95 protein-coding genes, 1 tRNA gene and 1 pseudogene (1 of these 97 running past the window's edge) are annotated in these 115,343 nt (G+C 62.5%); 44 read left to right on the top strand and 53 right to left on the bottom strand.

The window, feature by feature from the left end:
- The first annotated feature begins 103 nt into the window (after window positions 1-103).
- Genes GJ699_RS21495 through GJ699_RS21535 form a run of 9 tightly spaced genes read left to right on the top strand, consistent with a single transcriptional unit; the run spans window position 104 to window position 10,935 of the window.
- The gene (locus GJ699_RS21495; protein ID WP_154380132.1) at window positions 104-1,759 is read left to right on the top strand and encodes a type II and III secretion system protein family protein; all 1,656 of its coding nucleotides are present in this window, start codon (window positions 104-106) and stop codon (window positions 1,757-1,759) included.
- Window positions 1,760-1,768: 9 nt separating this feature from the next.
- Window positions 1,769-2,041, top strand: a complete 273-nt coding sequence (locus GJ699_RS21500) for a hypothetical protein (RefSeq protein ID WP_154380134.1) — start codon at window positions 1,769-1,771, stop codon at window positions 2,039-2,041.
- Between the two features lie 15 nt (window positions 2,042-2,056).
- On the top strand, window positions 2,057-3,226 hold the full coding sequence (locus GJ699_RS21505; protein ID WP_154380136.1) for a CpaE/TadZ family protein: 1,170 nt from the start codon (window positions 2,057-2,059) through the stop codon (window positions 3,224-3,226).
- A 28-nt stretch (window positions 3,227-3,254) separates the two neighbouring features.
- Window positions 3,255-4,595 (top strand): TadA family conjugal transfer-associated ATPase, encoded by a 1,341-nt coding sequence (locus tag GJ699_RS21510; RefSeq protein ID WP_371867633.1) that lies wholly within the window; start codon window positions 3,255-3,257, stop codon window positions 4,593-4,595.
- Between the two features lie 2 nt (window positions 4,596-4,597).
- Window positions 4,598-5,572 (top strand): type II secretion system F family protein, encoded by a 975-nt coding sequence (locus GJ699_RS21515; protein WP_154380141.1) that lies wholly within the window; start codon window positions 4,598-4,600, stop codon window positions 5,570-5,572.
- Window positions 5,573-5,581: 9 nt separating this feature from the next.
- The gene (locus GJ699_RS21520) at window positions 5,582-6,520 is read left to right on the top strand and encodes a type II secretion system F family protein (RefSeq protein ID WP_154380143.1); all 939 of its coding nucleotides are present in this window, start codon (window positions 5,582-5,584) and stop codon (window positions 6,518-6,520) included.
- Between the two features lie 12 nt (window positions 6,521-6,532).
- A complete protein-coding gene (locus GJ699_RS21525; protein WP_154380145.1) occupies window positions 6,533-8,455 on the top strand; it encodes an Ig-like domain-containing protein in 1,923 nt (640 codons plus the stop codon).
- A gap of 21 nt (window positions 8,456-8,476) precedes the next feature.
- Window positions 8,477-10,228, top strand: coding sequence for a methyl-accepting chemotaxis protein (locus GJ699_RS21530; protein ID WP_154380147.1), 1,752 nt, complete (start codon window positions 8,477-8,479; stop codon window positions 10,226-10,228).
- A gap of 47 nt (window positions 10,229-10,275) precedes the next feature.
- Window positions 10,276-10,935: an alpha/beta hydrolase gene (locus tag GJ699_RS21535; protein WP_371867622.1), complete on the top strand. Its 660-nt coding sequence runs from the start codon at window positions 10,276-10,278 to the stop codon at window positions 10,933-10,935.
- Here the strand turns inward: GJ699_RS21535 and GJ699_RS21540 are convergent.
- Genes GJ699_RS21540 through GJ699_RS21550 form a run of 3 tightly spaced genes read right to left on the bottom strand, consistent with a single transcriptional unit; the run spans window position 10,901 to window position 14,772 of the window.
- Window positions 10,901-12,445, bottom strand: a complete 1,545-nt coding sequence (locus GJ699_RS21540) for a sensor domain-containing diguanylate cyclase (RefSeq protein ID WP_154380151.1) — start codon at window positions 12,443-12,445, stop codon at window positions 10,901-10,903. The two genes, GJ699_RS21535 and GJ699_RS21540, sit on opposite strands and share 35 nt — an antisense overlap.
- Before the next feature lie 60 nt (window positions 12,446-12,505).
- Complete coding sequence (gene waaF / locus GJ699_RS21545; RefSeq protein ID WP_371867623.1) at window positions 12,506-13,549, bottom strand: lipopolysaccharide heptosyltransferase II; 1,044 nt, start codon at window positions 13,547-13,549, stop codon at window positions 12,506-12,508.
- Window positions 13,546-14,772: an O-antigen ligase family protein gene (locus GJ699_RS21550; RefSeq protein ID WP_154380153.1), complete on the bottom strand. Its 1,227-nt coding sequence runs from the start codon at window positions 14,770-14,772 to the stop codon at window positions 13,546-13,548. Before GJ699_RS21550 ends, waaF begins: the two co-directional genes overlap by 4 nt.
- Before the next feature lie 54 nt (window positions 14,773-14,826).
- Between GJ699_RS21550 and GJ699_RS21555 the strand changes: the two genes are divergently transcribed.
- Window positions 14,827-15,639, top strand: a complete 813-nt coding sequence (locus GJ699_RS21555) for a glycosyltransferase family 2 protein (protein ID WP_154380155.1) — start codon at window positions 14,827-14,829, stop codon at window positions 15,637-15,639.
- A gap of 94 nt (window positions 15,640-15,733) precedes the next feature.
- Here the strand turns inward: GJ699_RS21555 and GJ699_RS21560 are convergent, their stop codons facing one another.
- Both GJ699_RS21560 and GJ699_RS21565 read right to left on the bottom strand, forming a co-directional pair.
- Window positions 15,734-16,339 carry a response regulator transcription factor gene (locus GJ699_RS21560; protein WP_154380478.1) on the bottom strand — a complete coding sequence of 202 codons (606 nt, stop codon included), beginning with the start codon at window positions 16,337-16,339 and terminating at the stop codon, window positions 15,734-15,736.
- Window positions 16,329-17,945 carry a sensor histidine kinase gene (locus tag GJ699_RS21565; protein WP_229262224.1) on the bottom strand — a complete coding sequence of 539 codons (1,617 nt, stop codon included), beginning with the start codon at window positions 17,943-17,945 and terminating at the stop codon, window positions 16,329-16,331. Before GJ699_RS21565 ends, GJ699_RS21560 begins: the two co-directional genes overlap by 11 nt.
- Window positions 17,946-18,178: 233 nt before the next feature.
- On the opposite strand from GJ699_RS21565, the gene GJ699_RS21570 reads away from it, so the two are divergent.
- The gene (locus GJ699_RS21570) at window positions 18,179-19,141 is read left to right on the top strand and encodes a DUF535 family protein (RefSeq protein ID WP_154380157.1); all 963 of its coding nucleotides are present in this window, start codon (window positions 18,179-18,181) and stop codon (window positions 19,139-19,141) included.
- A gap of 42 nt (window positions 19,142-19,183) precedes the next feature.
- Window positions 19,184-19,417: a DUF6139 family protein gene (locus tag GJ699_RS21575; protein ID WP_154380159.1), complete on the top strand. Its 234-nt coding sequence runs from the start codon at window positions 19,184-19,186 to the stop codon at window positions 19,415-19,417.
- On the opposite strand, the gene GJ699_RS21580 is transcribed toward GJ699_RS21575, so the two are convergent.
- The 4 genes from GJ699_RS21580 to GJ699_RS35335 all read right to left on the bottom strand — a co-directional run bounded on the left by GJ699_RS21580 (window position 19,414) and on the right by GJ699_RS35335 (window position 24,715).
- On the bottom strand, window positions 19,414-20,397 hold the full coding sequence (locus tag GJ699_RS21580; protein ID WP_154380161.1) for a glycosyltransferase family 9 protein: 984 nt from the start codon (window positions 20,395-20,397) through the stop codon (window positions 19,414-19,416). The genes GJ699_RS21575 and GJ699_RS21580 overlap by 4 nt on opposite strands.
- Window positions 20,387-23,929 (bottom strand): DNA polymerase III subunit alpha, encoded by a 3,543-nt coding sequence (gene dnaE, locus GJ699_RS21585; protein ID WP_154380163.1) that lies wholly within the window; start codon window positions 23,927-23,929, stop codon window positions 20,387-20,389. Before dnaE ends, GJ699_RS21580 begins: the two co-directional genes overlap by 11 nt.
- A 160-nt stretch (window positions 23,930-24,089) precedes the next feature.
- A complete protein-coding gene (locus GJ699_RS21590; RefSeq protein ID WP_154380165.1) occupies window positions 24,090-24,389 on the bottom strand; it encodes a colicin immunity domain-containing protein in 300 nt (99 codons plus the stop codon).
- Complete coding sequence (locus GJ699_RS35335) at window positions 24,386-24,715, bottom strand: colicin D domain-containing protein (protein WP_154380167.1); 330 nt, start codon at window positions 24,713-24,715, stop codon at window positions 24,386-24,388. Before GJ699_RS35335 ends, GJ699_RS21590 begins: the two co-directional genes overlap by 4 nt.
- Before the next feature lie 160 nt (window positions 24,716-24,875).
- On the opposite strand from GJ699_RS35335, the gene GJ699_RS21600 reads away from it, so the two are divergent.
- Complete coding sequence (locus GJ699_RS21600; protein ID WP_154380169.1) at window positions 24,876-25,757, top strand: sulfurtransferase; 882 nt, start codon at window positions 24,876-24,878, stop codon at window positions 25,755-25,757.
- Window positions 25,758-25,804: 47 nt separating this feature from the next.
- Here the strand turns inward: GJ699_RS21600 and GJ699_RS21605 are convergent, their stop codons facing one another.
- The 5 genes from GJ699_RS21605 to GJ699_RS21630 all read right to left on the bottom strand — a co-directional run bounded on the left by GJ699_RS21605 (window position 25,805) and on the right by GJ699_RS21630 (window position 35,856).
- Window positions 25,805-27,145 carry a TolC family outer membrane protein gene (locus GJ699_RS21605; RefSeq protein ID WP_154380171.1) on the bottom strand — a complete coding sequence of 447 codons (1,341 nt, stop codon included), beginning with the start codon at window positions 27,143-27,145 and terminating at the stop codon, window positions 25,805-25,807.
- 2 nt (window positions 27,146-27,147) lie between these two features.
- Window positions 27,148-28,512 carry an HlyD family type I secretion periplasmic adaptor subunit gene (locus GJ699_RS21610; RefSeq protein ID WP_154380173.1) on the bottom strand — a complete coding sequence of 455 codons (1,365 nt, stop codon included), beginning with the start codon at window positions 28,510-28,512 and terminating at the stop codon, window positions 27,148-27,150.
- 3 nt (window positions 28,513-28,515) lie between these two features.
- Window positions 28,516-30,387, bottom strand: coding sequence for a type I secretion system permease/ATPase (locus GJ699_RS21615; RefSeq protein ID WP_154380175.1), 1,872 nt, complete (start codon window positions 30,385-30,387; stop codon window positions 28,516-28,518).
- Between the two features lie 195 nt (window positions 30,388-30,582).
- On the bottom strand, window positions 30,583-34,110 hold the full coding sequence (locus GJ699_RS34660; RefSeq protein ID WP_229262225.1) for a beta strand repeat-containing protein: 3,528 nt from the start codon (window positions 34,108-34,110) through the stop codon (window positions 30,583-30,585).
- A 342-nt stretch (window positions 34,111-34,452) separates the two neighbouring features.
- Complete coding sequence (locus GJ699_RS21630; RefSeq protein ID WP_154380179.1) at window positions 34,453-35,856, bottom strand: FecR family protein; 1,404 nt, start codon at window positions 35,854-35,856, stop codon at window positions 34,453-34,455.
- 233 nt (window positions 35,857-36,089) lie between these two features.
- On the opposite strand from GJ699_RS21630, the gene GJ699_RS21635 reads away from it, so the two are divergent.
- The 7 genes from GJ699_RS21635 (at window position 36,090) to GJ699_RS21665 (ending at window position 47,306) form a co-directional block, all read left to right on the top strand.
- The gene (locus tag GJ699_RS21635; protein WP_154380181.1) at window positions 36,090-37,904 is read left to right on the top strand and encodes a CHASE2 domain-containing protein; all 1,815 of its coding nucleotides are present in this window, start codon (window positions 36,090-36,092) and stop codon (window positions 37,902-37,904) included.
- Complete coding sequence (locus GJ699_RS21640; RefSeq protein ID WP_154380183.1) at window positions 37,901-39,208, top strand: tetratricopeptide repeat protein; 1,308 nt, start codon at window positions 37,901-37,903, stop codon at window positions 39,206-39,208. The genes GJ699_RS21635 and GJ699_RS21640 overlap by 4 nt, the downstream gene beginning before the upstream one ends.
- 20 nt (window positions 39,209-39,228) lie before the next feature.
- Window positions 39,229-40,002 (top strand): Crp/Fnr family transcriptional regulator, encoded by a 774-nt coding sequence (locus GJ699_RS21645; RefSeq protein ID WP_154380185.1) that lies wholly within the window; start codon window positions 39,229-39,231, stop codon window positions 40,000-40,002.
- Window positions 40,003-40,097: 95 nt separating this feature from the next.
- Complete coding sequence (locus tag GJ699_RS21650; protein WP_308495531.1) at window positions 40,098-40,895, top strand: ABC transporter permease; 798 nt, start codon at window positions 40,098-40,100, stop codon at window positions 40,893-40,895.
- The gene (locus GJ699_RS21655; protein ID WP_154380187.1) at window positions 40,895-42,112 is read left to right on the top strand and encodes an ABC transporter ATP-binding protein; all 1,218 of its coding nucleotides are present in this window, start codon (window positions 40,895-40,897) and stop codon (window positions 42,110-42,112) included. Before GJ699_RS21650 ends, GJ699_RS21655 begins: the two co-directional genes overlap by 1 nt.
- Complete coding sequence (locus GJ699_RS21660) at window positions 42,109-43,539, top strand: class I SAM-dependent methyltransferase (RefSeq protein WP_154380189.1); 1,431 nt, start codon at window positions 42,109-42,111, stop codon at window positions 43,537-43,539. The genes GJ699_RS21655 and GJ699_RS21660 overlap by 4 nt, the downstream gene beginning before the upstream one ends.
- Window positions 43,539-47,306 (top strand): glycosyltransferase, encoded by a 3,768-nt coding sequence (locus tag GJ699_RS21665; protein WP_154380191.1) that lies wholly within the window; start codon window positions 43,539-43,541, stop codon window positions 47,304-47,306. The genes GJ699_RS21660 and GJ699_RS21665 overlap by 1 nt, the downstream gene beginning before the upstream one ends.
- On the opposite strand, the gene GJ699_RS21670 is transcribed toward GJ699_RS21665, so the two are convergent.
- From GJ699_RS21670 to GJ699_RS21680, 3 genes are all read right to left on the bottom strand, one after another.
- Entirely contained in the window at window positions 47,307-48,962 is a 1,656-nt protein-coding gene (locus tag GJ699_RS21670; protein WP_154380194.1) for a glycosyltransferase 87 family protein, read from the bottom strand.
- A gap of 99 nt (window positions 48,963-49,061) precedes the next feature.
- Entirely contained in the window at window positions 49,062-50,051 is a 990-nt protein-coding gene (locus GJ699_RS21675; RefSeq protein WP_371867624.1) for a glycosyltransferase family 2 protein, read from the bottom strand.
- Window positions 50,052-50,136: 85 nt separating this feature from the next.
- A complete protein-coding gene (locus GJ699_RS21680; RefSeq protein ID WP_154380196.1) occupies window positions 50,137-51,618 on the bottom strand; it encodes a DEAD/DEAH box helicase in 1,482 nt (493 codons plus the stop codon).
- A 147-nt stretch (window positions 51,619-51,765) separates the two neighbouring features.
- On the opposite strand from GJ699_RS21680, the gene GJ699_RS21685 reads away from it, so the two are divergent.
- Complete coding sequence (locus GJ699_RS21685; protein ID WP_154380199.1) at window positions 51,766-54,861, top strand: ligand-binding sensor domain-containing diguanylate cyclase; 3,096 nt, start codon at window positions 51,766-51,768, stop codon at window positions 54,859-54,861.
- Between the two features lie 5 nt (window positions 54,862-54,866).
- Complete coding sequence (locus GJ699_RS21690) at window positions 54,867-55,067, top strand: oxidoreductase-like domain-containing protein (protein WP_154380201.1); 201 nt, start codon at window positions 54,867-54,869, stop codon at window positions 55,065-55,067.
- Between the two features lie 169 nt (window positions 55,068-55,236).
- Here the strand turns inward: GJ699_RS21690 and GJ699_RS21695 are convergent, their stop codons facing one another.
- Complete coding sequence (locus tag GJ699_RS21695; protein ID WP_154380203.1) at window positions 55,237-56,940, bottom strand: methyl-accepting chemotaxis protein; 1,704 nt, start codon at window positions 56,938-56,940, stop codon at window positions 55,237-55,239.
- Window positions 56,941-57,054: 114 nt separating this feature from the next.
- Entirely contained in the window at window positions 57,055-59,310 is a 2,256-nt protein-coding gene (locus GJ699_RS21700; RefSeq protein WP_154380205.1) for a TonB-dependent receptor family protein, read from the bottom strand.
- 265 nt (window positions 59,311-59,575) lie between these two features.
- Here GJ699_RS21700 and GJ699_RS21705 point away from each other — a divergent pair, with 265 nt between their 5' ends.
- Both GJ699_RS21705 and GJ699_RS21710 read left to right on the top strand, forming a co-directional pair.
- The gene (locus GJ699_RS21705) at window positions 59,576-60,883 is read left to right on the top strand and encodes an NRAMP family divalent metal transporter (protein WP_154380486.1); all 1,308 of its coding nucleotides are present in this window, start codon (window positions 59,576-59,578) and stop codon (window positions 60,881-60,883) included.
- A 34-nt stretch (window positions 60,884-60,917) separates the two neighbouring features.
- Window positions 60,918-61,256 carry a hypothetical protein gene (locus GJ699_RS21710; RefSeq protein ID WP_154380207.1) on the top strand — a complete coding sequence of 113 codons (339 nt, stop codon included), beginning with the start codon at window positions 60,918-60,920 and terminating at the stop codon, window positions 61,254-61,256.
- Here the strand turns inward: GJ699_RS21710 and GJ699_RS21715 are convergent.
- On the bottom strand, window positions 61,249-63,090 hold the full coding sequence (locus GJ699_RS21715) for a putative bifunctional diguanylate cyclase/phosphodiesterase (RefSeq protein ID WP_229262227.1): 1,842 nt from the start codon (window positions 63,088-63,090) through the stop codon (window positions 61,249-61,251). The genes GJ699_RS21710 and GJ699_RS21715 overlap by 8 nt on opposite strands.
- A gap of 653 nt (window positions 63,091-63,743) precedes the next feature.
- The gene (locus tag GJ699_RS21720) at window positions 63,744-64,349 is read right to left on the bottom strand and encodes a LysE/ArgO family amino acid transporter (RefSeq protein WP_154380211.1); all 606 of its coding nucleotides are present in this window, start codon (window positions 64,347-64,349) and stop codon (window positions 63,744-63,746) included.
- Window positions 64,350-64,439: 90 nt separating this feature from the next.
- On the opposite strand from GJ699_RS21720, the gene GJ699_RS21725 reads away from it, so the two are divergent.
- Window positions 64,440-65,324, top strand: a complete 885-nt coding sequence (locus GJ699_RS21725) for a LysR family transcriptional regulator ArgP (RefSeq protein ID WP_154380213.1) — start codon at window positions 64,440-64,442, stop codon at window positions 65,322-65,324.
- Here the strand turns inward: GJ699_RS21725 and GJ699_RS21730 are convergent.
- From GJ699_RS21730 to GJ699_RS21740, 3 genes are all read right to left on the bottom strand, one after another.
- Window positions 65,321-66,385 (bottom strand): class I SAM-dependent methyltransferase, encoded by a 1,065-nt coding sequence (locus GJ699_RS21730; protein ID WP_154380215.1) that lies wholly within the window; start codon window positions 66,383-66,385, stop codon window positions 65,321-65,323. The genes GJ699_RS21725 and GJ699_RS21730 overlap by 4 nt on opposite strands.
- 43 nt (window positions 66,386-66,428) lie before the next feature.
- The gene (locus GJ699_RS21735; RefSeq protein ID WP_154380217.1) at window positions 66,429-66,788 is read right to left on the bottom strand and encodes a DUF5710 domain-containing protein; all 360 of its coding nucleotides are present in this window, start codon (window positions 66,786-66,788) and stop codon (window positions 66,429-66,431) included.
- Between the two features lie 67 nt (window positions 66,789-66,855).
- Entirely contained in the window at window positions 66,856-68,343 is a 1,488-nt protein-coding gene (locus tag GJ699_RS21740) for a tryptophan halogenase family protein (protein WP_154380219.1), read from the bottom strand.
- A gap of 150 nt (window positions 68,344-68,493) precedes the next feature.
- On the opposite strand from GJ699_RS21740, the gene GJ699_RS21745 reads away from it, so the two are divergent.
- Entirely contained in the window at window positions 68,494-69,138 is a 645-nt protein-coding gene (locus GJ699_RS21745; protein WP_154380221.1) for a sigma-70 family RNA polymerase sigma factor, read from the top strand.
- On the opposite strand, the gene GJ699_RS21750 is transcribed toward GJ699_RS21745, so the two are convergent.
- Window positions 69,131-70,237, bottom strand: coding sequence for a Gfo/Idh/MocA family protein (locus tag GJ699_RS21750; protein WP_154380223.1), 1,107 nt, complete (start codon window positions 70,235-70,237; stop codon window positions 69,131-69,133). The genes GJ699_RS21745 and GJ699_RS21750 overlap by 8 nt on opposite strands.
- A gap of 201 nt (window positions 70,238-70,438) precedes the next feature.
- Between GJ699_RS21750 and GJ699_RS21755 the strand changes: the two genes are divergently transcribed.
- On the top strand, window positions 70,439-72,112 hold the full coding sequence (locus GJ699_RS21755) for a sodium:solute symporter family transporter (RefSeq protein WP_154380225.1): 1,674 nt from the start codon (window positions 70,439-70,441) through the stop codon (window positions 72,110-72,112).
- Between the two features lie 59 nt (window positions 72,113-72,171).
- Here GJ699_RS21755 and GJ699_RS21760 read toward each other — a convergent pair whose 3' ends face one another.
- From GJ699_RS21760 to GJ699_RS21775, 4 genes are all read right to left on the bottom strand, one after another.
- Window positions 72,172-72,498 (bottom strand): helix-turn-helix domain-containing protein, encoded by a 327-nt coding sequence (locus GJ699_RS21760; RefSeq protein ID WP_154380227.1) that lies wholly within the window; start codon window positions 72,496-72,498, stop codon window positions 72,172-72,174.
- 7 nt (window positions 72,499-72,505) lie between these two features.
- The gene (locus GJ699_RS21765) at window positions 72,506-72,817 is read right to left on the bottom strand and encodes a type II toxin-antitoxin system RelE/ParE family toxin (RefSeq protein ID WP_154380229.1); all 312 of its coding nucleotides are present in this window, start codon (window positions 72,815-72,817) and stop codon (window positions 72,506-72,508) included.
- 222 nt (window positions 72,818-73,039) lie between these two features.
- Window positions 73,040-73,450, bottom strand: a complete 411-nt coding sequence (locus GJ699_RS21770; protein WP_154380231.1) for a hypothetical protein — start codon at window positions 73,448-73,450, stop codon at window positions 73,040-73,042.
- 116 nt (window positions 73,451-73,566) lie between these two features.
- Window positions 73,567-74,097: a hypothetical protein gene (locus GJ699_RS21775; protein ID WP_154380233.1), complete on the bottom strand. Its 531-nt coding sequence runs from the start codon at window positions 74,095-74,097 to the stop codon at window positions 73,567-73,569.
- 407 nt (window positions 74,098-74,504) lie between these two features.
- On the opposite strand from GJ699_RS21775, the pseudogene GJ699_RS21780 reads away from it, so the two are divergent.
- Window positions 74,505-74,822 (top strand): annotated as a pseudogene (locus GJ699_RS21780) (helix-turn-helix domain-containing protein); the annotation flags it as partial.
- Between the two features lie 9 nt (window positions 74,823-74,831).
- On the top strand, window positions 74,832-75,101 hold the full coding sequence (locus tag GJ699_RS35340) for a DUF2726 domain-containing protein (RefSeq protein ID WP_154380235.1): 270 nt from the start codon (window positions 74,832-74,834) through the stop codon (window positions 75,099-75,101).
- A gap of 338 nt (window positions 75,102-75,439) precedes the next feature.
- Here the strand turns inward: GJ699_RS35340 and GJ699_RS21790 are convergent.
- From GJ699_RS21790 to ybiB, 7 genes are all read right to left on the bottom strand, one after another.
- Window positions 75,440-75,518, bottom strand: a tRNA-Ile gene (locus GJ699_RS21790).
- Between the two features lie 102 nt (window positions 75,519-75,620).
- Window positions 75,621-77,861, bottom strand: a complete 2,241-nt coding sequence (gene rpoD / locus GJ699_RS21795; protein WP_371867625.1) for an RNA polymerase sigma factor RpoD — start codon at window positions 77,859-77,861, stop codon at window positions 75,621-75,623.
- Between the two features lie 424 nt (window positions 77,862-78,285).
- Complete coding sequence (gene dnaG, locus GJ699_RS21800) at window positions 78,286-80,082, bottom strand: DNA primase (protein ID WP_371867626.1); 1,797 nt, start codon at window positions 80,080-80,082, stop codon at window positions 78,286-78,288.
- 85 nt (window positions 80,083-80,167) lie between these two features.
- Window positions 80,168-80,617, bottom strand: a complete 450-nt coding sequence (locus GJ699_RS21805) for a GatB/YqeY domain-containing protein (RefSeq protein WP_154380237.1) — start codon at window positions 80,615-80,617, stop codon at window positions 80,168-80,170.
- A gap of 124 nt (window positions 80,618-80,741) precedes the next feature.
- Window positions 80,742-80,954 carry a 30S ribosomal protein S21 gene (gene rpsU / locus GJ699_RS21810; protein ID WP_008451879.1) on the bottom strand — a complete coding sequence of 71 codons (213 nt, stop codon included), beginning with the start codon at window positions 80,952-80,954 and terminating at the stop codon, window positions 80,742-80,744.
- A 193-nt stretch (window positions 80,955-81,147) separates the two neighbouring features.
- Window positions 81,148-82,353, bottom strand: coding sequence for a BaiN/RdsA family NAD(P)/FAD-dependent oxidoreductase (locus GJ699_RS21815; protein WP_154380239.1), 1,206 nt, complete (start codon window positions 82,351-82,353; stop codon window positions 81,148-81,150).
- Between the two features lie 117 nt (window positions 82,354-82,470).
- Window positions 82,471-83,457 carry a DNA-binding protein YbiB gene (ybiB, locus tag GJ699_RS21820; RefSeq protein ID WP_154380241.1) on the bottom strand — a complete coding sequence of 329 codons (987 nt, stop codon included), beginning with the start codon at window positions 83,455-83,457 and terminating at the stop codon, window positions 82,471-82,473.
- A gap of 85 nt (window positions 83,458-83,542) precedes the next feature.
- Here ybiB and GJ699_RS21825 point away from each other — a divergent pair, with 85 nt between their 5' ends.
- Window positions 83,543-84,601 (top strand): 3-deoxy-7-phosphoheptulonate synthase, encoded by a 1,059-nt coding sequence (locus tag GJ699_RS21825; RefSeq protein WP_154380243.1) that lies wholly within the window; start codon window positions 83,543-83,545, stop codon window positions 84,599-84,601.
- On the opposite strand, the gene GJ699_RS21830 is transcribed toward GJ699_RS21825, so the two are convergent.
- Window positions 84,598-84,918: a hypothetical protein gene (locus GJ699_RS21830; RefSeq protein ID WP_154380245.1), complete on the bottom strand. Its 321-nt coding sequence runs from the start codon at window positions 84,916-84,918 to the stop codon at window positions 84,598-84,600. The genes GJ699_RS21825 and GJ699_RS21830 overlap by 4 nt on opposite strands.
- A 181-nt stretch (window positions 84,919-85,099) precedes the next feature.
- Here GJ699_RS21830 and tsaD point away from each other — a divergent pair, with 181 nt between their 5' ends.
- Window positions 85,100-86,140 (top strand): tRNA (adenosine(37)-N6)-threonylcarbamoyltransferase complex transferase subunit TsaD, encoded by a 1,041-nt coding sequence (tsaD, locus tag GJ699_RS21835; protein WP_154380490.1) that lies wholly within the window; start codon window positions 85,100-85,102, stop codon window positions 86,138-86,140.
- Here tsaD and GJ699_RS21840 read toward each other — a convergent pair.
- From GJ699_RS21840 to ybaK, 7 genes are all read right to left on the bottom strand, one after another.
- Window positions 86,137-86,319, bottom strand: a complete 183-nt coding sequence (locus GJ699_RS21840) for a hypothetical protein (RefSeq protein ID WP_154380247.1) — start codon at window positions 86,317-86,319, stop codon at window positions 86,137-86,139. The two genes, tsaD and GJ699_RS21840, sit on opposite strands and share 4 nt — an antisense overlap.
- A 175-nt stretch (window positions 86,320-86,494) precedes the next feature.
- Entirely contained in the window at window positions 86,495-87,667 is a 1,173-nt protein-coding gene (locus tag GJ699_RS21845) for a metal-dependent hydrolase (protein ID WP_154380249.1), read from the bottom strand.
- Window positions 87,668-87,958, bottom strand: a complete 291-nt coding sequence (locus GJ699_RS21850) for a DUF427 domain-containing protein (RefSeq protein ID WP_154380251.1) — start codon at window positions 87,956-87,958, stop codon at window positions 87,668-87,670. It abuts the gene before it with no gap.
- A gap of 13 nt (window positions 87,959-87,971) precedes the next feature.
- Window positions 87,972-89,018 carry a sensor domain-containing diguanylate cyclase gene (locus GJ699_RS21855; protein ID WP_154380254.1) on the bottom strand — a complete coding sequence of 349 codons (1,047 nt, stop codon included), beginning with the start codon at window positions 89,016-89,018 and terminating at the stop codon, window positions 87,972-87,974.
- Between the two features lie 96 nt (window positions 89,019-89,114).
- Complete coding sequence (locus GJ699_RS21860) at window positions 89,115-89,765, bottom strand: DsbA family oxidoreductase (RefSeq protein WP_154380256.1); 651 nt, start codon at window positions 89,763-89,765, stop codon at window positions 89,115-89,117.
- Window positions 89,765-90,379 (bottom strand): glycerol-3-phosphate 1-O-acyltransferase PlsY, encoded by a 615-nt coding sequence (gene plsY, locus GJ699_RS21865; protein ID WP_154380258.1) that lies wholly within the window; start codon window positions 90,377-90,379, stop codon window positions 89,765-89,767. Before plsY ends, GJ699_RS21860 begins: the two co-directional genes overlap by 1 nt.
- 54 nt (window positions 90,380-90,433) lie before the next feature.
- The gene (ybaK, locus tag GJ699_RS21870; protein ID WP_154380260.1) at window positions 90,434-90,925 is read right to left on the bottom strand and encodes a Cys-tRNA(Pro) deacylase; all 492 of its coding nucleotides are present in this window, start codon (window positions 90,923-90,925) and stop codon (window positions 90,434-90,436) included.
- Between the two features lie 23 nt (window positions 90,926-90,948).
- Here ybaK and GJ699_RS21875 point away from each other — a divergent pair, with 23 nt between their 5' ends.
- From GJ699_RS21875 to GJ699_RS21885, 3 genes are all read left to right on the top strand, one after another.
- Complete coding sequence (locus tag GJ699_RS21875; RefSeq protein ID WP_154380262.1) at window positions 90,949-91,929, top strand: endonuclease/exonuclease/phosphatase family protein; 981 nt, start codon at window positions 90,949-90,951, stop codon at window positions 91,927-91,929.
- Between the two features lie 132 nt (window positions 91,930-92,061).
- A complete protein-coding gene (locus tag GJ699_RS21880) occupies window positions 92,062-93,294 on the top strand; it encodes an efflux RND transporter periplasmic adaptor subunit (RefSeq protein WP_154380264.1) in 1,233 nt (410 codons plus the stop codon).
- 2 nt (window positions 93,295-93,296) lie between these two features.
- Window positions 93,297-96,401: an efflux RND transporter permease subunit gene (locus tag GJ699_RS21885; protein WP_154380266.1), complete on the top strand. Its 3,105-nt coding sequence runs from the start codon at window positions 93,297-93,299 to the stop codon at window positions 96,399-96,401.
- On the opposite strand, the gene GJ699_RS34220 is transcribed toward GJ699_RS21885, so the two are convergent.
- Genes GJ699_RS34220 through GJ699_RS21895 form a run of 3 tightly spaced genes read right to left on the bottom strand, consistent with a single transcriptional unit; the run spans window position 96,398 to window position 98,032 of the window.
- Window positions 96,398-96,574: a hypothetical protein gene (locus GJ699_RS34220; protein ID WP_195763620.1), complete on the bottom strand. Its 177-nt coding sequence runs from the start codon at window positions 96,572-96,574 to the stop codon at window positions 96,398-96,400. The two genes, GJ699_RS21885 and GJ699_RS34220, sit on opposite strands and share 4 nt — an antisense overlap.
- Window positions 96,575-96,629: 55 nt before the next feature.
- Window positions 96,630-97,535 (bottom strand): site-specific tyrosine recombinase XerD, encoded by a 906-nt coding sequence (xerD, locus tag GJ699_RS21890; protein WP_154380268.1) that lies wholly within the window; start codon window positions 97,533-97,535, stop codon window positions 96,630-96,632.
- The gene (locus tag GJ699_RS21895) at window positions 97,511-98,032 is read right to left on the bottom strand and encodes a methylated-DNA--[protein]-cysteine S-methyltransferase (RefSeq protein WP_154380492.1); all 522 of its coding nucleotides are present in this window, start codon (window positions 98,030-98,032) and stop codon (window positions 97,511-97,513) included. The genes xerD and GJ699_RS21895 overlap by 25 nt, the downstream gene beginning before the upstream one ends.
- 577 nt (window positions 98,033-98,609) lie before the next feature.
- On the opposite strand from GJ699_RS21895, the gene GJ699_RS21900 reads away from it, so the two are divergent.
- Entirely contained in the window at window positions 98,610-99,248 is a 639-nt protein-coding gene (locus GJ699_RS21900) for a TRAP transporter small permease (RefSeq protein ID WP_371867634.1), read from the top strand.
- A 98-nt stretch (window positions 99,249-99,346) separates the two neighbouring features.
- On the top strand, window positions 99,347-100,636 hold the full coding sequence (locus GJ699_RS21905) for a TRAP transporter large permease (RefSeq protein WP_195763624.1): 1,290 nt from the start codon (window positions 99,347-99,349) through the stop codon (window positions 100,634-100,636).
- 33 nt (window positions 100,637-100,669) lie between these two features.
- On the opposite strand, the gene GJ699_RS21910 is transcribed toward GJ699_RS21905, so the two are convergent.
- Complete coding sequence (locus tag GJ699_RS21910; RefSeq protein ID WP_154380272.1) at window positions 100,670-101,656, bottom strand: TRAP transporter substrate-binding protein; 987 nt, start codon at window positions 101,654-101,656, stop codon at window positions 100,670-100,672.
- A gap of 129 nt (window positions 101,657-101,785) precedes the next feature.
- Between GJ699_RS21910 and GJ699_RS21915 the strand changes: the two genes are divergently transcribed.
- The 3 genes from GJ699_RS21915 (at window position 101,786) to GJ699_RS21925 (ending at window position 104,769) form a co-directional block, all read left to right on the top strand.
- Window positions 101,786-103,804, top strand: coding sequence for a sensor histidine kinase (locus GJ699_RS21915; RefSeq protein WP_154380274.1), 2,019 nt, complete (start codon window positions 101,786-101,788; stop codon window positions 103,802-103,804).
- A 4-nt stretch (window positions 103,805-103,808) separates the two neighbouring features.
- Complete coding sequence (locus GJ699_RS21920) at window positions 103,809-104,396, top strand: response regulator transcription factor (RefSeq protein WP_154380276.1); 588 nt, start codon at window positions 103,809-103,811, stop codon at window positions 104,394-104,396.
- A gap of 154 nt (window positions 104,397-104,550) precedes the next feature.
- Window positions 104,551-104,769: a hypothetical protein gene (locus tag GJ699_RS21925; RefSeq protein WP_154380278.1), complete on the top strand. Its 219-nt coding sequence runs from the start codon at window positions 104,551-104,553 to the stop codon at window positions 104,767-104,769.
- Here GJ699_RS21925 and GJ699_RS21930 read toward each other — a convergent pair whose 3' ends face one another.
- Both GJ699_RS21930 and GJ699_RS21935 read right to left on the bottom strand, forming a co-directional pair.
- Entirely contained in the window at window positions 104,770-106,530 is a 1,761-nt protein-coding gene (locus GJ699_RS21930) for a DUF885 domain-containing protein (RefSeq protein ID WP_154380280.1), read from the bottom strand.
- Between the two features lie 46 nt (window positions 106,531-106,576).
- Window positions 106,577-108,004, bottom strand: a complete 1,428-nt coding sequence (locus GJ699_RS21935; protein WP_229262229.1) for a sensor domain-containing diguanylate cyclase — start codon at window positions 108,002-108,004, stop codon at window positions 106,577-106,579.
- A 103-nt stretch (window positions 108,005-108,107) separates the two neighbouring features.
- Between GJ699_RS21935 and GJ699_RS21940 the strand changes: the two genes are divergently transcribed.
- The gene (locus GJ699_RS21940; protein WP_154380284.1) at window positions 108,108-108,959 is read left to right on the top strand and encodes a CPBP family intramembrane glutamic endopeptidase; all 852 of its coding nucleotides are present in this window, start codon (window positions 108,108-108,110) and stop codon (window positions 108,957-108,959) included.
- On the opposite strand, the gene queG is transcribed toward GJ699_RS21940, so the two are convergent.
- The gene (queG, locus tag GJ699_RS21945; protein ID WP_154380286.1) at window positions 108,891-110,003 is read right to left on the bottom strand and encodes a tRNA epoxyqueuosine(34) reductase QueG; all 1,113 of its coding nucleotides are present in this window, start codon (window positions 110,001-110,003) and stop codon (window positions 108,891-108,893) included. The genes GJ699_RS21940 and queG overlap by 69 nt on opposite strands.
- A gap of 58 nt (window positions 110,004-110,061) precedes the next feature.
- Here queG and tsaE point away from each other — a divergent pair, with 58 nt between their 5' ends.
- From tsaE to GJ699_RS21960, 3 genes are read left to right on the top strand one after another with little or no spacing between them, the layout of a single operon-like run.
- Entirely contained in the window at window positions 110,062-110,547 is a 486-nt protein-coding gene (tsaE, locus tag GJ699_RS21950; RefSeq protein WP_154380288.1) for a tRNA (adenosine(37)-N6)-threonylcarbamoyltransferase complex ATPase subunit type 1 TsaE, read from the top strand.
- Complete coding sequence (locus GJ699_RS21955; RefSeq protein ID WP_154380290.1) at window positions 110,511-111,881, top strand: N-acetylmuramoyl-L-alanine amidase; 1,371 nt, start codon at window positions 110,511-110,513, stop codon at window positions 111,879-111,881. Before tsaE ends, GJ699_RS21955 begins: the two co-directional genes overlap by 37 nt.
- A gap of 18 nt (window positions 111,882-111,899) precedes the next feature.
- Complete coding sequence (locus GJ699_RS21960) at window positions 111,900-112,739, top strand: D-hexose-6-phosphate mutarotase (RefSeq protein ID WP_154380292.1); 840 nt, start codon at window positions 111,900-111,902, stop codon at window positions 112,737-112,739.
- Here GJ699_RS21960 and GJ699_RS21965 read toward each other — a convergent pair.
- Window positions 112,736-113,755 (bottom strand): carbonic anhydrase, encoded by a 1,020-nt coding sequence (locus tag GJ699_RS21965; protein WP_154380294.1) that lies wholly within the window; start codon window positions 113,753-113,755, stop codon window positions 112,736-112,738. The genes GJ699_RS21960 and GJ699_RS21965 overlap by 4 nt on opposite strands.
- A gap of 141 nt (window positions 113,756-113,896) precedes the next feature.
- Window positions 113,897-114,541: a VTT domain-containing protein gene (locus GJ699_RS21970; protein WP_154380296.1), complete on the bottom strand. Its 645-nt coding sequence runs from the start codon at window positions 114,539-114,541 to the stop codon at window positions 113,897-113,899.
- Between the two features lie 135 nt (window positions 114,542-114,676).
- On the opposite strand from GJ699_RS21970, the gene GJ699_RS21975 reads away from it, so the two are divergent.
- Window positions 114,677-115,343, top strand: the 5' portion of a protein-coding gene (locus tag GJ699_RS21975; RefSeq protein ID WP_154380298.1) for a peptidylprolyl isomerase. It continues 254 nt past the right edge of the window; 667 of the gene's 921 nt are visible here — the first part of the coding sequence; it begins with the start codon at window positions 114,677-114,679; its stop codon lies beyond the right edge, outside the window.

Genomic DNA, 115,343 nt, shown 5'->3' on the forward strand with positions numbered 1-115,343 from the left:
CCACGGCCGGCCGCGCCACGCGCACCGGCTGGCGACAAGGTTGAAGTGATTAAAGGTCTGGAGCGTAGCTCCCAACAGTTTTAAGTCCACCGGAGAGAGCGACTTGAGCCACGTATTCGCCGCGCCATCATTCCCCGCCGCCCCGCTGCGCAGTGTCGCCGCGGCCGCCGCCATCACCGCCCTGCTGTGCGGCGCCACGCCGGCCAGCGCCGCCCGCCAACCCGCCAAGCCAGCCAAAGGCAGCAGCACCGCAGCAGCGACGACAGCGACTGCGGCCACAGCGGCCGGGCCCACCGTCGAGCTGGCCAAGGAAGTGACGCTGGCAGCCGGCAAGTCCACGCTGATGCGGCTGCCCTCGCCGGCGGCGCGGATCGCGGTCGGCGACGCCAAGGTGGCCGACGTCATCCTGCTCAATCCCAGCGAGGTCTATATGCTGGGCAAGGCCCCCGGCTCAACCAACCTGATCATCTGGAACCGCGCCAACCAGGCCAGCGTCATCGACATCACGGTCGGCCTGGACACCGCCGGCCTGCGCGCCCAGTTCAGCGAACTGTTCCCCAACGAGCGCGACATCCGCATCACCGTCTCCGGCAACTCGCTGATCCTGTCCGGCACCGTGGCCGACGCGGTGCGCGCCTCGCAAGTGGTGCAGGTGGCCAGCGCCTATCTGCAACGCAGCGCGCGCAACAGCAGCAGCGGCAACACCGGCGCGGCCCAGGACGCCGCCAGCCAGGCCGCGCAGGCGATCGGCGGTGGCGCCCCCAGCGCCGCGTCAGGCGCGGCGGCCGGCGCCGCCTGGCAGCAGGCGATGGACCCGAGCGCCGGCCAGTCCAGCGGCAATAGCGCCGGCCGCGTGGTCAACATGCTGTCGGTGGCGGCGCCGCAGCAGGTGATGCTGGAAGTGAAAATCGCCGAAGTCTCCAAGACCCTGGTCGACCAGCTCGGCGCCGCCGTCGGCCTGAACGGCACGCGCGGCAGCTGGACCTATACCTTCCTGTCCAGCCTGTTGAGCGGCAACGGCAACAAGATCGATGCCTTCAACAACAGCAGCGGCAAATTCGTCACGCTGGACGCGCAGAAAAACGATGGCCTGGTCAAGGTACTGGCCGAGCCCACCGTGATGGCGATCAGCGGCCAGGAGGCCAGCTTCCTGGCCGGTGGCAAGCTGTTCATTCCAGTGGCGCAAAGCAGCGGCTCCGGCACCTCCACCGTCACGCTGGAGGAAAAGGAATACGGCATCGCGGTGCGCTTCACCCCGACCGTGCTGGAAAACGGCCGCATCAACCTGAAGGTGTCGCCCGAGGTGTCCGAGCTGAACAAGGACGGCGTCAGCGTCAGCGCCAGCGGCAGCAGCACCACCCAGGTGCTGCCGGCGTTCACCACGCGGCGCGCCAGCACCACGGTGCAGCTGTATGACGGCCAGAGCTTCGCCATCGGCGGCCTGATCAAGAACAACGTCACCAGCAGCATCAAAGCCTTCCCCGGCCTGGGCGAGATCCCGATTCTGGGCGCGCTGTTCCGCAGCAGCGACTTCCAGAACGACCGCACCGAGCTGGTGTTCATCGTCACGCCGCACCTGGCACAACCGCTGCCGGTCAACCACAAGCTGCCGACCGACGATTACGTCGAACCGAGCCGGGTCGACTTCTTCCTGAAGGGCAAAATGGAAGGCAAGCCGCCGGCGCCGCCCGACACCGCCCCCGCCGCCTCGCCCGCCACCCCGGTCACCCCGGCCACGCCAGCCGGCGACGGTTTATAAGGAGCCGCCATGCGCACCCTGAATCTCGTGGCCGCCATCAGCGTCGCGCTTGCGCTCAACGCCTGCGCCAACACACCCAACCTGGACGCCAAATTCGGCGACAGCGTGCGCCTGGCGCGCGCCCAGCAAACCCTGAACCAGCAGGCCGGCCGCGTGCCGCGCCCGGTCAACGGCATGGACGGCCCGTCCGCCAGCGCCGCCTATCAGAATTACCAGCAATCCTTCACCACCAAGGACAGCCAGAGCGATGCCTTCACCATCGGCGTTGGCAGCAAACGCTAACCAGGAGCGGACCACTTGAAGATCACAGTCATATCCCGCGACGAACGCCAACTGGCCGACCTGATGCGGCTGCTGCGCGCGCGCTCGCCCTCCGATGAAATCGACCACCTGGTGGGCGCGGTGACGCGCGTCACCGGGCTCAACGACGAACAGTTGCCGGACGTGCTGATCGTCGACCGCCCGCAGGCCGCCGATGACGATATGGAGCAACTGGAGCGCTTCTCGGCGCAGCATCCCAACATCGCCTGCGTGGTGCTGGCGCCAGACCAGGACCCGCAATTCCTGCTGCAGGCGATGCGCGCCGGTGTGCGCGAGGTGCTGCCGGCGCAGATCGCCAGCACCTCGCTGTATCCGGCCATGGAACGCATCGCCGAAAAGCTGGAGCGGCGCGGCCAGATCAATGGCAGGGTGCTGTCCTTCATCTCCTGCAAGGGCGGCAGCGGCGCCACCTTCATCGCCACCAACCTCGGCTACGCGCTGGCCGCCAGCGGCAAATTCAAGGTGGCGCTGATCGACATGAATCTGCAGTTTGGCGACGCCTCGCTGTTTGTCTCCGACCACAAGCCGCTGGCCACGCTGAGCGAAGTGGCGCAGCAGATCCACCGCCTCGACCCGTCGTTCCTGACCTCGTCGATGCTGAGCATCACGCCCAACTACGGCGTGCTGGCGGCGCCGTCCGATCCGGCCCACGCCAACGACGTCAAGCCGGACCACGTCGACGCCATCCTCAAGCTGGCGCGCCGCCAGTACGACTTTGTGCTGCTGGACGTGGGACGCAGCCTGGACGCGGTCAGCATCCGCGCGCTCGATCATTCGGACCTGATCTTCCCCATCCTGCAAACCACGCTGCCCTACATCCGCGACAGCAAGCGCCTGCTCAATGTGTTCCGCTCGCTGGAATACGGCAAGGACAAGATCCAGCTGATCGTCAACCGCCACGACAAGAACAGCGAAATCCGCCTCAAGGATCTGGAGAGCGCGTTCGACGCCGAAATCGCTTTCACCATCCCCAACAACTACGACGCCGCCGCCGCCTCGGTCAACCAGGGCGTGCCGGTGCTGCAACTGGCGCCGACCGCGCCGATCAGTGTCTCGCTGGCCGAGCTGGCGCGCAAGCTGACCGGCGAAGCGGCGCCAACGCAAAGCGGCGCTGGCTGGCTGGGCAAACTGATCTCGCGAAAATGAAGGGTAACGCATCATGAGCACCACTCCGATCTCGCTGCGTGAACGGCTGGAAAGCACCGATGCCCGCGGCTCCGGCCAGCGCACGCAAGGCGGCATCGACAACCGCGCCTATCAGAAACTGAAGCAACGCCTGCACGCCGCGCTGCTGGACCGGGTCGACCTGGAAAGCCTGCAACGGCTGAACCAGGATCAGATTCGCGCCGAGCTGCGCAACCTGGTCGAAAAGCTGCTGGAAGAAGACGCGGTGGTCATCAACGACGCCGAGCGCAAAACCCTGACGCGCGACATCCAGAACGAGATGCTGGGCTTCGGCCCGCTGGAGCCGCTGCTGGAAGACCCCACCGTGTCGGACATCCTGGTCAACACCTTCCGCCAGATCTATGTCGAGCGGCGCGGCAAGCTGGAGCTGACCGACGTCACCTTCAGCGACGACGCCCACCTGATGAAGATCATCGACAAAATCGTCTCGCGGGTGGGCCGCCGCATCGATGAATCCAGCCCGATGGTCGATGCCCGCCTGCCGGACGGCTCGCGGGTCAACGCCATCATCCCGCCGCTGGCGATCGACGGCCCGATCATGTCGATCCGGCGTTTCTCGGCCGACCCGCTGCGGCTGGCCGACCTGGTGGCCTATGGCTCGATGACGGCGGACATGGCGGAAGTGCTGCAGGGCCTGGGCAAGGCCAAGGTCAACATCGTGATTTCCGGCGGTACCGGCTCCGGCAAGACCACCATGCTGAACGTGATTTCCGGCTTCATCAACCACACCGAGCGCATCGTCACGATTGAAGACGCGGCCGAGCTGCAGCTGCAGCAGCCGCACGTAGTGCGCCTGGAAACCCGGCCGCCGAATATCGAGGGCAAGGGCGAGGTCACGCAACGCGCGCTGGTGCGCAACGCGCTGCGGATGCGGCCCGACCGCATCATCCTGGGCGAGGTGCGCGGCGCCGAAGCGCTGGACATGCTGGGCGCCATGAACACCGGCCACGAAGGCTCGATGGCCACCATCCACGCCAACACCCCGCGCGACGGCCTGACCCGGCTGGAAAACATGATTTCGATGGCGGCCGCCAACCTGCCGACCAAGGCCATGCGCCAGCAGATCAGCAGCGCGGTCGGGGTGGTGATTCAGGTCTCGCGCCTGACCGACGGCAAGCGCAAGGTGATGTCGATCCAGGAAGTGACCGGCATGGAAGGTGAAATCATCACCATGCAGGAAATCTTCGCCTTCAAGCAGACCGGCCTGGCCGACGACGGCAAAGTGCTGGGCCACCACAGCGCCACCGGCATCCGGCCGCGCTTCATCGAACGCTTGCGCAACTTCGGCGTCAACATCTCGTCGACCGTGTTCGATCCGTCGGGACACTGATCATGGACCTGCGTTTGCTGCTGTTTATCCTGTTGATCTTTGCCGCCGTGATGCTGCTGGTGTGGGGTGTTTACGTCGGCTGGAACAATGCGCGCGGCCCCGAGGCGGAACGCATCGCGCGCCGCCTGCGCAACGCCATCGGCGACAGCGGCAGCGAACTGGCGGTCTCGATCACCAAGGAACGCACGCTGTCGCGCGATCCGGCGATCCAGCAACTGCTGCTGCGCCTGCCCGGCATCCTCAAGCTGGACCGGCTGCTGCTGCAAACCGGGCGCGCCATGAGCACCGCCCAGCTGAGCGCGCTGATCGCCGGCTGCGCGCTGATCGGCCTGATCGTCGCCTCCTCGCTGGCGCTGCCGTGGTACACCCGGCTGCTGCTGGCCGGCGCCGCCGGCGCGCTGCCGGTGCTGGAAGCCACGCGCGCCAAGCGCAAGCGCATCCTGCGCATCGAATCGCTGCTGCCGGATGCGCTCGACATGATGGGCCGCGCCATGCGCGCCGGCCACGCCTTCCCCACCGCGCTCAAAATGGTGGGCGAGGAAATTCCCGATCCGCTGGGGGCCGAATTCCGCATCGTGTTCGACGAAGTCAACTTCGGCGTGTCGATGCCGGACGCGCTGACCAATCTGGCCACGCGCGTGCCCAGCACCGACCTGGGTTACTTCGTGATCGCGGTGCTGATCCAGCGCGAGACCGGCGGCAACCTGACCGACCTGCTGGCGTCGATCAGCGCCATCATCCGCGACCGCCTCAAGCTGCTGGGACAAGTCAAAGTGATGTCGGCCGAGGGCCGCATGTCGGCCTGGGTGCTGGGGCTGATGCCGTTCGCGGTGGGCGGCCTGGTGTCGGTGATCAATCCCGGTTCGCTGGACGTGCTGTTCTCCGATTCCGGCGGCCGCAAAATGCTGAGCGTGGCCGCCACGCTGATGGTGATCGGTTTCATCGCCATCAAGCGCATCACTACCATCCGCATCTGAGGGGCCGCCATGACCATTGTCCAGATCATGTTTTTGCTGGTGGTATTCATCGCCGTGTTTGGCGGTGTGGTGCTGGCGATCCGGCTGTTTACCGTCAACCCGGTCAAGGACCGGCTGGAAGCGCTGCGCGACCACAGCCAGGTAACACGCAAGAGCACGGTATGGATCGAGCACATCGTCAACCTGGCGGCGCCGCTGGCCAAGCTGTCGGTGCCGACCGAGGGCTGGGAAAATTCGCCGGTGCGGCTGCGCTTCATCAACGCCGGCTGGCGTACGCCATCGACGCCGGCCCTGTTCTTCGCCGGCAAAACCGGACTGGCGGTGCTGCTGCCATTGATCGTCTTCCTCTACCTGAGCAGCAAGGCGGTGGCCACCGACGGCAACGTCAAGCTGTTCTGGATGGTGATGGCCGGCGGCGCCGGTTACTACCTGCCCAACATCATCCTCAACCGCGTGGTGAACACGCGCAAGCGCGACATTTTTGAATCGTTCCCGGACGCGCTGGACCTGATGACGGTGTGCGTCGAGGCCGGTCTGGCGATGGACGCCGCGCTGGCGCGCGTGGCCAACGAGATCGGCCTGAAAAGCCTGGTGCTGGCCGAGGAGATGCAACTGGTGACGCTGGAGCTGCGCGCCGGCAGCGCCAAGGACAAAGCCTTGCGCAACCTGGCGCTGCGCACCGGCGTCGAGGACGTCGACGCGCTGGTCACCATGCTGATCCAGGCCGACCGCTTCGGCACCAGCATCGCCGACTCGCTGCGCGTGCAGTCCGAGCAATTGCGCACCAAGCGCCGCCAGCGCGCCGAGGAACAGGCCGCCAAGATTTCGTTAAAACTGCTGTTCCCGCTGATCTTCTTCATCTTCCCCAGCCTGCTGGTGGTGCTGCTGGGACCGGCGATGCTGAACTTGTACCGCAACCTGTTGCCGGCCATGGCCGGCACCAACTGACCTGGAGTAACCATGATTTCGAGCCGGATCGATAAACTCACCTGCTACCTGCTGGCCTGTTTGTTTGCCGTGCTGCTTGCCGCCTGCGGTGGCGGCGGCAGCAGTGGCTGCACCACCATCGATTCCAGCCGCGACAGCAGCCTGCCCGGCTGCAGCACCAGCAGCAGCACCGGCAAAGCCAGCATCACGCTGACGCTGACCGACAGCAGCGGCGCCGCCGTCACCAGCATCGCGCCCGGCAGCAGCGCCACCCTGACCGCCACCCTCAAGGACAGCAGCAACGCGGTGGTGCCCAACACCGTGGTGACCTTCAGCAGCACCGACAGCCACGCGGTGTTCTCGTCATCCGGCGGCACCGTGGTCAGCGACGGCAATGGCAAGGCCACCATCACCATCGCGCCCGGCAGCGCCAGCACCGCCGGCGGCTATGTGATCACGGCCGGCGCCACCGTCAGCAGCACCACCGTCAGCGTCAGCATGGCGTATTCGATCAGCGCCTCGGCGCCGGCCGCCGCCACCCAGTTGCTGTTCGTGTCGGCCACGCCGGCCACCATCGCGCTCAAGGGCACCGGCGGCGCCGGCCGCCAGGAAACCTCGACCGTCAGCTTCAAGGTGCTGGACGCGGCCGGCAATCCGGTCGAAGGCACCAGCGTCAGCTTCGCGCTCAACACCAGCGTCGGCGGCCTGACGCTGACGCCGGCCAGCGCCAGCACCAACAGCAGCGGCGTCGCCAGCACCACCGTGTCGTCCGGCACCATCAACACCCCGGTGCGGGTGACCGCCACCCTGGCCAGCGGCGTCAGCACGCTGTCCGACCAACTGGTGGTGTCGACCGGCGTGCCGGACCAGGACAGCTTCACCCTCAGCGCCCTGATCAAGAACGTCGAGGGCGGCGAGTTCAACGGCTGCACCGCGCCGACCGGCACCACCATCACCGCGCGCCTGGCCGACCACTTCCACAACCCGGCGCCGGACGGCACCGCGGTCAGCTTCACCGCCGAGGGCGGCAGCATCGACGCCTCTTGCCTGACCGGGCTAGTGCAAACCACCCAGGCCGACGGCACCGTCAGCACCACCAAGGGCACCGCCGGTGAATGCTCGGTGCGCTTCTGCGCCGGCAATCCGCGTCCGGCCGATGGCCGCGTCACCATCCTGGCTTACGCGCTGGGCGAGGAAAGCTTCACCGACACCAATGGCAACAACCGCTACGACAGCGGCGAAGCCTACACCGACCTGGGTGAACCGTTCCGCAACGACCGCGCCGTCACCGACACCAACGCCAACGGCAGCGACGACGCCTACACCAGCGGCAACGCGGCGCGCGTCAGCGGCGAGCAATACATCGATTCCAACGGCAACAGCAGCTGGGACCAGAGCGGTAACGGCGTCTACAACGGCGTGCTGCAGACCACGCCCAACGTCAACACCAGCAGCGCCAACACGGTCCACATCCGCAAGTCGCTGGTGATGGTGCTGTCCAACAGCACCCCGGCCGTCACCTGGCTGGACAGCACCAGCGGTACCACGCTGGCGCTGGCGCATTGCACCACCGGCACCAGCTTCACCAACGACACCCGCACTTTCAGCTTCGCCATCCGCGACAGCAACCCGACCGTGTTCGCCACCAACAAGCTGTCGGCCCATAGCGGCGACAGTGGCTGGCTGTTCGATCGTCCCGGCAACCCACTGCCGGCCGGCACCACCATCGCTGTCAACAGCAGCAACGGACGCGTGCTGAGCAGCGCGTCCTACACGGTGCAGAACAGCAGTTCGCCCGATTCCAGCGGCTGGGTTTACAACATCGCGCTGATCAGCGACGCCTCGCAGGACGCGACACTGACCTGCTCCAACACCATCACCAGCGGCGTGCTGACCTTCACCATCACCACGCCGAACGGCACCGTCACCCAAGTCAGCTACACGGTGACGGATTAATCACCATGGGAGGACTTCATCATGCGTTTCTCCGATTTACGCATCACCCACAAGCTCTATCTGGGCTTCGGTGGGGTGGTGCTGATACTGGCGATCCTGCTCGGCAGCGCCTACACTAACTTTTCCAGGCTGGCGCAAGCCAACGGCTGGAACAACCACACCCACCAGGTGATGGCGGCCACCCAGGCCATCCTCGAAAGCCTGCTCAACATGGAAACCGGCGAGCGTGGTTACGCGCTGACCGGTGAGGATGCCTCACTGGCGCCGCTCAAGGCCGGACAGGCGGCGTTTGCGGCCCAGCTCAAGCAAGCGCGCGAACTGACCGCCGACAATCCGGCGCAACAGGAGCGATTGCGCAAGCTGGAACAAGCGCAGCAGGCGTGGTATGGCTCGGCGGTGACGCCGGTGCTGGCGTTGCGTGCCAAGGCCAACGACGGCGCCAGCATCGATCCACTGCTGCAGTTCGAACGCGAAGGCCGCGGCCGCGCCGGCATGGACAGCATGCGCACGCTGCTGAAGGAGATCAGCGACGCCGAAGAAAAGCTGATGACGCAGCGCGCCGCCGACGCCGATTCGCTGCAGTCGCTGACCGCCAACACCATTGTCATCGGCGGCATCCTGACCATCACGCTGGCGGCGGTGCTGGCCTGGCTGCTGAGCCGCAGCATCGTCAGACCATTGGTGGATGCGGTACGCATCGCCCGCACCGTGGCAGCCGGCGACCTCAGCGGCCGCATCGAGGCGCGCTCGCGCGATGAAACCGGGCAAATGCTGCAGGCACTGGGCGACATGAATCAGAGCCTGCTGCAGATCGTCGGCGAGGTGCGGCGCGGCACGGATACCATCGCCACCGCCACCGGTGAAATCGCGCGCGGCAACCAGGATTTGTCCAGCCGCACCGAGCAGCAGGCCAGTTCACTGGAGGAAACCGCGTCCTCGATGGAACAACTGACCGGCACCGTCAAGCAAAATGCCGATCATGCGCGCCAGGCCAATCAGCTGGCGGCCTCGGCCTCCGAGGTGGCCAGTCGTGGCGGCGCGGTGGTGGCGCAAGTGGTCGATACCATGCAGGCGATCAGCGTGGCCTCGCAGAATATTGTCGAGATTATCGCGACCATCGACGGGATTGCGTTCCAGACCAATATCCTGGCCTTGAACGCGGCGGTGGAAGCGGCCCGCGCCGGCGAGCAGGGGCGCGGCTTTGCGGTGGTGGCGTCCGAGGTGCGCACGCTGGCGCAGCGCTCGGCGGCGGCGGCCAAGGAAATCAAGCAGCTGATCGGCGATTCGGTCGAGAAGGTCGATGCCGGCAGCCAGCTGGTGCAACAGGCTGGCGCCACCATGCAGGAGGTGGTCGGCAGCGTGCAGCGGGTGACCAGCATCATGCAGGATATCGCCGCCGCCAGCGAACAGCAGATTGCCGGCATAGAGCAAATCAACCACGCCATCAGCCAGATGGATACGGTGACGCAGCAGAACGCGGCGCTGGTCGAACAGGCGGCAGCGGCGGCGGCGGCTTTGCAGGAACAGGCCGCCACCCAGGCCAGCGTGGTCAGCGTGTTCAAGCTGGCCGATGGCGACGCGCACCGCGTCCCCGCCGTGCCGGCCCTCGGCAGCGCCGTTGCGCGGCCGGCCGCCAGCCGGGTCCTCGCGCCACGCGTCGCCCAGCGCGCTCCTCAACGCGTCGCACCGCGCGCGGCCACAATGCCACCGCCGGCTAGCGCCAAGCGGCCGGCGCCATCGAAGGCGGCCGGTGACGACTGGGAGGAATTCTGAACCAGCCCTCGCCCTATGCCGACGGCCGCCTGCACGCGCGGCCGGAGGTGTTGTGGCTGGTCGCCCACCAGCGCCAGCCGGCGCTGGCGCAAGGCACGCATCAACTGTCGTTTGCCGATGGCCGCAAGGCGGTGCTGCACGTGCCGCCGCATGCCGACGAGCAGCGTCTGCCGCTGCTGCTATTGCTGCACGGCGCCGCCGGCCAGCATGGCGGCGGCGATCACCTGGCGCTGGCGCATGCGATCCGGCACCACAGCCTGCTGCTGATCCCCGACGCGCTGTCCACCAGCTGGGATTTCCTGCGCGGCGGCTTCGGCGCCGACCTCGCCTTCCTCGACCGCGCCATGCTGTGGACCATGCAACGCTACCAGGTCGACGAACACGCGATGACGATCGCCGGCTTTTCCGACGGCGCCTCCTACGCGCTGTCGGTGGGGCTGATGAATGGCCGCCTGTTCAGCGATATCGTGGCGTTCTCGCCCGGCTTCATGGCGCCGCTGCGGCGCGACGGCGATCCGCGCATCTTCATCGCCCACGGCAAGGAAGACGCGGTGCTGTCGGTGCAGCGCGGCCAGGCCATCGCCCAGCGCCTGGCCGGCGAAGGCTATCAGGTGGACTATCAGGAATTCGACGGCGCCCACATCGTCTCGCCGCCGCTGGCGCGCGCCGCCTTCAACCGGCTGGCACAGCCTCGGTCGCCAGACTGACGCGGTTGCGTCCGGCCGACTTGGCCGCGTACAGCGCCTGGTCGGCCGCTTCCACCAGCATGCCCTGCAGATGGACGCCGCGCTGCGGTGTGATGGTGGCCACGCCGGCGCTCAGCGTCACCACGCCGAAGCCGCTGCCCTGGTGCGGCAGTTGCAGCTGTTCGACCGCCTGACGGATGCGCTCGGCCACCGCCTGCGCGCCGGCCAGGTCGGTATTCGGCAGCAGGATGCCGATCTCCTCGCCGCCGTAGCGCGCGGTCAGGTCGCCGGGCCGCTTCGGCGTCAGTGCGCGGATCAGCTTGCTCACCGCGCGCAGCACCTCGTCGCCGGCGCTGTGGCCGTACCTGTCGTTGTACTGTTTGAAGTAATCGACGTCGATCATGATGAAGGCCAGCGTGTCCTCATGGCGGATGGCGCGGCTGAACTCATTGCCCAGCGTGACATCGAACTGGCGCCGGTTGGCCAGCCCGGTCAGGCCGTCCGACATGGCCTGGCGCTCCAGCGTGCGGTTGGCGCTTTCCAGCGCGTCGCGCGCGGTGCGCAGTTCGGCCTCGACCTCGCCACGCAGCTTGATCTGGTCCACCAGCCGCTTGCCGAAAAAGCCCAGCAGCGCCGCCAGCACCAACACCCCGATCGAGCGGGTGAAGGTGTCGCGCCGCCAGCGCTCCAGCATTTCGTCGCGCGACAGCGCCGCCGTCACAAACAGCGGATAGTGTTCCAGCGGCCGGAAGCACATCAGCCGCATCTGGCCGTCGTGGAAGGAATGCAGGAAGGCGCTGGTGGTGCGCGCCGCGCCGCTCAGCTGGCTATAGTGGCGGAACAGCTCGCTGTCCACCATGCTGCCGCCGACCCGGCCGTTGTCGAACGGCTGGCGCAGCATCAGCACGCCGCCGTTGGAAATCAGCGCCACCGCGCCGCGCGCGCCAACGTCAAAGCTCTGGTAAAAGCGGCGGAAGTAATCGACGTCCAGCGTGGCCAGCACCACGCCGCCGAAACTGCCGTCCGGCTTGTCCAGCCGGCGCGACACCGGGATGATCCACTTGCCGGTGGAGCGGCTGACCACTGGAATACCGACATGCGGCCCGCGCCCGCTGTGGGTGCGGTGATAGATGAAGTATTCGCGGTCGGCGTTGTTGTAGGCCTGGTTTTGCACGCCGCGCGAATTGACGATCCAGCGGCCGTCCTCGTCATAAACGTAGAGGCCGATCAGCTGCGGCAGATTGATCACCTGCGCCACCATCTGGCGCTCGACGCGGCGCAGCGCCGGCGCGCCCTGCCCCTCGGTCTCGATGCGCTCGACGATATCGGCCAGCGCGATATCGGCCGCCTTGATGGTGTCGTCGGCCTGTTGCGACATCGCGCGCGTCACGTTGGCGCCCAGCCGCTCCATCTCCTGCAGCAGTTCGTCGCGCATGGTCAAGCTGCGCCAGACGTCGACGCCGACCAGCGACAGGCATACCACGCCGACAAACACCGTGGCCCAGAAGGTAATCGTAAAGCGCTTGAACATATTGGCTCGCAGGGCTTTGCTCTCCCGCTGTTATACCGCAAATCGCCCCTGCCGTGACGCTCAGCCTGGCTTCAGCATGGGTTGCAGGCTGTGCCAGGCCAATTCCGGTGTCAGCTTGACCATGCAATCCTGGTGGCCCAGCGGGCATTCGCGCTGCTTGCACGGCGCGCAATCGAGCCGCAGCGACAGCGAGGCCGCCAGGTCGGAGAACGGCGGCGCGTGGTCGGGATCGGTCGGGCCATACAGCGCCAGCACCGGCCGGTTCAGCGCCGAGGCGATGTGCAGCAGGCCGGAATCGTTGGCCACCACCGCCGCCGTACAGGCGATCAGCGCGATCGCCTCGGCCAGGCTGGTGGCGCCGGCCAGGTTGAACGCCGCCGTCCCGGCCGGCAGGCCGGCCGCCACTTCGGCGCAGGCTTCCTGATCCTTGGGCGAGCCCAGCAACGCGATCTGGGTCGATGGATCGCGCGTCAGCACCGCTTGCGCCAGGCCGGCGAAATGGCGCGCCGGCCAGCGCTTGGCGCCGCCGAATTCGGCGCCCGGCGCCATCGCGATCAGCGGCCGCGCCGGATCGATGCCATGGCGCTGCAGCACCGCCGCGATCTGCGCCGGGCTGGCCACCAGCCGCGGCTTGGGCAGCGCGGCGCGCAGACCGGGTCCCTGCACCGTCACCGGCGGCTTGGCCAGCGCCGCGTAAAACGCCACCATCGGCCGCGGCGGCACTTCATCGTGGTGCATCAGATTGATCATGCCGTAGCGGCTTTCACCCTTGTAGCCGACGCGTTGCTTGATCCCCGCCAGCCACGGGATCAGCGCGTACTTGATGGTGTTGGGCAGCACATAGGCATCGGCGTAGCCGCGCTTGCGCAGCAGGCGGGCGAATTGCCAGCGCTGCTTCAATTGCAGCGCGCCGTGGCGGAACGGGGTTTCCAGCACCTCGTCGACCTCGGCCACCTGGCGCCATACCGGCGACACCGCCGGCGGCGCCAGCACATCGATCGGCCGCTCCGGATGGGCGGCGCGCAGCAGTTGCAGCAGCGGCTGCGCCATTACCGCGTCACCGATCCAGTTGGGGGAAATAATCAGGGTGCGCAGCTCACTCACGGCGTCTCCTCTTTGGCGGTCAAGCACAGCCCGGCCAGCAGGAACAACATCATCGCGTAGAACATGCTGCTGAGCACAGACCAGAAGATCACCTCGGTCAGGCCAAAGCTGAAGTAGCTCAGCACCAGCAACATGCCGGCCAGCGCCGGCGCGGCCGGGGCGCCGTGCCGCAGCTGGCGCAGGAAGAACAGGAACGGCACGATCAGCGTGCCCAGCCAGGCCAGCAGGCCGACCACGCCGCCCAGCACCAGCGTCTGCATGATGTCATTGTGAAAATGCTCGAACTCCAGCACAAACGGCTGGGCGCGCTTGTCGGTAACCAGTTGCTCCAGCTCGGCGCGGGCCTGGCGCGGGCTGACGCCAAACCACGGATGCTGGGCGACCAACTGGCCGGCGCTGCGCCACAGCTCCAGCCGGATGCCAACGCTGGTATAGCTTTCACCGCCGTTGAAATACTGCTGGACGTCGTTGAAGCCCTGATCGACGCGCTCGCGGGCGCCGGTCTGCGGAATGAAGTAAGTACTCACCAAAAACGCCAGCGCCAGCAGCGCCACCGCCTTGCGCCAGCGGCCGCGCAGCACATGGCCGTAGCAGCCGAGCAGAATGGCTGAAAACACGATGGCCAGCCAGCCGCCACGGGTGCCGGTGGCGATCGAGCCGGCCAGGCCGGCCAGCGCGCCCAGGCTGGGCCAGACCGCGCTGCGGCCGGCGAAGTCCAGCGTGCCGGCCAGGCACATCAGGCCCAGGCACAGCATGATGTCGCCAAACGTGATCGAATTAATCAGGCCGCCGGGACGGTCGACACCCATGCCCCAGCGCTGGTAGACGATGAACACGGCGCCGGCGACAGCGCCGGCGATCATGCCCCACCACAGCGCCTTGCGTTGGGGACGGCAGGCCAGCACGGTCAGCATGACGGTGGACGCGGCCAGCATGCGCAGCGGTTTTTCCATGTCGCGCAGGCGGCCGTCGTGGTTGAACAGCACGAACAGCAGCGCCAACAGCCAGACCGCGCCGAACGCTATCAATACGCCGCGAATGTCAGTAAGATGGCGCCTCAATGCCGCCCAGCCCTGACGCCGGTAGACAATCGCCGTCACCAGGAACACAAAGCTGCACAGGCCGACACCGAAGTTGGTGATCAGCAGCAGGAACGGGAACAGGAAGATCAGGCTGTGGATGAAGACAGTGCTGGCAGGGGACTGGGGTGAGGTATTATTCATTCATATTATCGATTATTGCAGACAAGCAATCCGCCACAGCGAGCTCGCAGAACCATGTCATCCGCCCTTATTTCCGTCGTCATCACCACCTACAACCGGCCGGATGCACTCACCGCCGTCGTCCAGGCCTTGTTCACCCAGGACAACCTTGGCTTCGAAATCATTATCGCTGATGACGGCTCCGGCCACAACACACAGCAGGCGGTAGCGGCCTTGCAGGCGCGTTCGCCGGTGCCGCTGCGCCATGTGTGGCAGGAAGACCTGGGATTCCGCGCCGCCCGCGCGCGCAACCTCGGCACGCTGGACGCCAAGGGCGATTACATCATCTTCCTTGACGGCGACTGCGTGCCGCAGCGGGATTTTATCAGCCAGCACCGCAAACTGGCGCAAGCCGGTTATCTGGTGCAGGGCAGCCGCATCTTGCTGAATCAACAAGCGACGGCGCGCGTGCTGAGCCAGCCGCTGGATTTGCAAGCGCTGAGCGCGGGCGAGAAACTGGCGTGGCGCCGCAGTGGCGCGCTCAACAAAGTGCTGCCGCTGCTGCTGAGTTTGCCCGACATCGGCCGCACCAGCACCCGCTTCAGCTGGCGCCGCATCAAAAGCTGCAACCTGGCGGTATGGCGGGTTGATCTGGAGCGGGTCAACGGCTTTGACGAAAGCTTCCTTGGCTGGGGCCACGAAGATTCGGATCTGGTGGTCCGGCTCTACAACGCCGGCGTGATGCGCAAGGATGGCGCCTACGCCACCGAAGTCTTCCACCTATGGCACAAAGAAGCCGCGCGCGACCAGGAAACCAGCAACCGCGCCGTCGTCCTGCAACGCGCCGTCGACCGCACCATCGAAGCAGTCAAAGGCCTGCGCGGCTAAGCCCGTGTCCACTTCGGGGTCAGTTCCAAAAATCGGACATTGGGTCGCGCGCGACCCAATGTCCGATTTTTGGAACTGACCCCGAAGTGGACATTTATTGGTCGAGCATGCTGATGCGGACCAGGTCGGCGACGTTGTCGACCCCCAGCTTGCTCATCAGCCGCGCTTTGTGCACTTCCACCGTGCGTACGCTGATGCCCAGCGCCGGGCCGATGTCGCGGTTGTGCCGCCCCAGCACGACCAACTGCATCACTTCGCGCTCGCGCGGGGTCAGCTCGCTCAGCAGGTTGGCGCTCTGGCTGCGGCGCTGCAGCTCGCTGCGCACGCTGCGCGCCCGCGTCAGCGCTTCGTCGATGGCGGCGATCAGCTTGGCGTCGTCAAACGGCTTTTCCAGAAAATCCACCGCGTCGGCCTTGAACGCGGTGCGTGCCGTGTTGACGTCGCCATGGCCGCTCATGATGATCACCGGGATTTTGCAGCCACGCTCGATCAGCTCGCGCTGCAAGGCCAGCCCATCCATGCCGGACATGCGGATGTCGATCAGCAGGCAGCCACTCCACGTCGCCTGCCAGCCCTGCAGAAAGGCTTCGGCGCTGCCGAACACGGCGGTCCGGTAACCGCGCACGCCCAGCAGCAGGCCCAGCGCATCGCGCACCGCCGGGTCGTCATCGACAATGAATACGGTTAAATCATGCTGCAACATAGTTTTCCTTCTCTTCTCCTGCGTGGCGCGCCAGCGGCAGCGCCATTTTGAATATGCCGTGATCGCCCACTTCGGCCCAGAGCGAGCCGCCGTGCGCTTCCATGATGGCCCGGCTCAGCACCAGGCCCAGTCCCAGGCCACTGGCCTTGGACGATACAAACGGTTCAAACAAGCGCGCCGCCAGTTCTTCCGACACGCCCTTGCCGCTGTCCTGCACCGTCAGTTGCAGACAGCTGTTCTTGCCATGCCGCTTGCTATCCAGCTGCTGCGCCGATACCGTGATAATGCGGCGCGCGCCGTCGGCCTGCTCCTGCACCGCGTCCAGCGCATTGGCCAGCAGGTTGCGCAGCACCAGCTCGATCTGCAGGCGGTCGGCCAGCATCGCCAGCGGCGGCATGTCCTGCACCTCCAGCGTCACCTGATGCTCGCGCAGCTGGGTGAAAAACTGCTGGCTGACGGCGGACACCAGCTGACCAGCATCGACCGGCTCCAGCTTCATCGAGCCGGTGCGGAAGAAATCGCGCAGCCGCCGCACCACCTCGCCGGCCCGCGCCGATTCGGCGATCATGCGCTGGATGGCGTTCTTCAACATCTCGCCGCCCTCGCCGCGCTCGACCAGGAATTCACACGCCTTGCCGTAAGCGCCCAGCGCGGTCAGCGGCTGGTTCAGCTCGTGCGCCAGCGCGGCCGCCATCTCGCCCGCCGCCGCCAGCCGCAGCGACTGTTTCAATTCATCCGACACCTGGCGCAGCTCGTCAACCACGATGCCGATCGAGAAGCCCACCACCGCCAGCATCGCGTCCAGCATCTGCAGCTCCGGCACTTCGATGTTGACCGCGTTGTTCCACTTGACCAGCGCGCCTATGCCCAGTTGCAGCACAAACACCATCAGCGCCGTCCCGTACAGTCCCTGGCGCGACGCGGCCCAGATCACCGGCAGGAACAGGAAGTAGAAGTGCTTGAACTCCGAGGTGGAGATATCGCCAAACACCAGCGCCAGCACGCAGATCGAAAACGCCAGATAACCCAGCGTTTCGTAACGCCACACTGTGGCACGCAAGCGCCGCCGTCCCTGTGCGCTGGACAACATCCACACCAATGGCATCGATACCACCACGCCGACGATGTCGCCAATGCCAAAGCGCAGCACCACCGCCACCCACTGTCCCGGCGGGATCAACCCGGCCAGCGACAGCAGCGACATGTACACCACATCATTCAACAGGCAGCCAGCCAGCACGATCAACAGCCACTGGAACAGCTGGTTGCGGCTGTCGAACACGCCGCCGCTACCAAACACCCGCTGCAAGATAACGCCGATCAAGCCATAGCCGATGACCAGCCACAACGATAAAAGCAGGGTCAGCCCCAGACCGGCCGGCATGCCGCGCACCACCACCTCGCCCAGCACCAGCGCCAGCCACCACGGCAGCGCGGCGCGCCAGCCATACACCAGATAAAACACCAGTCCCAGCGCCGGATCCGGATTCCAGGGCGTGATGTTCAAGCCATACAGCGGATCGATGTAAGTGGCCCAGTCGAATAACAGATAAGCGGCAACGAAGGCCACTACCATGTGACGGGGCGGAGCTAGCGTGGTCATACCAGTCGGTTTGTATCGGAATGTATCATTATGCATTGCCACTTTTCATCTTGCATTGCTTTTTACAACTACGGGCAACCCTTAGCACTAGTGGATCTCCTCTATACAACAGTGCAATTATCCATCTGGCAATTATTAGGGGTATCGCGTAGATCTTTACACTAATTTACACAGCGTTACACAGCCGTTAACATCGCGACTCGCTCACAAGGCTCCCTTTTGGAAAGTTCACGATGTCGCCGTCCATCACCCTCCGTTCCGGCGTGGCAGGTTTTACCGGTTTCAAACAGCTGCGCGAAACGCTCAAACTGACGCTGCGCGCCGGCCTGCACCGCCACACCACCGATGGCTGGCTGGACTTGCTTAACTCCCATCCGATGTTTGCCGAGCTGGTCAAAGCCCGCCCGCGCCTGCTGTACAAAATCTACCGTCCTTACCTGAGCAATACCACCAGCGCCGCCGAGCGCCTGGTCTGGCTGCGCGCCCATTACCGTCATATCTTCCGCCACGGCCTGGGGCCGCTGACGGTGCAGGCCGCCCGCAGCGCGGTAGGGCTCGGCAGCGTGACCGGCAAGAGCGGCCTGGTCTACCAGCTGCAGTTGCGCGCCATCGAGCCGATGGAGCGCGAGGGCGAACTGGTGCTGCAACTGCTGCAGGATGGCATGCTGGTCTACAGCTGCGCCTTTTCCTTCATTCCCGGCGACCGCGGCATGCAGCTGGGCATAGGCTGCATGCAAGGTCCCCGGGGCGAGCATGGCCTGCAACTGATCAAGGACGCCACCCGTGAACTGCATGGCCTGCGGCCCAAAAACCTGATGCTCAAGCTGCTGAGCCAGATCGCCCACGACCACGGTTGCGCCTCGCTGCGCCTGGTCGGCAATGCTAACCGCGCGGTATGCGGCGCCACCCGCCAGGGCAAGGTGCACGCCGATTACGACGCGCTGTGGCTGGAACTGGGCGCCGAGCGCCAGCCGGACGGCGATTTCCGCCTGGCCAGCGCCGCCATCTGCGCGCCCGATCTGAGCGAGGTGGCATCCAAGAAGCGTTCCGAGGTGCGCAAGCGCCACGAAGCCCTGTGCGAGCTGGCCCAGGCCATGACGATCAGCCTGCGCGCGCCGCGCATCGAGGCGGTGCCGGTGGCGCCGCTACACTTCGAGGCGCCAGCCGGGGACGAGGATAAGTACGCACTAGCGTAAAAAAATCCGGTAGGATAGGCTTTTCGTCAGAGGAGAAATACCATGCGTGTGGATATTTATTGCCGAGATGAAGCACAGGGCAAACACAGCTATCTCGCCGTCCCCGAGGGCAAGCCGATTCCTGAAGAAGCCACCAGTACCGACTGGCACGCCGAAGCCCAGCGCGTGGAAGTCGACGACGACCGCGACGACCTCCCCCAATACCACATCGAACATCCGCTGGCGCAGATAGGCGCCAAGGGCTACGCCATCACCGGCGTGGCCGCCCAGTTCTAAGCCAGCCGCTCCGACGGCGCCACTGCTGACACCTGCTGCGCGACCGGCAACGCCTGGTCGCGCAGTGCCCGCACTTCGCGCAGCACATCGGCCACGGCAAAGCCGCTCAAGCTATCCTTGCTGGCCGACAGCACGCAGGCGCTGAGCCGCGAGCGCGGCCCCCACTGCACCGATTTGACGCCATTGTTCTGGTAGATGCCGACCACCGGCCGGTCGTAGGCGGAAGCGATATGGATCAGCGCCGTATCCGGGCTGATCAGCATATTGGCGCGCTCGCACAGCCGCAGCAGGCGAGCCAGATTGCCCTCGCAGTTGACCACTTCGGCCGACGTGCCACTGGCGGCCGCCACCGCTTGCGCCTGCTGCGCGGTGGCGTCGGTGCACACCAGGCACAGCCGAGCCTGCGGCATCTGCGCACGCAGGCCGCGCAGCAATTCCTCGGCCTGCGGCGCGCCGACATTGCGTTCGGCGTCGGCGGCAAACAGGTTGATCACCACCACCTCCTCACCGGCCGGCAGCGTGGCGTCGATTTCGGGACAGTGCGACGGCAGGCCGATGTCATACGCCAGCGCGCCCGGCGCCACACCCATCTGCGCCAGCGCGGCGCCGCAAGCGGCCACCTTGTGCTGCAGCGGGCCGGCGTTGTAATCCTGCAGGTCGATCACCTTGCCCGGCCTGGCCAGCCACAGCATCAGCTTGTTCTTTTCCTTGCGCATGCGCTGCCAGGTGATGATGTAATCGTAGCGCTCGCGGCGCATCGCCAGCGCTAAACGGATGGTGTCGCGCCAGCCGGGACGCTGAACACGCCACAGCTTGCTGATGCGCGGGTCGGCGCCCCAGAACGGCGCGGTGACGCCAGCCACGGTGGCGTGAATCTCGCAGTCCGGCCGCGCGGCGCGCAGCGCGGCGACAAAGGCGGTGTTGACCACCGCGTCACCCAGCTTGCCGTCGTGCGAAAAGAACAGCACCTTAATACTCAAATTCCACCTCCGTCGCCCCCAGCACCTGGGACAGCGCGGTTTTCAGATCGTCAGACGGCGCCACGCGCCAGGCTTCGCCCAGCTGCAGCACGCACGCCACGCCCTGCGGCTTGATGCGCGCCGACACCGGCAAGCCATCGGCCTGGCGGAACGGCGCCAGCACCTCGGCCACCTTCCTGGCGTCGACCGTGGTCGGCAAGGCCATGCCGACCTGCTTGCCGTGCTTGACGCGCGACGAGATGATGTCGAACACCTTCTCGGCCGAGATGCGCAGGCCGCCGGAGAAGCGGTCTTCCGACACCTTGCCTATCACCGCCAGGAATTCGTCTTCCTTGAACATGTGCTTGTGCTCTTCAAACACTTCGGCATACACCGTCACCTCCACCACCGCGCTCTTGTCGTCCAGCGTGACGATCAGCAGCTTGCCGCGCTGGGTCATCTGCGGGCGGATGCCGGTGATCACGCCGCACAGCATGCGCGGATCGCGTGACGGTTCCAGATCGGACAGCTTGGTGCGCGCAAAGCGGCGCGCCTCGCCGGCGTAGGAATCGAACATGTGGCCGGACAGATAGAAGCCGAGCGCGATCTTTTCCTCGGCCAGTTTCTGGCGGTCGGTGAACACTTGCGCCTTAACGTAGTCCGGCGGCGGTTCGAGGTCGGAGTCATCGCCACCGAACAGGCTGACCTGGTTGGCCGACTTGGCCTGCTGGTCGGCATATTCCATCGCGAAGCTGACCGAAGCCAGCAGCACCGCGCGGTCCACGCCCAGGCAGTCGAAGGCGCCGGAGCGGATCAACGATTCAATGGTACGACGGTTGATCTGCTTCTTGTCGACGCGCTTGCAGAAATCGAACAGGCTGGTGAACGGACCATCGGCATTGCGCGCGGCGATAATTGCCTCGATCGCGTTCTGGCCGGCGCCCTTGACGGCACCGAGGCCGTAGCGAATCTGCGTCACTTTCTTGCCGGTGACCGAAGGCGCCGGGCCGTCCGGCACGAAGCGGAACTGCGACTGGTTGATGTCCGGCGGCAGAATGGTCAAGCCGCAGATATCGATCGCGTCTTCAACCAGAATCTTGACCTTCTCGGTATCCTCCATCGCCAGCGACATATTGGCTGCCATGAACGCGGCCGGATGGTGCGCCTTCAGATAGGCGGTGTGATACGACAGCAGCGCATACGCGGCGGCGTGGGATTTATTGAAGCCGTAGCCCGCGAACTTCTCCATCAAGTCGAAGATCTCGTCGGCCTTTTGCGTGCTGAGGCCATCCTTGGCGGCGCCGGCGCGGAAGATCTCGCGATGCTCGGCCATCTCCTCGGCTTTTTTCTTACCCATGGCACGACGCAGCATGTCGGCGCCGCCCAGCGAGTAGCCGCCGACGATCTGCGCCATCTGCATCACCTGCTCCTGATACACCATGATGCCGTAGGTTTCGGACAGAATCGATTCGGTGCGCGGATCAGGGTAATCGAATTTCTCGCCGTGCTTACGTTTGCAGAAGTCCGGAATCAGGTCCATCGGGCCCGGACGATACAACGCCACCAGCGCGATGATGTCCTCGAAACGGTCGGGACGCGCGTCTTTCAGCATGCCCTGCATGCCGCGCGACTCCAGCTGGAATACCGCGACCGTTTTGGCCTTGGTCAGCAGATCATACGACGGACGGTCGTTCAGCGGCAGCTTGGCCAGGTCGAACTCTGATTCGGCCGGGTCGAGCGCCTTGATGTAGCGTACCGCGCGGTCCAGAATGGTCAGCGTGGTCAGACCCAAAAAGTCGAACTTCACCAGGCCGACGGCTTCAACGTCGTCCTTGTCGTACTGCGACACCACGCCGCCATCGCCGCCCTGCGTGTACAGCGGGCAGAAGTCGGTCAGCTTGCCCGGCGCGATCAGCACGCCACCGGCGTGCATGCCGATGTTACGGGTGATGCCTTCGACCTGCTGCGCCAGATCCAGCAGTTGCGATACTTCTTCCTCGTTCTGCTGGCGCTCCTTCAGCATCGGCTCTTCCTCGATCGCCTCGGCAATCGACACCGGCTTGCCCGGCTTGAACGGAATCAGCTTGGAGACGCCGTCGCAGAAGTTATAGCCGAAGTCCATCACGCGGCCGACGTCGCGGATCGCGCCCTTGGCCGCCATGGTACCGAAGGTGGCGATCTGCGACACCGCGTCGCGGCCGTACAAATCCTTCACGTGCTGGATCACCAGCTCGCGCTTCTCCTGGCAGAAGTCAATATCGAAGTCGGGCATCGAAACCCGTTCCGGGTTCAGGAAACGTTCGAACAGCAGGTTGTACTTCAGCGGATCAAGGTCGGTAATTTTCAGCGCGTACGCCACCAGCGAACCAGCGCCCGAACCCCGGCCCGGACCGATCGGCACGTCATTGTTCTTGCCCCACTGGATAAACTCCGCCACGATCAGGAAGTAGCCCGGGAACTTCATGTTGATGATGGTGTTGTTCTCGAACTCCAGCCGGTCCTCGTAGCGCTTGCGGTTGGCTTCGCGCTTTTCCGGATCGGGATACAGCTGGATCAGACGCTCTTCCAGACCCTTCTTGGTTTCGGCGCGCAGGAAGTCATCGATGGTCATGCCCGGCGTTGGGAAGTTCGGCAGCTGCGGCTTGCCCAGCGTCAGCGTCAGATTGCAGCGCTTGGCGATTTCCACCGAGTTCTGCAGCGCGGCCGGCAGATCGCGGAACAGTTGCTGCATCTCGGCCTGGGTCAGGAAGCGCATCTGCTCATTGAACTTGCGTACCCGCTTGGCGTTGGCCAGCATCTCGCCCTCGGCGATACAGATGCGCGCCTCGTGCGCGATGAATTCTTCCTGCGACAGGAATTGCACCGGATGGGTAGCCACCACCGGCAGCCCCAGCTTGGACGCCAGCGCCACCGAGTGACGCACCTGCATTTCCTGATTCGGCTGGCCAGCGCGCTGGATCTCGATGTAGAAATGACCGGGGAAAATGCCGGCCCACTTGCGCGCCTGCTGTTCGGCCAGCTCCGGGTTGCCGTTTTCGATGGCCTGGCCGATGTCGCCAAAGTGGGCGCCGGACAGCGCGATCAGGCCGTTGGCCGGATCGACGTCCGGCAGCAGCGGATAGCTCTTGCTGGTCAGCTCGGTCAGCCACTCGGTGCGGATTTCGGCGCGGCCCTTGTACTGATTGGTCAGCCAGGCTTGCGACAGCAGCTCGCACAGCTGCAGATAGCCCATGCGGTTTTTCGCGAACAGCATCAGACGCGATGGTTTCTCGCGGTTGTCGTCATTGGTGATCCAGCAATCGACGCCGACCACCGGCTTGATGCCCTTGCCGCGCGCCGACTTGTAGAACTTGACCATGCCAAACATATTGGCCAGATCGGTGACCGCCAGCGCGCCCTGCTTGTCCTTGGCCGCCTGCTTGACCAGATCGTCGATACGGACCAGGCCGTCGACGATGGAATATTCGGAGTGCACGCGCAAATGGACAAAAGCCGGCCCGGCGGGTACCACGGCGGTGCTGGTCAATGCTTGTTCGTTTGCTACCATGTTCATAAGCGGTTCAAGGCGGGTTCAATAACCCCCTATTTTACCGTGCGGCGGCCCGGACGGAGAATTCCGGCGTTACTGCTTGTCAGCGCGGGGGGCCGCGCGGCACAAATGGCTCAGCATGAGCCTGGCATGGCATCTCCCTTCTGCTAAACAATCACGCCTCTTATGCCGCCATTTCCCGATCGCGCCACATCACCATCCGATGCAAAATATCTCGCGTCTTGGACTCCAAGCCTTGCTCATCCAGATAAAAAACAGGATCTTCAGCAAGCAAATCCGGATCGGTTGTAAAAGAATCCGCATCTCCAAAAAGCTCATCAAGCAGCAGAAACAAAGGCTCTGCCATAGGCGCTGTCTCCTCTTTAAAATTTTCCAAAAAGCGATCACTGAATTCCTGGGCTGATAGCTGATGGCTCAAGAAGAGCCCTATCAGAGCGGCATACCTGTCAAATACGTCATTCATGACTTTGCTCCCCCCACCCGCCCGCTGTTTAAGAGACACCCAAATTGCCTTTCGTTCAATCGCCAACCGGAAAGATAATATCCATCGGCTCCGCGCATGACATTCAGTCCGGAGCGCAGATCGATGAAATGCGTAACAGGCCGGTTTCGATAATACCCCTCTAGCACGGTCGTGTGGGGTGATGCAATGTGCGCCAATAAGGCCCGCCGAAATGCCGCAAGCGTGTTTTTATTTGACGTCCCAAGTACACCAAAATTCCGCGCGTGACGAAACGTATGCTGTAACCTCTTCATTCGAAAATGCATCCAACGATAGCCAGTGTTCATTTCATTACCATGATGAGCAGGTCGAAATGCACACCATGACGCCAACGTCTTCTGAGATGCTGATAACACGCAAAGATCGCCTAAATTTTAGGCAAATTGAGGATTTGTATGCTGATCGTGCGTATAATGTCGCCTTGCCCTTTTTTGTCCTCACACCATCATGCAAGCTAATACCGCTTTACAAGCTGAAGCGCATGCTGGCGCTGCCACGCCGCACGTCAACATCGCCGCCTATAAATTTGTCACCTTTGACAATCTGGAAGAGATCCGCCCGCAGTACCAGGAGATTTGCACCCGCCTGGGCCTGAAAGGCACTGTGCTGCTGACGCCGGAAGGCATCAATATGTTCCTGTCCGGCCAGCGCGCCCATATCGACGAGTACTTGGCCTGGGTCCGCAGCGACGCCCGCTTCGCCGATCTGGAAGTGAAGGAAAGCCTGTCGGCCGAACAGTCGCACAAGCGCATGCTGGTGAAGATCAAAAAGGAAATCATCACCATGCGCATGCCGCTGATTAAGCCGGAAGAAGGCCGCGCCCCCAACGTCGAAGCGCACACGCTGAAACGCTGGCTGGACAACGGCGTCGACGACGAAGGCCGGCCGGTGGTGATGGTCGATACCCGCAACGATTTCGAAGTCGACGTCGGCACCTTCGACAACACGGTCGACTACCGCATCAAGAAATTCACCGAATTCCCGGAACTGATCGCCGCCCACAAGCCCGACTTTGAAGGCAAGACCGTGGTCACCTTCTGCACCGGCGGCATCCGCTGCGAGAAAGCCGCGATCCACATGCAGAACATCGGCTACGACCACGTCTACCAGCTGGAAGGCGGCATCCTGAAATACTTCGAAGAAGTCGGCGGCGCCCACTACAGCGGCGACTGCTTCGTGTTCGACTACCGTACCGCGCTGAATCCGAAACTGGAACCGACCGAAACCACGCAGTGCTTCAACTGCCGCGCCGTGGTGACGCCGCGCCAGCAACTGGCGCCGGAGTTTGTGTATGGCGAGTCCTGCCCGCACTGCTACCAGAAGCAGTAAATAAAAAAAGCAGCTCAGTGAGCTGCTTTTTTTTGCGCTGGTGGAGCTTACTCGAAGTAGGCCGCCAGCAAACGAACATCGTCCATGCCCAGCACGCCAGCGTCGGCGCGCACGTGCAGCAGTGCCAGGATATAGCCGTAACGCGCCTGCGCCAGATCGCGCTGTGCGGCGGACAACTGACGCTGCGCGGTCAGCAGATCCAGGTTGATACGCACGCCACCCTGAATGCTCTTCTGGGTTGCGGTAATCAGCAATTGGGCCGAATCGACTGCTTTAATCAGCGCATCAATCTTGGGCTTACTGCTGACCATCTGCTTGTAATACTTGCGCAGGTCGATCACCACTTTGTCGATCTGTCCATCGAGGTCGGCTTCGGCTTTGGATTTGTTGGCCACCGCCTGGCGCGTGGTCGCGCTGACCGCGCCACCATTGAAGATCGGGATGTTGACCGAGAAGCCGATCGAACGCACCGTGGTTTCCTGGTTCACAGTCGACAGCGAGTCCGACAAAGTCTTGCCGTAGGTGCCGACGAAGTCCACGCGCGGCGCATGGCCGGCGCGCTGCTTGTTGATCTCCTGGCGCGCGATCTCGATGTTCTTGCGCTGGGTGCGGATGTCCGGGTTGAGCTCCATCGCCTTGTCACGCCACGCTTCAAAGCTGAGCAACTCGTCCGCCGTCACCCGCATGCCAGGGCGCAGCTGATCCAGCACCGTGACATCCACATCGTGACCAACGATCGACTGCAACGTATCGCGCGCACTGCTCAACGCGTCTTCCGCCTCGATCACCGACGCTTCCGCCAGATCCAGCCGCGACTGGGTTTCCAGCGCATCGGTGCTGGTGCCTTCGCCGCGTTTCAGCAGCAGGTCGTTGACCTTGCGCTGCTCGGCATACATGTCGCGCTCGGCCTTGGCAAAGGCCACCTGATCGTATTTGAACAGCACTTCGAAATAGCTGCTCAGCATGCGCATCAACACGTCCTGCGAAGCGCTGTCGAACTGCGCCTCGGCATAGTCGGCCTGCGCCTTGCCTTGCTTGAAGCGCGCCAGTGCATCCAGACTGAACACCGGCTGACGCACCTGGATGGTGGCTGAGCGCGACAGATAGTCTTCCGGCAGTCGGATGTGGTACTCCTCAACCGTGGAGCGGTTCTGGTTGATCGAATACGCGGCCGACAGCGACGGCAGCAGATTGGAGCGCGCCAGAATGCGGTTTTCCTTGCCGGCTTGCGCCACCTGATAAGCGGCACGGTAGGTCGGGTCGTTTTGCAACGCTGCCTCGTAAGCCTGCATCAGCGTCAGCGCCGAGGCGCTGGCACCGTGCAGCAGGCCGGCCGCAGCCAGTGCCAGCGGCAGCAGACGGCGACGGATGGATACGCCAGACTTCATGCTTAGTCCTCCGACATTGCAGATTTCGCGCGGTCGAAGGCCGGCTTCATCAGGTAGCTCATCATGGTGCGTTCGCCAGTCTTCACGAACATCTCCACCGGCATACCCGGCACCACGTCCAGCTTCTTGGAAGCGAGCAGCTTGGCGCCTTCCGGCGTCACGCGGGCACGCACTTTGTAAAATGCCGCGCCAGTTTTCTCGTCGACATTGCGGTCGGCCGCCACCTGAATCACTTCACCCGGAATATGCGGGGTGCGGTTGGTATTAAAGGCGGCAAAGATCAGCTCGGTCTTCAGGCCGACATGGACCTTGTCCACCAGGTTGACTGGCAAATTGCCTTCGACCACCAGCGCATCATCCACTGGCACCAGATCCATCATGCGGGTACCGGCGGGCACCACACCGCCATTGGTGAAAATATTGCTGCCTACAACCACGCCGTCAACCGGGGCGCGCACCTCGGAATTGACCACATCAAACTCCAGTCCCTTCAAACGGCTGTCAAGGGCTTCGGCTTCCTTACGGATATCGGACAGCTGAGTACGAACTTCCTTCTGGTATTCCTCAGTGCGCTGTACACGGCGCGTTTTCAATTCGGCCACCTGGCTGCGGGCTCGGGCGATGGTACCGATGTCCTCGGAAATCGCACCGTTCACCTGAGCATAGCTGCGCTCGATGTCCAGCAGGCGCGAACGCGGGATGTAACCATCCTTGGCCAGATCGCGGTTGTTTTCCAGCTGCTCCTTCAGGATCGTCAGCTGCTCCTTCTTGCTGTCGCGCGATTCCTCCTGATTGCGTACCTGTTCGTTCAAGCCTTGAATATTCTCATTCATACCCGCCAGTTCGGCTTGCAACGCCATCTGACGCGAAGTCAGCAGTTGACGTTGCAGCGCCATCGCTTCAATCGCGCGTGGATCGTTCTTGTATTTGTCCAACTCAGGTGGCAGGTTGAAACTGTGTGCACCGGTCTGCTCCGCCTCCAGACGAGCTTCCGAAGTACGGCTACTGATGTACTGCGCCAATGCGGTCTCAAAGGCAGACTTGGCAGTAACATCGCTCATGCGTACCAGGACCTGGCCTTGTTTGACGACGTCGCCATCATGCACCATGATCGCATTCACCGTGCCGCCGGCCAGATTTTGCACAGCCTTGCGATTGCCTTCCTTGGTCACGTAACCACTCATCGGTACGCCTTTGTCCAACGGCGCAAACCAGGCCCAGACCAGGAAACCGACGACTCCCAGCAGCACTACCAGCCAACCGATGCGCGCATACGATCCGGCATCGGTATTTACTTCGATCGGTGTGACGTCGCGCGAAATGACTTCGACCGGCGTCGCATCCGCTTTGTTAATCACATTGCTCATGACTTACTCCTGTTCCGTCGCTGCGTTGGCACCGCCAGCCTGGGCAGCAACCTGCTGCTGCGCTACGATGTCCGCCGCCTGTTGCGCTGCGGCTTGTTGCGCTGCGGCTTGTTGAGCCGCAGCCTGCTGCTGGGCCGCGGCTTGTTGTTGCGCAGCTTGCTGCGCCGCCTGCTGGCTGACCACTTGCTTCTGCTGCTGTTCTTGCAGCGCAGCCAGCACCTGATTGGTCGGACCAAAGGCCGACACAGTGCCGTCACGCAACACCAACAGCTTGGTGGTGGCCGCAATCGCACTGGTGCGGTGGGTAATCAGGACCACCGTTTTGCCTTTCTGGCGCAGGGCATGCACAGCCTGCACCAGCGCGGCTTCACCGACGTCATCCAGATTGGAATTCGGCTCGTCCAGCACCAAGAGGGCAGGATCACCATACATGGCACGCGCCAGGCCAAGACGCTGGCGCTGGCCACCGGACAGGCCGGCGCCACCGTCGCCCAACACTGTGTCGTAGCCTTTAGGCAAATGCAGAATCATGTCGTGTACGCCAGCACGCTTAGCCGCGTCCACCACTTTTTCACCGTCGACGTCGCCGAAGCGGGCAATGTTTTCGGCAATGCTGCCGCCAAACAGTTCCACATCCTGCGGCAGGTAGCCGATGTTCGGACCGAGCTCCCCCTTGTTCCACTGATAGATATCGGCACCATCCAGGCGCACCTTGCCCATCAGCGCAGGCCAGACACCAACCATCAGGCGTGCCAGCGTCGACTTGCCGCAACCGCTAGGACCGACTATACCCAGTACATCGCCGGCCTGGATCGCAAAGTTCACACCCCGCAGAACAGGTACCGTTGCGCCCGGTGGAGCTGCGGTGACACCTTCAATTGCCAGCGCGCCGGTGGGCTTCGGCAGTTCCATACCGGCCGCACGTACCGGATGCTTTTCCAGCAACGTGTTCAAGCGCTCGAAAGCGCTACGGGTGTTAGCCCAGCTCTTCCACACACCAATCACCTGCTGCACCGGCGCCAGCGCGCGGCCGACCAAAATCGAGGCGGCAATCATCATGCCCGGACTAATTTTGTTTTCTAGTACTAGCAGCGCGCCAAAGCCCAGTACCAACGATTGCAGCGACAGCTGTACAAACTTGGTTATGGCATTGATATAACCAGCGGTTTCGCTGGCTTTTGCTTGCAAGTGCAAGAAATAACCATGACGCTTGAACCAACGGTTCATCACGTTGGGCAGCATGCCCATCGATTCGATCACTTCAGCGTTGCGCAAGTTGTTGGTGGCCAGATTATTGGCCTGGATCGACATGCTGTTGGCTTCTGCCAGCGGCTTATGCGTCACCTTTTCGTTGACGAAGGCCAAGATCACCAGCAGCAGCGTGCCACCCAGTGCAAACAGGCCCAGCGTCGGCTCAAAAATGAAGATCACGATCAGGTAAATCGGAAACCATGGCGCGTCGAAGAAGGCGAACAGCGCGTTCCCGGTCAGGAATTGACGCAAGTTGGTCAGGTCGGCCAGCGACTGACCAGCATTGGCACCGGATGCTTTCAGATTTTGCTCAAACGCCGCAGTGTAAATGCGCTTATTCAGCTGCATGTCGAAGCGGGCACCGACCCGCACCAGCACAAAGCTACGCACCAGCTCCAGCACTGACATCAGCAAATAGGTGCCAACGATCATTATCGACAGCATCGCCAGCGTGACCTCGTTATGGCTGCTCAGCACGCGGTCGTAGACCTGCAACATGTACAGCGAAGGAGCCAACATCAGCATGTTGATGATGGCGCTGAAAGTCCCTACGGTATAAAAGGTTTTCTTAAAACTGAGCAGGACTTGCCCAATTTCGCTCTTAGGATTCAGAAGTTTTTTCATCACGCAGTACCGCGTTCGATTATAGAACAGCCATTATCCCTTAAATGATGTAAAAAATGTGATGTGGATCACAAAATATTTTGTTTCGGGAAATTTGTTGCGCGGTTACAAAAGAAAAAACCCCTCACGCCAGGGCGTGAGGGGTTTTTTGCGGTCTACCCACCCCAGGACTAGCCCGGGGATGGCGCAAGACTATTAGCCTACCAGCAGCAGGGTGTGACCATCGCTCGAGAACGATGCAGTGCTCAGGTCGACGGTACCGGTAATCTTAACGATCACGTCAGTGCCGTTGACGAACGAGGTCGAACCAGTGCTTTCGTGGTCAACCACGTAGGTGGCGCCGTTGTACTGGAACCACGACACGTCACCTTGGGAAGTCGCTGCAATCGCGGCGTTGGCGTAATCCTGGAACACCGAGGTGTCAGCCAGGGTAACTTTCGACGCGTTGAAGTCCACTGCCTGGGTGCCGAAGGTGATGATATCGCCAGCGCTCAGGTCGGTAATGGTAGCGTAGCTGTTAACGTTGGTGGTAGCGTGAGCAACGTTGAAGTTGTCAGCGCCAGCACCGCCGGTCAGTTTAGCCAGGTCACCAGCAACGATCAGGGTGTCGTTACCAGCACCACCGTTCAGGACAGCGCTGTTGCCAGCTGCGGTCAGGGTGTCAGCACCCGAACCACCGGTGATGGTCACGCTAGCAACCGAACCCGTGGTCGCGGTCAGCGAGCCGGTCAGAGCCGAAGCGTTGACGGTGGTGAGCGCGGTGTTGGTAGCATCAACGGTCAGCACCAGATCGCTGTTACCAGCGATTACCAGCGACTTCAGAGCAGCATCGGTCAGCTTGATGGTCGCTTCGTTCACGCCAGCGCCAGCGATGGCCGAGGTGTCGGTATCGGTGACGGTCAGGTTGATGGTTTCAACGCCATCAGCCTGTACGGCACCGAAGTTCAGGTCGGCAGCGACCACTTTGGTTACCACGTTCAGCACATCGGAGGTACCGGTAGCGTCAGCCAGCACGACTTTTACCAGGGTGCTTGCACCCGTCAGTTCCAGAGTACCGTTGGCGCCGAAGCTGTCCAGTTCCAGCGAGGTAGCACCACCGCTGATAACGTAGCTGATGCTGTCCAGGTTGGCCAGGTTCACGACGTCGGTGCCCGAAGCACCCAGGTCCAGTTTCTCGAAGTTCGAGATCTTGGCGCCGAAAGCGCTGGTCAGCGAAGCAGCTGCAGCGTCAACAGCAGCGATTGCCAGGGTGTCGGTACCATCACCACCGTCCACATTCGCGGTCAGGGATTGGGTGCCGGTTGCCAGCTTCAGGGTGTCGTCGCCAGCGCCCAGCGAGATTGCCTTGGTTACCGAGGTGCCGCTCAGGGTCACAACGTCAACGCCAGAGCCGCCGGTGTAGGTAGCTTGCGAACCTTTGATGGTCGCGGTCACGGTGCCGGTGGTGCCGGTGGTGGTCACGCTGGTCAGGGTAGCAGCGGCGTTGTCCAGGGTCAGGCCAGCGGTGCCGGTTACAACCACGGTTTTCAGCGAAGCAGTGGTCGAGCTCGACAGATTAGCAACGCCAGCGCCCGACACGTTCAGAGCGGTGATGCCAGCGGCGGTCAGATTGATCGCCGAATCCGAAGTAGCAGCCAGGTTCAGGGTGGTGTAGGTTGCGCCGATACCAACAGCAGCTTGGGTACCAGTACCAACGTTGTCAACGGTCAGTGCCAGGGTGGTTGCTGCGGTGTTGGTCACAGCCACGGTGCCGTCGCTGTTTGCCAGGTTCAGGGCGGTCAGGCCGCTGGAGCTGATGTTAGCAGCATTGTAGCCCGATACGGTCACGGTAGCGATCGACTTCGCGCCGCTGTCGGTGATGTTCACGGTGCCGCCGGTGATAGCAGCTTCGCCGGTCACAGCGGTGGTGGCGTCAGCGCCGGCGGTAACAGCGGCAACGGTCGCGCCGGTGGCGGTTACGTCAGCGATGGTCGAATCAGCGGCCACGGCGGTGAAGGTCACTTTAGCGCTAGATACAGAGCCGGTGGTGAAGTTGTCCGACAGGGCACCCGAGTAGATACCGTTGCCAGCAGCTGCCGAACCCTGGGTTGCACCAGCGGTCAGGTTAGCGAAGGCCGCAGCTACTTGAGCAGCGGTCAGGGCTTTCGAGGCGGTGAAGACCAGGCCATCGACAGTCACACTGGCGCCAGCGGCCAGGGCGGTGAAGGTCACGGTGTCGGTGGTTTTCGCACCGGCGACAGCGGTCACAGCGTCAACGCCAAGCGAAGCGGTGGTTTGCTGAACGATAACTTCGGTGGTTTTCGAGGTGCCGTTCACGGTCACGTCGCTTTGAACGATCGCGTTGCCGGTTGCGCCGGTGTCGGTAGCTGCATCCGAGTAGTCCGACGATGCGGTCTGGATCACGGAAACTTTGGTGCCGCCGTTCACGGTGATGGCACCCAGGGTCGCGCCAGCCACGTCAGCGTATTCAGCGCCGGTCGAGGTGATAGCCACTGCGCCGGTTGGTTTGGCCGAGCCGCCGCCGATGGTAACGGTGCCGGTGGTCACGCCGGAGTCGGTCAGCGAAACGCTGGTACCGCCGCTGATGGCGATAGCGCCGGTGCCTTGTGCGGTAGCCGATACGGTGATCGCGCCTTTGGCAGCGGTGGTCGCGCCGATGGTGATGCCGCCAGCGCCGGTGCCGGTCACGGAGTTGCTCGAACCGCCGTCGATAGCGACTGCGCCGTTCACACCAGTGATCGCCACTGCGGTGGTCGAGTTAGCGGTGATGGTGGCTGCGGTGGCTTGGGTCACAGCGATGCTGGTCACGCCAGTTACGCTGGTCAGGGCGGTTTCGTCCAGGGTCACAGCGCCAGTGGCACGTACGGTGACGTTTTCCACGTTCTTGATGGTTGCGCTCGAAATGTCGCCGTTCACCAGGCTACCCACAACTTGCAGGTTCAGCGTGTCGGAGCCGGCGCCGCCATCGATGGTGTCCAGGGCGTTCAGGGTGGTGTTAGCAGCAGTGGTGTGGTCAACCAGAGCGGTGATCACGTCGTTGCCATTGCCGCCGGTGACGCTGTCGATCGCGGTGGTCAGGGTGCTGTTGGTGCTTGGGATCGAAGCGCTGGTGATCGACGATACGGTCGATTCAACGGTCGATTGGTAAGCGGTGGTGTCGGTGGTGCTGTCGACGTTTTTCAGCAGGCCGCGTGCGGCAGCAGCAGCGGTGTCGCCCGAGAACGCGTTGATTTCAGCAACGGTGTCCAGAGCAGCGGTGAAGTTGGTCGCAACGGTCACTTTGTTGGACACGGTAGCGGCATCCAGCAGGCCTTGTGCCGAGGTGTTAGCCAGGGCGCCTTGAGCGATTGCCAGAGCGGCGTTAGCCAGGGTCAGCGAACCGCTGGTGATGGCGCTGGTCCAGAAGGCCCAACCTTCAACGTCTGGCTCACGACCCAGCAGGTTGACGTAGATGGCTTCCACGAATTTCGAAATACCAACTTGGCTGGTGTCGGTGCCGTACAGGGCTTTCGACTCGTCCGACGAGCTGAAGCTGTTGACCAGGGTAGCCAGAGCGCTGGTGCTGTCAGCTTGTACAGCAGCGTTCAGCTCAGCCAGCGTGGTTGGTGCGTTCAGAGCGGCCAATTGCGCTTCGAAGTTTTGCAGACCGAAGTAGTCAGCTGGACGGCCGAAGTAGGTCACGTACAGTTGTTGTACCAGGCTGGCGTAATCTTGTGCTGCCATAATTGAAATTCCTTATAAGAGTGGTTTAAACCAAAAATTCTGCAGTTCAGTGCAAACAGCGCTGTTGACACTGAACGCTTTTTTGCAGAAGTGCGAAGTATATTGCCACAGCGGGGGTACATTGATGTGACGGGCATCACAAAAGCAACTTTTTTCAAGCAAAAAACATGTTTTTTTTCTGAATGTTGCAAATAATTGTAGATCAAGCACTACCGCGCACGATTGAAACGAGAGTTTTGGAGAGATTTACTGCCGTTTTTACGCCACGCTCTGATTAAAAAAAACGCAGCAATTAAGCTGCGTTTTTTAAATATGCATATTTAATTAGTGCCGTAATACTGTTTATCGCTTCCAGCTGGTGGCACCGGTAATGGTGGTGCTTGGATAGGCGGTGTTTTTAAATATATAAGCCGCTTCTTCCACGTTGGTGCCACTCAGATAACCACGAATCGTACTCTGAGACGCCGCCACATTTGACATAGCGCCGGTCAGATCGACCACCCCTTTGCCGGTGACGTTATATTTAGTGCTATCGGACGATACCACCAGCGAGGTGGTAAATGAGCGGTCGACAAAGTTAATACTCAGCGCGCCGGAATCGACCGCCGCCAATGTCGCGACGCCGCCGGTTTTTTGTACGTATGCCTCACTGCCATTCAACGTGAAAGCCACGGTGCCTTCCGTCGGCATGACCAATTGCGCGCCTTTGACGCGGGCAATCGCATAATCGCCGACAAAGGATGGATTATCGGTGTTGTTACTCTGAATACTGGACGGCATTACTGCCGCGCCAGCCACCGTGCTCCAGCGACCCCAGAAGATTTCCTGCACTTTCGGCGTCACCGGCGTCACCGGTGTGGTGGGCGTGGTTGGTGTCGTCGGCGTGGTCGGCGTCGTGGGTGTGGTCGGCGTCGTGGTGGCGGTATCGTCCGGCGAAGTGACCACGGTTGGCGGCGGCGTCACCACCGTTGGCGTATCGGTCGTGGTTTGCGGCTGGCGCACGGCCTGAAGCGACAGATCGGATTTCTCCGGGTCAAAGTTCACCGGCGTGCTCTGCTGCAGGCTGACGGCAGCGGCCGCCACCTTGCCCACCGGCTCGTCCGAGCGTGGTTTTTCCGACTGATCCGGCGCCAGTGCCGGATTGTTCAGCAGTTGCGGCGCAGCCTGGCCACGTTGCACTTGCAACAACATCCCAGCCTGGCCGGCGAACAGTTCGCGGCTGGCGCTGCCTTCGCAAGGGCCGGCGCCGTCGGCGCTGCAGGCGCCGGCAAACGGCGCCATCACCACGCCGCCGGATACCACGGAGACGCGCGAGGTTTGTTGGTCGGTGTAGACAATGAAGTCGGTGCCGCGCACGCCAATCGCGGCGACCGGCGTGTTGAAGCGGAAGTTCTGGCGCGCGGCCTTGACACCCTGGCCGGAAATCGCCCGCGCCACGCCGCTCAGCAGTTCCAGCTTGACGCGGGTGTCGGCAGGGTGCTTGGGATCAAATTTGTAATCACTGACGCGCGCCCGGCTGTTGGGGCGCAGCACCAGGAAACCGTTGTCCACAGTTTTAATATAGACATAGCCGTCGGCGCCGGTGGCGATTTCATCGCCCTCGTTGACCGCCGCTTCCAGCTTGGCGGGCTGGGCCCCCAGCTGCACCTGGCCAGTGACGAACACGACGTGGCCGGCCTCACCGCCCCAGGCGGAAGCCAGACCTGCCATGCTCAATGCGGCGCCAATCAGACATTTACGATACATAGCGAACTTCTCCTTATTGCCTATTCTCTATATTTGGCCTCACAATTGTCTGTGACGGCCGTCACAACTTACATCTGTTACAGCCTGTTACACCCTTGCCTCTATAAGTTTCGCAGAGGCAAAACAAACCGCTATACTTGCCGATTGACTAGTTGATATGGCATCCTGAAGTTATAATTGATGCAACAATGGCGCGCCATCGGCCCCACTTAAGAACACGAGCCTGACTAATTTTGAGTACGCGCTTTTCCTTTCCTGTCGTATCGCGCAGCCTGATTGCCGTGGTCGCCGTCCTGCTGTGCGCCCTGCCCCAGTGGCCGGCCGCGCCGGACTGGTCGCGCTGGGGTGGCGAATGGCTGCGCGACCGCTTCGTGCGGCTGCAGGCGACCGACCTGCCCGACCAGCGCATTCTGGTGGTTGATATCGACGAGTCCAGTCTGGCGCGCTATCCGTGGCCGTGGTCGCGCAGCCGCCTGGCCGACCTGGTTGAGCTGCTGATCGAAGGCGGCGCGCGCGGCGTAGCGCTCGACATCCTGCAGGAAAAACCGGCCGATGCCGAAGGCGACGCCCGCCTCGCCATGCTGGCCCAGCACGGTCCGCTGGTGCTGGCCCAGATGCTGGACTACCAGCCGCGCGCGCTGCCGTTGCGCGGCGGCCTGCTGGGTGGCGGCAGCAACGCGGCCGCGCCGGCCGACGCGCCGCAAGCCACCGGTTACATCGGCAATCACGCCGGCCTGAAGCAATCGCGCTACTTCGGCAATATCGGCGTGCTGCCGGACAGTGACGGTGTGCTGCGCCAGCTGCCGCTGCTGAGCCGCTACCAGAATCAGACCTATCCGACGCTGACGCGCGCGCTGCTGGCCTGCTGCTCCGGCAGCGCCGTGCCGCCGGCCGACCGCGCCTTGCAGCGCATCGGCTACCGCCGCAGCTGGGACGCCTACGACGTCGCCAAGGCCGCCGACCTGCTGGATGGCCGGATCGACGCCGACGGCATCGCCGGCCGGCTGGTGCTGATCGGCTCGTCCTCGCTGAGCATCGGCGACCGCGTCGCCACGCCGTTGGCCCCCTCCAGCGCCGGCCTGCTGGTACACGCGGCCGCGCTCAGCGCCGCGCTGGATGAACAGGATGGCCTGGCCCCGCGCCCGCTGCCAGGCCGCTGGCTGGCGGTGCTGTACACGCTGGCCATAGTACTGCTGACCAGTTTCACCCTGCCGCGCCTGTCGGCCGCCGCCAACGCCGTACTGCTGGGCGCCAGCGCGCTGCTGTGGCTGGGACTGGCCTACACGCTGACGCCGCACGACCCGCTGCTGGCGCCGGCCGCGCCACTGATGTCGACGCTGTTCCTGCTGGCGGTGGCGGTGCCGTTCCACTGGCAGCAGGCGCAACAGCGCTCGCGCCAGTTGCTGGGCACATTGCGCCAATACGTCGCCAAGGATGTGGTGGATGAGCTGCTGCGCAGCAATCTGCAAGATCCGCTGGCACCACGGCTGCTGGAAGTGACCACGCTGATCGCCGACATGGAAGGCTACACCACCCAGGTCGAGTCACTGCCGCTGGACGCCGCCGCGCGCCTGACCACCGATTTCCTCGATTGCCTGACGCGCCCGGTACTGGCCCAACAAGGCACGCTGGACAAATACACCGGCGATGGCCTGGTGGCGTTCTGGGGCGCGCCGCTGCCGAATGCCGAGCACGCCGACCTGGCACTGGACGCCGCCCGCCAGATCCTGCAGGAAGTGGCGGCCTTCAGCGCCCAGCGCGCGCGCCAGGGCTTGCCGCCGCTGCGGGTTCGGATCGGCATCGAAAGCGGCCCCGCCATGGCCGGCGACTACGGCACCAGCCAGCGCAGCATTTATACCGCCGTCGGCGACAGCGTCAACACCGCCGCCCGGCTGGAGCAGGCGGCGCGCGATTATCCGCATGACGTCATCGTCGGCCCCGGCACGGTGGCGCGCGCGCGCCGGCACCGCTTCCTGGCGCTGGGCGAACGCCAGCTGCGCGGCAAGGAAAAGCCGCTGCAGCTATATACGCTGGAGGCGCAGCCATGAAGCGCCTGTTACCGTGGATGCTGACACTGCTGCTGGGCACTGCCGCCGCGCAGGATAGCTTGCCGCCGGCCGAGCTGGTGGTGGCCGCCGCCGCTGTCGCGCCCGCCGCCCAGCCTGAGCCATTGCCGACGCCGGAAAGTCCCCCGATGACGCGCGAACAGGAGGAGCAGGAGGCGCTGTACCAGGCCGCGCTGCACGAGCTGGACGCCGGCCACCTGAGCGCCGCCACCGAGCTGCTGCAACAATTGATCAAGGTCGAGCCGCGCCACGCCGGCGCCTGGCTGGAGCTGGCCATTACCCAGTGCGACCTTGGCAACTCAACCCAGGCCGAACACCTGTTCCGTGAAATCGAAGTGCGCTTCGATCCGCCCAAGGGCATCCGCGACGTCATCGCCCAGCACCGCGCCAGCGGCTGCCGGCTGGTCAACGACCGCAGCGCGTCGTGGGTGCTCAGTGTCGGCCGCGGCCACGACAGCAACGTCAACCAAGGCGCCAGCAGCCCGACCTTCAGCGTTGGCGGCGTCGAAGGCCAGCTGACCGATGAATTCCTGCCGCATCCGGATAGCTACAAGCTGCTGACCGCGTCCTATGTGCAGCCAATCAACGCCCAGGGCACGCAAGCCATCGTGCAGCTGTACGCGCGCCGCCACGACCATGAACACGAACAGGACAGCAACTCGCTGCTGCTGGGACTGGAACACGCCTGGAATATCGGCCGCTGGCGCACCCGCGCTACCGGCGCGCTCGGCAGCGCCACACTGGATGGTCATCTGTACCAGCGCCAGGCCCAACTGCAACTACGGGCGGCGCCGCCGATCACGCTGCCGACCAATCTGGACCTGGCGCTGATCAGCAACCTCAGCCGCGTCGATTACCCGACCCGCGACGCCTACGATGCCACCACCTATGAACTGGGCAGCCAGCTGACCTACCGCGACCGCCGCACCCAGGTGCAATTCACACTCAGCGGCCTGCGCGACCACGGCACCACGCTGCGGCCGGGCGGCGACCGCCAAGGCTGGTTCGGCAACCTGCAGTATTTCACCGCGCTGCAGCCCAAGGTGTATGCCGAGGCCGGCCTGACGCACCAGCGCTGGATCGGCGACAGCGTGTATTCGCCGGGACTGATCGACCTGGTGCGCCACCAGCGCACCACCAACCTACGTGCCGCCGTGCAGTGGTATTTCATGCCCAACGTTAGCGCCCACCTGGAAGGCCGGCTGGTGCGCAACCGCGAGAACATCTCGCTGTTCGACTATAATAGTCGGGCAGTGCAACTTAGCTTGCGCTGGGATAATTTCTAAGCGGCGCCGCCTCTCCACACATGAACATACCGAAGAAAAAGCCCGCCCCGACTCTCGATCTGGTGCCACCGGATCAAGCCGCCCGGGTGGCGGTAGCGCCGGACGTCGCCGGCGAAACCCCACAATTACAAATCTACCTGCGCAAGATCCCACTGCTGGCCGATCTGAGCGAGGAACACATGACCCGCGTCAAGAGCGAACTGCGGATCCGCCAGTACGCCAAGCGCGAGGTGGTGCTGCAAAAAGGCGCGGCCGGCGATTCGCTGCTGTTCCTGCTGACCGGCTCGCTGCAAGTGGTCGACATCACCGAAGATGGCCGCGCCATCGGCTTGCGCATGCTGGTGCCGGGCGACTTCTTTGGCGAGATCGCCGTTATCAACGGTTCGCTGCGCTCGGCCTCGGTGGTGGCGCTGACGCCGGTGCTGGTGGCGCTGCTGCCGCGCGCCACCGCGCTGCATCTGTTCGCGCATTCGCCGCCGGTGGCCAACCACCTGCTGCGCTTCCTGGCCGCCAAAGTGCAGCGCGATTCCGAATTCCGCGCCCTGCTCAGCATCCACAACACGCCGCGCCGCATCTACACCTTCCTCGAACTGCTGAAGGAAAAAAAGGACAACGGCCAGCATGTGGTGGAAAACCTGCCGACCCACCAGGACGTCGCCAATATGATCAACACCAGCCGCGAAACCGTGACCCGCACGCTGCTGACGCTGACCCAGCAGGGCATCATCGAGAAAGGCCCGCACAGCCTGATTATCCTGCGTCCGGACGAGCTGCAGCGACTGGCGCAAGGGTGAGTTCGCTTGCCTTTGCTGCAATCATGCGCATGCTATAATCCGCGCTTTTTACGCCCCTCTATGACCCAGCCGTTTTCTTCCACGGAGGCCGCACCATGGCGCGCTTGATGCTCGCCGGCCTGTGGCGCTACCGCGGCTTCATCCGTGGCTCGGTGCAACGCGAATTCCAGGCCCGCTACCGTAATTCCCTGCTGGGCGCTGCCTGGACCATCCTCAATCCGCTGGCGATGATCGTGGTGTACACCGTGATCTTCTCGCAAGTGATGGGCAACCGCCTGAAAGGCGCCGACGCGCCGTTCGCCTACAGCATTTATCTGTGCGCCGGCGTGCTGACCTGGGGCTTGTTCACCGAAATTACCGGACGCGCCCAGAGCGTGTTCATCGACAACGCCAACCTGCTGAAAAAGCTGCAGTTCCCGCGCATGTGCCTGCCGGTGATCGTGGTGCTCAACGCGCTGCTCAACTTCGGCATCATCTTCGGCCTGTTCACCGGTTTCCTGATCATTTCCGGCAGTTTCCCGGGCTGGGTTTATTTCGCGCTCTTCCCGGTGCTGGCGATCCAGATTCTGTTTGCGATCGGGCTCGGCATGGTGCTGGGCGTGCTGAACGTCTTCTTCCGCGACGTCGGCCAGTTCTTCACCATCCTGCTGCAGTTCTGGTTCTGGTTCACGCCCATCGTCTATCCGGCCGGCGCGTTGCCGGAACAGGTGCAGTCGATGCTGGCATGGAATCCGATGACAGCGGTGATGGCGGCCTTTCAAGGCGTCCTGGTGCATGGCGAGGCGCCGCACTGGGGCACGCTGTGGCCGGTGACCGTGCTGGCCCTGGTGTTCTGCGCGCTGGGCCTGCAATTGTTCCGCAAGCGCGCCGGTGAAATGGTGGATGAACTCTGATGGGCAGCATCGTCGTACGTCAACTGGGCAAGGCCTACAAACAATATCCCACCCCATGGAGCCGGCTGGCCGAATGGGTGCTGCCGGGTGGCCCACGCCACCAGCAGAAGTGGATTCTGCAAGACATTAACTTCCAGCTCGATCCAGGCGAGGCGGTCGGCATCATCGGCATCAACGGCGCCGGCAAAAGCACGCTGCTGAAGCTGATCACCGGCACCGCCCAGCCAACCACCGGCGCGGTGCACATCAGCGGCCGCGTGGCGGCGCTGCTGGAGCTGGGCATGGGCTTCCATCCCGACTTCAGCGGTCGTCAGAACGTGTTCATGGCCGGCCAACTGCTGGGCCTGACCGTGGCCGAGATTTCGCAGCTGATGCCGGACATCGAGGCATTTGCCGAAATCGGCGACTACATCGACCAGCCGGTGCGCGTGTACTCGTCCGGCATGATGGTGCGGCTGGCATTCGCGGTCGCCACCGCGCGCCGTCCCGACGTGCTGATCGTCGACGAGGCGCTGTCGGTGGGCGACGCCTATTTCCAGCACAAGAGCTTCGAGCGCATCCGCCAGTATCGCCAGCGCGGCACCACGCTGCTGATCGTCAGCCATGACCGCGCCGCCATGCAATCGATTTGCGACCGCGCCATCCTGCTCGATCGCGGCCGCCTGGCGCGCGAGGGCACGCCGGAAGAAGTGATGGACTACTACAACGCGCTGATCGCCGAACGCGAAGGTTCGACCGTCGAGCAAGTGCGCACGCCGGAAGGCCGGGTGCAAACCACCTCCGGCACCGGCGAAGCCACTGTCAGCGGCATCACGCTGGAGAACGCCGACGGCGCGCCGCAGGAAGTGCTGAACGTCGGCACGGCGGTGACGCTGCGGGTCAAGGTGCAGATCCACAAGCCGGTCAAGCGGCTGGTGTTGGGCTATATGATCAAGGACCGGCTGGGTCAGCCGATCTACGGCACCAACACCCACCACATGCAGCAGCCGCTGGAAAACCTGAAAGCCGGCGAGCAGGTCGAATACTGCTTCAGCTTCCCGCTCAACCTGGGCGCCGGCAGCTATTCGGTGACCACCGCGCTGACCAGCAGTGAAACCCATCTGGCCGACAATTACGAGTGGCGCGACCTGGCGCTGCTGTTTGTGGTGATGAATATGAACCGGCGTGAATTTGTCGGCTCCAGCTGGCTGGAGCCGGACGTGGAGATAGTGCGATGACCGAGCCGTTTTACCGCGCCTTCGAAGACCGCTATCGCGGCTCGCGCGACGTAATCAAGCAGCGCCTGCGCGCCTACGCGCCCTTCCTTGAGCCACTGGTGCAAGCACAGCAGCCCCAGGCGCTGGACCTCGGCTGCGGCCGCGGCGAGTGGCTGGAACTGCTGGGTGAATATGGCTTCAACGCGCGCGGCGTCGACCTTGACGACGGCATGCTGGCGGCCTGCCGCGAACGCGGCCTGCAAGTCGAAACCGGCGACGCCGTGGCCGCCTTGCGCGCCTGCCCCGACCACAGCCTGGCGCTGGTGTCGGCATTCCACCTGGTCGAACACATTCCGTTCGAGCTGGTGCAGGAGATCACGCGTGAAGCGCAACGCGCGCTGCAACCGGGCGGTCTGCTGATCATGGAAACGCCGAATCCGGAAAACCTGGTGGTAGGCGCCTCCAGCTTCTACATGGACCCGTCGCACCTGCGGCCGATTCCGCCGAGTCTGCTGGCCTTCACCGCCGAACACGCCGGCTACCAGCGCCACAAGGTGGTGCGCTTGCAGGAAGAGCCGGCGCTGCACAGCGACCGTCCGCTGGCGCTGATCCACGTGCTGGAAGGTCCGAGCCCGGACTACAGCGTGGTGGCACAAACCAGCGCGCCGGCCGAAATATTGACGCGCTTCGACACCGCTTTCGCCACCGACTACGGCATCGCGCTCGGTCCGCTGGCGCTGCGCTACGAACAGCAACACGAACAGCGACTGGCCGAGCTACATCTGCTGGCACAGGCACAGCAACGCGAAGCGCAGCAGCTGCACCAGGCGCTGCAACAGCAAGCGCAGTCACTGGAGCACCAGTCACAGTCGCTGCAACAACAAGCGCAATCCCTGCAACAGCAGGCGCAAGCGCAGCAACAGCAACAGGCCGAGCATGAACAGCTGGCCGCGTCGCTGACGCAGCTGTCGCACAGTCTGGACCTGGCCCACGCGCATGCCGCCCATCAGGCCGAAGCGCTGAACCATGCCGGCCATCGCCTTGGCTTGCTGGAGCAACGCACCGAAGCCGCCGAAGCGCGCGCCGACGCCGCCCAGCAGCATGTGATCGCGCTGCTATCCAGCAGCTCGTGGCGCCTGACCGCGCCGCTACGCAAAGTGGTCACGCTGGGCCATCGCGTGCGTAATGGCGGCCGCCGCCGGCTGAAGGCGCTGATCGTGCGCGCCGGCCAGGCCGTGCTGCGCCGTCCAGCGCTGAAGCGCCTGGCGCGGCCGCTGCTGCGGCTGGTACCGGGTCTGCAATCGCGGCTGTATGGCATGGTGATCCAGGCGCAAGCCGCGCCGGCCGCCGCCGTGCTACTGCAGGAAGCGGCGCCGGGTCAGCTGTCGCCGCGCACCGCGCGGATTTTCCAGGAACTCAAAAAAGTACAAGAAACAAGGAATCGCTGATGCGTATCGTGATCGACCTGCAAGGCGCGCAATCGGAAAGCCGTTTTCGCGGCATCGGCCGCTACTCGCTGGCGCTGGCCCTGGGCGTGGCGCGCAATGCCGGCCCGCATGAAGTCTGGCTGTTGTTGAACGCGGCGCTGCCTGCCGCCATCCCCGACCTGCGACTGGCGTTTGCCGGCCTGGTGCCACCGGAACGCATCCGTCTGTTCGACGCGCCGGCGCCCAGCCGTGAACACCACGAGCCGCACAGCCCGCGCGCGCGCGCCGGCGAACTGCTGCGCGAACATGCCATCGCGGAATTGCATCCGGACGTGGTGCTGGTCACCAGTCTGTTCGAGGGTTATGTGGACGACAGCGTGGTCTCGGTCGGCACGCTGGACAGCGGCGCCGATACCGCCGTGGTGCTGTACGACCTGATTCCATTCCTGAATCCGGAAGCCTATCTGGCGCATGCGACCCAGCGCGCCTACTACGAACGCAAGATCGCCTCGCTGCGCCGCGCCGGCCTGCTGCTGGCGATTTCCGACTACTCGCGCCAGGAAGCCATCGACGCGCTGCAATTGCAGCCGGACCATGTGGTGGCAATCTCAACCGCAGTGGACGCCTGCTTCCAGCCAGCCGAGGCCGATCCACAAGCGCTGGCCGCGCTGCGCGAACGCTTCGGCCTGACGCGCGACATGCTGATGTACGCGCCCGGCGGCTTCGACACCCGCAAGAATATCGACGGTCTGATCACCGCCTTCAGCCTGCTGCCGCAGGCGGTACGCGCACGCCACCAGTTGCTGATCGCCAGCAAACTGCCGGACGGCGACCGCGCCAAGCTGGAACAGCACGCCCGCCACTGTGGCCTGCACGACGATGAATTGATCCTGACCGGCTACGTCGACGACGCCACGCTGATCGATCTGTACCGCGCCTGCGCGCTGTTCGTGTTCCCGTCCAAGCACGAGGGCTTCGGCCTGCCGGCGCTGGAAGCCATGGCCTGCGGCGCGCTGGTGATCGGCGCCGACAGCACCAGTGTGCCGGAAGTGATCGGTCATCCGGACGCGCTGTTCGATCCGTTCCAGCCGCAAGCCATCGCCGACAAAATCGCCGCCGTGCTCAGCGACGACGAGCTGCGCGCCCGCCTGCGCGAGCACGGCCGCGTACAAGCCACCCGCTTCAGCTGGGACATTACGGCGCAGCGCACCGTGCACGCGCTGGAAGCCCATCACGCCGCCAAGCAGCCGCCGGCCGGCAGCGCCAAGCGCCGCGTCGCCTTCGTCTCGCCTATGCCGCCGGAAAAAACCGGCGTGGCCGATTACGCGGTGCGCGTGCTGCCGACGCTGCTGCCCTACTTCGACGTGGAAGTGATCGCGCACCAGCCGCAGACCACGCTGCCGGACGAGATCAGCCACCTGCCGGTGCGCGACGTCGCCTGGCTGCGCGCCCATGCCGACCAGTACGACCACATCATCTACCAGTTCGGCAACAGCCCGTTCCACAGCCACATGCTGCCGCTGCTGCAAGATCATCCAGGCGTGGTGGTGCTGCACGACTTCTTCCTCAGCAGCATGCTGATGCATGAACAGCTGTCCGGCGCCATGCCCGGCGTCTACCACCAGGCGCTGTTGCACGCGCACGGTTACGCGGCGGTGCAAGCCACCACCCTGCCGGGCGGCATGGAAGCGGCGCGCGACGCCTATCCGTGCTGTCTGGAAATCGTGCAGCGCGCCAGCCAGGTCATCGTGCACTCCGACTACGCGCGCACGCTGGCGCGTCAATGGTACGGCCCGCATGCCGGCGAGGACTGGAATATGGCGCAGCTGCCGCGCGCCGTGCCAGCCGTGCATGACCGCGCCGCCGCCCGCCGCGCGCTCGGCATTGACGAGGACGCCTTCCTGGTCTGCAATTTCGGCTTTGTGGCGCCGACCAAGCAATGCCTGGAACTGCTGCAAGCCTGGGTCGACAGCGCGCTGCATCAGGATAAAAAATGCCAGCTGGTGTTCGTCGGCGCCAACCACGGCGGTGACTACGGTCAGCGCATGACCGAGACCATCCGCGCCGCCGGCAACGACGACCGCATCCGCATCTCCGGCTGGATTTCGGACGAAGACTATCTGAACTATCTGCAGGCCGCCGATCTGGCGGTGCAGCTGCGCACCATCTCGCGCGGTGAAACCTCGGGCACGGTGCTGGACTGCATGATCTACCGCCTGCCGACCATCATCAACGCCAACGGCGCGATGGCCGAATTCCCGCACGACGCCGCCTGGATGCTGGACGATTGCTACGATCCGGCCGAGTTGGTGCACGCGCTCAACACGCTGTATCACGATGCCGCCCGCCGCGACGCTTACGGCAAGGCGGCCTATGCGCTGATGGGCACGCGCAACAGCCCGGAGCGCGTCGGCATGATGTATCGCGACGCGCTCGACCGCGAACTGCAACGCCGTCCGGCCAGCCGCCCGGCACTGCTGCCAGCGCTGCTGAACACGCCGCAGCTGGAGCAGGACGACGCCATGCTGGAACAGCTGGCGCGCGGCATCGCCCATGGTCCCGATCTGATGGCGCCGCGCCAGTTGCTGGTGGACGTGACCGCCATCGTGCATCACGACCTGAAGACCGGCATCGAGCGCGTGGTGCGCCATCAGCTGCAAGAGCTGCTGCAACTGCGCGCTCAGGGCTGGCGCGTGGAGCCCGTCTACCTCAGCAATGAGGGCGGCCACTACCACCTGCGCTACGCGCGCCGCTACGTCGGCCGCCTGCTGGGACTGGAACAAATGCTGGGCGAGCACGATGCGGTGATCGACGTCCAGGCCGGCGACGCCTACTACAACGCCGGCAACACGCCGCACGCGGTAATGGATGCCGCCGCCGAAGGCGTGTATGCCGGGCTGCACGCGCGCGGCGTCAGCATCAATTTCCTGGTGCATGATTTGCTGCCGGTGCTGCGGCCCGAATTCTTCCCGGCCAATACCGATCACAGCTTCGGCGCCTGGCTGCGCTGCGTGGCGGCGATTGCCGACCGCCTGATTTGCATCTCCGGCGCGGTGGCCGATGAAACCGCCGCCTGGCTGACCGCCAACGGGCCGGAGCGCCCACGGCCGCTGCCGTTGCAGGTGCTGCATCACGGCGCCGACATCGGCCCGGCACCGGCCACCAGCGCCAACGCGCATCCGCAGCTGAGCGCGATCGGCAAGGCGCCGGTGTTCCTGATGGTGGGCACCATCGAACCACGCAAGGGCTATCTGCAAGCGTTGGATGCGTTCGAACTGCTATGGCAGGCCGGTGTCGACGCGCAGCTGGTGATTGTCGGCAGCGAGGGCTGGAAGCCGCTGCCCGAAGCCGAGCGCCGCACCATTCCACGCATCGTGTCGCGCCTGCAGCAGCATGCCGAGCGCGGCCGCCGTCTGCACTGGCTGCAAGGGCTGGAGGACGACGCGTTGCAACAGCTGTACCGCGACAGCGTCTGCCTGCTGCAGCCTAGCGAGGGCGAAGGCTTCGGCCTGCCGCTGATCGAGGCGGCCAGCTACCAGTTGCCGCTACTGGTGCGCGATATTCCGGTGTTCCGCGAAGTCGGTGGCGAGCATGCCAGCTATTTCTCCGGCCTGGACGGTCAGTCGCTGGCGGACGCCGTGCAAGCGTGGCTGAAGCTGCACGCCGACGGCAAACATCCAGCATCGCAAGGCATGCCGTGGCAAACCTGGCAGGACAACGCCAAGCAATTACTGAGTTTGCTGGAAGATGCGCCGGCGGCGCGCCACTGGACGCCGGCGCCGGTCTGATCAGCGCAGCGCCGCCGGGCGCTGCACCATGCACAACTGGTACGAATGTTCATTGCTGCCGATGCGCGCGCCGTAGCGCCGGCAGCTGTCGGGCTGGATCGCCATGTCATAGCGCGCCAGGATCATATTGCCCCACGCCTCGATCTCGGCCTGGCGTTCCGGCGTGCCGCTGCCGCCATCCATCATCACATACAGCGTCCCCTTGCGCGCGGCGATCATGCCGTACAGGCGCTGCGCGTAGGCGGCCGACTCCGGGAAGCCCGAGCCCAATGCCACGAACGCCAACTGGCGCGGGAACGCTGGCACCAGCCAGCCCATCGGCGGATCGCCCTTGACCGTCATCACCAGATCCTCGGCCGGCGCCGCCAGCTTGGGCACGTCGACCCAGATCGCCTGTTTGCGCCAGTGACCATGGCCCCAGCCGCCCGGCGGCACGGCTAGCACCACGCCGACCGCCAGCACCAGGCCGGCGCTGCCGACCGCGCGCGCGCGGGCAACCGGCAGCAAGCGGTGCAGCACCAGCCACCACATCAACGGCGCCAGCAGTTCGATCGGGACCAGATAGCGGTAAATGCCGAATACATTCATCCAGCACAAATAGGCCAGCACGAAAAACGTCAGCACGAAGCTGGTCTGGCAGGAGTCGCTGCTGCCATGATCCAGCAGTGGCCGCTTGCGCCACCACGCGCGCAGGCCGTACAGCGCCAGCGCCACAAAAGCCAGATACAGCAGCGGCCAGATCACCTGGAGCAGCCGGATTTCGATCACGCGCCGCGCGTCAAAGCTCATGATGAAGGGCCACAGCAAACGTTCGACCAGCCCCTGCGGTTGCCAGCCGGTGTCGCCGATACCGATCGGCTTCGCCAGCGGCGCCTGGAACAGCTGGTTAAACTGCGGGAACAGTGGATTGCCGAACACGCTCCACATGCGCCAGTACCAGTGGCCGGCGCTCAGCGCCAGGCCGGCCAGCACGCCGACACCAAATACGAAAGCGGCGCGGAAGCGCAGCCACCAGCCGCCGGCCAGCGCCAGCAGCAGCGCCAGGCACAGCGCCACCGCGTAACTGACATTGGTCATCTTGAGGCCGCAGCCGGCGCCCATCAGCACGCCGGCCAGCAGCGTTGCCATCAGACCGCGGCCGCCGCACAGCGCCGGCCAGGTCCGCAAGACCAGCCACAGCGCGCCCAGCACGCACAACGAGGTCAGGTTGTCGCCCATGGAGTTACCCAGCTCGGACAGGAACCCGGGCGCCACCATGCCGGCCAGTGCCAGCAACAGCGCCGCGCGGTGGGCGCCGGCCGGCAGCAGGCGGCGCGCCAAGGCCAGCACCAGCACGAAGTTCAGACCGTGCAGCGCGCCCATGATGAAGCCGGTCAACTGCGCCGGCAGCGTGGTCAGCAAGCCGTAGTACAGCAAGTCCAGTGTCGGGTTGAAATAGCTTTGCCATTGGGCCGGGGCCAGGTCGTAACCCACTTTGCCGTTCAGCAGTGCGTACGGATTGTAGTAGTGATAGTTGCGCAGATCCCAGTTGTCATCCTGGCCGTACACCAGCGACAGCACGCCGAACAGCACCGGCAGCAGCCACATGGCGGTGCGCACCGCGCCCGGACGGTCGAGGCCACGCCAGAAACGGGTGGCGGATTGAAGCAGATTCATGAGGAGAGCGCGCTGAGCGCGAGAAAACAAGGAATTCAGGCCGGCCACGCCGGTCCCGGCACCGGCGCGGGCTGGCCCCCAGGAGCCAGCCCGCGCGGCTTATGCACGGCGCGCTTGCTCGTGGACCTGGGCGATACCCTGCACGGCGGCGGCACGCGGCATCGGTCCCGGGATTGCCAGGTAGGCAAAGCGCTTCTGCTCGATGCGGCCCTTGGTGACGGTGTCCAGGATCAGGCCGCAGGACAGCAGGATCATGCTCAGCACCGCCAGGCCGGAGCACAGCACGGCGGTCGGCAGGCGCGGCACCAGGCCGGTCTGCAGATAGGTTTCCACCAGCGGCGCCGCCAGTCCCAGCGAGGCCAGCAGGCAGGCGAAGAAGAAGATCGAGAAGAAGGCCAGCGGCTTTTCGTTCTTGAACAGTTTGAAGATCATCCACAGGATGCGGATGCCGTCGCGGTAGGTGTTCAGCTTGCTGACCGAGCCTTCCGGCCGGGCACCGTAATGGGTTTCCACTTCCGCCACCGGCATGCGCAGTTCCAGCGCGTGCACGGTCAGTTCGGTTTCGGTTTCAAAGCCCTCGGCGTGGGCCGCGAACGACTTGGCGTAGCGACGCGAGAACACGCGGTAGCCGGACAGCATGTCGGTAAAGGTGTTGCCAAACACGGTGGCCACAAAGCCGGTCAACATCTTGTTGCCGAAGCGGTGACCGAAACGGTAGGCTTCCTGCTCGGTGCTGACGCGGGTGCCGACCACCATGTCCAGTCCTTCGGCCACCAGTTTTTCGGCCAGCTGCGGCGCCACGCTGGCGTCGTAGGTGGCGTCGCCGTCAACCATGATGTAGAGGTCGGCTTCGACGTCGGCAAACATGCGGCGGATGACATTACCCTTGCCTTGCAGCGGCACGCGGCGCACGATGGCGCCGGCGGCTTCAGCGACGCGGATGGTGTCATCGGAGGAATTGTTGTCGAACACATAGACCGGCGCGTCGGGTAGACAGGCGTTGAAATCGCGCACGATAGCGGCGATGGTCAGGGCTTCGTTATAGCAGGGCACCACGATAGCGATGCGTTGATTGGCAAGAATACTCACGTCGAGGTCGTCAGGTTAGCAGAAACGCAAATTATACAGTCATGCCATCGGCGCGACGACCCGGCCGATGGCTATCGTGCGGAAATTACTGCTTGGGCACGCCGCCCAGCAGGAAGGCCAGCTTGGGCTTGGCCTTGGTGATCGCGCTGCCGGCGGCTGGCGCGACCGCTGCCGGCGCAACGCGCGCCGGCTCGTAGGGCTTGAGGAACCACGGATCGACTTTGTCGCGGCGCGGCGACGGGCCGCTGCCCATGCTGCGCGGCGCGCGCTCGGCCGAACGGCTTGGGCCGCGACCGATATCCTCGCTGCGGCGCGGACGGCGTTCGCCGCGCTCGTCGGCGAACTCGCCCGGCGTGAAACCGGTCGGCTCGGCGCGCTGGATGGTTTGCTTGATCAGCTTTTCAATGTCGACCAGCAGGCGCTCGTCCTTGTCCGAATAGATCGAGATGGCGTCGCCGGAGGCGCCGGCGCGGCCGGTGCGGCCGATGCGGTGCACATAGTCTTCGGCGTTGTACGGCAGATCGTAGTTGATCACGCACGGCAGGTCGGAGATGTCCAGGCCACGGGCCGCAACGTCGGTCGCCACCAGGATGTCGATTTCGTTTTTCTTGAACGCGTCCAGCGCGGCCATGCGCTCCTGCTGCGTCTTGTCGCCGTGAATCGCGACCGCCTTCATGCCCTCGCGCTCCAGTTCGCGCGCCAGGCGCGAGGCGCCGATCTTGGTGTTGGAGAAGATGATCACCTGCTTCAGCTCGCGCTGGCGCAGCAGATGCGCGGTCAGCGCGTGCTTCTGGTTTTCCGCGACCTTGTACACCACCTGGGTGACGGTATCGGCGGTCTTGTTGGCGCGCGCCACCTCGATCGTGACCGGGTCGGTCAGGAAGGTGTTGGCCAGCTTCTTGATTTCCGGCGAGAAGGTGGCCGAGAACATCAGGTTCTGGCGCTTCTTCGGCAGCAGATTGATGATGCGCTGCAGATCCGGCAGGAAGCCCATGTCCAGCATGCGGTCGGCCTCGTCCATGACCAGCATCTGCACCTGGCTCAGCGACACATTCTTTTGTTCGATATGGTCCAGCAGACGGCCCGGGGTGGCGATGACGATTTCCACGCCAGCCTTCAGGGTCGCGGTCTGCGGCTTCATGTCCATGCCGCCGAACACCACGGTGCTGCGCACCGGCGTGTGCTTGGCGTAAGCCTTGACATTTTCAGCCACCTGCACCGCCAGTTCGCGGGTCGGGGCAAGGATCAGCGCGCGCACCGGGTGACGCGCCGGCGAGGTGCTGGTGTTGGCGTGCGCCAGCAGCATCTGGATGATCGGCAGCGCGAAGCTGGCGGTCTTGCCGGTGCCGGTCTGGGCCGCGCCCATGACGTCGCGCCCCTGCAGCAGCACCGGAATGGCCTGGGCCTGGATCGGGGTCGGATGCTCATAGCCCTGCTCGTCCAAGGCGCGCTGGATATCGGGCGACAGGCCGAAATCGGCAAAACGGACTTGGGCTGGCGCGGCGGTCTCTGCTGGCGCAGCAACCTGCTCGGAAGTGGACGATGAGGTGGTTTGAGTATCGGACATAATGTGGAAGGATGGTGAAGCGCCGTAAACTATACCCTAATTTCTGGCAACTGAGCGCATTCCTGCTCGCTTTTATGCTGAAACCATTGCATCAATGGCATGTATAATGGGCATTATGACCAGAAACTAAATGAATGCGCGTCTCCCATGCTTGTGCCCCTATCGGCCCTGCGCCGCCTGCTCCCCTTTTGCCTGCTGATTTGTCTGTTGCTGGCCCAGTCCCTGACCGGCGCCGCGCCCGCCCCATCGCTACGGTTTAAAAAACTCGGCCCGCTGGGCGGCGACGAGCCGTCCATGCTATCGCTGCTGCAGGACCGCCAGGGCTTTGTGTGGGTCGGCACCCACACCAACGGCCTGTACCGTTACAACGGCTACCAGGCGGTCAAATACATCAACAACCCGGCCGATCCGGCCAGCCTGCCGCACGACCGCGTCTCGGCCATTTTCGAGGACAAACAGGGCCGCATCTGGGCCGCGACCCAGAGCGGGCTGGCGCGCTTCAATCCCGAGACCAACAACTTCACCACGTTTACCAGCGACAAAGCGCCGAAAAACCACCGCATCGTCAAAAACATCATCGCCGACGGCAAGGATGGCTTGTGGATCGGCACCTGGGGTGGTTTGCAGCATTTCGATCCGAATGCCGGCAAGTTCGACGCCATTTACGCGCACGACGACAAAGATCCCGATTCGCTGGGCGCCAACGACCTGAACGCGCTGGCGCTGGACGCCAAGGGCGGGCTGTGGATCGGCACCTGGCCAGGCGGCATGGATTACCTGGCGCCGGGCGCGCAGAAGTTCCGTCATTACCAGGTAGACCCGGCCGCCAAGCCGGACGCGCGCGCCAACATCGTGCGGGCGCTGCAATTCGATCCGGCCGGCGCGCTGTGGATCGGCACCGAATCCGGCATCATCCGCTGGGATGGCAAGAGCGACTGGGACAGCCGCAAAGTGGTCCCGACCCCGGCCAGCCGCGTCACCAATTTCGGCCTCGACAACAAGGGCGTGCTGTGGGCCACCACCCTGTCGGCCGGACTGCTGCGCTGGAACGAGGCCGAAGGCGGCTTCGACCAGTTCGTGCACGCCGCCGACGACCCCTACAGCCTGCCCGGCGACAATCTGCGCGCGGTGATGCAAGACCGTGGCGGCATGTTGTGGATCGCCTCCTTCACCGACGGCATCGCGCTGGCCAACCTGAGCAGCGAAGGCTTCACCCGCCACGTGCCGTTCCGCATCGACAGCCGCTCGGCGCCGGCCAGCAACGCCCTGCTCAGCCTGGCGCGTGCGCCGAATGGCAAGATCTGGCTGGGCGGCAACGTCGGCATGAGCTTGTACGATCCGGCCACCAGCAAAGTGATCCACAGCTACCACGCCGACGACAAAACGCCCGGCAAGCTGTCGCACTCCATCGTCTACAGCATGTACCAGGACGACGACGGCAAGGGACCGCTGTGGCTGGGTACCTCCAACGGCCTGAACCGGCTGGACACGCCGGAGTCGCCCTTCCAGGCCATCCATTTCGGCAACACCGCCAGCGACTACATCAACGCCATCGCGCCCGGCGCCGGCGGCGTGCTGTGGCTGGCCACCGGCAACAGCCTGATCCGCTACGAAATCAAGAGCGACGCCCGCAAAATCTACTACAACGATCCGCAGGACCCGAGCTCGCGTTCGGTCAACGGCACTTCGGCGGTGCTGGAAGATCGCCAGGGCCGGGTCTGGGCCGGCTCGGAATGGAATGGCGGCGGGCTCGACCTGCTGGACCCGGCCACTGGCAAATTCCGCCACTTCCGCCACTCGACCAAGGACGCCGCCAGCCTCAGCGACGACAACATCGCCACCCTGCACGAAGATGCGCAAGGCAGGATCTGGGTCGGCACCAGCAAGGGGCTGGACCTGGTGGTATTCAAGCCGGATGGCGCGATCGCCTTCAAATCGTATGCGGCAGCGATGCGGATGCCGAAAATCCTCGCGATTCAGCACGACAACGACGGCCGCATCTGGTGCAGCACCATCGCCGGCCTGTACCGGCTGGAGCCGGACAGCGGCAAAGTCACCCACTTCTCGCCATCGGACGGCCTGACCGAAGGCTTCACCGTCAACTCCTCCGCGTTTGGCGCCGACGGCACACTGTACTTCGGCGGCGTGCACGGCATGACCGCCGTGGTGCCGTCGAAAGTGAAAACCAGCTCGGTACCGCCGCAGGTGGCGATCACCGACATCACCGTCTTCAACCACTCGCTGCAGAATGGCGAGCCAGGCGAGAACGTCAAGGCCGACGGCCCGGTGACGGCGCCGACCTCGATCACGCTATCGTCGCAGGCATCGGTATTCGCGCTGGAATTCGCCGCGCTGCATTACACCGAACCATCCGGCAACCGCTACTCTTACCAGTTGCAGGGCTTCGACCGTGACTGGGTCGAGACCGACGCCAGCCGCCGCGTCGCCAGCTACACCAACCTCAACCCGGGCAAATACGTCTTCCGCGTCAAAGCCGCCAACCACCTCGGCGTATGGAACGAAGTACCGGCCGTGCTCAACATCACCATCACACCGCCGTTCTGGCAGCAATGGTGGTTCCGCTCAGCGCTGGCCGCGCTGGTGGTGGGCGCGCTGGCCTTGGCCTACAAGACCCGCATCAACCGCCTGACCCGCCACCAGGCCGAGCTGGAGCAAACCGTCGCGGCGCGCACCGCCGAGCTGGAAGAATCCAACCGCAAGCTGGCCGCGCTCAGCACCACCGATGGCCTGACCGGCGTCAGCAACCGGCGCGGCTTCGACCTGGCACTGGAAGCCGAATGGCGGCGCGCCGCCCGTACTGGCCAGACCCTGGCGCTGGCGATGCTGGACGTCGACTACTTTAAAAAATACAACGACCACTACGGCCACCTGGCGGGCGACGCCGTGCTGCGCATCGTTGCCGACCTGATCACCACCCACGGTCGCCGCACCAGCGACCTGGTGGCGCGCTACGGCGGCGAAGAATTCGCGCTGCTGGCGGCCGCCACCGATGCCACCGACGCGTTTGGCGTCGCCGAAGAGATCTGCGCCGAGCTGGCGCGGCGGGCAATTCCCCATGAGCAATCGCCATTTGGTATCATGACCATCAGTATTGGCGTCGCGGTGCTGGTGCCGAGCGAAGACAGCTCGCCGCAAGACCTGGTGCAGCTAGCCGACCGCACGCTGTACCGCGCCAAAGAAAAAGGCCGCAACATTGCGCTGCTGGCCATGCCCCCGATGTGAACGCAATGAACCCTGTAACCGACAACGACCCCAAGCCCGAACCACCCACGCCGCCCGAGCCCGGCGACTGCTGCCACAGCGGCTGCACCTACTGCGTGGACGACCTCTACCAGGAAGAACTGGACCGCTACCGCGCCGCCCTAGCCGCCTGGCAAGAACGCAACTCCGGGGTCAGGTCCATCATTTCTACACGACCTGAGCCTTAATCCCCCATTACTGCCGAGCCCGTGAAAAACTCCGGGGTCAGGTCCATTTTTTCTACACGAGCTCAGCCTAATGCGCTATTACAGCTGAGTTCGTGTAGAAATGATGGACCTGACCCCGGATTAACTACAGCTGGGACCGTGTAGAAATGATGGACCTGACCCCGGGGTGTTAGAAGGCTTCCCATTCGTCGCCGCCGACGACTTCTTTGACTGGCTTTTTCAGCGCGGGCTTGGGTGCGGCGGGGCTGGTTTTGACACTGGCGACTACCGCCTTCGGCACCGATGGCTTGGCGCGCGAGGCCGGACGTGGCACCGCCTGCGCGCTGTGCAGCAGCTTGAATACGCTCACCACTTCGCTCAGCCGCGCGGCCTGGTCTTGCATCGATTCGGCCGCCGCCGCCGCTTCTTCCACCAGCGCGGCGTTTTGCTGCGTCACTTGGTCCATCTGCACGATGGCGGTGTTCACCTGTTCGATGCCGGCGCTCTGCTCCACGCTGGCCGAGGTGATTTCATTCATGATGTCGGTCACGCGGGTGATGCTGGCGACAATCTCACTCATGGTGTCGCCCGCCTGGTTGACCAGCGATGAGCCAGTCTCCACCTTCTCCACCGAATCATTGATCAGCGATTTGATGTCCTTGGCCGCCGCCGCCGACCGATGTGCCAGGTTGCGCACCTCGCCCGCCACCACCGCGAAGCCACGCCCCTGCTCGCCAGCGCGCGCCGCTTCCACCGCCGCGTTCAAGGCCAGGATGTTGGTCTGGAAGGCGATGCCGTCAATCACCGAAATAATTTCGACGATCTTGCGCGATGATTCGTTGATCGAGGCCATGGTGCCCACCACCTGCCCCACCACATCGCCGCCCTTCTGCGCGATGCCGGACGCCGATTGCGCCAGCTGGTTGGCCTGGCGCGCATTGTCGGCGTTTTGCTTGACGGTGCTGGTCAGTTGCTCCATCGACGAGGCGGTCTCTTCCAGCGAGCTGGCCTGTTCCTCGGTGCGCGACGACAAGTCCTGGTTGCCGCTGGCAATTTCGGACGAGGCGGTGGCGATGGTGTCGGTCCCATGCCGCACCTGGCTGACCAGGCTCTCCAGATTGCCGGTCATGTCCTTGAGCGCCTGCATCAGTTGCCCGGTTTCACAGGCGCTTTTGACTTCGATCGCTTGTGTCAGGTCGCCGTCGGCCACCTGGCGCGCCAGCGTCACCGCCTGCTGCAGCGGCGAGGCGACGATTTTCGCCACCCACATCGCCAGCACCATGCCGATGCCGATGTTCACTACCAATAAAACAATCGAGGTGATGCGCGCGCTGGCGTAAATTGCGGTGGCGTCGTCACTGGCGGCATCGCCGCCGTCGACGTTGATCTTGACCAGCTTGTTGACATTGTCGGTAATCGCGGTCAGCAGCCGGGCCGACTCGCCGGCCGCCGCAGCGCGCGCCTCGGCTTTCTTGTTGCCGCGCGACAGCTCTATCATCTTGCCGTGCTCGACCATGAAGGCTGCCAGGTTCTTGTCGAACTCGGTCGCGGTGGCTTTTTCTTCGGGACTGGAAATCAGCTTTTCATAGGTGTCGCGATGACTTTTGAAGGTCACCAGCGTCTGCTCCATGCGCTTTTCATAATCGGCCATGCTGGCCGTATCTTCGTTGAGCAGGTGGGCCAGCTCCCAGCGCCGCAATTCGCCGACGTCGGAACGCAGCTCCATCGCCGCACGCACGCTGGGCATCCAGTTTTCCGCCAGGTCGGTGGAGGCCTGGTTGACGCGGTTCATCGAGATGATGTTGCTGATGCCCAATATCAGGGTCAGTAACAACACCGCACCAAAAGAAACGATCAGTTTTGTGGCTATTTTCAGATCGTAAAACCATTTCATGGCTGGTCTCCTCATCGCTGGATGCTGGCTAGCCAGTATGCAACTATGTCGGACACCATGCCAGCGCCACGCGGCTGCTGTGTTGTTCAAGCAACAGCGTGGCGCTGCGGTGCTTTACAGCTTGCCGTTCAGCGAGATGAACAGCTGACGCGGCGCGCCGGTCAGCAGGGTCTGCGCAGTGCCAGTCGGATCGCTGGCCTGGAAGCCGTTGGAGCCAATGGTGGCGATGTACTGCTTGTCAAACAGATTGGTCACGTTGACTTGCAGCGCCAGTTCCTTGGCCCAACCCACCGATTTCAGCTTGTAGCCGGCCGACAGATTGGCCAGCCAGAACGATGGCACGCTGGCGTCGTTCAGGTAGGTGTAGTAGCGCTTGGCGGTGTACTTGGCGCCGGCGCGGGCGAACCATGGGCCGCCTTCATACGACACTTCGGTGTTAAACAATTGACGCGGCGCGTCCACCACTTCCTTGCCGCTGACCGCCACTAGGGTGGTGCCGTCCATGTAGTTCGACTTGTACTTGGAATCGTTGAAGGTGTAGGAGTTGAACCAGCTCAGTTCACGGCTGAACTTCCATACGGCGATCGCTTCCAGACCTTTGGTGTCAACCTTGCCGACGTTGACGAAGGTCGAGGCGCAACCGACGATGCCGGCGCAGGTCGCCACGCTCAACTGACGGTCGTCGAAGCGCGCGCTGTACACCGCCAGCGAGCCTTGCAGCGCATCGCGCTTGAAGCGGTAGCCGAGGTCGACGTTGACCGAGGTCTCAGGCTTCAGGCTGCCGACGCTGTTGTTGAACGCGGTCTGGGTCTGCGAGAACGGACCGGTCACGCCCGGTTGGTAGGCGCGCATGTTTTTCGACGCCGAACCGAACACTTCATCGTCGCTGGTGAGGGCGTAGTTGAAGCCGGCCTGTGGCAGGAATTTCTTGTCGGCCGTCAGCGAGCCGGCGGCGCGGGTGCCGACCAGGTTGGTGGCTTTGATGTCGACGTCGACCGATTTGAAGCCGGCGTTCAGCTTCAGCTTGCCGTCGACCAGCGCCAGCGTATCCTGCAGGTAGTACTGCGAGGTGGTGGTGATGAAGTTCTGCTTCCAGTCGGTGGCGAATGGCTTGGTCAGGTAGTACATGGTGTCGGCCGGGCCGGTCACCGCGTAGTAGTTGCGGCTGGCGGTGTGGTTGTTACGCTCACCCCACAGACCGGCGCTGATGGTGTGGTCGCCCAGTTCCCAGCTCACGTCGCTGGTGATGCCATCACGATAGATGCTGTACTCGGTGGTACGCAGCGAGATCGGGTTGCTGGCGTTGGTCGCCACGTACGGGGTGTACCAGTGGCCCTGGCCCTTGTTGTCGTGGTGGTAGATGGTGGTCTTCAGGTCGACGTTCTGGGTCAGGCGCAGGTCCAGCGTCAGGCCTCCCAGCGTGTCCTTGCGCAGGCCGCCGGCCGAGTAGTAAGCATCGTCCAGGCTGTTCACGCCGCCGGTGAACACGCCCTTGGCAGCGTTGACCGCGCGGTTCCAGTCGGACTGGTAGTTGTCCCAGTTGTAGCCGAGGCGGCGGATCATTTCCAGCGACATGTCCTGGTAGTCGATTTCCTTGCGGTCCGAGTAGTTCAGGAAGCCGGTCAGGCTGTTGTCGCCAAAGTTGAACACGAAGCGCGAGTTCAGCTGATCCTGATCCTGGCCGCCTTCGCCTTTCCATTTGTCGGTGCGCTGACGGGTGCCGCTCAGGTAGGCCTTGAAGACGCCGTTGATCAGGCCGGTATCGACGCGGGCGAAGGTGCGCGAGGTCGAATCGCTGCCCAGGGTTTGCGCGAAGGTCAGGCCGCGCTCATCGCTTGGGGCCAGCGTGAAGAATTGCACGGTGCCGCCCAGGTTGCTGGTGGAGGCGGTGCCCAGCGCGCCGGCGCCCTGCGATACCGAGACGCTGCCGATGTTCTCGGACGAGATGGCGCGGCTGATGTGCAGACCGTTGTTGTTACCGTAGGTCATGTCGCCGAGCGGAATGCCGTCCAGCGTGAAGCCCAGCTGGTTCTGGTTGAAGCCGCGAATGCTGAAGCGGGTCGACCATTCGTAGGCGCCGAACGGGTCGGCCGACTGGAAGTTCACGCCTGGCAGTTTTTCCAGCACTTTCAGCGGGCTGGTGCCTGGCAGCGCTTCGCCCAGGTCGGCTTTATTGATGTTTTGCACCTGGCGCGATTGGCCACGGCCGGTGATTTCCACCGTCTGCACCGGGCCGGCCATGGCGGCGACGGCAGCGGCGTCATCGGCGGCGGCATCGTTGGTGGCGGCCACGTCGGCGGCGTAAGCCTGGCAAGCCAGAGCTTGCAGTACGAGCAGGCACAAAGGTTTCAGAGGGAAGCGCTGGGACATGGCTGTTGTTCTTTCTTGCTAGGTTGGTGGAAAATCAACTGGCAAGATTGTAGGAATTGCATGTGACGATGCGATGACGCGACCATGACATCTTGATGACACAGCAACACTTGTGAACGCAGTCTCAGTACGTCCGCGTACAGTCGCCCACTTGCGGCCGCTCTAAAGTGGGCGGCAGGAGGAGCACATGAACATCGACCTGCACAGTCAGCAACGCGCGCCCGGCGACGCGAACGGCGATGACGCGCGGCGCGTGGAGCCCGCCATGGGACGCGACGACGACAGCGTCCCGGCCCACGCGGCCGACGCTGCAGGGCCGCAAGCGAATGGCGGCTGGCTCAGCAAGCTGGGGCCGGGGCTGATCACCGGCGCGGCCGATGACGACCCGAGTGGCATCGCCACCTATTCGCAGGCCGGCGCCCAGTTCGGCTACGGCATGTTGTGGACCGTGCTGCTGACCTATCCGCTGATGATCGGCATCCAGGCCGTCAGCGCCCACATCGGCCGCGTCAGCGGACACGGCCTGGCCACCAACATCCGCCGCCACTACCCGCGATGGCTGCTGTTCGCCATCGTCAGCCTGCTGTTGATCGCCAACACCATCAACATCGCGGCCGACATCGCCGCCATGGGCCAGGCCGCGACGCTGATCGCCGGCGGCCAGCCCCACTGGTACGCGGCCGCCGCCGGCCTGCTGTCGGTGGTGCTGCAAGTCACCCTGCCCTACCAGCGCTACGTGCGCGTGCTGAAATGGTTGACGCTGGCCCTGCTGGCCTACGTCGTCACCGCGCTGACGCTCAAGCTGCCCTGGCTGCAAATCCTGCACGCCGCCGTGCTGCCCAGCCTGAGCTGGCAGCCGGATTACATCACCACCGTGGTCGCCATCTTCGGCACCACCATCAGCCCCTACCTCTTTTTCTGGCAAGCCTCGCAGGAAGTCGAAGACCTGCGAGCTGATCCGCAAGCGCATCCGCTCAAGCACGCCGGCCAGCAAGCCGCCGAACAGCTGCGCCGCATCAAGATCGACACCATCACCGGCATGGGCTTCTCCAACCTGGTGGCGATGTTCATCATGCTGACCACCGCCGCCACGCTGGGCGCGCACGGCATCACGCACATTGACTCGTCGGCCCAGGCCGCCGAAGCACTGCGGCCGATCGCCGGCGATTTCGCGTTTGCGCTGTTCAGCATGGGCATCATCGGCACCGGCCTGCTGGCGGTGCCGGTGCTGGCCGGCTCGGCCGCCTACGCCATCGCCGGCGCCATGCGCTGGCGTAACAGCCTGGAATTGCAACTGGCCGGCGGCCAGAAGTTTTACGCCATCATCATCGGCGCCACCCTGGTCGGCACCGCGCTGTGCTTCACCCATATCGACCCGATGCGCGCACTGTACTGGAGCGCCGTCATCAATGGCGTGATCGCGGTGCCGGTGATGGCGGTGGTGATGAACCTGGCCACGCGCCACAGCGTCATGGGTGACCTGGTGGTCTCGACACGGCTGCGCGTGCTGGGCTGGGCCTGCACCATCGTGATGGCGCTGGCGGTGCTGGCGATGTTTGCCACCATGGGGTAAGCTGGGGTTTTCACGTCTTGCGAGGAGTCCGTCCATGCCGCGATGGATAACGCTGTTGTTTGCCACCCTGATCGCCCTGCCGGCACTGGCCTTCGACCGCCCCTTCCCCGCCAATACCCTGCGCGGCGTCTTTACGCCGGGCTATTACCCCGACATCACGCTGGACGGCAAGGCGCGCCGGCTGTCGCCCGCCGCCCGCATCTTCGACCAGGACAACCGGATTGAAATGCCGGCCGCCGTGCGCGGCAGCGGACTGGTGGTCAACTACACGGTGGACAGCATGGGCAATATCGACCGCATCTGGATTCTGACCGCCGACGAGGCGGCGCTGAAAGTGCCAACCGCCGCCGAAGCCGCCGCTGCGTCTAAATAGCGTAGTCGGTGTAGGGCTGCGGCGCGGCGCCGGCGCGGCCGTCGGCAAACTGCAGCAGCAACTCCGGCGAAATCGGCCTCGAAATGTGATAGCCCTGCAGATAATGGCAGCCCATTTTTTCCAGGATGGACGCCTGGCCGGCGGTCTCCACGCCCTCCGCCACCAGTTGCAAGCCCAGGCTGTGGCCCATGGCAATGATGGCGTGCACCAGCGAATTGCTGCGCTCGCTATGCTCGATATCCATGACAAACGCGCGGTCGATCTTCAGCGTGTTGAGGTGGAACTGGGTCAGATAACTGAGCGAGGAATAGCCGGTGCCGAAGTCGTCCAGCGAAATGCCGACACCCAGCGCGCGCAGCTGCGCCAGCACGGTCTGCACATGGATGGCATCATCGATCAGCACGCGCTCGGTCAGCTCCAGTTCCAGCTGGTGCGGTGACAGACCGTTGCTGATCAACGCCTGCGACACCAGCGTGACGAAGGCCGGATCAGCCAACTGCCAGGCCGAGACGTTGATGCTGATGGTCACATCATCCAACACACTCTGCTTCCAGCGGCCGGCCTGACGGCAAGCTTGCTCCAGCACCCAGGTACCTAGCTCGACGATCATGCCGCTGTCCTCGGCCACCGGGATGAAGCGATCCGGCGTGACCGGCCCCAGCAGGGAACTATTCCAGCGCAGCAGCGCCTCCACCTTGGTCAGCTTGCCGGTGTGGGCATTGGTGATGGCCTGGTAGACCAGATAAAACTCGCCGGCCGCCAGCGCGCCGCGCAGCGCGCCATCGATCATCAGCGCATCCTTGGCGGCGGCGTTCATGTCATCGTCAAACAAACGCTGCTCGCCGCGCCCGGCTTTCCGCGCCTCGTACATCGCAATATCGGCATTGTGCAGCAGCGCGCCGCTGTCGGTGCCGTGCTGCGGGTAGCAGGCAATGCCGATGCTGGCCGTGACGCTGATGGCGTGATACGACAGCTCAAAACCCTTGCCCATGGCGGCAATCATGGCAGAAGCACAATCCGCCCCCACGGTTTCGGCGCTACCCGGCGCCAGGCCGGGGATCAGGACGATGAATTCGTCGCCGTCAAACCGGGCCAGCACGTCGGCCGGGCGCAGCAGGCGGTGCAGGCGGCGCGCCGCGCTGCGCAGCAATTCGTCGCCGGCGGCATGGCCGAAGGATTCGTTGACGCGCTTGAACTTGCCCAGATCCACGCACAACACGGCACATTCCTGGCCGGCGGCGGCCGCTTTTTCCACCTCTTCGGTCAGCCGCAGCGACAGCGCGTGACGGTTGAAGAAGCCGGTGATGGGGTCGATGCGGGCGGCCTGATACAGCTGATCATCCTTTTTTTGGCGCTCGCTGATGTCGAGTAACTGGACCAGGCAGAACAATCTGCCGCGCTCGATGTACGGCGAACCCAGCAACTCCACCGGCAAGCGGCTGCCGTTGCGCAGGGTGACGGTTGCGGTATTGGAAATGGGGTACTGGACGCCTTCGGTCTCGAAATAGCGGAAATAGGCGTCGGCCATGTCCCGGGTCAGATTGGGCAGCAGATCGCAAACATGCAATCCGATCAACTCTTCAGCACTGTTAAAACCTAGCAACTTTGCACAACGTTCATTGGCAACGTGGATGTAGCCGCGCCGGTCGCGTATCAAAAAGCCGTGGCTGAGGCTGTCGATAGTGCGGGCGTAACGTTGCTGGATTTCATCCTGAACCGCGTAGGTCAGGCCCAGCATCGACAGCACCTTGAACACGCTGGTGAAGACAAACCACTGCTCGTACATCTCCGGTCCAAAACTGGCGGCGCTCAACAAATCCAGGCAGCCGCGCATAATCAAGGTCCATCCCAATAAGCGATAGCGCTTATTAACGCCGATCAAACGCCGGCCAGCCCAACATAATATCAAGCCCAAACCGGCCGCACTGCCGGGCACCAGCCAATGCGGATTGGTATTCCACAAAAAATAAAACAGGCCGCTTAATATCAGAACAATAGGCCCCATCCAGCGAATATGATGTGGACGTAATTTACCGATAAAGAATTGGGTCCCCGCCCAATAACCGGCGATAGCCAGCGATAGCGATAAACCACATAAATATAAGCGCGTGGACAACGACAATACATCTTCAGAATTCAACCAGATCGCTGAACCGATCATCACGGAAAACTGACCTGCGCCCCAGAATAGCGCATGCCTTTCCTTACGCTGGATTATCCAGAGGAAAATAAGCAAGGCGCTTAAAATAGTATCGGCGGAAAAATCCACCACCATCGCGATTAAATAGTCGGGGCTTGCGCTCATGGACGGCTGGCGCCGGGAGGCGCTGTTCTTAAAGTGACTTCAGGCATTGTATGCCGAACTCAGCTGCTGGCGACAATTGCCGTACTCGAGTGTTGCCTATCGGCACATCCATGATTTGAGGGGCGGGACGCCGGTTTTCATGCCAAAAATTAGCACGAACCAGCCAGTTTCCAGCGTAGAAGCTAGAAAAACAGGGAAATCGCCAACGTCCACATCACCAGCGCGATAATGCCGTCCAAAATTCTCCAGGCGGCTGGACGTGAAAATATTGGCGTTAAATAACGTGCCCCCAGGCCCAGGCTGCTAAACCATATCGTAGATGCCAACATTGCACCCAAGGCAAAATACAGCCGTCCGTTGCCATTTTGCTGGCCACCGATCGAACCTAATAACACCACCGTATCCAAATAAACGTGGGGATTTAACAGGCTGAAAGCCAGCATTGCCACAATAACCGTTTTCCGGTTCGGCGCGGTATTATTATCGATAGCAGCCATGGCGGAAGGATGTAACGCTGAGCGTGCCGCGCGCACGCCATACCAGAATAAAAATGCCGCGCCGGCGATTTTAATCCAGAACAAAATCGCTGGCGCTTCGATAATCAGCGTCCCCATGCCGGCAACTCCGGCGGCAATTAACACCACATCGCATAAAATACAAATCACGATACAAGTCAGCACAAACTCGCGTTTTAATGCCTGCTTCAACAGATAAGCATTCTGCGAACCAATCGCAATAATCAGGCTACCGCCCAAACCGATGCCTTTTAAAAATGCCGCAGCTTCCATGGCCCTTCTCCGGTGCAAAAAAGAGCCCAGCTTACGGCCAGTCGCAAGATAAGTATAATTAATCTTATTTGCCAAGTATTAGGTGAGCTAATGAGCCGCGTAGACTACCGGGGACTGGCGGCACTCGATGCCGTGATCGAATATGGCAGCTTTGACAAGGCTGCGGCGGCGCTGGCCATCACCCAGTCAGCCGTCTCGCAACGGCTGCGCATGCTGGAAAACGCCGCCGGCGAATTGCTGGTGGTGCGCAGTCAGCCGCCGCTGCCGACCGCTGCCGGGCAACGGCTGATCGCCCATTACCGCCAGGTGCGGCTGCTGGAATCGGCGCTGGACCAGCGTCCCGGCGACAGCGGCACGCCACCGGAAATCGCCATCGCCGTCAATGCCGACAGCGCCGCCACCTGGTTGCAGGAGGCGGTGTCGCCGCTGATGCTTGGCGGCGCCTGCATGCTGCAGATCCGCATCGACGATCAGGACCACACGCTGACCATGTTGCGCGAAGGCCGGGTGATCGGCTGCGTGACCAGCGAAACCACTCAGGTACCGGGCACCACCGCCACCCCGCTGGGCGTGATGCGCTACTTGTGCGTGGCGGCGCCGGAGTTTGCCGGCCGCTGGTTCCCGGATGGCATGACGGCGCAGGCGGTGCAGCAGGCGCCAGCGCTGAATTTCGACCGCAAGGACATGCTGCAAACCCGCTTCATCGCCCGCCAGACCGGTTACACCGGCCGCTATCCGCATCATGCGCTGTCCAGCTCGGACGGTTACGTGCGCTTTGTCGAGGCCGGCTTCGGCTATGGCATGTTGCCGACGCTGCAATGCGCGCGGCAGCTGACGGCGGGAACGCTGGTCGATCTGGCGCCTGGGCAATGGCTGGAGGTGCCGCTGGTCTGGCATATGTGGGATATCCAGACCCCGTTCACGCGCGCTTTGTCCGACAACGTGATCGCTACTGCACGCAAATGGCTGCTTTAGCCGCCGATCATGGCCAGCAGCTCGGCCCGCGCCCGGGCATCCCAGGCGTCCGGGTCGGGCTGGTGCAGATAGCGGGATTCGGACGCCGGCACGCTCATCTGCGGGCCGACCCGCTGGTAAATCATCACGCTGGTCCAGGATAAGGTACCCGGCGCATGCATCTCCAGCAGCTTGAAGGCTGGATGCTTGATCGGATAGGTGGTGGTGGTCACCAGCGCACCTTCGCTCAGTTCGCGCGCCAGCTTGTCGCTGATGGCGTCCATCAGCGGCCCGAAGCAGGTGCTGTACAGAAACACCAGGCTGGCGCCGCGCACATCGACCTTGAACATATCGTTTTCGAGGAAGGCGATGCGCGCGCCCAGATCCAGCAAGTGGCGGCCGTTGGCCTGCACACCGGACGGCAGTTGCAGCGGCGTTTCCAGCGTCAGCGGCTCCGGCAGCGCCTCCAGTCCCTGACGGGCCAGCGTCAACAGGCGCACCAGCCGCTCCTGCGCCAGCCGGTGCCGGTAATTCAGCAATTCGACGCCGATGCAGCGGGTAAATGGCAGGGTCAACGCTGCCGTCATCACCACCTTGCCCAGGCCGCTGCCAAGATCGACCATCAGGCCGCCCGGCGCCAGATACGGTTTGACGGCGTCGAAGTAGTTTTCCAGCTCGAAGCGCTGCATTTCGCCGTAGATCAGGCCACCTTCCTGAATCAGCCAGTCGCGGATTTCATCGTCGGCGATGTCTTCCAGTTTGCGGAAACCGGGCAGCGGCGCCAGCTTGGGCAGCATGCCCATCGGCATAATACAGGCTGGCAGCGTCCCGATCAGCACGTTCAGGTGCGGGCGCAGCCTTTCCAGCAGATAGTCGTGTTTAACTGGTTTTTCCAGACAAGTACGCAGCGCGTAGCCGATTTCGAGGAAAGGCAGAAAGGGTGAGCCCGGCACCAGATCCAGCGTCGGGCGGGCGTGGGTTTCGCCGCCCTGGATACTCTGCAACAGCGCCTCGAACACATCGGCGGGACGGCGGAAGCGCTGCACCGGCTCGACAGGGCGATTTTCGGTACGGAAATTCATCCCGATCAGGATTGCATTTCCCGCCGTTTTTGTAAATAGAACATCATGCCGGACGCAGCGGTTTTAGCATCTTTGCAACATCGTCATACACCGCCTGCCAGCCGGCCAGCTTGGGCGCGCACACCGGACAGGCTTCGAACGGGCTGCAGTCATGCTGCAGGTCGACGAAATGACGGCCGATGATCGGCTTGCCGGCATAGGTATCGGTCATCTGCGGACGCGACTTCAACGATGGCGCAGCTACGGCCGGCACGAAATCGGCGCCGCCCGGTGGCAGCCAGCGCGAGAACGCCGCTGCGTCCTTCCCTTCCGGCACATACCAGGACTTGCGCTCGTTGTTCCAGCGCGCGCCCAGCGCCTTGGCTTCATCTTTTTCCGCGAACGGGACTTTCAAATACATCATGGTCAATACTCCGGGACAGCAAGACTGCCATTTTACTGTCTGGCGCCCGGATTGAGCTGATGATCCGTCAGGCGCGGGCGTTGGCGTTCAGGTACTCGGTGTGATCCGGCATGCCGCTGACGGCCTTGATCACCGTCGCGCGCACCGCCGCCAGATGGGCTTGCAGCTTGTCGCGGTCCAGCGCGGCGACGAAGGGATCGTCCGTCTGCGGCACCACGCCCAGGCCCAGCAGCATGGAAACGAACGACGGTTCCGCGAAACCATCCGGATCGTAGACCGCTACCCGCCCGCTTTCGCGGAATAGCTCGATCTGGTGCTGCAAGCTGTCCGGAATTTTCATATTGGCGCAGTAACGCCAGAATTCGCTGTCGGTCCGGTTGGTCAGCTTGTAGTGCATGATGATGAAGTCACGCACCGACTCATAGCGCTTGCTGATGAAACGGTTGAACTCATAAGCCAGCTCGGGCTTGAAATCCAGATCCGGGAAATACTGGATCAGGCTGCCGACGGCGTTTTCGATCAGGTTGATGCTGGTCGATTCCAGCGGCTCGACAAAGCCGGACGACAGCCCCACCGCCACACAATTCTTGACCCAGGACTTGCGCCGGCGGCCAGTGACGAAGCGCAGCTGGCGCGGCTCGTCCAGCGCCTTGCCGTCCAGCCCTTCCAGCAGCACGCGCTGGGCTTCGGCATCGGTGGTGAAGGCATTGCTGTAGACGTGGCCGTTGCCGGTACGGTGTTGCAGCGGAATGCGCCAGATCCAGCCGGCCGGCTTGGCGGTGGAGGTGGTGAATGGCGTGATCTTCGGCACCTTTTCGCACGGCACGGCCAGCGCGCTGTTGCACGGCAGTTGCTCGCTCCAGTCGTCGTAACCGGCGTGCAGCGCGCCTTCGATCAACAGGCCACGGAAGCCCGAGCAATCGATGAACAGCTCGCCTTCGATGCGGCGGCCATCTTTCAGCTTGAGGGCGGCGATGAAGCCGTCGTCCGGCCGCAACTCAACCTCGGCGACAGTGGCTTCGATCCGTTGCACGCCGCGTTGCATCGACCATTCGCGCAGATAGGCGGCGTACAGGCCGGCGTCGAAGTGGAAGGCGTAGGAATACGGCGAACTGTCCATCGGCATGGCGAAGCGCTGGTTGCGCGCCATCACGGTCGACATCGACCAGTTTTCGTACGACGGAATATTCGGGTCGGACCGCGCCAGGTGCAACCAATGCATATACGGCGAGCGGCCATCGATCTTGGGACCGAAATCGCCAAAACCATGGAAGAAGCGATTGCCGAGCTGGCCCCAGTCCTTGAACTCGATGCCCAGCTTGAACGAGGCCTGCGTCTTGCGGATGAAGTCGTCCTGATCCAGCCCCAACGCGGCGTTGTAATAGCGTATGGTCGGCAAGGTGGCTTCACCGACGCCGACGGTGCCGATGTCCGGCGACTCGATCAGCACGATCTCGGCGCGCTTGCCGAGGCGTTGTACCAGCGGCGCGGCCGCCATCCAGCCGGCGGTGCCGCCACCGACAATCACGATTTTGCGTATGGTCCTGTCGCCCATCCATGTCCCCTTATTTTGCTCATTTTTGTTATGAAACGAGTATAACGTCCGCCAAAGCGCGAAATCGGCTGTCGGCAAAAATCGAAATGTGGGTAGTTCAAAAACGTAAAGGTCGGCGCAACAAGTCGCGCGCTATGCGAAAATGGCGACATGCCTACGATAGAACCTCTGACCCTGACCCTGGCCGAGCTGGCGGCACGCTGGCAGCTGAGCCCGCAGCAAGTGCTGCAGTCGCCGCACGCGCTGCCGATGTATTTCTACTTTGATGGTCTGGTATTCGACTTCAACGACCGCTGGCACCGCGCCAACGGCGACGCCAGCGTCCAGCAAACGCTGGACATCCACAAGACCCGGTTGTCGACGCTGGAAATCGACCTGCAGCGCCAGGCCATGCACAAGCGCGGTCTGCTGAAGCTGACGCAATGGGAAGAAACGCTGAGCGACGAGGAAATGCAAAGCCAGCAAGCCGAAGCCGACCGCCTGACGGAAGAAATCGCGCGTCTGGCGGCACAGCTGAAAAAGCGCGCCGAAGACCGCCAGCGCCGGGTCCGCAACGGCCTGCTGCGGGCGGCGCCACGCACGCTGAACGACATCGCCCAGCGCGGCCAGACCCGCTATCCGCAATTCGCCTACATGCCGCACGCCCCGCAGTCATCCAGCGGCGAAGCCGACACCATCCCGGCCGGTGCCGTGGTCGCACTGGAAGACGGCTTCCCGCTGCAGGAACTCCTGACCGAGGCCGATCTGGTGGCCTCCATGCTGGATGTGCGCGCGGCCGAAGACAGCGTTACGTAAGCACGATGCGCTTCTGCTCGCGCGCCGAGCGGTAGACCGCTTCGATGATGCGGATGTCGCGCAAGCCCTCCTCACCCGGTACGATCGGCTCCCTGTTGTTGATAACGCACAGCGACAGGTGGTCGAGCTGAGCCGCCCACTGCGTCTGCCCCGGCCCCGGCGGCGGCGTGATCTGGTTGCCGCGGTCCTGCCCCACCCATAGCTTGTTGCCGTCGTAGCGCGTGCCGGGCTCCAGATCAATGCGGCCCTTGTCGCCCATCAGCAGGATGTGGTTCTGGTTGGCGCTGTACATCGACATGCAGGACGCGATCACGCCGGACGGGAATTCCAGCTGGAACTCGATCATGTCCTCGACTTCGCGGAAGCGCGGATCGTTGCGGTCGGTGGTTTCCTTGGCGTAGACCGATATCGGCTCCTCGGCCGTCATGTAACGTGCCGCGTTCAGCGCGTAAATGCCGATATCCATCATCGAACCGCCGCCAGACATGGCTTTCTTCAGGCGCCAGGAGTCCGGGTTGCCCATGGTGAAACCGTGTTCGGAGCGGAAATAGCGCAACTTCCCGATGTGGCCGGCGCGCGCCAGCCGGCGCGCTTCCAGATTGTGGGCTTCGAAGTGGCAGCGATAGCCTATCATCAGCTTCTTGCCGGCCCGCTTGCAGGCGGCGATCATCGCCTCGCACTCGGCTGACGACACCGCCATCGGTTTTTCACACATCACATGCTTGCCGGCCTTGGCGGCGCGTATCGTGTACTCGGCATGCATGGACACCGGCAGGCAGACATAGACGATATCGATGTCCGGATTGTCCTTGATGCTGTCGAAATTCTTGTAATCGTAAATCCCGTGCTGCGGCACCCCGTACTCAGCCGCAACGCGGCGCGCCTTGGCCGGATCGCCGCTGATCAGCGCCACCAGCTTGCTGTGCTGGCAGTTCTTGAACTGCGGAATAATCACGCCCAGCCCATACCCACCCAGGCCAACGATCGCATAACCCAGCTTGCGCCCGTCCGGTACGGCCCACGCCGGCAAGCCCACCGTCGAGGTCGTGATAGCGCTACCAACAGCAAGCACCAGACTCCGTCGATTTCGATCAATCATAATGTCTCCTCCTTTTTCGGTGATTTTGCCACTAAAAGGATTACAAAAATCACCAACCGGGGCAATGATTCTTCCTAACCGCAGTGCATAAATGCTCACAACGCGTCCGTATTCAGCAATAATGCTGGCGCACCAATAAAAATGGCAGCCGCGTCTTGCTTCGCGACCTGCTGACGAGACAACTTCATTCAAGAGCATTGCATGCGCAACTTTTCAACTATCGACCTGATCGTCTTTCTGGTTTATTTCGTCCTGGTGGCGGGCTACGGCCTGTGGGTCTACCGCCGCAAGCAGGCCAGTTCCGGACTGGCCTCGCACGACTACTTCCTGGCCGAAGGCTCGCTGACCTGGTGGGCCATCGGCGCCTCGCTGATCGCCTCCAACATCTCGGCCGAGCAATTCATCGGCATGAGCGGCTCCGGTTACCGCATCGGCATGGCAATTGCCGTGTATGAGCTGATGGCGGCCGCCACGCTGGTGATCGTCGCCGTGTTCTTCATGCCGGTGTACCTGAAAAACCGCATCTACACCATGCCGCAGTTCCTCGAACAGCGCTATGGCAAGGCGGTGGCCACCACCATGGCGCTGTTCTGGCTGGGTCTGTACGTGGTGGTCAACCTGACCTCGATCCTGTACCTTGGCGCGCTGGCGATCAGCAGCCTGTCCGGCATCGCCCTGCTGCCGTGCATGTTGTTCCTGGCCGTGTTTGCCGCCGTCATCACCCTGGGCGGCATGAAGGTGATCGGCTATACCGACGTGGTGCAGGTGACCTGCCTGGTGGTCGGTGGCCTGGTCACGACCTGGCTGGCGCTGGACCTGGTGGCGGCGCTGGCCGGCAAGCAAGGCGCGCTGCACGGCCTGACCGAGCTGTACGCCCGCACCGGCGAGCACTTCGATATGGTGCTCAAGCGTGACAATCCGAACTATATGGACTTGCCCGGCCTGTCGATCCTGCTGGGCGGCATGTGGATCGTCAACCTGAACTACTGGGGCTGCAACCAATACATCACCCAACGCGCGCTGGGCGCCGACCTGCCGACCGCCCGCAAGGGCCTGCTGTTTGCCGCCTTCCTGAAACTGCTGATGCCGGTGATCGTGGTACTGCCAGGCATCGCCGCCTTCGCGCTGGACAAATCCGGCTCGCTGGGCGACGCCATGCACAGCGACGGCGTGCTGAATCCTGACCGCGCCTACCCTATCCTGCTGGGTCTGCTGCCATCGGGCCTGAAAGGCATCGCCTTCGCCGCCCTGACCGCCGCCGTGGTGGCCTCGCTGGCCGGCAAGGCCAACAGCATCGCCACCATCTTCACGCTCGACATTTACACCAAACTGTTCAACAAGACCGCCAGCGAGCAACGCATGGTGTGGATAGGCCGCGTCAGCGTGGTGGTGGCCATGGGCCTGGCGGTGGTGATCGCGCCGATGATGGGCATCGACAAACAAGGTGGCTTCCAGTACATCCAGGAATACACCGGCTTCGTGTCACCGGGCATCTTGGCCATGTTCCTGCTGGGCTTCTTCTGGAAACGCACCACCGCCGGCGCCGCGATGTTTGCCACCGTGGGCGGCCTGGTCGGCTCCATCATCCTGAAATTCCTGCCTGGCATGATGGACCTGTCGGTGCTGGCACCGATCGGCTTCGCCAAGGCCACTGCCGCTGGCGTGTATGAAATCCCGTTCCTGGACCGCATGTTCATCGTATTCTTCGTGGTGACGGCCGGCATGGTACTGATCAGCAAACTGGCGCCAGCGCCGGCTGGCCAGCAACGCGGCCTGGAAATCGACAGCTCGATGTTCCGCGTCGACCGTGGCTTCGCGATCGGCACCGCCATCATCTGCGCCGTGCTGATCGCGGTGTACGCGCTGTGGTGGTAATCGCGACCTGGGCTTAGCACCCAAACAAAAAGGGAGTCAGGCGATAAACCTGACTCCCTTTATTTTGGGGCTTTCACCTGCTGGAGCGATCGCTTAAACGATTTTAAATCCGTGGTTGCATACAGCCGATTTCGCCCCACCTCGCCTGATACCGTGATCTTCCCCTGCGCAACATACCGACGGAACGTCGACATCGAGACATCCAAATACTCAGCAGCTTCAGTCGCTGTAAATTCATCCTGAGCAAGGTGACCGAACACCTGATCATGGGAAAAATTTTGCCCTTGCGTACTTGCCTGTGCAAGCAACGCAAAAAATTTTGCACGCTCACGAGTAGCAAGCTGCGTGAAACTCTCAAAGACAACTTCTGCGGTAACTTGGCTCATCTAACCCTCACGATTTCAGATACTTTTTCAGGGCAGCATAGAAATTTTCATGCGTACCCACTTGGTAGAAATCAATGAACAATAAATCAATTTCACCTGCCGTCAACTCTTCGCTTGGCGGCGGACGATACGCCATCAGGTAATCCTGACGATTGTGCTTGAACTTATACACCCAAACGCCTTGAAGATCGCCTGCCTTGGACTCTCCGATATCGGGATTGGCACAAACTTCCTCAACAGCATCTTCAATTACCAGCTGCAACTGCTTGCGCTGCTTTTTTACAAACGTCACGAAAGGTGGCTTGTAACTCGGCTTCATGACTGAGCTCTTACTTACTCAAATGTGAGCATATAAGATGTCACCAAACCTTGCAGCGAGCTTTGAGAAACAACAATTAGAAGCTGTAATAACAAAGGGCTAGCCTTAGCTAACCCTTTGTTTACCTACTAAATTTTGGTAGGCCCTCGCGGAGTCGAACCGCACACCAAGGATTATGAGAAACCTGCTCTACTATTCCTTGAAAATATCAATAAGGGAAATTTACTTCTTAAAACCCAACAATCTGAGAAGAGCATTAGGAATCGCTTCATGGCACATATTTGCCCGCACAGAATCCGCAGTCCGGCAAATTTCTTGCATTTTAGAAATTGCACCAAGCAATATGAGAGAATCATAACTCTTCATATCCACGCTCTTATTGGATTTTGATAACGTATCAAGATATTCAATTAGATTATTAAAATCACTCATCCAAAGAAGTATCGCTGAATCTTTCCCTGCGTTTATATCCGTCCCATATCCCACCAGCTTGTCACAAACCATTTTTATTTTAATTTTTACCGTACTAGCAACATTAGGTTTTCCACGATCTGACGGGGATCTGTCTGATCGCAAACTAAAAACATTAGCGTAGTTTGATGGTGGTTTTTTAATTTCTTTTCTATCATCCACACCTAAATCTTCAGCAGCTTCTTTATTTTCAGTGGCAGGTGATTTTTTCAGCTTGAAAAATCGTGAATTACCAGAACCAGAAAAATCCCCTCTTTCACCTGCCGCATAAATTTCGTTTAGACTTTCAATTTCCGCACTATATTCAGAAAAAATAACGATGCACCTTCAGCATCAGGCTTTTCTACAGTTGAGATATCACTACTCAAAGAATAGAAAGCTTCATTCAATTTTTCCCAAAATATATAAATTGGTGATTCAACATCTCCTATAGCGATAAATTTACCCGCCGACTCATCCGCCATGTCATCACAATAATCCGTAATCTTTACCACAGTCTCACCAATCCTACTTGGATCCAATGCTAGTTGTTCTAATGTTTTTAACCGCTGAACTATCCCACTTTTATCGAAAGAATTTTTATTACTCCCCATCCCTTTCAGGTTATTTTTATTAATTAAATTCTTCAAGTCCATCATTTTTTTTGAACTAGAACTTTGATTGGCATTTTTTTGAATAGTTCCTAGCTTAAGACTAAAAGATCGAATATCTTTAAACTGAAAAATATGATTTTCACAACTCATATTGGCCTGCTGGCCGACAGGGAATTTATTTTCCTTATTACTTTTCCCGCCATCATAATCACTCATAACATTCGCCTCCACTCAGCTATTGATTCGCACCGAAAACTGATCCGCTTCATCCCATAATTTTCAGGCGAATCTGACCCACGTATAAGACACAATCCTGCTCATGAGTGTTCATTTGCTCGCAGAATTGCCCCATTCCAATTGATCTGCCTTCCACTGCTTGGCAAACGCTGCCACGCGGTCGTATGACCCTTAATAGTATCTCCAGCCTAAAAAATTAGATTTTTACCATCTAATTTTATAGAAAATGAGCCTAAATGAAAGAGGCTGCTCGTAGCACAAACATGCTACAAACGGCCAATTGTTAATTTGCATTGAAAATTGACCCATCTTCCCCACGAATTTGCAATGGAATCTGACCCACGCTCATAGCACAATCCTTCCTGTCCTTTCGACAGGAGATCGGAGTGATCGACGTGGCTTTACTAGGCATAATTCGACGCTGGCACCTTCGTGACCAAGTTCCCCTCCGGGAGATCGCCAGGCGACTGGGTATCTCCCGCAACACCGTCCGGCGATACCTACGGTCGGAAACCACCGAGCCCTCTTACGCGGAGCGGCGTTCATCAAGTCTCTTAGACAAATATTCTGTGCTGCTGTCGGCATGGCTCAAGGCTGAAGCATGTAAGCCCCGCAAACAGCGGCGAAATCTGAAGCAGCTCCATCTGGACCTTAAGGAGCTGGGGTATGAAGGGTCATATGACCGCGTGGCAGCATTCGCCAGGCAGTGAAAAGTGGGTCAATCAGAGTGGGTCAATTCTGCGAGCAAACGAACAGACTTCCTCATCTGCACAAAAACACTGACACCCATCGCCGTAATCGAGTTAGATGACGCAACCCATGACAGCAAAATCGCCCATGACGCCGAGCGAGACGCAATGCTGAAAAACGCGAGCGACCAAACCATCAGGTATCGCAACTTCCCAACATCAACTCAGCTACGCCAAGACATCGAAGCAGCTTTCAAACAAATGGCTGGACTTACTTCCGCGCCAGCCGCATAGCGAATGCGTTACATGTCACGCAAATTCCGTAGGCACCGATAGCCGACTGTGCTATCGTTTACTTACATCCATTCGGATACAAAATAAATCCATTTGGATGCATATTACTAATTGTAAATTACTATGAAATATCAAGAATTGATAGAGAAGGCACTAAAGGGCCGCTCAGTGCGCAGGGCAGCTATGATGTGGGATGTGCCGCCACCTACAATGGATCGATACGCCCGTGGTGAGCGTATGCCCGACGTAGGCACGATCCTGAAGATTATTGAAGACTCGGGAGTGTCAGCGGACGAAGCGCTAAAAATAATAGCTGCCCAAGAGCAGCTATTAAAAAGTGGTAGGCCCTCGCGGAGTCGAACCGCGCACCAAAGGATTATGAGTCCTCTGCTCTAACCAAGCATGAGCTAAGGGCCCTGAGAGGATGTTGCGCTGGAGCCTGCCCTGGCCTCTCTGACGCGCACTTGGCACAAAGCCAAGCACGCGAGCATAAGGGCTAGGTCAGTCCCCAGTCAAGCCTTAATTACCTTCCAGGAAGCTCTTCAGCTTGTCGGAACGGCTAGGGTGACGCAGTTTGCGCAGTGCCTTGGCTTCGATCTGGCGGATGCGCTCGCGTGTGACGTCGAACTGCTTGCCAACCTCTTCCAGCGTGTGGTCGGTCGACATTTCGATGCCGAAACGCATGCGCAGCACCTTGGCTTCGCGCGGCGTCAGCGAGTCGAGCACGTCCTTGACCACGCCGCGCATCGAGGCGTGCAGCGCGGCGTCGGACGGCGCCAGCGTGTTGTTGTCCTCGATGAAGTCGCCCAGATGCGAATCGTCGTCGTCGCCGATCGGCGTTTCCATCGAAATCGGCTCCTTGGCGATCTTCATGATCTTGCGGATCTTGTCCTCGGGCATCTCCATCTTGATGGCCAGCGTGGCGGGATCCGGCTCGGCGCCGGTTTCCTGCAGGATCTGGCGCGAGATGCGGTTCATCTTGTTGATGGTCTCGATCATGTGCACCGGAATCCGGATGGTGCGCGCCTGGTCGGCGATCGAGCGGGTGATGGCCTGACGAATCCACCACGTCGCATAGGTCGAGAACTTGTAGCCACGACGGTATTCGAACTTGTCGACCGCCTTCATCAAGCCGATGTTGCCTTCCTGGATCAGATCGAGGAATTGCAGACCGCGATTGGTGTATTTCTTGGCGATCGAGATCACCAGACGCAAATTGGCCTCGGTCATTTCGCGTTTGGCCTTGCGCGCCTTCATTTCACCGGCCGCCATCTGACGGTTGATGTTGCGCAAGTCCGGCAGCGGCAGCACCACGCGCGCCTGCAGGTCGATCAAACGCTGCTGCAGTTCCTTGATGGTCGGGATGTTACGGCCCAGAATCGCGCTGTAGGCGTGACCGGCGGCCACTTCGCCATCCACCCAGTCCAGATTGGTTTCATTGCCCGGGAATACTTTGATGAAGTGGGCGCGCGGCATGCCGCACTTGTTCACCGCCACGTCCAGAATCTGTTTCTCGATATGACGCACTTCGTCCACCTGGCCGCGCAGCGTGTCGCACAGCTTTTCGACCACTTTGGCGGTGAAGCGGATGCCCAGCAGCTCACCCGAAATGGCTTCCTGCGCCTTGATGTAGGCCTTGGAGTTGTAGCCTTCCTTCTCGTAGGCGCGGCGCATCTTGTCGAATTGCAGCGAGATGACGTCGAATTTCTCCAGCGAAGCCGTTTTCAGGGCTTCCAGCTGCTCGGCCGAATAACCGGCGGCGGCGCCCGATGGGCTGGATTCTTCTTCTTCCTCTTCTTCCTCTTCTTCCTCTTCCTCGTCTTCCTCATCCTCATCGGACGACGCGGTCGCCGCCGGGGCGGTGTCTGCGCTGTCGTCTACCAAGCCGTCGACAATTTCGTCGATCTTGATTTCATCGGCGCGGATACGGTCGGAAGCGGCGATGATTTCGGCAATCGTCACCGGGCAGGCGGAGATCGCCTGGATCATGTCTTTCAAGCCATCTTCGATGCGCTTGGCAATTTCAATCTCGCCTTCGCGGGTCAGCAGCTCGACCGAGCCCATTTCGCGCATATACATGCGGACCGGGTCGGTGGTGCGGCCGAAATCGGAGTCGACGGTGGACAGCGCCGCCTCGGCGGCAGCCTCGGCCTCGTCGTCGCTGGTGACGGTGGCGACGTTGTCGGACAGCAGCAGGGTTTCGGCATCGGGCGCGTGCTCGTAGACGGCAATACCCATGTCGTTGAAGGTGCCGATGATGCCTTCGATCGCTTCCGGATCGACGATATTGTCCGGCAGGTGGTCGTTGATTTCGGCGTAGGTCAGGAAGCCGCGCTCTTTACCGAACTTGATCAGCGTTTTCAGCTTCTGGCGGCGGCGTTCGAGTTCTTCCTCGGTGGCCTCGGTATCCGACGAGAACGCATCTTTCAGCAGCGCCTTTTCCTTGGCCTTGCGGTCCTTGGCCTTGGCCTTGTCGACCGCCTTCAGCTCGGCGCGTTCGACCGCGTTCAACGCGGCGACTTCGTCGTTTTCAGGCTGGAATTCTTTCGGTTTGCGCCCGCGCCGGCCCGGCACTTTGACCGTGGGCAGCACGTAACCGGAGGTGTCGATGGCAGCCAAGGTCGCCGCATCCGTGGTCTGATTGACCACCGGCGGTTGCGTGGCTACGCGCGTCTCCGATTTGTCCGCCGTCTTGGCGGATTTTGCGCTCACTTTAACCGGCTTTTCAGCCGCTTTGGATTCAGGTTTCTTGATTGGCACAGGCGCTTTCGATTACGGATAAAGTTTCGATCCTTATGGGATCCCTACGTCTCCGGACTTGCCGACTACTCAAGTCCGACAATACTACGACTTACTTACACCTGGTCAGGCCGACCGAGCTCCATAGAACTCCAAGGAATTCTACTGCATCAGACTCGTGCATGGGAGCAAGAAACCATGACTGGGTTAGCCAGCAAACAGAACGTTTGCTTACAGCGACCATAATGTCGCTGACACTAAACCCAAGCTGGCCCTGGCCGCCGACACTTGTCATTCCGCGTCGATCAAGAGCCTAACTCACTGAAAACAAACACACTCTCAACAGAAAAACGATGCCAAAAGATACAACACTTAGCGTTTTATTATAGCACGTCACTTTTCAATTTCCAGAGGGAAGACCTGCGCCTTCCCAATGTCAATCTGATTACCTTGGCGCCAGTTCCGCCTGCGCCTCGCGTAACAGCTGGTCTTGCTGCGCGGTTAACTCACGGTAACGCACGCCAATCTCGTCCGACGACAGGCCGGCGGCAAACAACTGGCTCAGCTCCTGCTTCAGCGCATTGTGCTTGACCTGGCGGATCGCCGCCCGCAGCACCAGCCGTTCGGTATCCCGCTCGGACTCCGGCTCTTTGACGATTTCGCCGATGATGCCGTCATATTCATCACTCAAAGACTTCAGATGCTGCGCGAATGCGGCAAAGGTGCCGTTCTCGCCGAGCATCCGCGCCGCTGTCACCAGCTGCTCCAGCCGCTCGGCCGCCTCGGCGCCGAAGAACTGGCACGCCTGCAGCGCCGCCGCGTCGAGCTCCAGCGCCAGCGCCGGATGGGTCACCACCACCCGCATGATCTGCAACTCCAGCCCCTTAGGCTGGGTGCGGCCGGTGCGCGGTGGCGCCTGTCGCGCCGCCGCCACCGGCTTGGATAATTCGTACAGCGATTCCACTTCGTGCGGCTGGGTTTGCGTCATCTGCGCCAGGCTGCGCACGATTTGCAGCCGCAGCGCGGTGGGCGTCATGGCTTGCAGCATCGGCTTGGCGTCGAACTGGATGCGCGCCCGCCCTTCCGGACTGTTCAAATCATGCTCGCCCATCGCTTCGCGGATCAGGAACTGCGACAGCGGCATCGCTTCGTGAATTTCCTGCTCAAACGCTTCCTTGCCGTAAGCGCGCACATAGCTGTCCGGATCGTGTTCGGTCGGCAGGAACAGGAACTTGATGGTCTTGTTGTCGGTCACATGCGGCAGACAAGCTTCCAGCGCGCGCCGCGCGGCGCGGCGGCCGGCCTTGTCGCCGTCGAAACTGAAGATCACCGTATCGGTCTGGCGCAGCAGCTTCTGCACGTGATGGGTGGTGCACGCCGTACCCAGCGTGGCCACCGCCTGCGGGAAGCCCATCTGCGCCAAGGCCACCACGTCCATATAGCCTTCCGTCACCAGCACATAGCCGGCGTCGCGGATCGCCTGGCGCGCCTCGAACAAGCCATACAGCTCGAAGCCCTTTGAAAATAAAGGCGTTTCCGGCGAATTCAAGTACTTGGGCTCGCCCTGATCCAGCACCCGGCCGCCGAAGGCGATCACCTGCCCCTTGGTATTTTTGATCGGGAACATCACGCGCTCGCGGAAACGGTCGTAGCGCTTGCGGTTGTTGCCGTCCTCGTCCACCTTGTCGATCACCAGGCCGGACTCGGCCAGCGCCACCGCCTCGTACTCCGGGAACACGGCACGCAGATTGTCCCACCCCTGCGGCGCGTAGCCGAGGCCGAAGCGGGCCGCGATCTCACCGGTCAGGCCACGGTTTTTCAGATAGGCGATGGCGTTCGGCGCGCTACGCAGCTGCAGCCGGTAAAAATCATTGGCACGCGTCATGGCCTCGGTCAGCGCCAGGCTCTGGGCCTGCATTTGCGCGCGCTGCGCCGGCGGAATCTTGTCGTCCTGTTCCGGCACCACCATGCCGACGTTTTGCGCCAGCTCCTTGACGGCATCGACAAAGCCCATGCCGGAATATTCGATCATGAAACCAATCGAGGTTCCATGTGCGCCGCAGCCGAAGCAGTGATAAAACTGCTTGGTCGGACTAACCGTGAAGCTGGGCGACTTTTCATTGTGAAACGGGCACAAACCCATGTAGTTCGCGCCGCCTTTTTTCAGCTGCACGTAACGGCCGACCACGTCGACGATATCGACGCGGTTGAGCAAATCAGCGATAAAAGTTTGTGGGATCACAGGGCTGAGCGGTCTTGTTGTAGATCAGACTATACCGTCACAGCCGATCCGCTTTGATGCGGATCAAGCCGCGACGGGGCGAAACTTAGGCTGGGGTCAGCGCTTTTTTGACCAGCGCGGAGACCACGGTCATGTCGGCGCGGCCGGCCAGTTTCGGCTTCAGCACGCCCATCACCTTGCCCATGTCCTGCGGACCGGCGGCGCCGGTGGCGGCCACGGCGGCGGCCACTTCAGCCGCGACTTCTTCGTCCGACAGGCCGGCTGGCATGTAGGCGCTCAGCACAACCAGTTCGGCTTTCTCGATATCAGCCAGATCGGCACGGCCGCCGGCTTCGAATTGGGTGATCGAATCCTTGCGCTGCTTGATCATTTTTTCCACGATGGCCACGGTTTGCTCATCGCTGACTTCAATCTGCTCGTCCACTTCCTTGCGCTTGATTTCCGCCAAGATCAGGCGGATGGTGGCCAGACGGCCAGCTTCTTTGGCGCGCATGGCGTTTTTCATGTCTTCGGTAATCTGTGCTTTCAAGCCCATGGCGTTTCTTTCAGAGAATGTGGAAATAAAAAAGCGAAAACCCGCTGCGGCAAGCCGGAGCGGGTGTTCTCTTAGATGCCGCTAAACACAACCGGCAAAGCCAGGTTGTCCTGCGTAAGCAATCTTAGAAGAGTTTTTTCGGCAGCTGTTGGCTGCGGATGCGTTTGTAGTGACGCTTAACAGCAGCAGCCAGCTTGCGCTTGCGCTCTGCGGTTGGCTTCTCGTAGAACTCGCGTGCACGCAGTTCGGTCAGCAGGCCGGTTTTTTCGATGGTGCGTTTGAAGCGACGCATTGCGACTTCGAACGGCTCGTTTTCTTTAAGGCGAATAGTGGTCATGTAAAAATTCAAACCGTTGGGGTTATAGGAAGACTGCTACTATAGCGTCTTTTGCCGAAAAGCGCAAGCCACAGCCTGGCAAATCAGCCAAACATGCGGCCCCGGGTGGCAAAAGTAACACGGCGTATAGGCAATCTTTCTACGACTTCAAGGGATTGCACGGGCGCCGCGACTTCCAGGGAACGGTAGTATATCAAACAGCCAGCCCAGCCGCCACACCGGAAGCCCAGGCCCACTGGAAGTTGTAGCCTCCCAGCCACCCGGTGACGTCCACCGTTTCACCGATGAAGTACAGGCCAGGCACGTTGTTGGCCATCATGGTTTGCTGCGACAACTCGCGGGTATCGATGCCGCCGCGCGTCACTTCCGCCTTTTTATAGCCTTCGGAGCCATTCGGTGTCAGCGTCCATTGGTTGATGGCGGCGCCCAGTTTGCGCAGCTGCGCGTCCGGCATGTCGGCCAGGCGGGCATCCAGCGCGAAACCGTGGGCTAGCAGCAAGCCTTCGGCCAGACGCGCCGGCAGCCATTGCGCCAGCACATTGCCCAGCTGTTTCTTGATGGTGCTCTTGCCTTCGATCAGCGCTTGCGCCAAGTCCAGCTCCGGCAGCAGGTTGATGACGATCGGCGCGCCCGGTTGCCAGTATGAGGAAATCTGCAGGATCGCCGGGCCGGACAGGCCGCGATGGGTGAACAGCAAATCCTCGCGGAACCGCCCGCCGCTCGGGTTGCGGCCTTTCAGCGAGCCGGTTTCCACGTCCACTTCCAGCGCGATGCCGGCCATTTCGACGAACGGTGCCCATTGCTGGGCGTCGAAGGTCAGCGGCACCAGCGCCGGGCGCGGTTCGACCAGGCGCAGCTCGAATTGTTTGGCGATGCGGTAGCCAAAGTCGCTGGCGCCGATCTTGGGGATGGACAGGCCGCCGGTGGCGATCACCACGCTGGGTGCTTCGATCGGGCCACTATCGGTCTGCAGCACGAAACCGGCTTCGGTCTGCTCCAGGCTATCGACCTTGCACGGCAGGCGCCAGTGCACATCGCCAGCCGCGCATTCATCCTTGAGCATGTCGATGATCTGCTCGGCCGAATCGTCGCAGAACAGCTGCCCGCGATGTTTCTCGTGGTAGCCGATGCGGTGCTTTTTCACCAGCGCGACGAAATCCGCCGGGGTGTAGCGCGACAGCGCGCTCTTGCAGAAGTGCGGATTCTCCGACAGGAAGTTGGCCGGGCCGGCATTCACATTGGTGAAATTGCAGCGACCGCCGCCCGAGATACGGATTTTCTCGGCCAGCTTGGCGGCGTGGTCGATCAGCACCACGCGCAGGCCGCGCTGGGCCGCCGTGGCCGCGCACATCATCCCGGCCGCGCCCGCGCCGATTACCGCTACATCAAACTTTGCCATGTCATTCCTGTTAGTTACCGCTTGTCATCCCGGCGCAGGCCGGGATCTATAGAACGTGTGCATTCACGCTCAGCATGGATTCCGGCTTCCGCCGGAATGACGTAAAAGGGCGAGATTTTACTCGATCGGCTCGCTCACATGCTGGCGCGAGGCGATGGTCCGCGCCACCAGCAAGCATTGCGCCACCTGTTCGGCGATCGGCGGCGGCACCGGCACCGCGCCGTCCAGCACCGACTGTATCCAGGCCGCTGTGGTGGCCGCATCCTTGTTTTCCGGCAGCAGCGGCAACTCGCCCACCAGCGTCTGCTTGGGAACCAGCGTGGTGCGCAGGCCGCCATGGAACCAGTCGATCTGCTGCGCCTTGTTGGCGTTGGCCACCGTCTCGCCTTCGGTGCCACGCATCAGGAAAGCATCGCCGCGCTCGTGCAGGGCGGCGGTGGTGAAGTACTCGCCCAGCATCTCCAGATATTCCGGATGGGTGTACGACACCAGCCGCAACGCCGGCCCGGCAAACGGTTGCATGATCTTGACCAGCGTATGGGTCGAATTGCGCACGCCCAAAATGCGCCGCAGCGACAGCAGATGCGCCAGCTTGGGCGCCATCGCCTCGATGGTGATGAAGGCCGGCTTGCCCTGCGACATCGCCTCCTCCGCCTCCGAACGGTGGCGCGACACCGTCACGCCCAGCTCGGCCAACACTTCCGCCGTCGCCACCCGGCCCAGATCGGTGGTCACGCCGTGCACCAGCACCGGCACGCCCTCGCGCGCCAGCAGCAAGGCCAGCAGCGCCGTCAGATTGGCCATCTTGCGGGCACCGTTGTAGGTCGGGATCACCACCGGCGCAAACTGGCCGGGCGGCGCGTTAAACGGCTCGAATGACGCCTCGGCGGCATCCAGGAAACCGGCGATCTCCTCCACCGATTCGCCCTTGATGCGCATCGAAAGCAAAATACCGCCCAGCTCCAGCTGGGAAACCCGGCCATCCAGCATAGCCTGGTACAAATCATGGGCGTCATCGCGTGACATGCTGCGGGCGCCGGCTTTGCCGCGGCCGATTTCCTTGATGAATCGCGCGGCCGGGAATGGTTCGAATGTTGTAGTCATGTCAGCAGCTTAAACCACTACGGCGCATTTCGGCTACACTATCCGTCCCCGAAAATGATTAGAACCGAACTGGACTGTTGAGACCATGATTTCCCCAGACATTGAAAACGTCAACGTCACCTCGTTTGCTCCGATGCCGTCGCCGGAAGCCTTGCACAGCAAGCTGCCGCTGACCGATCTGGCCTCCGAGACCGTGATGAAGGGCCGCGAAGCCCTGCGCAACATCATCGACCGCAAGGACCAGCGCCTGTTCGTGGTGGTTGGCCCGTGCTCGATCCACGATCCGGTGGCCGGCCTGGACTATGCCCGCCGCCTGAAGGAACTGCAGGCCGAAGTGGCCGACACCATGCTGCTGGTGATGCGCGTGTATTTCGAAAAGCCACGCACCACCACCGGCTGGAAGGGGTATATCAATGATCCGGACATGGACGATTCGTTCCGCGTCAACGTCGGCATGGAAAAGGCGCGCCAGTTCCTGCTCGACGTGTGCGAACTGGGCCTGCCCACCGCCACCGAGGCGCTGGACCCGATCTCGCCGCAATACCTGGGCGATTTGATCGCCTGGACCGCGATCGGCGCCCGCACCACCGAATCGCAGACCCACCGCGAAATGTCGTCCGGCCTGTCGACCCCGGTCGGCTTCAAGAATGGCACCGATGGCGACATCAGCATCGCCATCAACGCGATTCTGTCGTCGGCGCATCCGCACTCCTTCCTGGGCATCAACGCCCAGGGCAATGTGGCGATCGTGCGCACCCGCGGCAATGGCTACGGCCACGTGGTGCTGCGCGGTGGCGACGGCCGTCCGAACTACGATTCGGTGTCGATCGCGATCGCCGAACAGGCGCTGACCAAGGCCAAGCTGCCGGCCAACCTGGTGGTCGACTGCTCGCACGCCAACAGCTACAAGAAGCCGGAACTGCAACCGCTGGTGATGGCCGACGTCATCCACCAGATCGTGCAGGGCAACAAGTCGCTGGTGGGCGTGATGATCGAGTCCAACATCGTTGGCGGCAACCAGAAGATCCCGGCCGACCTGAGCCAGCTGGTGTACGGCTGCTCGGTCACCGACGGCTGCATCGACTGGGACACCACCGCGCAGATGCTGCGCGAAGCCCACAAGCAGTTGCTGAACCGCCCTTAATAGCAGTAGGCGACCAGGCTGGTCGCCACCCCGAACTGCCCCGCCAGCGCCGCCTCGGCCTGGCTGGCCGGGGCGCTCAGTTCATCCAGGTCGAGATAGACCTTGAAATTTTCCACCCGCACCGAATAGCGCCGCGCTTTACTGAAGCGCGGATCAACGCCCTGGCATTCGAGCACGGCATGGACGCTGACCTCGTCGGTGCGAAACAGCGCCACACCCGGCAACTCCTGCCAGGCCAGACCGCGCGGCACCAGGCGCGCGCCGCCGCCCAGCGGTACATCCTTTAATTTGCATATCAATTTCCATCGTTCAGACATGGCATCCTCCCCGGCTCTGCCTGTTTTATAAGCAAAACCGGTGCCACGAGAAAACACCTGAAAATCTGGCCATTTGGCAAAATTTCGCACTCCGCCAGTGCGGTCCGGAGCTGCGCTGGTGCATGCATGCACGCGGTTTACATTACAATGGCGGATTCCCCTGATGAAATCCGCATTTTCCATGATCGTTCTTGGCGTTGAATCCTCCTGTGACGAAACCGGCCTGGCGTTGTACGACACGCAACACGGCCTGCTGTCCCACGCCCTGCACTCGCAGGTTGCCATGCACGAGGAATATGGCGGCGTGGTGCCCGAGCTGGCCTCGCGCGACCACATCCGCCGCGCCATCCCGCTGCTGACGCAGACGTTGGAACAAGCTGGCAAGCAGCCGCAGGACATCGACGCCATCGCCTACACCCAGGGACCGGGTTTGGCGGGCGCGCTGCTGGTCGGCTCGTCGGTGGCGTGCAGCCTCGGGCTGGCGCTGGACAAGCCGGTGCTGGGCGTGCACCACCTGGAAGGCCATTTGCTGTCGCCGCTGCTGGCGTCGGAGCCGCCGGAATTCCCCTTCATCGCGCTGCTGGTGTCGGGCGGCCACACTCAGCTGATGCGGGTGGACGGTGTCGGCCAGTACACGCTGCTGGGCGAGACGCTGGACGATGCCGCTGGCGAAGCTTTCGACAAATCGGCCAAGCTGCTGGGCCTGGGTTATCCGGGCGGTCCGGCGATTTCACGCCTGGCCGAATTCGGCGATCCGGCCGCTTATCAGCTGCCGCGCCCGATGAAGCACACCAAGGATTTCAATTTCAGCTTTTCCGGCCTGAAAACGGCGGTGCTGACGGTGGTGAAGAACCACGAGGAAAAAATCGTCGCCAATATCTGCGAACAAGACAAGGCCAACATCGCGCGCGGCTTTGTCGATGCGATTGTGGATGTGTTGACCGCAAAATGCGTGTCCGCCATCAAGCACACCGGCCTGAAGCGGTTGGTGATCGCCGGCGGCGTAGGCGCGAACAGCCAGCTGCGCGCCTCGCTGAACGAAGCGGCGGCCAAGAAGCGGTTCAAGGTCTATTACCCTGAACTGGAATTCTGCACCGATAACGGCGCAATGATCGCCTTCGCCGGGGCCATGCGTTTGATGATCAACCCGGACGCGGCGAAAAAGGATTACTCGTTCAACGTGCGGCCGCGCTGGCCACTGGACGAGCTCAAAGTCATTTAATTCGACGCGAACGCCATGCCCGCGAGGACGGCCAGACCGACCAGCGGGATCAGATACTTGGCCTTGCCGCTACCCAGGCTAACGCCACGGGCGGCAATGCGCTCGCTGCGCAGACGATGTTCATCAGCCGGCGATTCATGTTCGACGGATTTATTATCTTTTTCAGTTACGGTATTCATAACAGCCTCCATGAGATCGATCATCGTCCTTTCTGGAGGGCAATGCAATTGTTGTGCCAACCAAATAGGCAGTACTCGGCCTATACAGCTTGATTCTAGGCGCTTTTGTGGTGAAGTCACCACACAGTACAACGCATCGGGCACTAAAACCGTGCACAGACGCACGCAATCTTGACTATGGCGGATTGACTAGCATATCGCTACGCGGGTAAGCCCAGGCTGGAATATCGCGCGGACAGGCGGTTGGCGGTGCAATCGGCAGCGTGGTGAAGTTGCCACGCGGCGTGGTGGCGAAGCGGTAATCGGACAGCGTGCCATCGGCCAGCAACGGAATGCGGCCGAAACGCAACCACGCATTCGCCACACAGTTGGACGCTTGCAGCGCTTGCAGCTCCTTGAGGCTGCCGGTCACGGTGGCGGCCGGCACATTCAGCGCGGCCGGGCACGCGATGTCCGCCAGGCTGGTGACGCCGCGCCGCACCCGGTACCGCACGCCATCGCTTTCAATGCTGGCGTAGCTCCAGCATAGCGGCTGCGACGGGAAAGCCGTCATGGCGATATCCAGCACATGCGAATGCGGATCGAGGGTCTCGAAGACGGCGGTCAGTTGCGCCCTGCCCGCCTGCGAGGCGGCGCCTTGCAAGGCGATGAAAGCGACGCTGACACCCAGCCCCAGCAACAACCCGCCGCGTCCACGCTCGCCGGCACGCCACTGCGCCGCGCCGCAGGCGGCGGCGATCAGCAGCAAGGCCGCAAACGATGGCCACCCCAGGTAGCCGCGCGCGGCAAACCCAAGCAGCGCGGCAAACAGCAGTAGCAAGCCGGCCACGCGCAAGCTACGCCAGCGCATGATGAGCGCCATCGGCACGCCGATCGCCACCCAGAACAGCGGTTCGACAATGAACACCATGTCGCCATAAAACCAGCGCGCATCCAGCGGATACCACGGATGCACGCCATAGGAGTTGGTGTAATCCATCAGCAGATGCAGCGCCAAGCCGATGCCCACGCTCAGCGCCAATCCCAGCCGCGCCGGCCGGCTGGCGCGCAGCAACGCCCGCGCCGCTGGCCAGCATAGCCACAGCAGCAGCGCCAGCAACAGCGCCTGCGGCACCGCCCACAACACGGTGTGCGTGTGTCCCCGATGATTGAGCAGATAGCCGAGCGGCGCCGGCAGCAACTGGGTCAGGAACAGATCCAGATCAGGAAAATTGCTGGCCAGCGCACAGGCCAGCAGCAGCAGGCGATGGCGCACGCGCTGTTGCGGCGCCTCGGCCTCGGCCGGCAGGCTTCGATGCACCAACTCGCCGACGCCGAAACCGATGATGCTATGAGTCAGGTTATCCAACTAGCGCTGCACCTCGACGCCGCGCCAGAAGGCCACGTGGTCCTTGATCTGGCTGGCCTTTTCCGACGGCTCCGGGTAGTACCAGGCGGCGTTTTCGTTGAGCTTGCCGTTGACGTTCAGCGTGTAATAGCTGGCCAATCCTTTCCACGGGCAGCGCGAAGTGTGGCTGCTGGGCTGCAAATATTCGCGCTTCACGCTGGAGGGCGGGAAGTAGACATTGTTTTCGACGATTTCCACTTCATCGTCGCGCGCCTCGGCAATCACGGCGCCATTCCAGCTGGCGATAGGCATGGCAGTTCTCCTTTTAGTCGGACCCGCACGCGACGCGGTTGCGACCGCCGTGCTTGGCGCGGTACAGCGCGGCGTCGGCTTGTTTCAGCAAGCTTTCCACATCATCGATTTCGATATGATTGAACGCGCCCACACCCAGGCTGGCCGTGATCCGCAACGGCCGCGTGCCGGCGTAGTGAACCTGCGCCTCGATCTTGGCGCGCAGCGATTCGGCAAACTTGCAAGCACCCTCCACCGGCGTCGACGGCAGCAGCACGCACAGCTCCTCGCCGCCGTAGCGGCCGGCGACGTCGATCACGCGCACATTCTCGCGCAGCAGCCGGCCCAGATTGGCCAGCACCTGGTCGCCCACCGCATGGCCGTATTCATCGTTGATTTTCTTAAAGTGATCGAGATCGATCATCACCGCCGACAGCGGCGAGCGGAAGCGGCGCGCGCGCGCCACTTCAAACTTCAGCCGATGCAGCAGCGAGCGGCGGTTATGCAAGCCGGTCAGCTCGTCGGTGGTGGCCAGCAGCTCCAGCTCATGCACCGTGGCTTCCAGCGTTTTCTCGTTGGCGCGCAGTTCGATCAGTGCCATCACCTGCCGCGCCAGCTTGACCAGCATGACGCGCTTGTCGTCGCTGAGGCGGCCCGGCTTGGTGTCCAGCACCGACAGCGTGCCGATGGCAAAGCCGTCCGACGAGGTCAGCGCCACGCTGCTGTACATGCGCATGTGCGGCGCATTGACCGTCAGCCGCATATGCGCAGTGCGCGGGTCCAGCGTCAGGTCGGGGATTTCGGTGGCGGCTTCGCTCAGCACCACCAGCGAGCAGTAGCTCTCGCCGCGCGGCAGTTCGCCGATGTGCATGCCGGCGCACGATTTGACCCACACCCGGTCGGCATCGACCAGCGAGATATAGGCATACGGTACTTCGCAGATTTTGGCCGCCAGCTCAGTGAGGAAGCTGAAATCTTCGCAGGCCGGCGTGTCGAGGATGTGATAGCGGTGCAGTGCGGCCAGCCGGAAATGGTCGGCCTGCGATGGAGCGGTTATCTGTACTTGTTCTTCGGCCAGCATGGGCCTCCCTGATAGTGACAACAGTCTTTTTTACTATCAGAGTTTATCGCAAAACAATGGCGGCGGGAGCGCCCCCTCCCGCCCGGCCGGGATTATTTATGCCGGTTTGGCCATAATCTCGCGCAGCGCCTGTTCAAACACCGCCGCTGGCTGGCCGCCGGAGATCAGGTGACGCTCGTTGATGATCACCGCCGGCACCGAGTTGATGCCGTGACGATGGAAGAACTGCTCGGCCTCGCGCACCTCGGCGCCATATTCGCCGGAATGCAGCACCTGGGTCGCGCGTTCCTTGTCCAGGCCCACTTCGCCGGCCAGGTAGATCAGCACCTCGTGCGCGCTCGGGTCCAGACCCTGCGTGAAATAAGCCTTGAACAGTGCCTGCTTCAGCGCCGTCTGCTTGCCTTCCAGCCCGGCCCAATGCAGCAGGCGATGCGCGTCGAAGGTGTTGTAGATGCGGCTGCGCTTGCCCATGGCGAAGTCAAAGCCGACTTCGGCGCCGCGCGCGCGTATCATTTCGCGCGCCTGTTCCTGCTGCTCCGGCGTCGAACCATATTTCTCGGTCAAATGCTCGCCGATGTCCTGGCCTTCCGGCGGCATATTGGCGTTCAGTTCGAACGGCTGGAAATGCAGCTCGACGTCGGCCGCGTCGCCGATCGCCTCCAGCGCCTTGTTCAGCGAGCCAAGGCCGATCGCGCACCAAGGGCACGATACGTCGGACACAAAATCAATTTTCAGAGGGGTAGCCATTATTTCTTGCCTTTCGCTTTACCGCCGATGCGGCTCTCCTTACCTGCGATCAGGTTGGAGATATTTTTGCTGTGACGGAATACCAACAGCACGCTCATGAGGAACACGGCGGCCAGCTGCGGCTCCACGCCAAACAATAAACCATAATAGAACGGCGCGAACACCGCCGCCACCAACGCCGCCAGCGACGAGTAACGGAAGGCGAACGCGACCACGAGCCAGGTCACCAAGGTGGCGACGCCCAGCCAAGGATTCAAGCCCAGCAGCACGCCAGCCGCGGTGGCCACGCCCTTGCCACCGACAAAGCGGAAGAACACCGGCCACAGGTGGCCGAGGAAGACCGCGATCGCCACCAGCGCAATGGTCGTATCACCAATATTGAGCCGATCCTGGAAATAGATCGCCAGCCACACCGCCAGCCAGCCCTTGGCGGCGTCGCCGATCAGGGTGGCGATGGCGGCTGCTTTATTTCCACTGCGCAACACATTGGTGGCGCCGGGGTTGCCCGAACCATAGGTGCGCGGGTCGGCCAGGCCGAACAGCTTGCTGCTGACAACGGCAAACGAGATCGAGCCGATCAGATAGGCGGCCACGGTCATCCAAACAGTATTCATCTTTTCCTCAAATTATTGTTATCGCCACACTGGGCAGCCAACGAATATACAACCTTACTCGGCCAGCGCGCAATGCACCGGCTTGGCGTTCAGCAGCGCGGTCAGCACCTGCGGCGCGATGCCGACCAGATAACCGCGTCTACCGCCATTGATATAAATCGTTTCCAGCGCAAGAATGCTATCCTCTACATACACCGGCATTGCTTTCTTGGTGCCGAACGGCGAGGTACCGCCGATCATGTAGCCGCTGTGGCGCGACGCCACCTCCGGCTTGCACGGTTCGACGGACTTGCAGCCGATGTTGCGCGCCAGGTTCTTGGTCGAGACCTTGCAATCGCCGTGCATCAGCACAATTAAAGGTTTAGCGGCTTCGTCCTGCATCACCAGGGTCTTGACCACGTGATGCTCGTCGACGCCGAGCTCGCGCGAAGACACACCGGTGCCGCCGTGCTCCTCGTAGTCATAGGGGTGCTCGGAAAACGCCACCTTGTGCTTGCGCAGCATTTGAGTAGCCGGGGTTTCGGAGATATGCTCTTTTTTAGCCATGGTTCGATCGGGAGTTGTCCATTATGCAGCAGGAAATTCGCTTTGCCACTTTCAATGTTTGCAATCTTTCCCAGCCTGGGGCGAAATTGTACGACAATCTGGCCCCGCTGACCGAGGCCGAGTACAAAGCGAAAGTCGCCTGGACGGCGCAACAGCTGGATCAACTGGACGCCGACGTCATCGGCCTGCAGGAAATCTTCTCGCTGGCAGCGCTGCGCGACGTGCTGGCCCACAGCACCCGCTACCGCGACGCGACCCTGGCCGGCTTTGAGCCGCCGCCCGATCCCGCCACCGGCCTGCCGCGCGTGACGCCGGAACTGGCACTGATCTCGCGCCTGCCGCTGGCGGCGCCGGCCCAGGCCTACATCATGTTCCCCGAAGGCGTGGCGCTGCCCGACGGCAGCCGTGACGCCGACCGTTTCGCGCGCGCGCCGCTGCACGCGCAAGTGGTGCTGCCGGACGAACGGATTGTGGACGTGATCGTGGTCCACCTCAAATCCAAGCGGCCCGACTACCGCAACGGCGACAGCGGCGACGACCCGATGCTGCACGCCCAGGCCAATCTGCGTTCGCTGATCCGGCGCGGCACTGAGGCGGTGGCGCTGCGCGCCCTGCTCAGCGCGATGGACCAGCAACAGCGCCGCCCGCGCATCGTGCTGGGCGATTTCAACGACACGGTGGACGCCGTCACCACCACCATCGTCATGGGCGCCGGCACCAACTGCGAGCCGGGCGAGGAGCTGCATGGCCAGTTGTTCGACTGCCGCCAGATCCAGCTTGGCCGCGACACGCCACGCGACGGCGGCTACACTATCAGCCACGACGGCCGCTATGCCACCATCGACCATGTGCTGGTATCGGAGGAATTCCATCGCGGCTCGCGCCACGCGGTTGGCGAAGTGCTGGATGTAAGCTACTTGAACCAGCACCTGCGGGAAGCGCGGCCGGAAGCGTCGGACCACGGCCAGGTATTGGTGCGGCTGCGCTTGTACGACCACCACTAAACCGCGCACCTCATCCGGCGTTTCTGCATTTCAGGCGTGCTTTTGCACCGCTCATCGCATTCTTCTGGCCCGTGTCCTTGGAAATTCCTACAGTGACACCATGCGCAATCCCCTTCAGGCTAGAAGAACGATATGAAAATGGAAACCCTGCCCCCACACACCCAATTCACCCAGCCCACTCTGCCCACCGTCCGCCCCCGGCGCTGGCGCAAACCGGCCATCGCGCTGGTGGTGATCGCCCTGGCCGGCGGCGGCTGGACCGTGCTGCGCGCCAAGCAGGCGCCGGCGGCGGCGCCCGCCCCTGCCACCGCAGCAGCCAAGGACAAGAAAGAAGTCTTTGAATTATCGACCGGCGACATCGCCGCCGTCGACGCCCGTTCACTGGCGGTCAGCTTGCCCTTATCCGGCTCGCTGGCGCCACTGAGTTCCGCCACCATCAAGTCCAAGGTCTCGGGCGTGGTGGAGGCCACTACGCTGCAGGAAGGCATGGCGGTCAGCGCCGGCCAGGTGCTGGCCCGCATCGACCAGGCCGACCTGCGCGCGCGTCTGCAGCAGCAACAGGCGGCACTGGATGAAGCCCAGGCCAAACTGGCGCTGGCCACCAAAAACGAAACCAACAGCCAGGCGCTGCTGAAGCAGAAATACATCTCGCAGAACGCTTACGATTCAACCCAGAATTCGGTCGACCTGGCGCGCGCCTCGGTCAAATCGGCCTCGGCCATGGTGGAACTGGCGCGCATCGCGTTGAACGACGGCGTGATCAAGGCGCCGATCTCCGGCGTCATCAGCAAACGCCACGTCCAGGCCGGCGAAAAGCTGGCGCTGGACATGCCGGTGTACAGCATCGTCAACCTGTCCGAACTGATCCTGGAAGCGCAGGTGCCGGCGTCCGAGATCCCACGCGTCAAAGTCGGCCAGGACGTCAAATTCCGCGTCGACGGCTTTGCCCAGCGCGATTTCCACGGCCAGGTGGCGCGCATCAATCCGTCCACCGAAGCGGGTTCGCGCGCCATGCTGGTCTACATCGCCGTCAAGAACGACGACAGCGCGCTGCGCGCCGGCATGTTCGCCAAGGGCAGCATCGTCACCGAGCGTTCGGCGGTGGCGCCTATCGTGCCGCTGGCCGCGCTGCGCAACGACAAGCAGGGCCGCCAGATCGTCTACAAGGTCGATCAGGGCAAGCTGATCGCGCAGCCGGTCACGCTGGGCCTGCGCAACGATGACGAAGGCTATGCCGAAGTGGTGGACGGCCTGAGCGCCGGCGCCAACGTCATCGTCTCGCGCCTGGACAGCCTGAAGCCCGGCGCCGCCGTCAAGCTGCCGCCAGCGGCGCAAGCGCAAGCGGTTGAACCGGCGAAGGGCTGATCATGTGGATCACTAAAATCAGCATCCGTAATCCGGTGTTTGCCACCATGGTGATGGTGGCGCTGATGGTGCTGGGCCTGTTCTCGTACAAGGGACTCGGCCTGGAAGCCATGCCCAATGTCGACATCCCCGGCGCCGCCATCGAGGTGGTGTATCCGGGCGCCTCGCCGGAAGCGGTGGAGAACGACATCACCCGCCCGATCGAGGAAGCGGTCAACACCGTCAGCGGCATCAAGACGCTGCGCGCCAACTCGTGGGAAGGCCGTGCCGGCGTCTACGTGCAGTTCGAGCTGTCCACCAATATGGACCGCGCCATGCAGGACATCCGCGACAAGGTGGCACAGGTGCGGCCACGCTTCCCGCGCGAAGCCAAAGACCCGTTCATCGTTCGCTTCGAGGGCGAGAACTCGCGTCCGATCGCGCAGATCGGCCTGACCTCGACCGAACACTCGCTGCGCGACCTGTCCACCATGGCCGACCAGATCATCGGCAAGCGCTTCCAGGGCGTGGCCGGGGTCGGCCAGGTGCGCACCAACGGCATGGCGGCGCGCCAGATCCTGATCAACCTGCGCCCCAACGACATGACCGCGCAAGCGGTCGGCGTGGATGAAGTGATCAACGCGATCCAGAACACCAACGCCAACCTGCCGGCCGGCTCGATCAGCTACGGCGCCAGCGAGCGCCTGGTGCGGGTCGAAGGCAAGATGAAAGATCCGCGCGACTTCAACAAAATCATCGTCGCCCGCCGCGCCAATGGCCCGGTGTATCTGGACCAGGTAGCCACCGTGGTCGACGGCGCGCAGGAAGAACTGTCGATCTCGCGCATCAACGGCCAGCGCGCCGTCACGCTGGACATCACCAAGGTGCAGGACGCCAATGTGGTGGAAGTCGGCAGCCGCATCCAGCAGGTCGCGGCCGAGCTGCAAAAGACGCTGCCGCCCGACATCAAGCTGGAGGTGCTGAACGACGAATCACTGAAGGTGCAAAGCCAGCTCGATAACGTCAAGGAGACCATCATCGAAGGCGCGCTGCTGACCATGATCATCGTGTTCTTCTTCCTGCATTCGTGGCGCTCCACCATCATCACCGGCCTGACCTTGCCGATCTCGGTGATGGCCAGCTTCATCGCCATGAAAGCCTTCGGCTTCACACTCAACTTCCTAACGCTGATGGCGCTGTCGCTGTGCATCGGCCTGCTGATCGACGACGCCATCGTGGTGCGCGAAAACATCGTGCGCCACCTCGGCATGGGCAAGAACCACCGCAAGGCGGCCGAAGACGGCACCAACGAAATCGGCCTGGCGGTGATGGCCACCACCTTCGCCATCGTCGCCGTGTTCATCCCGGTCGCCTTCATGGATGGCATCATCGGCCGCTTCTTCCTGCAGTTCGGGATTACCGTCGCGGTGGCGGTGCTGGTATCGCTGTTCGTCAGCTTCACGCTGGACCCGATGCTGTCGTCGGTGTGGCCGGACCCGGTGGAAGACCGCTTCAAATACGCGCCGTGGCTGGGCCGCTTCATGCACTGGCTGGAAGGCGGCGTCGAATGGCTGCACGTGGTGTACGGCCGCGTGCTGGCGCTGGCGCTGCGCTGGAAGAAAATGACGCTGCTGCTGGCGTTCGCGCTGTTCGCCGGCAGCATCCTGCTGGTGCCGAAAATCGGCGGCGAAATGATGCCGGAGCAGGACAACGGCTGGGTCAACCTGCTGATGAAAACCCCGGTCGGCTCCAGCCTGGAATACACCGACAACAAAGTACATCAGGTGGAAGAGGCGCTGAAGGCGTTCCCGGAAATCGCCAACGTCATCGCCGTGGTCGGCACGCAGGATGGCCGCAACACCGCGCAGATCGACATGAAGCTGCTCGACCGCAAGCTGCATGCGCGCCGCTCGCAGAAGGAAATGGAAGCGGCGATCCGCGCCCGTCTCAGCCAGATCGCCGGCATCACGCTGACGGTCGGCTTCAAGCCCATCTTCATCGCCATCCTCGGCACCGATGAAGCCAAGCTGGACGACGTGGCGCACCGCCTGATGGACAAAATGCGCAAAATTAAAGGCATCGCCGATCTGGAATACAGCCAGGAAGGTGCCAATCCATCCACCAACATCAAGATCAACAACGAACTGGCCAGCGACCTCGGCCTGACCACGCAGCAAATCGGCGCCGCGCTGCGGCCGTTCGTGGCGGGTGACACCACCTCGCACTTCCTGGCTGCCGATGGCCAGAACTACGAAGTCAACGTGCAGCTGCCGAAATCCGGCCGGCAGAAAGTGGCCGATCTGGCCGACCTGTCGCTGGCGTCGAGCAAGCTGGGGCCGGATGGCCGGCCGGTGATGGTGCCGCTGCGCCAGGTGGTGGAATTCGTGCCGGCGTTCAGCCCGCAGGTGCTGAAGCGCCAGGCGCTGCAACGGCGGGTGGCGGTGTATGCCGGCGTCGAAGGCCGTCCCGGTGGCGACGTCGACAGCGACGTGCGCAAAGCCATGGCCGAAATCGAATTGCCGGCCGGCGTACGCTTCGACGTGGGCGGCAATGCGCAGGACATGGAGGAATCGATGAACTCGGCGCTGATCGCGCTTGGCATCGCGGTGATCTTCATCTACCTGGTGCTGGCTTCACAGTTCGGCAGCTTCCTGCAGCCGGTGGCCATCATGATGTCCTTGCCGCTGTCGCTGATCGGCGTGCTGGTGGCGCTGCTGGTGACCGGCAGCACGCTCAACATCTTCTCCGTGATCGGCTTCATCATGCTGATGGGGTTGGTGACCAAGAACGCCATCCTGCTGGTCGACTTCACCAACCACGCGCAGCAGGAGGGCCAGAGCCAGCACGAAGCGCTGATGACGGCTGGCCAGGTGCGGCTACGTCCCATCCTGATGACCACGCTGGCGATGGTGTTCGGCATGCTGCCGATGGCGATCGGCATGGGCGACGGTGGCGAAACGCAGGCGCCGATGGGGCGCGCGGTGATCGGCGGCGTGCTGACCTCGACGCTGCTGACGCTGGTGGTGGTGCCGGTGGCCTACACCTACCTGGACAGCTTCGGCAAACGCTGCGCGCGCTGGTTCAAGCGCAAGCAGCACACCGAACCGCCACTGCGCGAAGCCGCTTAATCGTCGTCGGCGGCGAGGCCGGAGGGTTCGCCTTCGGCCTCGTCGGGCTCGCCCTCCTCGGCCAGCCCGGGATTATTCTTCAACTCGGCCTTGCGCCGGGCTTTCTCTTCCTGCTTACGCTTTTTTTCCAACTCTCGCTGCCGCTTCTCATAGGCGAAGTTCGTCTTGGCCATTTGCTACCTCTTTGAAAGGGTTGCACTGCGTAGACTTCATTATGACCCAAGTTTTTCACCCACGAGGATGATGTTGCGCATGCAAATGCTTCAAACGCTCGCGCGCGACGTGGGTGTAGATCTGGGTGGTGGAAATATCGGAATGTCCCAATAATAATTGCACAACACGCAAGTCGGCGCCATGATTCAGCAAATGGGTGGCAAACGCATGGCGCAAGGTGTGCGGCGACAGCGGCGCGACAATGCCGGCTTTCAGCGCATGCTTTTTGATTAATACCCAGAACATTTGCCGCGTCATGCCGCTGCCGCGCCCGGTGACGAACAGCGCGTCGTCCTGCTGGCCGTTGAGGATGACGCCGCGCGCCTCTTGCATGTAGCGCTCGATCCACGCCCGCGCCTGCGCGCCAAACGGCACCAGCCGCGTTTTAGCGCCCTTGCCGGTGACGCGCAGCACGCCATCGTTCAGGCTCAGCTCCAGCAGCTTCAGCTCGACCAGCTCGGACACGCGCAAGCCGCTGGCATACATCAGCTCCAGCATGGTGCGGTCGCGCAACCCCAATGGGGTATTGACATCCGGCGCCGCCAGCAAAGCTTCCACCTGGGCCTCGCTCAGCGTGTGCACAAAGCGCTGCGGCTGCTTGGCCGACACCAGCTTCAGACTGGGATCTTGGTGGATGCGACGCTGCCGCAGCAGCATCTGGTAAAAGCGCTTGATGACCGACAGCCGCCGGTTGGACGAGGTAGCCTTGGCGCTGTCCGCGTGGCGCGCCGCGATATAGCTTTCGATGACATGGCCGTTCACCGCCAGCAGCCCGCTGACCTCCGGCCGCTTCTTCTCCAGCCAGGTGGCGAACAACCGCATGTCGCGGCGATAGGCTTCCAGCGTGTTCTTGGACAGCCCGTCCTCCAGCCACAGGCTGTCGCAGAACTCGTCGATCAGAGCAAGGTTGTCTGCTGCCATGCGTACTCGCTCGATCCTTCGTGCGCCAGCAGCCAGCGCTTGATGCCCAGCAGGTAGCCGTTCGGATCGTCACTGTTGGAAAAGCCACCCAGGCCGGTGGACGCGATCACGCGGTGGCACGGCACCACCACCGGAAACCAGTTGGCGCCACACGCCTGCCCTACCGCGCGCGCCGCCGAGCCGAGGTGTTTGGCCAGCTCACCATAAGTGCGCGTGCTGCCGCGCGGAATTGAACATAATTCATCCCACACCTTCTGCTGGAACTCGGTACCGACCCGCTTCAGTGGCAGCGTGAAACGGTAATCGGCGTCGTCGCAATACTTGGCCACCTGATGCGCGACCAGCTCGGCCACCGCATCCTGTGGCGCTTTCGCCTCAAAATGGGGCGGCAGATAACACAGCTCGGTAACCTCGCCGTGCGCCGTGCGCACGCCTAATTTCCCAAATGGCAACGCCAATATGGCTGAAAACAATTCATGGCCCTGTTGTTTATTCATCACAGTTGCTTGCACCAAAAAAGTACCTCTTTCGTCATTCCATTGCCTGTATGCACCATTTTGTTGCATGTCTGCTACAGCAAAAAAACCACACTGCTTGGGCATTGTAATCGCCATGGACGAAAAAAAACGCACCCGAAGGTGCGTTTCAAATCCTGCTTCACGTTTCCGGCCACTTGCCTGGTTCCGTAGCGCACTTGTGGCGGCTTGCAGACCCTATAACAGCGGCATTCTGTAAAACGTGTGTCTCCTCGATCTCGCCGGTATTGATTACCGATTCTATACACACTCCCCACTTACAATTCTGGGCTCTTGCTACAGGGGCTCATATCGTTATGCATGTATCCCCTAGAGCGTCGCCATCATAACGTATCTATTAAGCTTTTTCTCAATTTTTTTGTGCGCATAGTTTAGATATCAAATACCCGACGCAGAGCAAACAAGTTGTGGTATGAAGCAAATCCGACACTGTAGCCAACTTAGTAATAGCCCTTATTGCCACACTGTTGGCAGCTGGCTACGTTATCACTATGCTGGATTTCCCGGCACCAATAAAACTTAGAGACATATTATGCTGATAAAAATACTGGATCATTTGGAGGAGTGGATCATCACGCTGTTGATGGGCGGGGCTACCCTGATCATCTTCCTGTCGGTGGTGCATCGCTACGGCACCGGTATGCCGATTCCCTATGTGCAGGATTACCTGCTGTCGCTGCACTTCGAGTGGGCGCAGGAGCTGGCCATCATCATGTTCGTGTGGATGGCCAAGTTCGGCGCCGCCTATGGCGTGCGCAAGGGCGTGCACGTTGGCGTCGACGTGCTGGTCAACCGCCTGCCACCGGAGTGGCGCCGCTTCACGGTGATGCTGGCGCTGGTGTGCGGCATGCTATTCACCGGCATCATCGGCACGCTGGGCCTGACCTTTGTGTGGGAAAACGGCATGCACCACGCGGTCTATACCCTGCTCGGCCGCGACGCCAGCGAGGTGCCGGAAGGCCCGACCACGCCCGACCTGGAATGGCCGACCTGGCTGGTCTATTCCGCGGTGCCGTGGGCTTCTTATCTGATGTGCTTCCGCTTCATGCAAGTCAGCTGGACCTTCCTGCGCCACGGCGAGCTGCCGCACCATGACGAGTCCCAGGTCGAAGGCCTGAGCGACGACGACCACGACGAACTGTTCGCCGCCGCCCCGGCCCACGGAGGTGCGCGATGAGCGGCGCGATCGCCATGCAGGGCATAGAGCCCTGGACCAAAAAGAAAGCCGGCACCGTACTCGCCATCCTGGTCGGCATCCTGCTGGGTGTCTGCATCATGGGCGGCAAGGTCGGCATCGTGTTCGCGCTGCTGATCCTGCTGATGCTGACCGGGATACCGGTCTCGATCGCGCTCGGCCTGACGGTGCTGATGTTTATGTACCTGCTGACCGAGGTGCCGATAGAGGCGGTGGCGCTGAAGCTATTCACCGGCATCGAGAAGTTCGAGATCATGGCCATTCCGCTGTTTATTTTGGCCGGTAACTTCCTGACCCACGGCGGTGTCGCCAAGCGCATGATCGCCTTTGCCACCAGTTTGATCGGTCACTGGCACGGCGGCCTGGCGCTGGCCGGCATCATCGCCTGCGCCATGTTCGCGCTGGTGTGCGGCTCGTCGGTGGCGACGGTGGTGGCGATCGGCTCCATCATTCTGCCGGCCATGGTCAAGCAGGGCTATCCCAAGCAGTTTGGCGCCGGCGTCATCATCACCGCCGGCTCGCTGGGGATTCTGATGCTGCCGTCGATCCCGAAAGTGATTTACGCGATTTCCACCAACACCTCGATCGGCGCGCTGTTCCTGGCTGGCCTGTTCCCCGGCATTCTGCTGACCGTGATGTTGTGCGGTACCACCTGGGTGCTGGCCAAGAAGAACAACTATCCACGCATGCGCAAGGCGTCCTGGGGCCAGCGCTGGGCCGCCTTCCGCAAAAGCGTGTGGGGGCTGATGCTGGTGGTGATCATCATCGGCGGCATCACCAAGGGCATCTTCACGCCGACCGAGGCGGCGGCCATGAGCGCGGTGTATGCGTTTGTGATTTCGGTGTTCGTCTACCGCGACATGCCGCTGTCGAAAACGCCGGAGGTGCTGAAGAAATCGGCGGCGCTGTCGGCCATGCTGTTGTACATCATCACCAACGCCGTGCTGTTCTCCTTCCTGATGGCGCACGAGAACATCCCGCAGGCGATGGCGGACTGGATTCTGAATAAAGATCTGGGCCAGGCCGGCTTCCTGTTCTTCACCAACATCCTGCTGCTGTTGGCCGGTAACGTGATGGAACCGTCGTCGATTATTCTGGTGATGGCGCCGATACTGCATCCGGCCGCGATCCGCCTCGGCATCGACGCCGTCCACTTCGGCATCATGATCGATGCGAACATGGAAGTGGGCCTGTGCCATCCGCCAGTGGGCCTGAACCTGTACGTGGCCAGCGGCATCTCGAAGATGAGCATCTCCGAGCTGACCGTGGCGGTGATGCCATGGCTGCTGACGATGCTGGTGTTCCTGGTGATTGTGACCTACTGGCCGGGACTGTCGCTGTGGCTGCCGAAGGCGATGGGACTGATGTAGATGTGAAAAGCCCCGCTTTAGCGGGGCTTTCTTTTACTTGGCGGCTTCCTTGTTCATCGCCGCGATCAAGTCCTTGCCGATCCGGCTCTCCATCTGCTGCTGCACCGGCAGCAGCGACTTGCGCCATTCGGCCTGCTCTTTCACGCTGAGCGTGTAGATCTCGGTCTTGCCGGCCTTTTTGATGGCCTCCAGCGCCAGATCATTGTCACGCTGCGCAATCGCCTTCTCGAAGGTGGTGGCTTCCGCCATCGCCTTGTTCAGCGCAGTGCGGATATCCGGCGGCAGGCCGTCCCAGAACTTCTTGTTGACGATCACCGCATAGCCCAGGTAACCGTGGTTGGACACCGTCACATACTTCTGCACCTCGTGCATCTTCTGGGTGTACATATTCGACGGCGGATTCTCGGTGCCATCCACCACGCCGGTCTGCAGCGCCTGATACACCTCGGAGAACGCCAGCACCTGCGGATTGGCGCCCAGCGCGCGCATCTGCGCGTCCAGCACCTTGGACGACTGGATACGCATTTTCAGCCCCTTGAAGTCGGTCGGCGTACGCAGCGGCTTATTGGCCGACATCACCTTGAAGCCGTTATCCCAGTACGCCAGACCGGTGATGCCCTTCGGCTCCAGCTTCTTCAGCAGCGATTTGCCGATTTCGCCTTCGGTCACGTTATACAGCGCGGTTTTGGACGGGAAGATATACGGCAGGTCGAAGGCTTCGAACTCCTTCACGCCCAGCGGGCCGAATTTGGCCAGCGATGGCGCCAGCATCTGCACCGCGCCCAGTTGCAGCGCTTCCAGTTCTTCCTTGTCCTTGTACAGCTGACTATTCGGATACACCTCGACCTTGACGCGGCCATTGGTTGCCTTTTCGGCCAGCTGTTTGAAACGCTCCGCTGCCTGGCCCTTCGGCGTGTCGGTCGCGACCACGTGGCTGAATTTGATAACGATAGGCGCTTGCGCGTAGGCGTTGAAGCTCAGGGCCGCGCTCAGGACGAGCAGGACGGGTTTCAGTTTCATGAAGTCTCCTGGTGGGTTTAAAGTTACACTATTCTTCTATTCTGACCGATTCTTATGAATAGCCGCAACACTGGCAACTGTGGATAACCACAATGACCGCACCGCCCTGACCAGCTACCCTGACCGCCCATGACATCCGCCCATTCTACCGCGCCCGCCATCCCCCGCCGCCCGCCGTCCAGCACCGCGCTGCGCTGGCTGCTGCCGATCGTGCTGGTGTTGTTTTTTCTGGCGATTTTGATCTGGCTGCCCTGGCAGGCGCGCCAGATGGAGAGCAACGAGCGCCAGGAACAGCTGATCGCGGACACGCTGTGGGTGGAGCAAACCATCCGCTTCCAGATGGCGCGCGACGAGGAAAGCCTGCGTTCACTGGGGGTGGAAATCGCCAACGGCCACCTGTCGTCCAAAGATCTGCACGAGCGCATGGCGCGCCTGCTGAAAAACGGCCACGAACTGCTGCGCGTGGTCTGGCTCAAGCCGGACGGTGAACTGGTGGCCAGCAGCGATCCGCAGGCGGCGCCGGTCAAGCTGTCGCCGGCCTCGCAGACCACCGCCGACATCACCCGCAAATCGCGCCGCCCGATGTACACCCAGCCGGAGGCACAGACCCCGGACCAGTCGGCGGCGCCGTCGGCGGTGCTGATGGATTATCACGTGCCGCTCTATCGTGGCAACGACTATCTGGGCAATCTGGTCGCCACCTACCAGACCTCGGCCCTGCTGGACGAGATGGTGCCGTGGTGGTTCGCCCAGGATAACCAGGTCACGCTGGTGGACCGCGACGACAAGGTGCTGGCGCGCCGCGCCGCCGCCGGTCCGGGCCACGGCGTCTACACCCACAAGCGCGCGCTCGACCTGCCGGGCGCCTGGGTCACGCTGGTGACCGACAGCGTCAAGAGTGAACCGCAGCTGCTGCCCAACCTGCTGGTCGGCTCGGTGATCGTGCTGTCGCTGGGATTGTTATGGAGCCTGCTGGCGTTATGGGGCCACATCTCGAAACGGCTGGCGGCCGAGGGCGCGCTGCGCCAGCAGATGTCGTTCCGCACCGCGATGGAAAACTCGCTGGTGACCGGCCTGCGCGCGCGCGACCTCGAAGGCCGCATCACCTATGTCAATCCGGCCTTCTGCCAGATCGTCGGTTACCCGGCCGAGGAAATCGTCGGCAAGCTGCCGCCCATGCCCTACTGGGCGGCGGAGGCGATGAGCGAATACCAGGCGCGCTTCGCATCGGTTTTGGCGGGCAAGGTCACGCCGCAGTTTGAAACCATCTTCCAGCGCTCGGACGGCACCCGCGTGCCGGTGCTGGTGTTCGAGGCACCGCTGGTCGACAACGACGGCAAGCAGACCGGCTGGATGGGCTCCATCCTCGACATCTCGGACCGCAAGCGCATCGAGGAATTGAATCGGCAGCAGGAAGAAAAGCTGCAAACCTCGGCGCGCCTGGCCACCATGGGCGAAATCGCCTCGATGCTGGCGCATGAGCTGAACCAGCCGCTGGCCGCCATCTCCAGCTACACCACCGGTGCGCTGAATGTGCTGAACCGCGACGGTCCGCCCGACTGCTCCATCCTCAAGCCGGCGCTGGAACAGGCCAGCGCGCAGGCGCAGCGCGCTGGCCAGATCATCCGCAGCGTGCACCAGTTTGTGAAGAAGAATGAGCCGCAGCGACAGGAAATCGCCATCGGCGCACTACTGGATGGCATCCGCACCCTGATCGAGCTGCAGGCGCGCCAGAGCTATGTCTCGTTCCGCACTCAAATTCCGAACGACCTGCCGCCAGTGCGCGCCGACCGCGTGATGATCGAACAGGTGCTGCTCAACCTGACCCGCAACGGCATCGAGGCGATGCAGCAGGTGCCGCAATCGCAGCGCGTGCTGAATGTGGTGGCCGACTACGATGCGGAACAGGGCATGGTCAGCGTGGCGGTGATCGACCATGGCCATGGCATTCCAGAGGAAGTGGCGCAGCGCTTGTTCTCGCCGTTCTTCTCGACCAAGGCCGAAGGGATGGGGATGGGACTCAACATCTGCCGGACTGCGATAGAATTCCACGGCGGCGCACTGACCTTCCGCGCCAACCCGCAGGGCGGGACCATATTTACGTTCGTGCTGCCGGCGCTGCCGGCCGGTACGGCACAGGAGACATAAGAACATGCTGCATATCGTCGACGATGAAGCGGTCGTGCGCGACGCGCTGACCTGGCTCGCCACCTCGCGGGCGATCCCCGCGCGCGCCTACGAATCGGGCACGCAGCTGCTGGCGCAGATCGGCAAGGGCGATTTCGACGCCGACGGCGACTGCGTGCTGCTGGACGTGCGCATGCCGGACATGAACGGCGTGGCGGTGTTCGACCAGCTGCTGGCGCGCGGCCTGGCGCAGCGCATGCCGGTGATCTTCCTGACCGGCCACGGCGACGTGCCGATGGCGGTGGACACGCTCAAGCGCGGCGCCTTCGACTTCTTCGAAAAGCCGTTCAACGACAACCAGCTGATGGACCGGGTGCAGGAAGCGCTGGTCAACTCGCGCCGCGCCGGCGAAACGGCGGCGGTACACGCCCGCCTGGCCACGCTGTCCAGCCGCGAGCGCGAAGTGCTGGACCTGATCCTGGCCGGCAAAATGAACAAAGTGGTGGCGGACGAACTAGGCATCAGCATGCGCACAGTAGAAGTCCACCGCGCCCACATCTTCGACAAAATGCAAGTCAAAACCGCCGTCGAACTGGCCGGCCTGCTGAAGTAAATTCCACTCCACCCCGCTTGATTCCCCTCAAGCGGCGGCCTACCATGAAGTGACAACATCGTCCCATGCTCACCGCGTGGGCGAGTGATCTCGCTTATCTGGGTGCCTGTTGGCGATGACACACGCGTTATTTCTTGCAGATATGGTGATAAGCATGAAACGAGAGACTATTTCGAAATTCTATTTCACTCAGGAAGAAATTGATGCGGCCATTGCGGCCGCACCCAACTTCGTAAATATTGCAGATGATCCTGACTGTCCATATGATCCAAATGATGCAGCATCAGTCCACGCATATTGGTCGAAAGCAATCCTCACATTCCCCGGCGGACATCCACATCAGGATCCACTGTGGAGAACCAAACGCAAGTAATCAGCTCTTCTGCTGCGTGGCGATCCATTCGTCCACCACTTGTTCCAGCACCGACAGCGGCACGTTGCCGGTTTCCAGTACCACGTTGTGGAAGCTCTTGATGTTGAACTTGTCGCCCAGCGCCTGTTGCGCGCGGGCGCGCAGGTCGAGGATGCGCATCATGCCGATCTTGTAGGCGCACGCCTGGCCCGGCATCACCACGTAACGATCCACCTCGGCCGGCGGAATGCCGTAGTCGATGCCTTGCTGGCGGGTCCACTTCATCGCGTGCAGGCCGGTGTCCACCACCAGCCGGCGCGCGCGGAACAGTTCCGCGTCCAGCTGACCCAGACGCCCCACTACATCATCGCCATACCAGCCGTTTTCCGCCGCCAGCTGTTCCGCGTACAGCGCCCAACCCTCGCCATACGCCGAGCCGACGCCAAACACGCGGTCGCGCCGATAGCGCGGCAAACCGGTATTCTCCTGCTGCAGCGCGACCTGGAAGTGGTGACCCGGCACGCCCTCGTGATACACCAGCGTGCGCATGCCGACGATGCGGAAGTCCGGCCCCGGCAGCGGCGCCCAGAAGATGCCCGGCCGCGTGCCATCCTTGGCCGGGCCGGTGTAGTGCGCCGCCGCCGTCTTCTCGGTGAACAGCGGCTCGCGCTTGACCACCACCGGCGCCTTCGGCACGATGTCGAACAGGTCGCGCGCCCGCGCTTCGGCGTCGCGCAGGATCGCGTCATAGCGCGCCAGCAGTTGCGGACGCGGATCGGCCTCCTTCGGCTGCTGATCCTTCTCCAGCTGCTCCATGCGTTGCTTGATCGACCCCTCGCTGTAGCCGATCGACACCAGCAAGCCATTCATCTCCTTCTCGATGCGCCCCACTTCACGCAGGCCGATCTCGTGGATCTGCTGCGGCGTGTAATCGGTGGAAGTCATCTGGCGCAGCACCACCGCATACGCCTTGTCGCCATCCGGCAGGCGCCACAGGCCGGCGTCGTTGGTGGTGCGCGGCAGCTGCTCCTGCAGCAGCGTGTGCGCGCGCTGGAACACCGGCAGCACCGACTGTCCCACGATGGCCGTGGCCTCGGCCGCAAACTTGGCCTGCTGCTCGGCCGGCACATCCTTCAGATTGGCCATGCGCTGCACCAGCGACGCCACCAGCACATTGTTCTGCGGCTCACCGTCCAGGAAGCGGTCCAGCTGACCAATCGACGCCTGCGTGATAAAGGTCGGCATCAGGATGCCGTGGCCAGCCGCACCGCGCGCCTGCACGATGCCGGTATCCATCTTGCCCGCCACCGCCTTCAAGCGCACCAGATAGTTTTCGATATCGCGCCGGTTGCGGATCGGGTGCTGCTGCGACAGGAAGTTCACGATCTGCACATGCAGGCCGGTGAACTGATTGAACACGAAGTTGTAGTCGCGGTAGGGATAAGCATCCACCGTGCCCTGCAAACTCCAGGCGATGGTGGCGGCGCTGGCGCGCTGCTGCGGCGTCAGTTTGCTGCGATCCACGGCCGCCAACTGCGCCAGCGACTTCTTCGCACTCGCCACTTCCGCCGCGCGGAACAGCACCGTGTTGGGCGTCAGCTTGCGGTCCAGCGCATCCTGCTCCTTGGCGTCGAAGTACTGCTTCTGCGTGGCCTGCTCCGGATCGCTGCGCAGCTTGGCCACGGCCACCTTGTCGGCCCAGTCGTCGAAGTTCAGCGCCTGCGCGGCCAGCGACAACGATGCGCCGGCCAACAACGCCATGAATCGGATTGAAGTTTGCATGGCCAGCGGCCCCTATATAGACTAGAAGCCAGCGAGTGTAGCCCAGTCAGCGGGTGTCGTCGAGCGAGGTGCGGTTACGCCCGCCCTGCTTGGCGCAATACAGCGCGCGGTCGGCGCGGCTGAACCAGCGCTCGTAGCTGGCATCATCGTCGCGCACCACCGCCACGCCCAGGCTGATCTTCATCGCGATCGCCTGCGCGCCGAATTGCGCCGGCGTTGCCGCCACCTGCTGGCGCAGACGCTCGGCAAACGCATAAGCGCCATGTTCACCGGTATCCGGCAGCACGATCAGGAATTCCTCGCCACCATAGCGGGCCGCGAAATCCACCTCGCGCATCACCGAACGCATCACGTTGGCCAGATGACGCAGCGCGGCGTCACCGCCCGGATGACCGTAGCTGTCGTTGATCTGCTTGAAGTGGTCGATATCCAGCAACACCATGGCGGCGCTGTGGCGCGAGCGGCGCGTGCGCTGCCACTCCGCCTTCAGACGCAGATCGGCCGCGCGCCGGTTCAGCAGATCGGTCAGGCCATCGGTGGTGGCCAGCTTTTCCAGCTCCGCCAGCAGCCGGTCCTGCGACTGCTGCCAATGCGCGAACAGCTGATAGCCGAAGAACGCGATGAACAATACGATCGCCACGAACACCCAGTAGAAAATCCACATGGTCTGACGCATTACATTCATCGCGTGCGCCAGCGTGGTCAGGTGCGCCTGCTGGTCGGCCAGCTCGATGGTGACGAAGCCGTACACCAGCACGCCCAGCGTAACGGAGGCCAACAGCCCAAGAACGGCCTGGCGCGAGTTGGTGTGCATCTTGCGCATCAGCTGCGGATGCGCGTTCAGCCAGCGCTCCACCCGTGGCCACAGCAGCGCCATCGCCGGCCCGGCCAGCAGCACGCTTTGCAGGAAGGCGCCCAGCCACCAGCCCTGCCAGATCGGCAGCAGCGCCGCGCGCTCGTAGTGATTGGTATAGCTCCAGATCAGCGCCCCGGCGGAGCTGAACACGCAGGCCACGAACGACAGCTGCACGTAAAACAGCATCGCGCTGATGCCGCGCAGGTCGCGCCGCATCGCAATCGCCTGGTAACCGATCGCCATGATCGCCAGCCCGAGGGGATTGGACAGCGCAAACAGCAACGCCCACGCCAGCGGCATGCCGGCGTACAGCGCCAGCGTCAAGGTCGCGCAATAGGCGGGAAGCGCGCCCCACCACCAGCCCAGCGTGAGCGTCAGCAGCAGGCAAATCAGCAAGGTCGGATACACGGTCAGGTAGACCGTCACGCCGCCGAATTCGAGGGGGATGCCGGACCAGCGCCAGATCACCATGCCCACGCCCAGCGCCACGCACAGCACCAGCAATACCAGCCAGCCGCCGAACAGGCACAGTTTCTGGCCCCTGCTGCCGTCGCGCCACAAACGCCATGGCGACAGTTCCCGGTAGGCGGGCGACACTTCCGCGTCTGTTCTGGACAAAGCTATCCTCCTGGTTGTGGAGGCATTATACAAACTTGGTGAAAATAATTGCATAATCGCTTACTGTTGCAATAAATTCAAATCACCGAAACAAGGATATTCCATGAGCGTCGCCCAGCAGGTCGTTCCATCCCCGCCCTCGTTCCGCCACCGCCTGTTTGTGCATCCACTGACCCGCATCGTGCTGGGTATCGTCGCCGTCATGCTGCCCGTGATGCTGACGTTGATGCTGACCGATATCCTGGTCCCCAAGCCGTTGCGCGCGGTGTGGCCGCTGCTGCTGGCCGCCGCCTTGAGCGTGCTGGGATACTGGCAGTTCACCACTCTGCTGGAAAAGCGCAGCGCAACCGAACTGGCGCTGTCGGGTGCCGCGCGCGAGGCCGGCCTGGGCATCGCGCTGGGCGCTACCTTGGGCCTGGCCGTGGCCGGCCTGCTGGCCGCCGCCGGCAGCTTCACCATCACCGGCACCAGCACCGGCTGGGAGTTCCTGCTCAAGTGCCTGCCGGAGCAGATCATGGTGGCGTTCTTTGAAGAGCTGATGTTCCGCGCGGTGCTGTTCCGCATCGTCGAACAGCGCTGGGGCACGCGGGTGGCGCTGGTGGTGTCGTTCCTGGGTTTCGCGCTGGCGCATATCCAGAACGATCATATGAACCTGATCGGCATCGTCACCACCGGTGTGGCCGGCCTGACGCTGTCCGCCTGCTACCTGCTAACGCGCCGCCTGTGGATTTCGGTCGGCATGCACTTCGGCTGGAACTTCCTGTATGACGGCGTATTCGCGGTGCCATTGTCCGGCCACGCGGCGCGCGGCTGGCTGCAGGTCGCCCTGCCCGGCCCGGAATGGCTGACCGGCGGCGCCTACGGCGTCGAAGCCTCGGTACTGACGCTAGTGTTGTGGGGCGCCGCCGCCTTCATCATGCTGCGCCAGCGCCCACGCCACGTGCTCGCGCACTAATTCGGATGGATGGTCGCGGCGCGCCAACAGCGCCGCCACAATCGCCGCGTCACCGCGCGCGCCGGCCGCCGCCGCATTCCCCAACCCCACCGCGAGATTGCGCAGCCAGCGTTCATGGCCGATGCGGCGGATCGGGCTGCCCTCCATCTTGCGGTTGAATTCTTCCTCGCTCCAGGCGAATAGCTCTACCATTGAGGCGTGGCCCAGGCCATGGCGCTCGTCGAAATCCGGCAGCACGGCGCGCTGCGCGAACTTGTTCCACGGGCAGGCGGTCTGGCAGTCGTCGCAGCCGTAGACCCGGTTGCCGATCAGCGGCCGCAGCTCCAGCGGAATCGCGTTCTTCAATTCGATAGTCAGGTAGGAGATGCAGCGGCGCGCGTCCAGCCGCCCCGGCCCGAGGATGGCTTGGGTGGGACAGGCCGTGATGCAGGACGAGCACTGGCCGCAGTGGGCGCCGGTCGGCTCATCCACCGGCAGCGGCAGGTCGACCAGGAATTCGCCCATGAAGAACATCGAACCGGCGCTACGCGACAGCAGCAAGGTGTGCTTGCCGCGCCAGCCCAAACCAGCCTTCTCGGCCAGCGGCAGCTCCATCACCGGCGCCGAGTCGGTGAACACGCGGTAGCCGAAATCGCCGATCTGCGCCTTCACCTTGTCGGCCAGCTGCTGCAGGCGGGCGCGTAGCACCTTGTGGTAGTCGCGGCCGCGCGCATAGATCGAAATCACCGCCGCGCCGGGATCGGCCAGCCGCGCCGCCTCATGCTCGCGCCAATCGTTTTTGGTCTCCCCCGGCAGATAGTTCATGCGGGCGCTGACCACGCGTATCGTGCCGGGCACCAGCTCGGCGGGACGCGCGCGTTTCATGCCGTGGGCCGCCATGTAATCCATTTCGCCATGCATGCCGGCGTCCAGCCACGCCTGCAGGCCGGCTTCAGCGTGACTGAGGTCGACGTCGGTGATGCGGATTTCGGCAAAGCCCAGCTCCACACCCCAGCGCTTGATGCTGAGGGCAAGTTCGGCTAAATTGGTTTCAGACAGGGACATCGGGCGCGGGCTAGAAGGTACAATGGCTGGCGTTCCAACCAATACGACATTTTAATTGATGCAGCACTTCACAGCCCATCTCCACGACGAAGAAGGCACAGCCGCCCTGGGTGCCGCCCTGGCGCGCGCCTTGGCGCCCGGCCTGGCGATCCATTTGCACGGCGACCTGGGCGCCGGCAAAACCGCCCTCACCCGCGCTCTGCTGCACGCGGCCGGCCATACCGGCACGGTGAAAAGCCCGACCTACACCTTGTCCGAACCCTATCAGGTCCAGCTGAACGGCCGCGCCGTCAGCGTCATCCACTTCGACCTGTACCGCATGTCCAGCGCCGAGGAATTCCTTGACGCCGGCTTCCGCGAAGACTTCAACGGCGACAACATCTGCATCGTCGAGTGGCCGGAAAAGGCCGACGGCGTGCTGCCGCCACCGGATCTGAACGTGTTTTTGACTGTGGCCGGCAACGGCCGTGATGTAGAATTGCAGGCGTCTACCGCCTTGGGTAACTCATGCCTTCAACGTCTTCATTTCGCTCCAAACATGTGAGCCGCCGCACCGTGCTGAAGGCCGGTGCCACCCTGCTGCTCTCGGTGACCGCGCCCATGCGCGCCCGCGCCGCCCAGATTCTGGCCGTGCGCGTGTGGCCGGCCGAGGACTACACCCGCGTCACACTGGAAAACGATACCGACCTCAAAGCCACCCACTTCATCGTTAAAGATCCGGAGCGGATGGTGGTCGACATCGAAGGTCTGGAACTGAACCCGACGCTGAAAGGGCTGGTGGCCAAGATCCAGTCCAACGACCCGTACATCAAACAGGTGCGCGTGGGCCAGAACCGGCCCAACGTGGTACGCCTGGTGTTCGACCTGAAGGCGGAAGTGACGCCGCAGGTGTTCACGCTGCCGCCGGCCGGCAATTACAAGCATCGCCTGATCTTCGACCTTTACCCGGTCAAGCAGGTCGACCCAATCGCCGCCATGATCGAAAAAGGCGACTGGTCCGATCCGGCGCCCAACGTGGCCGCCGCGCCAACGCCGACGCCAAAGGAACAGCTGGACGCGCTCAAGCCCGACACCAAGGCCGAACCGCGCGAAGAACTGAAGGCCGAACTGAAAACCGCCGAAGCCCAGACCAAGACCGCCGACAAGTTCGACAAGCAGGGCAAGCTGGTACGCATGATCACCATCGCGCTCGATCCCGGCCATGGCGGCGAAGACCCCGGCGCCTCCGGCAAGAACGGCAGCCGCGAGAAGGACATCGTGCTGGCCATCGCCAAGCGCCTGAAGAACAAGCTGGAAGACCTGCCGAACATGCGCGTGATGCTGACCCGCGATGCCGACTACTTCGTCCCGCTCGGCACCCGCGTCGACAAGGCACGCAAGGTGCAGGCCGATTTGTTCGTCTCGATCCACGCCGACGCCTTTGTGCAGCCGACCGCGCGCGGCTCGTCGGTGTTCGTGCTGTCCGAAAAAGGTGCCACTTCGTCGGCCGCGCGCTGGCTGGCCGACAAGGAAAACGCGGCCGACACCATCGGCGGCGTCAACGTCAAAAGCCACGACAAGCAGCTGGCCAGCGTGCTGTTCGACCTCTCCACCACCGCGCAGATCAACGACAGCATGAAGCTGGGCCGCGCCGTGCTGGGCGAGATCGGCGGCATCAACCGCCTGCACAAAGGCTCGGTCGAGCAGGCTGGCTTTGCGGTGCTGAAGGCGCCCGACATTCCATCGATCCTGATCGAGACCGCCTTCATCTCCAATCCGGAAGAAGAAGCCAAGCTGCTCGACGACGACTATCAAAACAAACTGGCGGATGCCATCGTCACCGGCATTCGCCGCTATTTCGCCAAAAACCCACCGCTGGCAAAGAACCGGCTTACTTAAGAGAGTTAAGAGAGAACCATGGCTGTAGTAAAGATGACCACTTACGGCGAGCTGCCGGCAGTCCACCTCACCGCCGCCGATGGCGCGCAAGCGACGGTGTCGCTGTTTGGCGCCCATCTGCTGTCCTGGAAAACCGGCGATGGCCAGGAGCGTTTATTCGTCAGCTCCAAAACGCCGCTGGACGGCAGCAAGGCGATACGCGGCGGCGTGCCGGTCATCTTCCCGCAGTTTAATGTGCGCGGCCCCGGCCTGCGTCATGGCTTTGCGCGCATCAGCAACTGGCGCCTGACCGGCCAGGGCGGCGACGGCGGAAGCTCGTATGTGGAATTCAGCCTGGCGCCGCAAGACCTGGCGGAAGAACACCGCCTGGCCTGGCCGCACGCGTTTGCGCTGACGCTGCGCTTCACGCTGCACGGCGATGCGCTGGAGATGGATTACAGCGCCCACAATCCGGGCGCGCAGCCATTCCCGTTCGGCGTCGCGCTGCACACCTATTACGATGTCGGCCATCTGGATGCGACCAGCATCAGCGGCCTGCGGCACCAGCAGTACACCGATCATCACAACAACACCCGTGTGCAGGATTATCCGGCACTGCACTTCACCGAAAAGCACGACCGCATGTACGAAGTCACGCCCAACGTGACGCTGAACACCGCCAATGCCACGCTGCGCCTGGAGCAGCAAGGGTTTGAGCAATGGGTGGTGTGGAATCCGGGGCAGGAAGATGCGGCCGCGCTGGTGGATCTGGCGGATGAGGAGTATCTGAACTTCGTCTGCATCGAACCGGCGCGGATACACCAGCAGCCGCTGGCCGCCGGCGCCACCTGGACCGGCAAGCACAAGATCTCGGTTTAATTCGACTCTTTGATGATGCGGCCGTTACTCGGCTGCGTCGGGCGGGCATTCAATGGATACAGGCGGCTGAACAGCGCCATCTGCGCCGGCGATGCCTGCACCGGCTCCTTCATCACCATCCACAGCACGTTTTCTTCGCACGGCGGCGTCGTCATCGATCCCATGAAGGTATAGTAGTCGCGCCGCGCCGGCAGCAGGTCGGCCGGATCGAGCGCGATCGCCGGCACCGCCGTGTCGTACTTCTCCAGCGGCAGATTGTTCCACACCGTCTGAATCACCGGCTGCGCCTTGCCACGCTCCAGCAGCAGCGCCAGCATGGCGATATGACCCGAACTGTCCTTGTGCACCAGGTGCACCACCATCTCGTAACCCTTGCCGTTGATGCGCTCTTCGGATGGCCGATGGAAGTGGAACTGAATCAGCTCATAAGTACGGTTACCCACCGTGATGTAATTGCCGCTGCCGACCATCACCTGCACGGTATGGCCGTTGTCCGTCACATTGAACGACGACGGATGATAGTCGAAGGTGATCTGCTCCAGCTCCACCTTCATGCCATCGCGGATATCGATCGGTGACTGGCGGTTGCCGCTGCCGCAGCGGGCCCAGGCCGGATTGATGCTGCCCCAGTTGGCCGGGCCGAATTCGCCCTCATACGACCACACATTGCTGATCTTCGGCTTGGCCGCCTCCACCGCGGCGGCGGCCGCCTTGGCCTCGGCCTGCTTTTTGGCCTTGGCCGCCGCCGCCACGCGCGCCTGCTGGTTGGCGCGCATGATGGCCAGCCGTTCCTGGATGCGCACCGACAGATCGGCCTCGGCCTGCGCTTCCTTATCGCGCTCGCTCAGCTTGCGCGCCGACGACGAGCCGGAGGCAGACGCACCCGACGAGGTCGACGCCGCGCCCGCAGCAGCGCCCACCGCCGTTTTCGCCGATGGCGAAATGAGCGGATCGCTGGCGCCGCTGGCTGCGGTCACAACGCAGCAGCAGGCTATCAGAGTCAGGAAAAAGCGCATCGGGTATCCAGAAAGTAACAATTACAGTCTGGTATACGGATGCATTTGGGAAAAACTTGAGGGCGACCGATGGGGAAAGTGTCAAAACGTCACGCCGCGACGGCCGCGCGGCGTGACTAGAGGCAGCATAAAGGCAGCAGCTTAGCGGCGCTGCAGGCGGCGCGTCAGCTTGTAAACGCCACCCACCGCCATCGGCACCACGGCCACGCCAACGCCAACCAGCACGATCTCGGTCAGGTGGTCGCGCACGATCGGCATATTGCCAAAGAAGTAACCAGCCGTGGTCAGCAGCGCCACCCACAGGATGGCGCCGGTGAAGTTATACAGCTGGAAGCGGGCAAAGGTCATGTCCGACACGCCGGCCACGAACGGCGCAAACGTGCGCACCACCGGCACGAAACGCGCCAGCACGATGGTCTTGCCGCCGTGTTTTTCAAAGAATTCGTGGGTGCGCTTCAGCGCTTCCTTGTTAAGCCAGCGGTAATCGTGGGTAAACACCTTCTGCCCCACCTTCTCGCCGATCCAGTAATTGACGGTGTTGCCGGTGATCGCCGCCGTACTGAGCAGGAACATCAGCAGCGCCAGATTCATTTCGCCCACCGCGCACAGCGCGCCGGCGATGAACAACAGAGTGTCACCAGGGAAGAAGAACAGCACCACCAGTCCGGTTTCGCAGAAGATGATGGCAAACAGCACGACATAGATCAGCGTACCGTATTGTTGGATCAGCACTTCCAAAGTCTTGTCGACATGAAGGATCATGTCAAAAAATTGCATTAAATCCATATTCTTCCCATAAAGTGAGCGCCGGAATCATACACCACCTGTCGTTGCTGGCGGCAGTTTCCCGGCGATTAATATCCAGTTTACAATCGGCTCAGGCCCCGCAGCAAGCGGGTTCGCTCAACCCAGGAGAATTGGATGACCTTGTCCCACACCTTCCGCGTTTTCACCCTGCCCGCCCTCGCCATCAGCGTCGGCATGGCCTTTGCCGCCGACCTGCCGGCACGTCCCAGCGCCAGCGACATCATTAAAACCTCCAAGCCGTCCGACTGGCGGCCGCTGGACCCGGCCAACACGCTGTATATGGACTTGCCAACCGGCCGGGTGGTGATTGAACTGGCGCCGGACTTCGCGCCGGAGAACGTGGCCAACATCAAGACGCTGGTGAAAGAACATTATTTTGACGGGCTGTCGATCAACCGCTCGCAGGATAACTATGTGGCGCAGTGGGGCGATCCAAACGGCGAGACCAAGCCCAAGTCGCTGGGCACGGCCAAGGCCAAGGTGCAGGGCGAATTCAGTGTGCCGATCACCAATGACAAGCACTTCGTGCAGCAGAAGGACTTTGACGGCTACGCGCCGCAGATCGGCCATTCGAACGGATTCCCGGTGGGGCGCGATCCCAAGGCCAAGACCACCTGGCTGGCGCACTGCTATGGCATGGTCGGCGTCGGCCGCGACAACGATACCGACAGCGGCAACGGCGCCGAGCTGTATGCGGTGACCGGCCACGCGCCGCGCCATCTGGACCGCAACATCACGCTGGTGGGCCGGGTGGTGTCCGGCATGCCGCTGCTGACCACTT

It is taken from the genome of Duganella guangzhouensis (genome assembly GCF_009674535.1).
Classification (GTDB): Bacteria; Pseudomonadota; Gammaproteobacteria; order Burkholderiales; family Burkholderiaceae_D; genus Rugamonas; species Rugamonas guangzhouensis.

Excerpts from the sequence above, each read along its gene's own strand:
- GJ699_RS21500 (WP_154380134.1), top strand. The coding sequence starts at position 1,769 with ATGCGCACCCTGAATCTCGTGGCCGCCATCAGCGTCGCGCTTGCGCTC.
- GJ699_RS21515 (WP_154380141.1), top strand. The coding sequence starts at position 4,598 with ATGGACCTGCGTTTGCTGCTGTTTATCCTGTTGATCTTTGCCGCCGTG.
- GJ699_RS21520 (WP_154380143.1), top strand. The coding sequence starts at position 5,582 with ATGACCATTGTCCAGATCATGTTTTTGCTGGTGGTATTCATCGCCGTG.
- GJ699_RS21525 (WP_154380145.1), top strand. The coding sequence starts at position 6,533 with ATGATTTCGAGCCGGATCGATAAACTCACCTGCTACCTGCTGGCCTGT.
- GJ699_RS21530 (WP_154380147.1), top strand. The coding sequence starts at position 8,477 with ATGCGTTTCTCCGATTTACGCATCACCCACAAGCTCTATCTGGGCTTC.
- GJ699_RS21540 (WP_154380151.1), bottom strand. The coding sequence starts at position 12,445 with ATGTTCAAGCGCTTTACGATTACCTTCTGGGCCACGGTGTTTGTCGGC.
- GJ699_RS21550 (WP_154380153.1), bottom strand. The coding sequence starts at position 14,772 with ATGAATAATACCTCACCCCAGTCCCCTGCCAGCACTGTCTTCATCCAC.
- GJ699_RS21555 (WP_154380155.1), top strand. The coding sequence starts at position 14,827 with ATGTCATCCGCCCTTATTTCCGTCGTCATCACCACCTACAACCGGCCG.
- GJ699_RS21565 (WP_229262224.1), bottom strand. The coding sequence starts at position 17,945 with ATGACCACGCTAGCTCCGCCCCGTCACATGGTAGTGGCCTTCGTTGCC.
- GJ699_RS21570 (WP_154380157.1), top strand. The coding sequence starts at position 18,179 with ATGTCGCCGTCCATCACCCTCCGTTCCGGCGTGGCAGGTTTTACCGGT.
- GJ699_RS21575 (WP_154380159.1), top strand. The coding sequence starts at position 19,184 with ATGCGTGTGGATATTTATTGCCGAGATGAAGCACAGGGCAAACACAGC.
- dnaE (WP_154380163.1), bottom strand. The coding sequence starts at position 23,929 with ATGAACATGGTAGCAAACGAACAAGCATTGACCAGCACCGCCGTGGTA.
- GJ699_RS21590 (WP_154380165.1), bottom strand. The coding sequence starts at position 24,389 with ATGAATGACGTATTTGACAGGTATGCCGCTCTGATAGGGCTCTTCTTG.
- GJ699_RS35335 (WP_154380167.1), bottom strand. The coding sequence starts at position 24,715 with ATGAACACTGGCTATCGTTGGATGCATTTTCGAATGAAGAGGTTACAG.
- GJ699_RS21600 (WP_154380169.1), top strand. The coding sequence starts at position 24,876 with ATGCAAGCTAATACCGCTTTACAAGCTGAAGCGCATGCTGGCGCTGCC.
- GJ699_RS21605 (WP_154380171.1), bottom strand. The coding sequence starts at position 27,145 with ATGAAGTCTGGCGTATCCATCCGTCGCCGTCTGCTGCCGCTGGCACTG.
- GJ699_RS21610 (WP_154380173.1), bottom strand. The coding sequence starts at position 28,512 with ATGAGCAATGTGATTAACAAAGCGGATGCGACGCCGGTCGAAGTCATT.
- GJ699_RS21615 (WP_154380175.1), bottom strand. The coding sequence starts at position 30,387 with ATGAAAAAACTTCTGAATCCTAAGAGCGAAATTGGGCAAGTCCTGCTC.
- GJ699_RS34660 (WP_229262225.1), bottom strand. The coding sequence starts at position 34,110 with ATGGCAGCACAAGATTACGCCAGCCTGGTACAACAACTGTACGTGACC.
- GJ699_RS21630 (WP_154380179.1), bottom strand. The coding sequence starts at position 35,856 with ATGTATCGTAAATGTCTGATTGGCGCCGCATTGAGCATGGCAGGTCTG.
- GJ699_RS21640 (WP_154380183.1), top strand. The coding sequence starts at position 37,901 with ATGAAGCGCCTGTTACCGTGGATGCTGACACTGCTGCTGGGCACTGCC.
- GJ699_RS21645 (WP_154380185.1), top strand. The coding sequence starts at position 39,229 with ATGAACATACCGAAGAAAAAGCCCGCCCCGACTCTCGATCTGGTGCCA.
- GJ699_RS21650 (WP_308495531.1), top strand. The coding sequence starts at position 40,098 with ATGGCGCGCTTGATGCTCGCCGGCCTGTGGCGCTACCGCGGCTTCATC.
- GJ699_RS21655 (WP_154380187.1), top strand. The coding sequence starts at position 40,895 with ATGGGCAGCATCGTCGTACGTCAACTGGGCAAGGCCTACAAACAATAT.
- GJ699_RS21660 (WP_154380189.1), top strand. The coding sequence starts at position 42,109 with ATGACCGAGCCGTTTTACCGCGCCTTCGAAGACCGCTATCGCGGCTCG.
- GJ699_RS21665 (WP_154380191.1), top strand. The coding sequence starts at position 43,539 with ATGCGTATCGTGATCGACCTGCAAGGCGCGCAATCGGAAAGCCGTTTT.
- GJ699_RS21670 (WP_154380194.1), bottom strand. The coding sequence starts at position 48,962 with ATGAATCTGCTTCAATCCGCCACCCGTTTCTGGCGTGGCCTCGACCGT.
- GJ699_RS21680 (WP_154380196.1), bottom strand. The coding sequence starts at position 51,618 with ATGTCCGATACTCAAACCACCTCATCGTCCACTTCCGAGCAGGTTGCT.
- GJ699_RS21685 (WP_154380199.1), top strand. The coding sequence starts at position 51,766 with ATGCTTGTGCCCCTATCGGCCCTGCGCCGCCTGCTCCCCTTTTGCCTG.
- GJ699_RS21690 (WP_154380201.1), top strand. The coding sequence starts at position 54,867 with ATGAACCCTGTAACCGACAACGACCCCAAGCCCGAACCACCCACGCCG.
- GJ699_RS21695 (WP_154380203.1), bottom strand. The coding sequence starts at position 56,940 with ATGAAATGGTTTTACGATCTGAAAATAGCCACAAAACTGATCGTTTCT.
- GJ699_RS21700 (WP_154380205.1), bottom strand. The coding sequence starts at position 59,310 with ATGTCCCAGCGCTTCCCTCTGAAACCTTTGTGCCTGCTCGTACTGCAA.
- GJ699_RS21705 (WP_154380486.1), top strand. The coding sequence starts at position 59,576 with ATGGGACGCGACGACGACAGCGTCCCGGCCCACGCGGCCGACGCTGCA.
- GJ699_RS21710 (WP_154380207.1), top strand. The coding sequence starts at position 60,918 with ATGCCGCGATGGATAACGCTGTTGTTTGCCACCCTGATCGCCCTGCCG.
- GJ699_RS21715 (WP_229262227.1), bottom strand. The coding sequence starts at position 63,090 with ATGCGCGGCTGCCTGGATTTGTTGAGCGCCGCCAGTTTTGGACCGGAG.
- GJ699_RS21720 (WP_154380211.1), bottom strand. The coding sequence starts at position 64,349 with ATGGAAGCTGCGGCATTTTTAAAAGGCATCGGTTTGGGCGGTAGCCTG.
- GJ699_RS21725 (WP_154380213.1), top strand. The coding sequence starts at position 64,440 with ATGAGCCGCGTAGACTACCGGGGACTGGCGGCACTCGATGCCGTGATC.
- GJ699_RS21730 (WP_154380215.1), bottom strand. The coding sequence starts at position 66,385 with ATGAATTTCCGTACCGAAAATCGCCCTGTCGAGCCGGTGCAGCGCTTC.
- GJ699_RS21735 (WP_154380217.1), bottom strand. The coding sequence starts at position 66,788 with ATGATGTATTTGAAAGTCCCGTTCGCGGAAAAAGATGAAGCCAAGGCG.
- GJ699_RS21740 (WP_154380219.1), bottom strand. The coding sequence starts at position 68,343 with ATGGGCGACAGGACCATACGCAAAATCGTGATTGTCGGTGGCGGCACC.
- GJ699_RS21745 (WP_154380221.1), top strand. The coding sequence starts at position 68,494 with ATGCCTACGATAGAACCTCTGACCCTGACCCTGGCCGAGCTGGCGGCA.
- GJ699_RS21750 (WP_154380223.1), bottom strand. The coding sequence starts at position 70,237 with ATGATTGATCGAAATCGACGGAGTCTGGTGCTTGCTGTTGGTAGCGCT.
- GJ699_RS21755 (WP_154380225.1), top strand. The coding sequence starts at position 70,439 with ATGCGCAACTTTTCAACTATCGACCTGATCGTCTTTCTGGTTTATTTC.
- GJ699_RS21760 (WP_154380227.1), bottom strand. The coding sequence starts at position 72,498 with ATGAGCCAAGTTACCGCAGAAGTTGTCTTTGAGAGTTTCACGCAGCTT.
- GJ699_RS21765 (WP_154380229.1), bottom strand. The coding sequence starts at position 72,817 with ATGAAGCCGAGTTACAAGCCACCTTTCGTGACGTTTGTAAAAAAGCAG.
- GJ699_RS21775 (WP_154380233.1), bottom strand. The coding sequence starts at position 74,097 with ATGAGTGATTATGATGGCGGGAAAAGTAATAAGGAAAATAAATTCCCT.
- GJ699_RS21805 (WP_154380237.1), bottom strand. The coding sequence starts at position 80,617 with ATGGGCTTGAAAGCACAGATTACCGAAGACATGAAAAACGCCATGCGC.
- rpsU (WP_008451879.1), bottom strand. The coding sequence starts at position 80,954 with ATGACCACTATTCGCCTTAAAGAAAACGAGCCGTTCGAAGTCGCAATG.
- GJ699_RS21815 (WP_154380239.1), bottom strand. The coding sequence starts at position 82,353 with ATGGCAAAGTTTGATGTAGCGGTAATCGGCGCGGGCGCGGCCGGGATG.
- ybiB (WP_154380241.1), bottom strand. The coding sequence starts at position 83,457 with ATGACTACAACATTCGAACCATTCCCGGCCGCGCGATTCATCAAGGAA.
- GJ699_RS21825 (WP_154380243.1), top strand. The coding sequence starts at position 83,543 with ATGATTTCCCCAGACATTGAAAACGTCAACGTCACCTCGTTTGCTCCG.
- GJ699_RS21830 (WP_154380245.1), bottom strand. The coding sequence starts at position 84,918 with ATGTCTGAACGATGGAAATTGATATGCAAATTAAAGGATGTACCGCTG.
- tsaD (WP_154380490.1), top strand. The coding sequence starts at position 85,100 with ATGATCGTTCTTGGCGTTGAATCCTCCTGTGACGAAACCGGCCTGGCG.
- GJ699_RS21840 (WP_154380247.1), bottom strand. The coding sequence starts at position 86,319 with ATGAATACCGTAACTGAAAAAGATAATAAATCCGTCGAACATGAATCG.
- GJ699_RS21850 (WP_154380251.1), bottom strand. The coding sequence starts at position 87,958 with ATGCCTATCGCCAGCTGGAATGGCGCCGTGATTGCCGAGGCGCGCGAC.
- GJ699_RS21855 (WP_154380254.1), bottom strand. The coding sequence starts at position 89,018 with ATGCTGGCCGAAGAACAAGTACAGATAACCGCTCCATCGCAGGCCGAC.
- GJ699_RS21860 (WP_154380256.1), bottom strand. The coding sequence starts at position 89,765 with ATGGCTACCCCTCTGAAAATTGATTTTGTGTCCGACGTATCGTGCCCT.
- plsY (WP_154380258.1), bottom strand. The coding sequence starts at position 90,379 with ATGAATACTGTTTGGATGACCGTGGCCGCCTATCTGATCGGCTCGATC.
- ybaK (WP_154380260.1), bottom strand. The coding sequence starts at position 90,925 with ATGGCTAAAAAAGAGCATATCTCCGAAACCCCGGCTACTCAAATGCTG.
- GJ699_RS21875 (WP_154380262.1), top strand. The coding sequence starts at position 90,949 with ATGCAGCAGGAAATTCGCTTTGCCACTTTCAATGTTTGCAATCTTTCC.
- GJ699_RS21880 (WP_154380264.1), top strand. The coding sequence starts at position 92,062 with ATGAAAATGGAAACCCTGCCCCCACACACCCAATTCACCCAGCCCACT.
- GJ699_RS21885 (WP_154380266.1), top strand. The coding sequence starts at position 93,297 with ATGTGGATCACTAAAATCAGCATCCGTAATCCGGTGTTTGCCACCATG.
- GJ699_RS34220 (WP_195763620.1), bottom strand. The coding sequence starts at position 96,574 with ATGGCCAAGACGAACTTCGCCTATGAGAAGCGGCAGCGAGAGTTGGAA.
- xerD (WP_154380268.1), bottom strand. The coding sequence starts at position 97,535 with ATGGCAGCAGACAACCTTGCTCTGATCGACGAGTTCTGCGACAGCCTG.
- GJ699_RS21895 (WP_154380492.1), bottom strand. The coding sequence starts at position 98,032 with ATGAATAAACAACAGGGCCATGAATTGTTTTCAGCCATATTGGCGTTG.
- GJ699_RS21905 (WP_195763624.1), top strand. The coding sequence starts at position 99,347 with ATGGGCGGCAAGGTCGGCATCGTGTTCGCGCTGCTGATCCTGCTGATG.
- GJ699_RS21910 (WP_154380272.1), bottom strand. The coding sequence starts at position 101,656 with ATGAAACTGAAACCCGTCCTGCTCGTCCTGAGCGCGGCCCTGAGCTTC.
- GJ699_RS21915 (WP_154380274.1), top strand. The coding sequence starts at position 101,786 with ATGACATCCGCCCATTCTACCGCGCCCGCCATCCCCCGCCGCCCGCCG.
- GJ699_RS21920 (WP_154380276.1), top strand. The coding sequence starts at position 103,809 with ATGCTGCATATCGTCGACGATGAAGCGGTCGTGCGCGACGCGCTGACC.
- GJ699_RS21925 (WP_154380278.1), top strand. The coding sequence starts at position 104,551 with ATGAAACGAGAGACTATTTCGAAATTCTATTTCACTCAGGAAGAAATT.
- GJ699_RS21930 (WP_154380280.1), bottom strand. The coding sequence starts at position 106,530 with ATGCAAACTTCAATCCGATTCATGGCGTTGTTGGCCGGCGCATCGTTG.
- GJ699_RS21940 (WP_154380284.1), top strand. The coding sequence starts at position 108,108 with ATGAGCGTCGCCCAGCAGGTCGTTCCATCCCCGCCCTCGTTCCGCCAC.
- queG (WP_154380286.1), bottom strand. The coding sequence starts at position 110,003 with ATGTCCCTGTCTGAAACCAATTTAGCCGAACTTGCCCTCAGCATCAAG.
- tsaE (WP_154380288.1), top strand. The coding sequence starts at position 110,062 with ATGCAGCACTTCACAGCCCATCTCCACGACGAAGAAGGCACAGCCGCC.
- GJ699_RS21955 (WP_154380290.1), top strand. The coding sequence starts at position 110,511 with ATGCCTTCAACGTCTTCATTTCGCTCCAAACATGTGAGCCGCCGCACC.
- GJ699_RS21960 (WP_154380292.1), top strand. The coding sequence starts at position 111,900 with ATGGCTGTAGTAAAGATGACCACTTACGGCGAGCTGCCGGCAGTCCAC.
- GJ699_RS21965 (WP_154380294.1), bottom strand. The coding sequence starts at position 113,755 with ATGCGCTTTTTCCTGACTCTGATAGCCTGCTGCTGCGTTGTGACCGCA.
- GJ699_RS21970 (WP_154380296.1), bottom strand. The coding sequence starts at position 114,541 with ATGGATTTAATGCAATTTTTTGACATGATCCTTCATGTCGACAAGACT.